General features: G+C 65.1%; 73 protein-coding genes, 1 other RNA gene and 7 pseudogenes. 45 read left to right on the top strand and 36 right to left on the bottom strand.

Translation table 11 applies throughout. From position 1 onward, the window contains the following. The 3 genes from A7D16_RS21305 to A7D16_RS05750 all read right to left on the bottom strand — a co-directional run. Positions 1-142: transposase (locus A7D16_RS21305; protein WP_147308512.1), on the bottom strand; the 142-nt coding region annotated here is incomplete at its 3' end. Positions 143-670: 528 nt separating this feature from the next. Further along, entirely contained in the window at positions 671-895 is a 225-nt protein-coding gene (locus tag A7D16_RS05755) for a YbdD/YjiX family protein (protein WP_016904074.1), read from the bottom strand. Then, a complete protein-coding gene (locus A7D16_RS05750; protein ID WP_064630684.1) occupies positions 895-2,967 on the bottom strand; it encodes a carbon starvation CstA family protein in 2,073 nt (690 codons plus the stop codon). The genes A7D16_RS05755 and A7D16_RS05750 overlap by 1 nt, the downstream gene beginning before the upstream one ends. 236 nt (positions 2,968-3,203) lie before the next feature. On the opposite strand from A7D16_RS05750, the gene A7D16_RS05745 reads away from it, so the two are divergent. After that, entirely contained in the window at positions 3,204-4,061 is an 858-nt protein-coding gene (locus A7D16_RS05745) for a pirin family protein (RefSeq protein WP_064630682.1), read from the top strand. Between the two features lie 33 nt (positions 4,062-4,094). Next, a pseudogene (locus tag A7D16_RS05740) lies at positions 4,095-4,530 on the top strand (OsmC family protein). Positions 4,531-4,829: 299 nt separating this feature from the next. Here the strand turns inward: A7D16_RS05740 and A7D16_RS05735 are convergent. The 3 genes from A7D16_RS05735 to nfi form a co-directional block, all read right to left on the bottom strand. Further along, the gene (locus A7D16_RS05735) at positions 4,830-5,291 is read right to left on the bottom strand and encodes a hypothetical protein (protein ID WP_064630680.1); all 462 of its coding nucleotides are present in this window, start codon (positions 5,289-5,291) and stop codon (positions 4,830-4,832) included. A gap of 247 nt (positions 5,292-5,538) precedes the next feature. After that, complete coding sequence (locus A7D16_RS05730; RefSeq protein WP_064630678.1) at positions 5,539-6,429, bottom strand: pirin family protein; 891 nt, start codon at positions 6,427-6,429, stop codon at positions 5,539-5,541. A 131-nt stretch (positions 6,430-6,560) separates the two neighbouring features. Beyond that, positions 6,561-7,268 (bottom strand): deoxyribonuclease V, encoded by a 708-nt coding sequence (gene nfi / locus A7D16_RS05725; protein WP_064630676.1) that lies wholly within the window; start codon positions 7,266-7,268, stop codon positions 6,561-6,563. A gap of 103 nt (positions 7,269-7,371) precedes the next feature. Between nfi and gpmA the strand changes: the two genes are divergently transcribed. From gpmA to A7D16_RS05705, 4 genes are all read left to right on the top strand, one after another. After that, on the top strand, positions 7,372-8,121 hold the full coding sequence (gene gpmA, locus A7D16_RS05720; protein ID WP_064630674.1) for a 2,3-diphosphoglycerate-dependent phosphoglycerate mutase: 750 nt from the start codon (positions 7,372-7,374) through the stop codon (positions 8,119-8,121). A 148-nt stretch (positions 8,122-8,269) separates the two neighbouring features. Continuing rightward, entirely contained in the window at positions 8,270-8,587 is a 318-nt protein-coding gene (locus tag A7D16_RS05715) for a hypothetical protein (protein ID WP_064630699.1), read from the top strand. A gap of 286 nt (positions 8,588-8,873) precedes the next feature. Next, positions 8,874-10,976 carry a M13 family metallopeptidase gene (locus A7D16_RS05710; protein ID WP_064630672.1) on the top strand — a complete coding sequence of 701 codons (2,103 nt, stop codon included), beginning with the start codon at positions 8,874-8,876 and terminating at the stop codon, positions 10,974-10,976. Positions 10,977-11,206: 230 nt separating this feature from the next. Further along, positions 11,207-12,769 carry a phospholipase D family protein gene (locus tag A7D16_RS05705; protein WP_064630670.1) on the top strand — a complete coding sequence of 521 codons (1,563 nt, stop codon included), beginning with the start codon at positions 11,207-11,209 and terminating at the stop codon, positions 12,767-12,769. A gap of 115 nt (positions 12,770-12,884) precedes the next feature. On the opposite strand, the gene A7D16_RS05700 is transcribed toward A7D16_RS05705, so the two are convergent. The 7 genes from A7D16_RS05700 to A7D16_RS05670 all read right to left on the bottom strand — a co-directional run bounded on the left by A7D16_RS05700 (position 12,885) and on the right by A7D16_RS05670 (position 21,244). Continuing rightward, entirely contained in the window at positions 12,885-14,024 is a 1,140-nt protein-coding gene (locus A7D16_RS05700) for a protein-glutamate methylesterase/protein-glutamine glutaminase (protein WP_064630668.1), read from the bottom strand. Continuing rightward, positions 14,021-14,827, bottom strand: coding sequence for a CheR family methyltransferase (locus A7D16_RS05695; protein WP_064630666.1), 807 nt, complete (start codon positions 14,825-14,827; stop codon positions 14,021-14,023). Before A7D16_RS05695 ends, A7D16_RS05700 begins: the two co-directional genes overlap by 4 nt. Positions 14,828-14,831: 4 nt before the next feature. Continuing rightward, entirely contained in the window at positions 14,832-16,115 is a 1,284-nt protein-coding gene (locus A7D16_RS05690) for an EAL domain-containing response regulator (RefSeq protein WP_064630664.1), read from the bottom strand. 26 nt (positions 16,116-16,141) lie between these two features. Continuing rightward, a complete protein-coding gene (locus tag A7D16_RS05685; protein ID WP_064630662.1) occupies positions 16,142-16,657 on the bottom strand; it encodes a chemotaxis protein CheW in 516 nt (171 codons plus the stop codon). A gap of 10 nt (positions 16,658-16,667) precedes the next feature. After that, a complete protein-coding gene (locus tag A7D16_RS05680; protein WP_064630660.1) occupies positions 16,668-18,824 on the bottom strand; it encodes a methyl-accepting chemotaxis protein in 2,157 nt (718 codons plus the stop codon). A gap of 68 nt (positions 18,825-18,892) precedes the next feature. Beyond that, a complete protein-coding gene (locus A7D16_RS05675; RefSeq protein ID WP_064630658.1) occupies positions 18,893-20,896 on the bottom strand; it encodes a chemotaxis protein CheA in 2,004 nt (667 codons plus the stop codon). 18 nt (positions 20,897-20,914) lie between these two features. Further along, positions 20,915-21,244 carry an STAS domain-containing protein gene (locus tag A7D16_RS05670; RefSeq protein WP_064630654.1) on the bottom strand — a complete coding sequence of 110 codons (330 nt, stop codon included), beginning with the start codon at positions 21,242-21,244 and terminating at the stop codon, positions 20,915-20,917. Positions 21,245-22,226: 982 nt separating this feature from the next. Between A7D16_RS05670 and A7D16_RS05665 the strand changes: the two genes are divergently transcribed. The 9 genes and pseudogenes from A7D16_RS05665 to A7D16_RS05635 all read left to right on the top strand — a co-directional run bounded on the left by A7D16_RS05665 (position 22,227) and on the right by A7D16_RS05635 (position 31,865). Next, positions 22,227-22,787, top strand: coding sequence for a hypothetical protein (locus A7D16_RS05665; protein WP_064630696.1), 561 nt, complete (start codon positions 22,227-22,229; stop codon positions 22,785-22,787). 13 nt (positions 22,788-22,800) lie between these two features. Then, positions 22,801-23,322, top strand: a pseudogene (locus tag A7D16_RS24315) (phospholipase effector Tle1 domain-containing protein); the annotation flags it as partial. A 582-nt stretch (positions 23,323-23,904) separates the two neighbouring features. Then, positions 23,905-25,187: pseudogene (locus A7D16_RS21295) on the top strand (hypothetical protein); the annotation flags it as partial. A gap of 109 nt (positions 25,188-25,296) precedes the next feature. Further along, positions 25,297-25,860, top strand: a complete 564-nt coding sequence (locus tag A7D16_RS05655; RefSeq protein ID WP_064630652.1) for a hypothetical protein — start codon at positions 25,297-25,299, stop codon at positions 25,858-25,860. A gap of 13 nt (positions 25,861-25,873) precedes the next feature. Beyond that, positions 25,874-26,149: a hypothetical protein gene (locus A7D16_RS05650; protein ID WP_064630650.1), complete on the top strand. Its 276-nt coding sequence runs from the start codon at positions 25,874-25,876 to the stop codon at positions 26,147-26,149. Positions 26,150-26,201: 52 nt separating this feature from the next. Then, positions 26,202-26,744: a hypothetical protein gene (locus tag A7D16_RS05645; protein ID WP_064630648.1), complete on the top strand. Its 543-nt coding sequence runs from the start codon at positions 26,202-26,204 to the stop codon at positions 26,742-26,744. A gap of 12 nt (positions 26,745-26,756) precedes the next feature. Further along, positions 26,757-27,308, top strand: a pseudogene (locus tag A7D16_RS24520) (phospholipase effector Tle1 domain-containing protein); the annotation flags it as partial. Positions 27,309-28,127: 819 nt separating this feature from the next. Next, a pseudogene (locus A7D16_RS22365) lies at positions 28,128-31,172 on the top strand (hypothetical protein); the annotation flags it as partial. Then, positions 31,108-31,865 (top strand): annotated as a pseudogene (locus tag A7D16_RS05635) (hypothetical protein). The pseudogenes A7D16_RS22365 and A7D16_RS05635, both read left to right, overlap by 65 nt. 66 nt (positions 31,866-31,931) lie before the next feature. Here A7D16_RS05635 and mfd read toward each other — a convergent pair. From mfd to A7D16_RS05620, 3 genes are all read right to left on the bottom strand, one after another. Next, entirely contained in the window at positions 31,932-35,396 is a 3,465-nt protein-coding gene (mfd, locus tag A7D16_RS05630) for a transcription-repair coupling factor (RefSeq protein ID WP_064630642.1), read from the bottom strand. 562 nt (positions 35,397-35,958) lie between these two features. After that, the gene (locus A7D16_RS05625) at positions 35,959-36,501 is read right to left on the bottom strand and encodes a GNAT family N-acetyltransferase (protein WP_047697449.1); all 543 of its coding nucleotides are present in this window, start codon (positions 36,499-36,501) and stop codon (positions 35,959-35,961) included. Between the two features lie 379 nt (positions 36,502-36,880). Further along, on the bottom strand, positions 36,881-37,789 hold the full coding sequence (locus A7D16_RS05620; protein ID WP_064630640.1) for a 23S rRNA (adenine(2030)-N(6))-methyltransferase RlmJ: 909 nt from the start codon (positions 37,787-37,789) through the stop codon (positions 36,881-36,883). 202 nt (positions 37,790-37,991) lie between these two features. On the opposite strand from A7D16_RS05620, the gene creB reads away from it, so the two are divergent. The 9 genes from creB to A7D16_RS05575 all read left to right on the top strand — a co-directional run bounded on the left by creB (position 37,992) and on the right by A7D16_RS05575 (position 47,204). Beyond that, positions 37,992-38,696, top strand: coding sequence for a two-component system response regulator CreB (gene creB, locus A7D16_RS05615; protein WP_193395445.1), 705 nt, complete (start codon positions 37,992-37,994; stop codon positions 38,694-38,696). 48 nt (positions 38,697-38,744) lie between these two features. Continuing rightward, positions 38,745-40,205 carry a two-component system sensor histidine kinase CreC gene (gene creC / locus A7D16_RS05610; protein ID WP_064630638.1) on the top strand — a complete coding sequence of 487 codons (1,461 nt, stop codon included), beginning with the start codon at positions 38,745-38,747 and terminating at the stop codon, positions 40,203-40,205. Between the two features lie 428 nt (positions 40,206-40,633). Beyond that, positions 40,634-41,953, top strand: a complete 1,320-nt coding sequence (gene creD / locus A7D16_RS05605; RefSeq protein ID WP_064630636.1) for a cell envelope integrity protein CreD — start codon at positions 40,634-40,636, stop codon at positions 41,951-41,953. A gap of 7 nt (positions 41,954-41,960) precedes the next feature. Beyond that, the gene (locus A7D16_RS05600; RefSeq protein WP_064630634.1) at positions 41,961-42,383 is read left to right on the top strand and encodes a hypothetical protein; all 423 of its coding nucleotides are present in this window, start codon (positions 41,961-41,963) and stop codon (positions 42,381-42,383) included. 34 nt (positions 42,384-42,417) lie between these two features. Further along, on the top strand, positions 42,418-43,029 hold the full coding sequence (locus A7D16_RS05595; protein ID WP_064630632.1) for a GNAT family N-acetyltransferase: 612 nt from the start codon (positions 42,418-42,420) through the stop codon (positions 43,027-43,029). A gap of 47 nt (positions 43,030-43,076) precedes the next feature. Then, entirely contained in the window at positions 43,077-43,961 is an 885-nt protein-coding gene (locus tag A7D16_RS05590) for a carbon-nitrogen hydrolase family protein (RefSeq protein WP_064630630.1), read from the top strand. A gap of 169 nt (positions 43,962-44,130) precedes the next feature. Further along, entirely contained in the window at positions 44,131-45,222 is a 1,092-nt protein-coding gene (locus tag A7D16_RS05585; RefSeq protein WP_064630628.1) for a DUF3616 domain-containing protein, read from the top strand. A gap of 68 nt (positions 45,223-45,290) precedes the next feature. Beyond that, positions 45,291-46,694, top strand: coding sequence for a glutamate--tRNA ligase (gene gltX, locus A7D16_RS05580; RefSeq protein WP_064630626.1), 1,404 nt, complete (start codon positions 45,291-45,293; stop codon positions 46,692-46,694). Positions 46,695-46,709: 15 nt separating this feature from the next. Next, positions 46,710-47,204: a transcriptional repressor gene (locus A7D16_RS05575; protein WP_064630624.1), complete on the top strand. Its 495-nt coding sequence runs from the start codon at positions 46,710-46,712 to the stop codon at positions 47,202-47,204. Between the two features lie 111 nt (positions 47,205-47,315). Here the strand turns inward: A7D16_RS05575 and A7D16_RS05570 are convergent, their stop codons facing one another. Next, a complete protein-coding gene (locus A7D16_RS05570) occupies positions 47,316-47,936 on the bottom strand; it encodes a TetR/AcrR family transcriptional regulator (protein ID WP_064630622.1) in 621 nt (206 codons plus the stop codon). A gap of 130 nt (positions 47,937-48,066) precedes the next feature. Between A7D16_RS05570 and A7D16_RS05565 the strand changes: the two genes are divergently transcribed. The 4 genes from A7D16_RS05565 to A7D16_RS05550 are packed head-to-tail and all read left to right on the top strand — an operon-like array spanning position 48,067 to position 54,621. Beyond that, on the top strand, positions 48,067-49,290 hold the full coding sequence (locus A7D16_RS05565) for an efflux RND transporter periplasmic adaptor subunit (protein WP_064630620.1): 1,224 nt from the start codon (positions 48,067-48,069) through the stop codon (positions 49,288-49,290). 16 nt (positions 49,291-49,306) lie between these two features. Next, on the top strand, positions 49,307-52,450 hold the full coding sequence (locus tag A7D16_RS05560) for an efflux RND transporter permease subunit (protein WP_064630618.1): 3,144 nt from the start codon (positions 49,307-49,309) through the stop codon (positions 52,448-52,450). Position 52,451: 1 nt separating this feature from the next. Next, positions 52,452-53,957 carry an efflux transporter outer membrane subunit gene (locus A7D16_RS05555; protein WP_064630616.1) on the top strand — a complete coding sequence of 502 codons (1,506 nt, stop codon included), beginning with the start codon at positions 52,452-52,454 and terminating at the stop codon, positions 53,955-53,957. Continuing rightward, a complete protein-coding gene (locus A7D16_RS05550) occupies positions 53,950-54,621 on the top strand; it encodes a TetR/AcrR family transcriptional regulator (protein WP_064630614.1) in 672 nt (223 codons plus the stop codon). Before A7D16_RS05555 ends, A7D16_RS05550 begins: the two co-directional genes overlap by 8 nt. Positions 54,622-54,624: 3 nt before the next feature. Here the strand turns inward: A7D16_RS05550 and A7D16_RS05545 are convergent. Next, a non-coding RNA gene (locus tag A7D16_RS05545) (sX9 sRNA) lies at positions 54,625-54,701 on the bottom strand. Between the two features lie 413 nt (positions 54,702-55,114). On the opposite strand from A7D16_RS05545, the gene A7D16_RS05540 reads away from it, so the two are divergent. Continuing rightward, positions 55,115-55,588, top strand: coding sequence for a (R)-mandelonitrile lyase (locus A7D16_RS05540; RefSeq protein WP_064630612.1), 474 nt, complete (start codon positions 55,115-55,117; stop codon positions 55,586-55,588). 140 nt (positions 55,589-55,728) lie between these two features. Here the strand turns inward: A7D16_RS05540 and A7D16_RS24420 are convergent. After that, a pseudogene (locus A7D16_RS24420) lies at positions 55,729-56,016 on the bottom strand (helix-turn-helix transcriptional regulator); the annotation flags it as partial. Continuing rightward, on the bottom strand, positions 55,986-56,099 hold the full coding sequence (locus tag A7D16_RS24415) for a hypothetical protein (protein ID WP_373419017.1): 114 nt from the start codon (positions 56,097-56,099) through the stop codon (positions 55,986-55,988). The pseudogene A7D16_RS24420 and the gene A7D16_RS24415, both read right to left, overlap by 31 nt. A 305-nt stretch (positions 56,100-56,404) precedes the next feature. Here A7D16_RS24415 and A7D16_RS23700 point away from each other — a divergent pair, with 305 nt between their 5' ends. After that, the gene (locus A7D16_RS23700; RefSeq protein ID WP_064630606.1) at positions 56,405-56,605 is read left to right on the top strand and encodes a hypothetical protein; all 201 of its coding nucleotides are present in this window, start codon (positions 56,405-56,407) and stop codon (positions 56,603-56,605) included. A gap of 219 nt (positions 56,606-56,824) precedes the next feature. Here A7D16_RS23700 and A7D16_RS05520 read toward each other — a convergent pair whose 3' ends face one another. The 6 genes from A7D16_RS05520 to A7D16_RS05495 all read right to left on the bottom strand — a co-directional run bounded on the left by A7D16_RS05520 (position 56,825) and on the right by A7D16_RS05495 (position 67,572). After that, positions 56,825-57,421 (bottom strand): potassium-transporting ATPase subunit C, encoded by a 597-nt coding sequence (locus A7D16_RS05520; RefSeq protein WP_064630604.1) that lies wholly within the window; start codon positions 57,419-57,421, stop codon positions 56,825-56,827. A gap of 1 nt (position 57,422) precedes the next feature. Next, positions 57,423-59,207 carry a S8 family peptidase gene (locus A7D16_RS05515; RefSeq protein ID WP_064630602.1) on the bottom strand — a complete coding sequence of 595 codons (1,785 nt, stop codon included), beginning with the start codon at positions 59,205-59,207 and terminating at the stop codon, positions 57,423-57,425. A 251-nt stretch (positions 59,208-59,458) separates the two neighbouring features. Beyond that, positions 59,459-60,073: a hypothetical protein gene (locus A7D16_RS05510; protein WP_064630600.1), complete on the bottom strand. Its 615-nt coding sequence runs from the start codon at positions 60,071-60,073 to the stop codon at positions 59,459-59,461. Between the two features lies 1 nt (position 60,074). Further along, positions 60,075-61,856, bottom strand: coding sequence for a S8 family peptidase (locus A7D16_RS05505; RefSeq protein ID WP_193395446.1), 1,782 nt, complete (start codon positions 61,854-61,856; stop codon positions 60,075-60,077). Between the two features lie 877 nt (positions 61,857-62,733). Continuing rightward, a complete protein-coding gene (locus A7D16_RS05500; protein WP_064630596.1) occupies positions 62,734-65,115 on the bottom strand; it encodes a TonB-dependent receptor in 2,382 nt (793 codons plus the stop codon). Between the two features lie 390 nt (positions 65,116-65,505). Continuing rightward, on the bottom strand, positions 65,506-67,572 hold the full coding sequence (locus A7D16_RS05495) for a TonB-dependent receptor (RefSeq protein WP_064630593.1): 2,067 nt from the start codon (positions 67,570-67,572) through the stop codon (positions 65,506-65,508). 163 nt (positions 67,573-67,735) lie between these two features. On the opposite strand from A7D16_RS05495, the gene A7D16_RS05490 reads away from it, so the two are divergent. Together A7D16_RS05490 and A7D16_RS05485 are read left to right on the top strand one after the other, a co-directional pair. Next, positions 67,736-68,146, top strand: coding sequence for a MerC domain-containing protein (locus tag A7D16_RS05490; RefSeq protein WP_064630591.1), 411 nt, complete (start codon positions 67,736-67,738; stop codon positions 68,144-68,146). A gap of 301 nt (positions 68,147-68,447) precedes the next feature. Then, entirely contained in the window at positions 68,448-68,630 is a 183-nt protein-coding gene (locus A7D16_RS05485; protein WP_008571876.1) for a 30S ribosomal protein THX, read from the top strand. 102 nt (positions 68,631-68,732) lie between these two features. Here the strand turns inward: A7D16_RS05485 and A7D16_RS05480 are convergent, their stop codons facing one another. The 4 genes from A7D16_RS05480 to A7D16_RS05465 all read right to left on the bottom strand — a co-directional run bounded on the left by A7D16_RS05480 (position 68,733) and on the right by A7D16_RS05465 (position 73,620). After that, positions 68,733-70,121 carry a chloride channel protein gene (locus tag A7D16_RS05480; RefSeq protein WP_082925738.1) on the bottom strand — a complete coding sequence of 463 codons (1,389 nt, stop codon included), beginning with the start codon at positions 70,119-70,121 and terminating at the stop codon, positions 68,733-68,735. A gap of 140 nt (positions 70,122-70,261) precedes the next feature. After that, entirely contained in the window at positions 70,262-71,578 is a 1,317-nt protein-coding gene (locus A7D16_RS05475) for an alkaline phosphatase family protein (protein ID WP_064630589.1), read from the bottom strand. A gap of 36 nt (positions 71,579-71,614) precedes the next feature. Beyond that, positions 71,615-72,160: a methylated-DNA--[protein]-cysteine S-methyltransferase gene (locus A7D16_RS05470; protein ID WP_064630587.1), complete on the bottom strand. Its 546-nt coding sequence runs from the start codon at positions 72,158-72,160 to the stop codon at positions 71,615-71,617. Further along, entirely contained in the window at positions 72,157-73,620 is a 1,464-nt protein-coding gene (locus tag A7D16_RS05465) for an AlkA N-terminal domain-containing protein (RefSeq protein WP_064630585.1), read from the bottom strand. Before A7D16_RS05465 ends, A7D16_RS05470 begins: the two co-directional genes overlap by 4 nt. A 267-nt stretch (positions 73,621-73,887) precedes the next feature. Here A7D16_RS05465 and A7D16_RS05460 point away from each other — a divergent pair, with 267 nt between their 5' ends. From A7D16_RS05460 to A7D16_RS05445, 4 genes are all read left to right on the top strand, one after another. Beyond that, a complete protein-coding gene (locus tag A7D16_RS05460; RefSeq protein ID WP_064630583.1) occupies positions 73,888-75,147 on the top strand; it encodes a COG3904 family protein in 1,260 nt (419 codons plus the stop codon). 76 nt (positions 75,148-75,223) lie between these two features. After that, the gene (locus A7D16_RS05455; protein ID WP_064630581.1) at positions 75,224-75,478 is read left to right on the top strand and encodes a hypothetical protein; all 255 of its coding nucleotides are present in this window, start codon (positions 75,224-75,226) and stop codon (positions 75,476-75,478) included. Between the two features lie 173 nt (positions 75,479-75,651). Further along, positions 75,652-76,203, top strand: a complete 552-nt coding sequence (locus tag A7D16_RS05450; protein WP_064630579.1) for a DUF4019 domain-containing protein — start codon at positions 75,652-75,654, stop codon at positions 76,201-76,203. Positions 76,204-76,228: 25 nt separating this feature from the next. Next, on the top strand, positions 76,229-76,630 hold the full coding sequence (locus tag A7D16_RS05445) for an MAPEG family protein (protein ID WP_064630576.1): 402 nt from the start codon (positions 76,229-76,231) through the stop codon (positions 76,628-76,630). Positions 76,631-76,656: 26 nt separating this feature from the next. Here the strand turns inward: A7D16_RS05445 and A7D16_RS05440 are convergent, their stop codons facing one another. The 4 genes from A7D16_RS05440 to A7D16_RS05425 are packed head-to-tail and all read right to left on the bottom strand — an operon-like array spanning position 76,657 to position 78,427. After that, entirely contained in the window at positions 76,657-76,977 is a 321-nt protein-coding gene (locus A7D16_RS05440) for a hypothetical protein (protein WP_064630574.1), read from the bottom strand. Further along, positions 76,974-77,216, bottom strand: a complete 243-nt coding sequence (locus A7D16_RS05435) for an RNA-binding S4 domain-containing protein (RefSeq protein ID WP_064630572.1) — start codon at positions 77,214-77,216, stop codon at positions 76,974-76,976. The genes A7D16_RS05440 and A7D16_RS05435 overlap by 4 nt, the downstream gene beginning before the upstream one ends. A 36-nt stretch (positions 77,217-77,252) precedes the next feature. Continuing rightward, complete coding sequence (locus A7D16_RS05430) at positions 77,253-77,900, bottom strand: hypothetical protein (protein ID WP_064630689.1); 648 nt, start codon at positions 77,898-77,900, stop codon at positions 77,253-77,255. A 29-nt stretch (positions 77,901-77,929) separates the two neighbouring features. Continuing rightward, positions 77,930-78,427: an RNA polymerase sigma factor gene (locus A7D16_RS05425; RefSeq protein ID WP_064630570.1), complete on the bottom strand. Its 498-nt coding sequence runs from the start codon at positions 78,425-78,427 to the stop codon at positions 77,930-77,932. Between the two features lie 171 nt (positions 78,428-78,598). Here A7D16_RS05425 and A7D16_RS05420 point away from each other — a divergent pair, with 171 nt between their 5' ends. The 4 genes from A7D16_RS05420 to A7D16_RS05405 all read left to right on the top strand — a co-directional run bounded on the left by A7D16_RS05420 (position 78,599) and on the right by A7D16_RS05405 (position 85,411). Next, positions 78,599-80,527, top strand: a complete 1,929-nt coding sequence (locus tag A7D16_RS05420) for a DEAD/DEAH box helicase (protein ID WP_064630568.1) — start codon at positions 78,599-78,601, stop codon at positions 80,525-80,527. Positions 80,528-80,791: 264 nt separating this feature from the next. Further along, a complete protein-coding gene (locus A7D16_RS05415) occupies positions 80,792-83,200 on the top strand; it encodes a putative bifunctional diguanylate cyclase/phosphodiesterase (protein ID WP_064630687.1) in 2,409 nt (802 codons plus the stop codon). 141 nt (positions 83,201-83,341) lie between these two features. Next, positions 83,342-84,064, top strand: a complete 723-nt coding sequence (locus tag A7D16_RS05410; RefSeq protein WP_064630566.1) for a pseudouridine synthase — start codon at positions 83,342-83,344, stop codon at positions 84,062-84,064. Between the two features lie 276 nt (positions 84,065-84,340). Continuing rightward, on the top strand, positions 84,341-85,411 hold the full coding sequence (locus A7D16_RS05405) for a GGDEF domain-containing protein (RefSeq protein ID WP_064630564.1): 1,071 nt from the start codon (positions 84,341-84,343) through the stop codon (positions 85,409-85,411). 29 nt (positions 85,412-85,440) lie between these two features. Here the strand turns inward: A7D16_RS05405 and A7D16_RS05400 are convergent, their stop codons facing one another. Then, complete coding sequence (locus tag A7D16_RS05400; protein ID WP_064630562.1) at positions 85,441-86,388, bottom strand: DMT family transporter; 948 nt, start codon at positions 86,386-86,388, stop codon at positions 85,441-85,443. A 352-nt stretch (positions 86,389-86,740) separates the two neighbouring features. Further along, positions 86,741-87,574 (bottom strand): DUF72 domain-containing protein, encoded by an 834-nt coding sequence (locus tag A7D16_RS05395; RefSeq protein ID WP_064630560.1) that lies wholly within the window; start codon positions 87,572-87,574, stop codon positions 86,741-86,743. A 412-nt stretch (positions 87,575-87,986) separates the two neighbouring features. Between A7D16_RS05395 and rraA the strand changes: the two genes are divergently transcribed. The 5 genes from rraA to A7D16_RS05370 all read left to right on the top strand — a co-directional run. Beyond that, a complete protein-coding gene (gene rraA / locus A7D16_RS05390; RefSeq protein WP_064630558.1) occupies positions 87,987-88,487 on the top strand; it encodes a ribonuclease E activity regulator RraA in 501 nt (166 codons plus the stop codon). A 23-nt stretch (positions 88,488-88,510) separates the two neighbouring features. Continuing rightward, a complete protein-coding gene (locus A7D16_RS05385; RefSeq protein ID WP_193395444.1) occupies positions 88,511-90,106 on the top strand; it encodes a serine hydrolase in 1,596 nt (531 codons plus the stop codon). 196 nt (positions 90,107-90,302) lie between these two features. Continuing rightward, positions 90,303-91,568 (top strand): cation:proton antiporter, encoded by a 1,266-nt coding sequence (locus A7D16_RS05380; protein WP_064630685.1) that lies wholly within the window; start codon positions 90,303-90,305, stop codon positions 91,566-91,568. Positions 91,569-91,900: 332 nt separating this feature from the next. Next, entirely contained in the window at positions 91,901-92,497 is a 597-nt protein-coding gene (locus A7D16_RS05375; protein ID WP_064630553.1) for a plasmid pRiA4b ORF-3 family protein, read from the top strand. A 203-nt stretch (positions 92,498-92,700) separates the two neighbouring features. Further along, the coding region (locus tag A7D16_RS05370) for an ABC transporter ATP-binding protein (RefSeq protein WP_064630551.1) at positions 92,701-94,021 on the top strand (1,321 nt) is incomplete at its 3' end.

The raw sequence follows: 94,021 nt of genomic DNA, 5'->3' as shown, positions 1-94,021 counted from the left end.
CATGTAGCCGGTAGGTCGCTGCCCAACGCCTGACCGTAGAGAAATCCAGACCATAACTGCGGGCCACCGCCTTGAGCGAGATTGAGGTCTTGCAGGCCTCCTTGGCGACCTGAAGTTTGAAGCGTGCATCATATCGATTCATGAAATCCTCGGAGTTGGACGGGGTGTCCAACTTCCGGGGGTCACTTCACTATGGGGGCTCGGTGGCGGCATCCATGCCGCCAACGGTCCCGCAATCGGTAAGGACACCGCACCAGATAGTTCACCGGTAGCGTTATTGAAGAAAGAAATCACTGCACCAAGCGGTCGGCTGGTGGTTTGTTGAAGAGCGTGACGCCGAGTTGCTAGCTTGCTGGTTGCTTGTTGAAAACGCACCGACCATCGTGACTGGTCCTTGCCCGCTCACCGTCGCGGGACCTTGAGCGGCATGGATGCCGCGCCAGAGCCTCCAGGGACGGATTCACGGCGTGTCCTGCGATAGTGGGCGGGCAAGGGCCCTGCACCCAAGCTCCAGATCAGCCGCTCTGCAATCGACCTGCCGTATTGCCTGATCGCGCCGAAAATAAGCGCTGTCGCATCTACATCAAAACAACAGGGCGCGATTCGCATCGCGCCCTGTTGCGTTTTCAACTTCTCGATCAACCGATCAACCGATCAACCGATCACCAAATCAACAACAACGAAACCCACTCTTGCCGCCATACCGCGCGTCCTGGCGTTCGCGGAAGAAGGTGGGGTAGTCCATCACCGGCTTGTCCGGATGTTTTTCCAGCATGTGGCGCACGTAGTTGTCGTAATCGGGGATGCCGCAGCACAACCGCGCGGTCTGGATCAGGCGTCGCCAGATGCGGCGATGCACCTGATATTGACTGGCCAGGACAAGTTGCGTGCCCATTACAGGTCTGCCATCTGGTGCGGCTGCAACGCCACGTACGGAGTTTCGCGGTCGCTACGCTGCGGGTTACGGCGTGCCACCACGATCGTCTTGATCGAATAGATCAGGATCGAACCCACCACGAACAGAAATAGCACCGTCAGCCCGGTGTTGACGTAAGCGTTGGTGACGATCTGCTGCATCTGCGGCACCGTTTTTGCCGGTGCGGTGATGGTGTTGCTGGCGATGGCGTCCTGGAACTTGTGCGCCTGCGCCAGGAAGCCCTGCGCCGGGTTGCTGTCGAAGATCTTGATCAGCCCCGCGTAGGTCGTGCACAGCAACAGCCACAGCGCCGGCACGATGGTGACCCAGGCGTAGCGGTCGCGCTTCATCTTGAACAGCACCACCGTGCCCAGCATCAGCGCGATGCCTGCCAGCATCTGGTTGGAGATGCCGAACAACGGCCACAAGGTCTGGATGCCGCCGAACGGATCGATCACCCCGGTGTAGAGCAGATAGCCCCACAGTGCCACGCACCCGGCGGTGGCGATGATGTTGGCGGTCCACGATTCGGTCTTCTTCAGCGCCGGGATGAAGTTGCCCAGCAGGTCCTGCAGCATGAAGCGGCCGGCGCGGGTACCGGCATCCACCGCGGTGAGGATGAACAAGGCTTCGAACAGGATGGCGAAGTGGTACCAGAACGCCATGGTGTCTTCGCCGGGCAGCAGCTGATGCAGGATCTGCGCGATACCCACGGCCAGCGTGGGTGCACCGCCGGCGCGCGCCAGGATGCTGTGCTCGCCGATATCGCGCGCGGTGGCTTCCAACACTTCGGGGGTAATGGCAAAGCCCCATTCGGACACCTTGGCCGCGACCGCCACGGTGTCGGTGCCGACCAGCGAGGCAGGGCTGTTCATGGCGAAGTAGATACCCGGCTCGATGATCGAGGCGGCCACCAGCGCCATGATGGCCACGAACGATTCCATCAACATGCCGCCGTAGCCGATGTAGCGCATGTGGCCTTCATTGGCGAGCAGCTTGGGCGTGGTGCCGGAGGCGATCAGGGCATGGAAGCCGGACACTGCGCCGCATGCAATCGTGATGAACAGGAACGGGAAGATGCCGCCCTTCCACACCGGGCCGTCGCCGGTGGAGGCGAACTGGGTCAGCGCCGGCATCTTGAGGTCCGGCATCACCACAAGAATGCCGATGGCCAGCGCCAGGATCGTGCCGATCTTGAGGAAGGTGGACAGGTAATCGCGCGGTGCCAGCAGCAGCCACACCGGCAACACCGAGGCCACGAAGCCGTAGCCGATCAGCATCCAGGTGATCTGCTTGGCAGTGAAGGTGAAGGCCGGGCCCCACGTCGGGTCGGCGGCGACCTTGCCGCCCAGCCAGATCGCGCCCAGCAGCAGGATCAACCCGACCACCGAGATCTCGCCGATCTTGCCGACGCGGATGTAGCGCATGTACACGCCCATCATCAGCGCGATGGGCATCGTGGCGATGACGGTGAACATGCCCCACGGGCTTTCGGCCAGTGCCTTGACCACCACCATCGCCAGCACCGCCAGGATGATGATCATGATCAGGAAGGCGCCAAACAAGGCGATGGTGCCGGGCACCTGGCCCATCTCTTCGCGTACCAGATCGCCCAGCGAGCGGCCGTTGCGGCGGCTGGACAGGAACAGCACCACGAAGTCCTGCACCGCACCGGCAAACACCACGCCCACCACCAGCCACAGCAGCCCGGGCAGGTAGCCCATCTGCGCGGCAAGCACCGGGCCCACCAATGGCCCGGCGCCGGCAATGGCGGCGAAGTGATGCCCGAACAGCACGTGCTTGTTGGTGGGCACGTAATCCAGGCCGTCGTTATTGGCGACCGCCGGGGTGGCGCGGGTGATGTCCAGCTGCATCACCTTGTCGGCGATGAACAGGCTGTAGAACCGGTAGGCGATCAGATAGATCGAGACGGCGGCCACCACGATCCACAACGCGTTGATCTGTTCGCCGCGCCTTAGCGCCACGGTACCCAGACAGAACGCGGCCAGCAGCGCGAGCGCGCCCCAGGCCAGCTTCGAGAACCCTTTCATGCATGCCCCTCAGGAACGATTCACTCAAGGGTCACCCCGTGCCGGGCTGCGGTCAATGGCAGCGCTCCGCAGCGGGGTAAAACTTTGGTCGTAGGGTCGTGGCGCGACAGATGCGCTAGTCGCTAGTCGCCAGCCGAAGGCCGGCGTTTGGAACGATCGGTTGCAATGGTCGCGGTTGGGCAGCGCGGTACCTGCACCCATCATTGGCGCTAGGCCACAGCGCACAGGGACAAGCAATGAGCACCACGACCACCACAGCGGCGCATGTGCTGCGCACCATCCGCGGCCTGCCGACCTCCGACGGCGCAGGCGTCAAGCTCACCCGCGTGATCGGCACCCAGCAGCTGCCGGAGCTGGACCCGTTTCTGATGCTGGACGAGTTCGGTACCGAAAAGGCCGAAGACTATATCGGCGGTTTTCCCAGCCACCCGCATCGCGGCTTCGAGACGGTGACCTACATGCTCGACGGGCGCATGCGGCACAAGGACAACCACGGCAACGAAGGCCTGCTGACCCCGGGCAGCGTGCAGTGGATGACGGCGGGACGCGGCCTGATCCACTCGGAAATGCCCGAGCAGGAATCCGGGCGCATGCGCGGGTTTCAGCTCTGGGTGAACCTGCCGACGCGCGACAAGATGAGCGACCCCAAGTACCAGGAATACGCGCCGGACCACATTCCGGTGGCGCATCCGGCGCCCGGTGTCACGGTCAAGGTGATTGCCGGGGCGGTGGGCGATGTCGTCGGCCCGATCGTGCAGCCCGCGACCAGCCCGGTGTATCTGGATATCGCCTTGGAGCCGAACGTGGAGTGGGATTACCTGCTGCCCGGCGGTCACAACGCGTTTGCGTATGCCTTCGAAGGCGCACTGACAGTGGGCGAGGGCGATGCAGCGCGCGCGTTGCCGGCGCAGGAACTGGCGGTCCTCGGTGGCGGCGAGCGCCTGCATGTGCGCGCCGGTGCCGATGGTGCGCAACTGATCCTGGTCGCAGGCCGCCCGCTCAACGAGCCGGTGATGCGGCATGGCCCGTTCGTGATGAACACCAAGCAGGAATTGATGCAGGCGTTCGTCGATTTCCAGGAAGGCCGGTTTTGAACCGGCGCGGCTGCACGACAGTGGGAGCGCGCAATGAGTGACCGGCCTGTCAGCGTCAGCACCGGCGCGGTGCCGTACACCGTCAGCATCCACGATGGGCAGCACACCTGGAGCGGCGACACGCAGCCGGCCAACGGCGGCGCCGACGCCGGGCCGGACCCCGAAGCGCAGGTGTTGGGTGCGCTGGGTGCGTGCACGGCCATCACGGTGTCGATGGTGGCCGCGCGCAAGCCAGTGGCCGCTGACGGCGGTGCACGTGCATCTGCACTACACCCAGCGCGGTGCCGCCGGCACGGCGATCACCCGCGAAATCGTGCTCGACGGTGCGCTGGATGACGCACAGCGCACACGCTTGATGGAGGTGGCCGACAACTGCCCGATCCATCGCCTGCTGACGGGCGAGGTGCGCATCGAGAGCCAGTTGCAGGCCGCAAGCGGCACCGGCGGCACGGCGATTCCGGGAGGCTGACAAACGCTGCCGTTGTCGCCGAGTGGACGGATGATGCGATCGGAATCGGAACGAGCGATCGCTACGCTGGCTGCTAGAGCCCAGTCGCGATGCCCGGGCTCAACGTTAGAGAAAAAGCATCTTCGCTGGCGCTGACGTCTGCATGACGCTGGCGCAGACATGCGAGCAGGTGACGGTGATCCGCAGCGGCACGGCCGGCCGCAACCGTGCTGCCAGATGCGATCTGCAGCGTACCGGGCCACCCGGCGCGCTGCAGGGGCGCTATATCGACAGCCAGCAGTGCTGCACCATGTGCTGCGTCAGCGCTGCAGCGCCAGGCTGGCGGGCTGCAGATCCATGTTCTGCACCATCGATTGCATCGAGGCGAGCTCTTCGGTGCTGGCGCCGTCGATCCACAGCTGCGCGTAGCGTTTTTTGCCCAGTTCGACCACGGTGACGCGGCGCGATTCCATGCCCGGCATGTCGCGGCCGCCCAGATCGAGCTTGTACCAGTAGAAATCTTCCTGCTGGATCTGGCCCTTTTCGGCACGGCGGTCGCGTGCCAGCGTCATGGCCGGGTCGCGGGTGGTGAGCATCACCCCGACGACTTGCCGTCCATCGGCGGTCACTGCCTTGCAGACCAGGTAATCGGCACCTGCAAGCTCGTTCCACTGCAGGTTGGACGCCGGCGGCAGTGGCGGGCAGACCGGCGAGGTCTGGGCATGGGCGGTGGCAGCGGCCAGCAGCAAGCTCAGGCCGACAAGGCAGAAGGCAGACTTCATACACGATTCCCCGGCATTGGATGACGATGCGGGCGCGCCGATCTGGTGCCGCAGCAGTGCCTCAAGCTCCCCGCTCAAAACCTGCCGTCCACGCAACGCGCTCCGTCTACACGTCCATCACTACCACAGTCTTGCGAATCAGCTCAAGCGATGTCGCAAGCGACAGTGGCATGGCATGTGCGGCGTGGCACTTCCGTTACGAGACCTGGTGACCGGGCTTGCCCGCACGCATGCGGCGCGCACGGTTTCAAGGGTAATCAACCGGCTTCGGCGCCGGGGTTTCAGGCAGCGGAATGAACTCCTTGTCGTCGCCGGGGATGCTGCCGAAGCGGCCGGCCTGCCAGTCGTCCTTGGCCTGCTCGATGCGTTCCTTGGAGCTGGAAACGAAGTTCCACCACAGATGGCGTGGCCCATCCAGCGGCTCGCCGCCGAGCAGCATCGCCTTGAGCGGGGTCTTGGCGCGCAGGCGGCCGCGGGCGCCGGGCGAGGGCACGATCAGGTGGCGTGCCGGCACATCGGCGCCATCCAGCTGCGCTTCGCCTTCCAGGATGTACAGGGCGCGCTCGGCGTGGCCGGTGTCCAGATCCAGCTCGGCATCGGGCGCCAGATCCAGCGCCACATTGAGCGTGCCGCTGAACACCTGCACCGGCGATTCCTCGCCATAGGCGCGGCCGGCGATCACGCGCAGCCAGACGCCGTCGCGGTGCCGCTGCGGCAGGCTCGCCGCAGCGTGGTGGTGAAACGCCGGCGCGGTTTCCTCGGCCGAACGTGGCAAGGCAATCCAGGTCTGCATGCCGTGCAACGCATGTTCGCGCGCTCGCGCCGGGCCGGGCGTGCGCTCGGAATGGGCGATGCCGCGGCCGGCGGTCATCCAGTTGACGTCGCCGGGGCGAATTACCTGATCCGAGCCCAGCGTGTCGCGGTGGCCGATCTCGCCTGCCCACAGAAACGTCACAGTCGCCAGGCCGATGTGCGGGTGCGGGCGCACGTCGATGCCGTGCTCCGGCTCCAGCACGGCCGGGCCCATATGGTCGACGAACACGAACGGGCCCACACTGCGCGCCTGCAGAGTGGGCACCGCGCGACGTACTTGCAGTCCGCCGATGTCATGCACGCGCGGGGCGATCAAGATGGTCATGGCGGCGGCTCGTGACGGACGCGGAGCCAGAGCTTGGCATGCGCCAGGCGCTGCGTGCGCGTGTCTGGCGGCGACGCAATGTTCTGTGCGCGGCGTGCGAACGAACGCGCCGTGGTGGCGCATCTGGCTGGCTACAGCAAATTTGTTTGGGTGGGGACATCGACCGCGCCACGGCGCGAGGCGAGCCGGTCGGCCAGGCGCGTGGGTTCGGGCAGGCGGTACGCGCGCAAGGTGCGCAGGGTCCAGTCGAGTGCGCCCTGCATCGACATGCGATGCCCGGGCGAGACGATCAACGGATTGCAGCGCGGTTTGCTGCGCAATGCCCAGCCGATCTGCATGCCACCCAGCAGGATGGGAGTGTGGTCGCCGCGTTCGGGGCCGGGCTCGGCGAAGCTGCCGGCCAGGCGTTGCTTGGCGATGCCGATGCACGGCAGGCCTGTCACCACGCCGAAGTGCGCCGCGATGCCGAGCTTGCGTGGATGCGCGATGCCCTGGCCGTCGATGAAGACCAGATCCGGTGCGCGCGACAGCAACGCCAATGCCTGCAGCAACGCCGGCAATTCGCGGAAACTGAGCAGGCCCGGTACGTATGGCATCGAGGTGGGCACGCGCGCCACATGCGCTTCCAACGCGAGCAAGGTCGCTGCATCCAGCAGCACGGCGGCGGCACGTGTGGTCTGGCCATCGTCTTCGAAGCCCACATCGAAACCGGCCAGCAGTTGCGGCGCTGCGGCGACTTGGTCTTGCAATACCACGCGGTGTGCCAGTTGCTGCTGCAACTGTCGCGCCTGTGCGGCGCTGCCGTCCCAATCGGCGAATACCGGAGCGATGCTGGACATGGCCGCAGCATCGCGCCCCGCACGTGGGCAGATCGTGCACGCCAGCGATGCGCTGGCTGCCGCTACAATCGCAGGCTGATCGGCCCCCAATCGGAGAACCGTAGTGACCCGCAAACTCGTACTGCTGCGCCATGGCCAGAGCCAATGGAACCTGGACAACCGTTTCACCGGCTGGGTGGATGTGGAACTCACCGAGCAGGGCCGCCAGGAAGCTGCGGCGGCCGGCAAGCTGATGAAGGACGAAGGGCTGCAGTTCGATGTTGCCCACACATCGGTACTCAAGCGCGCCATCCACACGTTGCAGGGCGCGTTGAAGGAACTCGACCAGGATTGGTTGCCGGTGTCCAAGAGCTGGCGTCTGAACGAGCGCCACTACGGCGGCCTGCAAGGCCTGGACAAGGCCGAAACCGCAGCCAGGCATGGCGAGGAGCAGGTCAAGATCTGGCGCCGCTCGTACGACATCCCGCCGCCGGCGATGGACGTCAACGACCCGGGCCATCCGTGTCACGACCGTCGCTACGCCACGCTCGACCGCAATGCGTTGCCGGGAACCGAATCGTTGGCAACCACGCTGGTGCGTGTGCTGCCGTATTGGCACGACGCGATTGCCCCGCAGTTGAAGGCCGGGCAGACCGTGCTGGTGACCGCGCACGGCAACTCGCTGCGTGCGCTGTACAAGTACCTCAACGAGGTCTCCAACGAGCAGATCCTGGAGCTCAACATTCCCACCGGCATCCCGCTGCTGTTCGAACTGGACGACAACCTGCAGGTACGTAACTTCCGTTACCTGGGCGACCCGGAAGCGGCCAAGCGCGCGGCCGAAGCAGTGGCCAACCAGGGCAAGGCGAAGTAAGCGCCGCTGGCGGTTGAAGCGCGGCGTGCGTTGCGCGCAGCGCTCGTCTTGTGTGGCACGCCGCCCCAAGAGGCTGCGCGCCGTGGTGAATGGAAGCGGTGTGTGGGCGTGAATCGCGCACGCGCCGCGTTGGTGCAGGCGAGACATGATGTCCGGCAAACGTAGAACCCAGCAGATGACTGCCACTTACTGTCGCGCGTATCTGGTGACCGTTGGGATGTTGTTGGCCGGTGGAAGCGGTGCAGTTGCGGTGTTGACCGGCGCCAGCATCTCCGGCCCCGGGCTGGCACTGGCCTTGCTGATCTGCATGCTCGGTGTGGTGTTGCTGGCGATGGGTCTGTTCGGACCGGTACGGCAGATGGAAGCGTGGGCCGATGCGGCGTCCGGGCATGAGGTCGCCCTGGTGCTGATGGTGGTGGCGTATCCGGTGTACGTGGTGATGGCGCCGTTCTACGCGCGCCGGTGACTGCATGCGATGGCGCGCGTTGTGCCCGGGATGCAGGTATTGGGTGAGACGGTCGCAGCGTCCGTGGCAGACGCGCCAGCGGCCTGTCGTTGCAATGACGTTTCGATAAAGCGCGGCAACGGACGCTAGAGCGTTGCGGTGCCGCTGCAGTGATCTGGTGTGGCCGGTTGCAGAGCGACTGACGAAGGAGCGAGCGCCGCTTGATGCGCTGCTCTTCGCTGGCGGCTCCCGACGGGCTGCCGACTTTTTTCGACCGCGCATGCGCGGTCATGCCTTGGAGAATTCAATGAAGTTGAGCAAGTTCGCCCCGCTATCGCTTGCGGTGGCCATCGTGGTCGCGTTGTCTGCATGCGGCGCCTCCGACGACACTGCCAAGGGGGCGCCCACCGCCCCGCAGGCTGCGCCGACCAAGGTCGATGTGTCCAAGCTCGATGCGCCGATCGTGGCGTTCGGCAGCGGCGATCTGGATCCTGCCATCAATGCATGCCAGGACCTCAACGGCTTCGTCAACGCCAAGTGGCTCAAGGCCAACCCGGTGCCGTCCGATCGCACCAGCTGGGGCAGTTTCGAAGTGCTGGCCGAGCGTTCGCTGACCATCCAGCACGCCTTGGTGGAGCAACTGGCACGCGGCAATCTGTCGGCCGGCTCGGTGGATGCCAAGATCGCCGACCTGTGGCGCACCGGTTCGGACGAAGCGGCGATCGACACCGCCGGCATCACCCCGCTGCAGCCGCAGTTGAAAGCGATCGATGCGCTGACCGATGCGCCGGCCATCGCCGCGTGGTTGCGCAACAGCTATGCGCAAGGCCAGGGCTTTGTGTTTTCGTTCGGCGCCAATGCCGACTATAAAAATTCCGAGCAGATGATCGCCTACGCAGGGCAGGGCGGTTTGGGTTTGCCCGAAAAGGGCTATTACACCGATCCGGCGCAGGCCAGGATCCGCGAACAGTACGTGGCCTACATTGCGCGTGTGCTGGAACTGTCCGGGATTGCTGCGGCGCAGGCGGCCACCCAGGCCAAGGCGGTGATGGCGTTCGAAACGCGGCTGGCGGCCGCGTCGCTGTCGCGCATCGAATTGCGCGACCCTGCCAAACGCTACAACCCGGTCGATGTGGCCGGTGCCAACGCGGTGACGCCGCACTTCGACTGGCAGGCATTTTTCAGCGCGCTCAAGGTCCCGGCCGGCACGTTCTCGCTGAGCCAGCCGGGTTATTTCGCCGAGCTCGATGCGATGCTGGCCGACACGCCGGTCGATACCTGGAAGGCGTATCTGCGCTTCCATAGCGTGGACGAGGCGGCGCCGTATCTGGCCAAGCCCTTCGAGCAGGCCAACTTCGACTTTTACGCCAAGACGCTGCGTGGCCAGAAAGACATGCTGCCGCGCTGGAAGCGCACCTTGAACGCCGTCAACGAGGCGATGGGCGAGGCGCTGGGCCAGCTGTACGTGCAATCCGCATTTCCCGCCGAATCGAAAGAGCAGATGCAGCAGCTGGTGCAGAACCTGTCGGCGGCGCTCAAGGCGCGGCTGGAAAAGTTGGAATGGATGAGCGCTGAAACCAAGCAGCGCGCCCTGGAAAAGTGGGCCAGCTTCACTCCCAAGATCGGCTACCCGGACCAGTGGCGCGATTGGTCTGGCCTGGAAACGCGTGGCGATGGATTCCTTGCCAACATGCAGGCCGCGCAGGCGTTCAATTATCGCTACATGCTGGACAAGATCGGCAAGCCGGTCGACAAGCGCGAGTGGCACATGACGCCGCAGACGGTGAATGCGTACTACAACGCGACGCGCAACGAGATCGTGTTTCCGGCGGCGATCCTGCAGCCGCCGTTCTTCGACCCCAAGGCCGACCCGGCGCTCAATTACGGCGGTATCGGCGCGGTGATCGGGCACGAAATGATGCATGGCTACGACGATTCCGGCAGCCAGTTCGATGCCAAGGGCAACTTCGATACCTGGTGGACCGATGCGGACCGCAAGCTGTTCACCGAGCGCACCGACCAGCTGGTGGCGCAGTTCGACGGCTATGAAGCGATCGAGGGTGTGCATGTCAAAGGCAAGCTCACCCTGGGCGAAAATATCGGCGACCTGGGCGGCCTGACCGTGGCCTACGACGCCTTGCAGATGGCATTGCAGGAGCAGCCCGCTGCCAACAAGGAGATCGACGGCTATTCGCAGGACCAGCGCTTCTTCATGAACTGGGCCACCGTGTGGCGTCGCAATTTTACCGATGGCGAATTGCGCGTGCGCCTGAATACCGATCCGCATGCCCCGGCGAATTTCCGCGCCAACGGTGCGCCGTCGAACATGCCGGCGTTTGCGCAGGCGTTTCAGTGCAAGCCCGGCGATGCGATGGTGCGCGGCGACAAGGAGCGCGTGACCATCTGGTAAGCCTGGCATGGCGCGCGCGAGCGGTTGCTCTGGCAACGCTTGCGCAGCACAGCTGAAAACGCCGCAAATTACCGTGGTTGCGCGGTGAGGCATGCAGTCGTCTGGTCGGTCGCTTGCAACACAACTGCCTGGTTTTCACCTGTATTGTCGGGCCTGCTTGTAGCAGCGCCTGCACACCAGTGTGCGTGCACGCCCTCTACACTGCCGCGCTGTGAAGTGCGGAGCCGGTAGTGACGAAGCGTAAGGTTTTCAAATGGGGCGGCATTGCGCTGGTGCTGCTGGTGCTGGCCAGCACGCTGTCGCTGTACGGCTACGGGCGCTTTGCCGACCGCCAACGCGGCCCGGTCAGCCATGCACTGCCTGCCACCGGGATGGCGACCCCCATCGACAAGGTGGTTGCGCCACTGCAACAGGCGCACACCGACCAGACCGGCATGGTGATCCTGCCGGACAACATCGATGCGTTTGCGGTGCGTGCACTCACCGCGCGTGCTGCCGGGCGCAGCCTGGATCTGCAGTACTACATCTGGCATGCCGATTTCACCGGCAACCTGCTGCACAACGAGTTGCTGCGCGCGGCCGATCGCGGCGTGCGCGTGCGCTTGCTGTTGGACGACATGAATATCCACGGCAGCGATTCGGTGCTGGCCGCGCTGGACAGCCACCCGCTGATCGACATCCGCCTGTTCAACCCGACCCGCGCCCGCGAAGGGACCTTGATGCGCGGTGTGGAGATGGTGCTGCGCATGTTCAGCATCAACCGCCGCATGCACAACAAGGCCTGGATTGCCGATGGCCGCATCGCGGTGGTGGGTGGGCGCAACGTGGGCGACGAATACTTCGATGCGGCGCGCGACACCAATTTCATGGACATGGACGCAGCGCTGATGGGGCCGGCCGTGGGCCAGGCCGAGCAGGTATTCGACGCCTACTGGAACAGCCCCAACGCCTTGCCGCTGGCCGCCCTGGTCACCGCCAGGCCGCAGGCGTTGGATGCGCTGCGCGGCAGCCTGGATGCTGGCATGGCATCGGCGCGTGCGAATCCGTATGTGGAACGCCTGCGGCGTTCGCCGAGCGTGCGCGAACTGATGCAGGGCGACCGCCCGGTGCATTGGGTATCGCAGGCGCGCATCGTCTCCGACCCGCCGGAAAAAGCAGAAGGCGCACCGCCGCAAGCCGACTGGATGACGCCGGTGCTGATTGGCGAAATGGTGCATGCGCAGCGCGAACTGAAAGTGATTTCGCCGTATTTCGTACCGGGTGCCGACGGCATGCGCTGGATCGGCGACCTGCGCCGTCGCGATGTGCGGGTGAGCATTCTGACCAACTCGCTGGCGGCCAACGACGTGGTGGCCGTACATAGCGGTTACGCCGACTATCGCGTGCCGCTCTTGCAACAGGGCGTGCGGCTGCACGAACTCAAGCCGATGGGCAAACCGGAGGGCAGCCTGTTCGGTTCGAGTGGCGCCAGTCTGCATACCAAGGCATTCGTGGTCGACGACAGCAGCGGTTTTATCGGCTCGTTCAACCTCGACCCGCGCTCGATGAACCTCAATACCGAAATGGGCCTGCTGTTCAACGACCGTGCGGTGACCGCAGAACTCGAGCGGCTGTACAACCGCAAGGTCAGTGCGCCGGTGAGTTATCGCGTCACCCTGGACCAGGGCGCACTGCGGTGGCACGACGATGCGGCGCAACCGCCCGAGGTGTGGTCGCGCGAGCCGGCAGCGAGCGTGTGGCGGCGTGGCACCGCGACGGTGATGGGCTGGTTGCCGCTGGAGTCGCAGCTGTAGCTGGTTGCTCAGCGGTTGCCCTCATCCGCCCTTCGGGCACCTTCTCCCGCAGGCGGGAGAAGGGAGTGCGGTGGCCCGGTCAGATCCGTTCGCGCGTGACGCGGACGTCCGTTGGTTATTGCAGCTGCGTCACGATCTCGCGTGCCATCGCACCCAGCGGCAGGATGCGGTCTGCACCGCCGCGCTTGATCGCTTCCTTGGGCATGCCGAACACGATGCTGGTGTGTTCGTCCTGCGCCACCGTGCGTGCGCCAGCCTGGCGCATTTCCAGCAGGCCGGCGGCGCCGTCATCGCCCATGCCGGTCATGATGATGCCCAGTGCGTTGCTGCCGGCCGCACGCGCGGCGGAGCGGAACAGCACATCCACCGACGGGCGGTGCCGATTCACTGGCGGGCCTTCCATCACTTCGACGAAATACTGCGCGCCGCTACGGCGCAGCAGCAGGTGCTTGCCGCCGGGCGCGATCAATGCGCGTCCCGGCATCACCCGGTCGTTGTTGGCGGCTTCCTTGACGGCGATCTGGCACAAACCATTGAGACGCGCAGCGAAGGCGGCGGTGAACTTCTCCGGCATGTGCTGCACGATCACGATGCCGGGGCATACGCGCGGCAAGGCGGTAAGCACTTCTTCCAGTGCCTGGGTGCCGCCGGTGGAGGTGCCGATGGCCACGATGCGTTCGGTGGTCTGCGCCAGGGCGCGCCCGCTCTGCGCCGGCAGGATCACATCGGCAGTGTGTTTGACCTCGGCCTCCAGCGGCGCCGCAGTGACGCGTGCGGCCAGTCGCTTGACGTTGGCGCGCGCCGCGCTGCGCACCGTATTGACCAGTTCGTCGGCAGAGTCGGTGAGAAATTGCTTGAGCCCCAGCCGTGGCTTGGTCACCACTGCCACTGCGCCGGCGGCCAGTGCATCCATGGTGACGCGTGCGCCTTTTTCGGTGAGCGTGGAGCAGATCACCACCGGGGTGGGGCGCTCGCTCATGATCTTGCGCAGGAAGGTGATGCCGTCCATGCGCGGCATTTCCACGTCCAGAACGATCACGTCAGGCCATTGCTGGCGCATCTTTTCGATGGCCAGCAGCGGGTCGGCGGCAGTGGCGATGACCTCGATGCCGGGCGCGTCGTTGAGTACGCCCAGCAGCACCTGACGCACCACCGCCGAATCGTCGACCACCAGGACCTTGATGGCGTTGCTACGGGCAATAGGGGGGGTGGTGGGGCGATTGAGCGCTGTCGACACGGTGAATCCTTGGGTCATGCCTTGCGGAAAATCGAGGGTGCCACCTGGACCAGATCGATGTCGAGTTCGCTCAGGCTTTCCGAATGGCCGATGCAGAAATGCCCGCCCGATTTGAGATTGGACAGCACGCGCAGGATCACTTCGCGCTTGGTCTGGCCGTTGAAGTAGATCATCACGTTACGCAGAAAAATCGCATCGAAACTGCCCAAGGCCGGCAACGCGGTATTGAGGTTGGCATGCACGAACTGCACGCGCTCGCGCAGGCGCCGCTCCACCAGCAAGGTGCCGTCGTACTCGCCCTGGCCACGCAGGCAGTAGCGTTTGAGATACGCCTGCGGGATGCCGTCGATGCGTTGCAGCGCGTAATGGCCAGTGCGTGCCTTGGCCAGCACACGGGTGCTGATGTCGCTGCCGACCACCTCGAACGGGCGGCCCTGCAAGGTGTCGTCCAGCACCATGGCCATGCTGTAGGCCTCTTCTCCGCTGGAACTGGCGGCGCTCCAGCAGCGGAACGGCAGCCCGCCACGGTGTTCGCCGGCCAGCTTGCGCAACAGCTCGAAATGCTTGGGCTCGCGGAAGAAGTAGGTTTCGTTGGTGGTGAGCAGGTCGATCGCGGTCTGGATCTCGCTGCGGTCCTGGCGGCTTTCCAGCAGCTGCAGGTACTGCGTGTATGTGCTGAACTGATGCTCGCGCAGGCGCTTGCCCAGGCGGCCGCACAGCATGGCCTTCTTGCCGGAAGAAATGCTGATGCCGGCCGCGTCGAAGATGAAACGCTGGAAGCGGCCGAACTCCTGTTCGGTGATGGCGGTGGCGGTACTCATCGGCTCAGGCCACGTCCGCGTCGCTGGGGACGCTGTTATCGCTCAGGCGCGCAATGCGTACGGCATGTTCGCGCCACCACTCCGACAGCATCGGCCCGGGCATCGGCGAGCCCATCAGATAGCCTTGTGCCAGATCGCAGCCGAGTTCGCGCAATAGCCGCCAATCCTCGGGCGTTTCCACCCCTTCGGCCACGGCGGTGAGTTCCAGCCGATGCGCCAGCTCCAGCGTGGATTCGAGCACGGTGCGCTGGCTGCGGCTGCGATGCGCGGCATGCACGAAGCTGCGGTCCAGCTTGAGTTCGGTGAACGGGATGCTGGCCAGACGCTGCAGCGACGAAAAGCCGGTGCCGTAGTCATCGATGGACAGGCCGAACCCATGCAAGCGCAAACGCGCCAGCATGCTCAAGGCATTGGCCGGCTCCACGATGGCGCTTTCGGTGAGTTCCAGCACCAGGTCCGCCGGGCTCAGGCCGTTGTCGCTCAGCTTGCCGCACAGCTGCTCGAGAAAATTCTCTTCGCCCAGCAAGCGGGGCGACAGGTTCAATGCCAGGCTCAGCTCGAAGCCTTCGGCGCGCCAGTCCACCAATTGCGCAATGGCCTTGTCGATCACCTGCTGGGTCAACGCATGGATCAGGCCTTCGCGCTCGGCCAGCGGGATGAAGCGGTCCGGGCCGATCATGTCGCCCTGCGGGCGGCGCCAGCGCGCGAGCGCTTCCACGCCGCGCAGGCGGCCATCCTGCAGATCGAGCTTGGGCTGGTAGGCCACGCGGATCTCGCCGCGGCGCATCGCACGATCCAGTCGCGAGGCGGCCGCGCCGCCGCTGGACATCAGCGGCGAAATCGCCACCGGCGCGAACACGGCAGCGTCGGCGGCCGGCTCCGGTTCGCAATCCAGCACGGTGGCCAGGTCCTGCAGGTTCATCGGTTTTTCGATACCGCCGAGCACGCGCACGCCGGCACTGCGGCTGAGTTGCATCACCGCATCGATCAGGGCGCCGCCGCGTTGCGACACCACCACCACCGGCACGCTGTATTTGCCGCGGGCCAGGGCGTCGAGCAACTGCACGCCGTCCATGCCGGGCATTTCCAGATCCACCAGCAACAGCGATGGCGCGTCGGCGCCCGTCAGCCATTCCAGTGCCGCGTGCCCGTCGACTGCACCGTCGACCACGCTGGCGCCGAGCTGGCGACACAACGCCATGGCGTGTTCGCGCTGGACCACGCTGTCGTCCACGACCAGGACCGGGCCGGCCAACGCACAGTTGCAGGAGAGAAGGGCAGGGCGCATGGGAGTCCTTGGGTGCATGCGTGAGGTCACGCCGCCAGTTCGGCGGCCGGGAGCTGGGCGAGTGCGTCGTTGCCCAGCACGGAATCGGCATCGAGCAGGATCACGAAACGCTCGCCGATCTTGCCCATGGCATGGATGAAGTCGCGCGCGATGCCGGCGCCGAAGCTGGGTGTGTCGAGGATGTCGGCCGGCGCGATGTCCAGCACCTCGCTGACCGCATCCACCAACAGCCCGAGCACCTGATGCACCTCGCCGTGCGCGATTTCCACGATCACGATGCAGCTGCGCTTGGTGATCGCGCTGGGGGTGCGGCCGAAGCGCTGCTGCAGGTCCACCACCGGTACCACCGCGCCGCGCAGGTTGATCACCCCGCGCAGCGCCGGCGGCATCATCGGCACGTCGGTGGGCGCGCGGTATTCGATGATTTCCTTGATGCCCAGAATGCCCAGGCCGAACATCTCGCCGCCCAGCAAAAACGTGAGGTATTGCTGCGGTGCCGGCGACGGCAGCGCGTTGGGGCCGGTTGCAGTGTGCGCGTGCATCGTCGGCTCCTCAGAAGCTGGCGAATTGCGATTCGTCGATCGCATCGGCAGTGGCGGCCACCGCGCTGATCTGGCGCACGTTGGTGCGTCGCGGCGGCGCGCTGCTCACAGCGGCGGGCGCGTGCGTTGCAATCCGGCGCGGCCCCGGCCTGCTGCTGCCCGAGGTGGTGCCGCGCCCGCCATTGCCCAGCCGGAAGAAGCCCATCAACTGCTGCAGCTGTTCGGCCTGTGCGCTCATTTCTTCGGACGTGGCCGCCAGCTCTTCGGCATTGGCCGCGGCCGATTGGGTGGTCTGGTTCAACTGGCCGACCGCAGTATTGATCTGGCTGACGCCGGCGGTCTGTTCTTCGGAGGCAGCGGCGATTTCCTGCACCAGGTCGGAGGTGCGGCGGATCGAAGGCACCATCTCGCCAAGCACGCGGCCGGCGCTTTCGGCCAGTTCCACGCTGGATTCGGCCACTTCGCCGATTTCCTGCGCGGCAATCTGGCTACGCTCGGCCAGCTTGCGCACTTCGGCAGCCACCACCGCAAAGCCCTTGCCATGTTCGCCGGCACGCGCCGCTTCGATGGCGGCGTTGAGCGCAAGCAGATTGGTCTGGTAGGCGATGTCGTCGATGATGCCGATCTTCTTGGCGATGTCCTTCATCGCCACCACCGTGGCGCGCACGGTGTCGCCACCGTCGGCCGCTTCGCTGGCGGCCTTGGCGGCCATGCTGTCGGTGACGCGCGCGTTTTCGGTGTTCTGGGCGATGGAGGCGGTCATCTGCTCCAGCGAGGCGCTGGTTTCTTCCACGCCGGCGGCCTGTTCGCTGGCGGCCTGCGCAAGCGCCTGCGCGGTGGCGCTGACTTCTTCCGACGCACTGGCCAGATTTTCGGCGTTGCGGTTGACCTCATCGACGATCTCGGTCAGCCGGCTCATGGTGGTGTTGACGTAGCGCTGCATGTCGGCGAACGCGCCTTCGTAGCGGCCTTCCACGGTGTGGGTGAGGTCGCCTTCGGCCATCGCGCCCATCACCTGGATCACTTCGGAAATGCTGCGCAGATTGCCGCGCGCACGCTCCACGGTGTCATTGATGAAGGCCTTCTTGCCGGGCAGCTGCGCCAGCGGCGCATCGAAGTTGCCGCGGCCGAATTCGGCCACCACGCCCATCGCCAGTTTCTTCACCGCGATATGCGCGCCCACCATCTGGTTGATGCCCAACGCCATGCTGCGGAAGTCGCCATCGAAGCGCGCGCTGTCGATCACCACGTCGATATCGCCGGCCTCGTGTTCGGCCGACATGTGGTTGATCTCGGCGATCAAGCCGGTGAGGTTGCCGCGCACCTGTTCGATGGTGTCGTTGATGAAGCGCTTCTTGCCCGGCAGCAACGGCAGCTGCGCGGTGAAGTTGCCGCGGCCGAATTCGCCCACGCAGGTGATGGCCTGCTTCTTGACCGCGATATGGCTGGCCACCATTGCGTTGATGCCTTCGGCCATGCGGCGGAAATCGCCGGTGAAACGTTGCGTGTCGATGACCACATCGATATCGCCTGCGTCGTGCTCGGCCGACATGCGGCTGACCTCGGCGACCAGGCCGGTGAGGTTGCCGCGGATCTGGTCGACCACGTCGTTGATGAAGGCTTTCTGGCCCGGCAGGCGCTCCAGCTCGGCGGCGAAGTTGCCGCGGCCGAACTCGGCCACGCACGTCATGGCCTGCTTGTTCACTGCGATATGGCTGGCGACCATGCGGTTGATGCCATCGCCCAGGGTGCGGAAATCGCCGTCGAAGCGCGCCACGTCGATGCGCGCCTCGATCTGCCCGGCATCGTGTTCGCGCGAGACGCGGTTGATCTCTTCGTTGACGTGGCGGATGCCGCTCTGCACCTTGCGCAGGCCGCGCAGCACGTCGCCGGCCCGCTCGTCGCGTGTCTGCGGCAGGGCGATATCGAAGTTGCCGCGCGAGAACGCCTCCAGCGTGGTGCTGGCCAGCACCAGCGAGTCGCTGGCGATCCATATTGCCCAGACCAGCAAGGCGCCGCTGACCAATGCGGCGGCGATGCTGGCGCCCAGCAAGGCCGCGTGCGACAGCGTCAATGTAGAGCCGGCGACGACCACCACAACGGGCAGGGCGACGGCTAGCGCGGCGGTGAACCACAACTGTGTGGCGAACGGGAGACGGTGTGACATGGCGGTGGCTTCCTGGGGTCAGGTAACGACAAACGACGCGGTTCGTGCGATAGCGATGCTGCGAGCGCTCAGGCCGCCAACGCGTCCTGGTTGGGGTGCAACTGCTGAATCAGGCTGGGCACATCCAGAATCAGCGCGACATCGCCGCTGCCCAGAATGCTCGAGCCACTGATGCCTTTGACCTGCGCGAAGACCTTGGACAGTGGCTTGATCACCGTCTGCCATTCGCCCAGCAAGGTATCCACGACCAGGCCGAAACGCTGCGCGCCCTGGCGGATCACCACGATGCTTTCGCGCGCGGGCGTCTTGCCGCCGAGTGCGAACAACTCTCGCAGACGCACATATGGCAGCACGCTGCCGCGCAGGTCGATGTAGTCGCTGGTGTAGTCGGGCGTGAACTCCACGCACTCTTCCACCACGTCCAGCGGCACCACGAACACCGATTTACCGACACCGACCTGGAAGCCGTTGATGATGGCCAGGGTCAACGGTAAGCGCACCGAAATGGTGGTGCCCACGCCGGCCGTGCTGTCGATGTCGACCGTGCCGCGCAATGCGGTGATGTTGCGCTTGACCACGTCCATGCCCACGCCGCGGCCGGAGAGGTTGGTGACCTTTTCTGCGGTGGAAAAGCCCGGTTCGAAGATCATCGCGAACACCTCGCGATCGGTGGGCTGGCGGCCGGGTTCGATCAGCCCGCGTTCGAGTGCCTTGGCCAGGATGCGGTCGCGGTTCAAGCCGCCGCCGTCATCGGTGATCTGGATGACGATACTGCCTGAGTCGTGATACGCATTGAGCCCGACGGTGCCGCGTGCGGGCTTGCCGCGCGCCACGCGCACATCGGCCGGCTCGATGCCGTGGTCCATTGCGTTGCGCACCAGATGGGTGAGCGGGTCGCCGATTTTTTCCACCACCGACTTGTCCAGTTCGGTGTCTTCGCCGGCAACGACCAGCGCGATGTCCTTGCCCAGTTCGCGCGCCACATCGTGCACCACGCGCTGGAAGCGGCTGAAGGTGCCGCCGATCTTGACCATGCGCAGCTGCAATGCGCTTTCGCGCACGTCTTCGACCAGGCCGGCCAGGATCGAGGCCGATTCCAGCAATTGCGCATCGCCGGTGCGTTGCGCATTGGCGTTGGTGCTGGACACGGCAATGATGAGTTCGCCGACCAGATCGATCATGCGATCGAGTTTGTCGGCATCCACGCGAATGGAGCGCGCATCGCTGTTGCGTGCGCCTGCATCCGCTGCGGGGCGTGCGGGTGCGGGAACTGCGGCCAGCACGCTGGCAATCGGTGCCGTTGCAACAGCTGTAGGCGCGCTTTCGGGAATGGCGGCAATGTCGGTCGGTGCGGGCACTGCCACGACCTCCAGATCGCAATCTTCGCGCACGAATTCGAACACTTCTTCGATCGCGGCGCGGTCGGTATCGCTGCGCAACAGGATCTGGAAACCCAAGTAATTGGCTTCCGGATCGAGCTCTTCAAAGCTCGGCAGCTGGCTGTGATCGGTGCTGATCGCTTCGACCGAGCCCAGGCTGCGCAAATTGCGGATCAGCTTGAGCGGCGAGTTGCCGAAACGCAGCGCGTCGGCGAATAGTTTGAGCGTGATGCGCCAGTAACCGCTCTGTTTTTCCGGCGTGCTGTGCTGGATGGCGGTTGCGGTCACGCCGCAGGCGCTGCCTTGCAGATAGGTCTGCAGTTGCGCCAGCAGTGGCTCTGCTTCGGCAGCCAGTGCGGCCGGGTCGGCGTGGCTCGGGTCTGCGGCGGTTTCCACCAGCGCGTGGATATGGTCGCAGCACACCAGCAGCAGCCCGATCAGTTCCGAACTGAGCGTGAGCGCTTCGTCGCGCACCAGGTCCAGCACGCTTTCCACCACATGGGTGAAGCCGACCAACTGCGGCAGGTCGAACAGGCCGCCGGAACCCTTGATGGTGTGCGCGGCGCGGAAGATGGCATTGACCGCATCCGGCGACGACTCGCCACGCTCGGCTTCGAGCAGGTGGCGTTCCATGTCTTCAAGCAGGTCCCGGCTCTCGGCCAGGAACGTCTGCATCAGTTGGTTCATGTCCATGCGCGCGTCACCAGTCCGTTAGTGGATGCGTTCGCCGATGCCGGCAACCGCATGCGGGTACAGGGCTTCGAGCAGGCCGAGCAGTTCGATCACATCGACCACCGCACGGCTGGAATCGGTCAGCGAAAACGGTCGGCCATCGGCCTGGATCGCCTGCTTGGTGGCCAGCAACAATTGCAGGCCGGTGGTATCGATCTCGTTGACCGCGCCCAGATCCAGATGCAAACCACCCGGATGCAGCAAGGCCGGTTGCAGCAACGGCTTGAGCTCGGCCGCGCGACGAATGGTCATCTCGCCCTCCAGGGCGAGTGTCAGCGGTGCGGGTAGATCGGACAGTGGGGTGTTCATTGATGCCTCAAGCGATGCGATGACGCACGGATGCGTGCCATGACGCGGGGAAAGGTCGCTGCGGCGTGGGCTTGCGTGGGCAACTCTGCGCACGCGGACATGCCGGTCTAAGCAGATATCGGCGCCCAATCGAAATATTTAGGCAAAATTCAGCGCGATGACGGATTTGCGAAGCACGTCACCGCTTGGGCATTAACTGCTCAGCTTTGTCGCAAGCAGGCTCAGGAGGCGAATGTCCCGGACAGTCCTGCAGGACAGATAGCCGCATTTCGGCCGAAATCTTTAATGCCTGCGGCAGGGCGATCTGCAGCGTCGCTGCAGATAAGGCGCATGAGGCAAGCAGCTTACGTGGCGCGCCTGGAGTGAATGACGTGATGGGTTTAGCGAAAATTCCGCATCGCATTCGATTCAATTTGCCCAGTGACCGCAATGCGATCGACGCATCCTTGCGAGGTGCATGGTCGAGGTCGTTGCAAAGAGCAAACGCAACCGGTGAGGTGTGGTTGTTATCTCGGTGCCAGCATCGTCAACAACCCGCGTGCCGTATTGAAACGATCCACACCTTCCGGCAGCGGCAGCTTGATGCGCAGCTTGTCCGGCGACCGATCATGTAGATCTTGGGCAGCTTCCGAATCACTGCGAACAGTCTGGTGGTGAGCTTGGCCCGTAAGGACTGAGCGGCTTGCTGTGCAACATCGCCACCCGCGCGATCCTGCAACCGGCCTTGGCCTAGCATGCTCACGCGTTGCCTCCATCCAGCAATCGCCGCCATCGCCACAGGAAGTGCAGTGCGAGCAGACTTTGTATCGCTACCGTCTTTTCGGAACGGAGTTGCAGCCGCAGTGGCGCGAGGCGATCGAGTTGGTGACGTGGTGCATTTCTTGTACGCAGGAAGAGCCTGCTTTGCTATATTTCGACGGGTGTGCTGTAGCTGATACATACCTGCATCGCTCCCGCGCCCTTCGACATGGAGTCCCTCCACATGTTCAACATTCCTAATCTGCATCTGGCGAGAAAAAAGCCTGGCGAGCCGTGGCCGCTGCGGTTCGATAGTTATTCGTTCGATGCTCGCTGTTATCACACCTTGCGATGCAGCATCACCTTTGCTCGGCAGCAGCATTCTCTCCATGTGGCTGAGCCTTCCGGAGAGCCTTACAAGCCGAACTGGAAGGATAACTGGACTGGAGGCTTCGGCAGCACCGAAGAATTCGAGACGCGCGGCTTTCCTTCGACAGTCGATATCCGCTGGACGGCGATGGATGGGGTGGAGCGCTACGTAGAAGTCGATTTGGAAAAGGTGTTTCCCGGCCATCTGATCCTGCACAGCGTCCCCCAGGAAGATGTAGATGAGTTCTGGATGGTCTACGGCTACTTTGGGGACGGCTGGCGCAACGCGCATATTCTTCTGGAGGTCAACGACCGCACGATCAATGTCTATATGCGGACCGACATCCTGACCAAAAATTTGGTCGATCCAGAACATGATCCGCTCAAGAAGATCAGTCGTGACGAATTGATCCTTGCCTGGACCAAGACTTACTGAGAGAGCGCTGGAAATGGACAAGAAGATCGTTCTCCAGCTGGGCGAGGATGGCCTGCCGCTCGATGACGTGTCGCATTATGCCGCGACACCAGAGCAGCTGCGTACGTACGAACAAGCAGCTGAAGACCTCTCTCGGCTTAAAGTGCCGCAGCTGCTGGATCGTACCGACCCGCATTCGTATCTGATCGTTGGCTTGATGGATGGCACCGGCAATGACGCCGACAAAGATCCGATGCACGCCACCAACGTTGCGAAATTCAGAGCTCAGCTCAGGAGTCTGAAAGAGGCCGGTGAAGAACGGCTTTACGTCGAATACATCGAAGGCCCCGGCACCCAAGACAGTCCGATAGCGAAAGCGCTCGATGGTGCTACTGGACGCACCAGCCTGTTCCGGGCTGAAACGATGCATCGAAAACTGATTGATCAGTCCCGGAAAATATTCAAAGCCGACCCAGAAGCAAAAATTGCCTTCCATCTGGAAGGTTTCAGCCGCGGTGCCAGTCAGGTTCCGCTGCTGGCCCGCATGATCGATGCGCGCGGCATTCCCGATCTTGACGGCGGCATCCGCAGCATTGACGAAAACGGCCAGCCACTCTACAACCGCTATCACCAGCCTCCCGGTCTGACGCCGATGACAGTGGGCCTGTACGACCCTGTCGCCACCGGCTACATGGAGCTGTTCGACCGGCGCTTGCCGCCGTCGGTGGTGGGCGGTGTGCAGTTCAGTGCCAGCGAAGAACGGCGTGGCTTGTTCAAGGCCGAGCACAGCATCCCGCTTGGCATCTCCGACGATGGCCGTTTCGGGCATGTTTCGCTTGCCGCCTATCACTCCAATATGGGCGGCGGCTATCTGCGCGATGGGATGAGTATCCGCACGCTCAACCTGATGACCGATTACCACAATGGATTGATCAGCGAGCCGCTGTTCTATCGCCTGCAGGAGCCGACCGATCCGCGCATCAACGTGCTTCACCGCTCGGAAGAGGGCAATCTGCTGTTCCGCGGGTGGCCGAAAGTAGACCGTGCGACACCCGATGGGCAGTTGCGCCAGCTCACCGCCGATTACGGGCATTACGTGCCCCCAGGCGAGGTTGCCACTATCCCCGTACAAGCGCCCGAAGCGCTGCGTAGCGAGTTGGCGCACATGCTTCAGAGCGCACGGCCGTTTCAGCGGACGGCGCTGATCGACACGGCCATCTCCACCAATGGCGATGCCTTCATCGCTCGGCTGTCGCAGTCTGTTGATGCCGCAACGCTGGAAATCCGTCCCTACCCACCACCGATGCTCGCCAGCTCTGGCGTGCGCGCCGCTGGCGCGCTGGGCGTGGCCGCCACGCTGTACGAGGCGCAAGCGTCAGGCGAGAAGATCGCCACGTTGCTCTCGCAAAGCAACCCACTGGCCGCGCAATCGGAGCTTGCGCATTTCGCCGGCCGCAACGTCGGTGGCTGGGCCGGCGGAACGGCTGCTGCGTATGCCCTGGGTGCATCTGGCGCTGGCCCGATGGCGCTGATCGCCGCCGATGCCTACGTGATGAGCAAGGCCGGCGAGAAGGCCGCCGACCTGCTCGACAACCGCGCCATCTACAACCAGACCGACCGCGCCGGCACGCAGTGGTCGTTCAACGGCACTGCATGGACGCGCGAAGGCCAAGCCGACACCAGCAACGATGGCATCGACAACCCACCACCACGCAGATTGTCGCCAGTTACGCCAAAGCCCGCGAACTCAACTACCAGGCCACCAACGCCGCTGCCGCGCTGGCGCTCAAAGATGCGCCCGCACCGCAAAATCCGTATCGCCTGCCGGCAAGCGCCGGCGATCCGCCCAGCCTGAGCGCGGCCGATTGGGCGCGCGATCCCAGCGATGGGCAATGGCGGCGCACGGTGCAAAGCGGTGTGGTCGCAGACGCCGACAGCGCTGTCTACCGTACCGATATCGCACCGCCACCGCGCGCAGCGGAACTGGACGCACAAGCGCAGCAAGTGATCGCCGGCAACATCGCCAACAGCCCCGGCGCGATTGCCGCACGCTATGAGCTGGCGTATCAGCGCAGCGGCTGGGCGGCAGCCGGTTTGCCATTGTCGGACACGCTCCGCCAAGCGCTGCCCAATCCAGACGCCCTCACCGCCTCCGACGGGCAGCAGTATCGCCGCGATGCCGACGGCCGCTGGACCGGCGCGAGTGGCGCTGCGTCAGGCAATGTGGCGCTGGAGCTGGACACCACCCGCGCGCTCCTGCAACCGGCGCTGGCCGAACATGCCCAGGCCGTTGCGGCGCTTGCGCAAACCCCGCCGTCTGCCCAGGACCTGCAGCGCGAGGAAACGCTGTATCGCTACCGCATCACTGGCACCGAACTGAAGCCGGAGTGGCGCGAGGCGATCGATCTGGCGACCCAGCGGTGCGTTTGTTGGATGCAGGACGAGCCTGCTTTGCTATATTTCGCTGCGTGTGTTTTAGCTGATAACCACATGACTCACTACCGCGCCCTTCGACATGGAGTCCCTCCACATGTTCAACATTCCTAATCTGCATCTGGCAAGGAAAAAGCCTGGCGAGCCGTGGCCGCTGCGGTTCGATAGTTATTCGTTCGATGCTCGCTGTTATCACACCCTGCGATGCAGCATCACCTTTGCTCGGCAGCAGCATTCGGCCAGCGACTTGAATAAGCCTTCGGGTGAGCCTTACGCGCCCGATTGGAAAGATCATTGGACTGGAGGCTTCGGCAGCACCGAAGAATTCGAGACGCGCGGCTTTCCTTCGACAGTCGATATCCGCTGGACGGCGATGGATGGGGTGGAGCGCTATGTCGAAGTCGATTTCGAGAAGATTTTTCCCGGCCATCTGATTCTGCACAACGTTGCCAGAGAAGATATCGATGAATTTTTCATGGTCCACGGCTATTCCGGAAACGGGCGGTATCACGTCTACATCTTGCTGGAAGTCAACGACCGCACCATCAATGTCTATATGCGGGCCGATGTCCTGACCAAGCACCTTGCGGACCCCGAACACGATCCGCACATAAAAATCAGCCGTAACGAATTGATCCTGGCCTGGACAAAGACCTACTGACGGAACATGCGCCATGGACAAGAAGGCTGTGCTGCAACTGGGCGAAGATGGCCTGCCGCTGGACGATGTGTCGCATTACGCAGCCACACCGGAGCACCTGCAAACGTACGACCAGGCGGCGCAGGACCTATATCGCTTCAAGTTGCCGCAGTTGTTCGACCGGGCCGACCCGCATTCGTATCTGATCTTCGACCTGGTGGCGCAGGTAAAGATGCTCATAAGTGCCCGCTACCTGCCACCAATGCGGTTAAACATTAAGCGGATTTCTCAGGCTATATTGCAGTTCTGACCTGTATCTCCCGATACAACAAGCACCCCCATCCGAGAGTGGCGATCCTAAGATGTTCAACATCAAGAATCCGTTCGAGAAAAAGATGCCGCACGAGCCGTGGCCGCTGCGGTTCGATAGTTATTCGTTTGGGGCACGCTGTTATCACACTTTACGGTGTAGCATCACATTCGATCGACAGCAGCATTCGGCCAGCGACTTGAATAAGCCTTCGGGTGAGCCTTGCGCGCCCGATTGGAAAGATCATTGGACTGGAGGCTTCGGCAGCACCGAAGAATTCGAGACGCGCGGCTTTCCATCGACAGTCGATATCCGCTGGACGGCCATGGACGGCGTAGAGCGCTATGTCGAAGTCGATTTGGAGAAGATTTTCCCCGGCCATCTGATCTTGCATAACGTTCCGAAAGAAGAAGTTTTTGAGTATTGGGCAGTACACAAAAGGAAAGTTGCGCTAATTCTTTTGGAAGTGAATGACCGCACGATCAATGTGTATCTGAAGTCATGGGTGCTCACCAATCGTTTGAAGTCTCCAGATGATCCCAGTTTGAAGATGAGCCGGAACGACTTGATCCTGGCCTGGACCAAGACCTACTGAGGGAGCGCTCGAATGGACAAGAAGATCGTTCTGCAGCTCGGCGAAGATGGCCTGCCGCTCGATGATGTCTCGCACTATACCGCGACACCAGAACAACTGCGTACCTACGAACAAGCAGCGGAAGATCTCGCTCGGCTCAAGGTGCCGCAACTATTGGATCGTGCCGACCCGCACTCGTATCTGATCGTCGGTCTGATGGATGGCACAGGCAATGATTTTTACAAAGACCCGCTGCATGCCACCAATGTTGCCAAGTTCCGCCAACAACTGGAGGATCTGGAAAAGGCTGGTGAGAAACGACTCTACGTCGAATACATCGAAGGCCCCGGTACTCAGGACAGTCTGCTCGCAAAAACGCTCGATGGCGCTACCGGCCGCACCAGCCTGTTTCGGGCCGAGGAAATGTATGAGCGCCTGAAGGCACAGTCGCAGAATATCTTCCAGGCGGATCCCGAAGCCAAGATTGCCTTTCATCTTGAAGGGTTTAGTCGCGGTGCCAGCCAGGTTCCGCTACTTGCCCGCATGATAGACGCACGCGGCATTCCAGATGAGGAAAGTTTGACCCTGGTTTCAGATACAAACGGCAACTTGATCGAAACCTACAACCGCTATCACCAGCCTCCCGGTCTGACGCCGATGACAGTGGGCCTGTACGACCCGGTCGCCACCGGCTACATGGAGCTGTTCGACCGGCGCTTGCCGCCGTCAGTGGTGGGCGGTGTGCAGTTCAGTGCCAGCGAAGAACGGCGTGGCTTGTTCAAGGCCGAGCACAGCATCCCGCTTGGCATCTCCGACGATGGCCGTTTCGGGCATGTTTCGCTTGCCGCCTATCACTCCAATATGGGCGGCGGCTATCTGCGCGATGGGATGAGTATCCGCACGCTCAACCTGATGACCGATTACCACAATGGATTGATCAGCGAGCCGCTGTTCTATCGCCTGCAGGAGCCGACCGATCCGCGCATCAACGTGCTTCACCGCTCGGAAGAGGGCAATCTGCTGTTCCGCGGGTGGCCGAAAGTAGACCGTGCGACACCCGATGGGCAGTTGCGCCAGCTCACCGCCGATTACGGGTATTACGTGCCCCCAGGCGAGGTTGCCACTATCCCCGTACAAGCGCCCGAAGCGCTGCGTAGCGAGTTGGCGCACATGCTTCAGAGCGCACGGCCGTTTCAGCGGACGGCGCTGATCGACACGGCCATCTCCACCAATGGCGATGCCTTCATCGCTCGGCTGTCGCAGTCTGTTGATGCCGCAACGCTGGAAATCCGTCCCTACCCACCACCGATGCTCGCCAGCTCTGGCGTGCGCGCCGCTGGCGCGCTGGGCGTGGCCGCCACGCTGTACGAGGCGCAAGCGTCAGGCGAGAAGATCGCCACGTTGCTCTCGCAAAGCAACCCACTGGCCGCGCAATCGGAGCTTGCGCATTTCGCCGGCCGCAACGTCGGTGGCTGGGCCGGCGGAACGGCTGCTGCGTATGCCCTGGGTGCATCTGGCGCTGGCCCGATGGCGCTGATCGCCGCCGATGCCTATGTGATGAGCAAGGCCGGCGAGAAGGCCGCCGACCTGCTCGACAACCGCGCCATCTACAACCAGACCGACCGCGCCGGCACGCAGTGGTCGTTCAACGGCACTGCATGGACGCGCGAAGGCCAAGCCGACACCAGCAACGATGGCATCGACAACCCCACCACCACGCAGATTGTCGCCAGTTACGCCAAAGCCCGCGAACTCAACTACCAGGCCACCAACGCCGCTGCCGCGCTGGCGCTCAAAGATGCGCCCGCACCGCAAAATCCGTATCGCCTGCCGGCAAGCGCCGGCGATCCGCCCAGCCTGAGCGCGGCCGATTGGGCGCGCGATCCCAGCGATGGGCAATGGCGGCGCACGGTGCAAAGCGGTGTGGTCGCAGACGCCGACAGCGCTGTCTACCGTACCGATATCGCACCGCCACCGCGCGCAGCGGAACTGGACGCACAAGCGCAGCAAGTGATCGCCGGCAACATCGCCAACAGCCCCGGCGCGATTGCCGCACGCTATGAGCTGGCGTATCAGCGCAGCGGCTGGGCGGCGGCCGGTTTGCCATTGTCGGACACGCTCCGCCAAGCGCTGCCCAATCCAGACGCCCTCACCGCCTCCGACGGGCAGCAGTATCGCCGCGATGCCGACGGCCGCTGGACCGGCGCGAGTGGCGCTGCGTCAGGCAATGTGGCGCTGGAGCTGGACACCACCCGCGCGCTCCTGCAACCGGCGCTGGCCGAACATGCCCAGGCCGTTGCGGCGCTTGCGCAAACCCCGCCGTCTGCCCAGGACCTGCAGCGCGAGGAAACGCTGTATCGCTACCGCATCACTGGCACCGAACTGAAGCCGGAGTGGCGCGAGGCGATCGATCTGGCGACCCAGCGCACGCGCGCGGCACATGGCCTTGCCGGCGATGGCTCGATGAAACTTCAACGCGGCCCCACCGGTGCGTTTGGTGCCGATAGCCCGATCGCGCATTTTCAACGCGATGCCGATGGGGTGGACCGTCTTGCCGCAGTCACCAGCAGTGAGGACATCCGTCAGGCGTTGCAGCAGGTGCGGGCGCAACAGACGCAGCCGGCCTCGCCGGACCAGCCGGCACTTCACTTCACCGCCACGGGGCACGCATCGGATGGCTCGGCCAACGGCGATGCATCGAGCGCCAACGCATCGTCCGGCCCGCAATTGGTGCTGGATCTGCAGGCGCGATCGCAGGCGGCACGCGTGGCGCAGGCGCGGCAGGAACGCGAACAACAAGAGCGTCTTGCGCAAGCGCAACACGCCGCGCAGGTGCGCGAACACATCCAGCAGGCACAGCCCGAGCGTGAAGGCCGCTCGCAGAGCGAACAAGCGCTGCAGGCACACGCGGTGCTGGATCGGCAAAACCAGGCGCAGCAGCGCGAACACCAAGAGCGGGAGGTGCAGGAGCGTCAGGCCCAGGACAACCAGCAGCGGGAACAGGAAATAGCTCAGGCCCAGCAAGTGCAAAAGCACGCCCAGGAGCAGCAGGTTCAGGACGCTCGCAGTCCTGAGCAACAGCCGCTGCATGCCAAGGACGCTGTAACGCCCGAGCAGGAGCCACGCGCACATCAAATTGCTCAGCAGGTACAGCACCAGACCCAAGACGCGCAGCAGCCCGAGCCGGCACTTGAAGTGCAGAACGTGCAAGCGCACGAAACGCACACCCACGCGCAGACGAAGGCGCAGCAGCAGGTATCGCATGGGCAATCGCAGGCAGCCGAGATGGCGCAGCCCCATACACTCGGCCAACAGACGCGAGAACAGCGCACCCGCGACACGGAACAACGCGACGCGCAAACCGCTGCGATCGCGCATGAACCATCGGCATATCCGCAACATGATGCAATTGTGCGCGAGCAACAGCTGCCGACGGCGCCAGCGTCGGTTGCTGGGCACGATGTGCCTGCGCAACAATCCAATGACCCCGCACACGCGCATCTGGCTCAGATGACCAGCGCACCAACGCCGCGATCGCTCGCCACACCGATGGCAGCTGAGCACAACAACGCGCAACACACGCCGACGTCGCAGTGGCAAGCGATGGAAGCTCTTGATAATTCGGCGGCAATGTCATCGCACAACCGCCTCACGCAGACTGTTGGGCAATCACTGAAAGAAGACCGTGCCGATCGCTCTGCCGACTCGCCTGAAAGCGTAGCTCCGGCAATCCAGGTGCCCTCGGTCGCCCAGACTGTGGAGCAGGACGCACCCGCTGCCCCAGCACCTGGAAGCCCGGAATCGTGGCAGGCAACGCTACAAAAATTGCGTGCGTTGCGCGTCCAGCTCGAACAGGATCTTGAGACAGAAAACCGCATCTCACAAGCGCGGCAAGCGCGCATCGCACGCGGTCAACAACCGTATACGGCGCTGGAATTGCGTGACGGATACGACCCGGATGGCCCCTCCGCGCTGAGGAAAATCGCTTCCAGTTCCCAAGGCGCCGTCTCCCGAACAGATGCAGATACCGCTATTGCGCAGACAGGCAGCGAGCAGAGCGATGGACTGCAACCCAGGCGTAGGGCTATCAGCAAGAATTCGGACGTCAACGATCTGATCTATGCCATCGACTCCAAGAACGACCTGGCGATCGATGAAGCCTTGAAGCGGATCGCCAACAGCGCCAGCACCCATGCCTTGATCCAGCGCGGCCGTGAACACCTGGAAGCCAAGGCCATGCAGGAAGCACAGGAACAGGTAACCGCACATCAGGCGCTGGCAATGGACATGCCAGCAGAAGTGCAAACCAGCCGTGGCCCGGTAATGGTGATGACGCTGCCGCAGTTCGCCCACGGACCCATGATGCAGGGCGGACCGCAGGGTGATGGCGGTGGTGGCGATGGCGGAGGAGGTGGTGGTGCAGGTGGTGGAGGCGGTGGCGGTGGGTGACCGGCCGCTCGTACAGCGCATCGATTTTTTGAGAGGAACACCACGATGGAGATGCAGGGCAGAGCTGTAGTGGTCGATGCCGACGCCGCGTTGAAGGCATCCAATCAGACATTGCGGGAAGCGATCGATGTCATGGCAACCTTGATTGCCACGCAACAGCAAGCAGAGCAACGCCTGGAAGATCTGGTCCGGCAACAGCTGCAGCTATTACAGAGCGCAGTCACTAACGCCGATCAGCGCATCAACCGGGTGCTGGAGAACGCGCTCCCGCGGCTGACGCAATTGAGCCATCAGGCGTTGGAGCAGACACTTGAACCGGCAGCCGCGCGGTTCAACAAACAGATGGCCGCTGCGGGACAGACGCTTCAGCAGGCCACCCAACGCTACGCGCAGGCACAGCGCAGCCTGGAAACCACTGCCCAACGCCGCATGTGGATCGGCCTCTTCGCCATGGTCGTTGGGGCCATCATGGCCGTGGGTGGTGCGTCTTACGCGGTCATCGCAGCCAAACCGATCCTGGCCGAAGCCGCGCAGCGCCGGGCAGAAGTCGCCTATCTGGATCGTGTGATCCGCGCCAATCTGGTTCCCTGCGGCAAAGACAGGCTATGCGCGGAGGTCGAGAAGAAGGGCGCGCGCTATGGCGATAGAGGTCAGTATCGGGTGATCGTGCTTCGCACCTCTACTCCGCAATAAAAGCCGGCCAGTAATGCCGGCGTGCGGGGCATGCGCTCCCGATATTGGCAGGCGTGCGTCGTGTTCTTACCCCGGTGCCAACGCCGCCAACAATCCACGCGCCGCGTTGAACCGGTCGGCGCCTTCGGGCATCGGCAGCTTGATGCGCAGTTTGTCCGGGCCATCCATGGTGTAGATCTTCGGCTGTTTCTGGATCATCTGGATGATGGTCATCGGGTCGATCGCCGGCTTGGCCTCGAACACCAGCCGGCCGCCGTTTTCGCCCAGATCCAGCTTGCGCACACCCAAGGCGTTGGCCTGCAGCTTGAGCTCGGCAATGGCGAACAGGTGCTTGACCGGATCCGGCAGCAGGCCGAAGCGGTCGATCATTTCCACCTGCAATTCGCGTAGCGCATCGGGATCGCGTGCACTGGAAATGCGCTTGTACAGCGTCAGGCGCGTATGCACGTCCGGCAGATAATCCTCCGGAATCAGCGCCGCCACATGCAATTCGACATCGGCGCCGCGCACTTCTTCGCCGGCATCCAGATCGGGCAAATTGCCCTGGCGGATGCTGCGCACCGCGCGTTCCAGCAGTTCGGTGTAGAGGCTGAAACCGACCTCGGCCATCTGCCCGCTCTGGTCTTCGCCCAGCAATTCGCCGGCGCCGCGAATTTCCAGATCGTGCGTGGCCAGGGTGAAGCCGGCGCCCAGCTCGTCCATGGACGCAATCGCTTCCAGGCGCTTTTCTGCATCGGAGGTCATCGAACGGCGGTCCGGCACCACCAGGTACGCATAGGCGCGGTGATGCGAGCGGCCGACGCGGCCACGCAGCTGATGCAACTGGGCCAGGCCGAAGCGGTCGGCGCGGTTGATGATGATGGTATTGGCGTTGGGAATGTCGATACCCGATTCGATGATCGTGGTCGACAACAGCACGTTGAAGCGCTGCTTCTGGAAATCCAGCATCACCCGTTCCAGCTCGCGCTCGGGCATCTGCCCATGCGCGATGCCGATGCGCGCTTCCGGGACCAGCTCCGACAGATCGCGCTGCATGCGTACGATGCTTTCCACATCGTTGTGCAGGAAGTACAGCTGCCCACCACGGCTCAACTCGCGCTGGAATGCTTCGCGCAGCAGCGTGTTGTCCCAGGCAGTGATGAAGGTCTGCACCGCCAGCCGGTTCGGCGGCGGGGTGGCGATGATCGACAGGTCGCGCAGCCCGGCCATGGCCATATTGAGCGTGCGCGGGATGGGGGTTGCGGTGAGCGTGAGCAGATGCACATTCGCGCGCATCGCTTTGAGCGCTTCTTTTTGCCGCACGCCGAAGCGCTGTTCTTCGTCGACCACGACCAGGCCGAGATCCTTGAACTTCACGTCCGGCTGCAACAGCCGATGCGTGCCGATGATGACGTCGATATCGCCGCTGGCCACCTTCTCCAGTTCGGCCTTGATTTCCTTGGTGCTCTTGAAGCGCGAGAGCACTTCCACCTTCATCGGGTAATCGGCGAAACGGTCGCGGAAATTGCGGTAATGCTGTTCGGCCAGCAGCGTGGTGGGCACCAGCACGGCCACCTGTTTGCCGGCACTGGCGGCAGCAAACGCAGCGCGCACCGCGACCTCGGTCTTGCCGAAGCCGACATCGCCGCAGACCACGCGGTCCATCGGCTGGCTGCTACCCAGGTCGCGCAACGTGGCATCGATGGCGGCAAGCTGGTCGGCGGTTTCTTCGAAAGGAAAGCCGGCCGCAAACGGTTCGTACATCGCGCGGTCCACCTGCAATGCCAGGCCCGCACGCGCACGGCGTCGCGCCTGGATTTCCAGCAGTTCGGCGGCCACATCGCGTACCTTCTCGGCCGCCTTGCGCTTGGCCTTGGTCCATTGTTCGCCGCCCAGCGAATGCAGCGGCGCGGTCTCGGCCGAAGCGCCGGAGTAGCGGCTGATCAGGTGCAGCTGCGCCACCGGCACATACAGCCGGTCGCCCTTGGCGTATTCGATCTCCAGGAACTCGCCGGGCATGCCACCGGCATCGAGCACGATCAGGCCGCGGTAGCGGCCCACACCGTGGTCTTCGTGCACGATCGGCGCACCTTCGGACAGCTCGCCCAGATCGCGGATGATCGCTTCCGGCTCGCGCCCGACCCGGCGTGTGCGGCGCGGCTGATTGGCCCGCTCCGGGAACAGCTGGCGCTCGGTCAACAGCGCAATCTGCGGTTGATCCAGTGCAAAGCCATCTTCCAACGGCGCCACGGTAATGCCGAAACGCAGCGTGCCGGCCAGGAACGCCGGCACGTCGGCCACTACCTCCGGCTTCAACTGCGCGGCGGCCAGCACTTCCATCAAGGCTTCGCGGCGGCCGGCCGAATCGGCGGCCACCAGCACGCGCCCAGGGTAATGGCTCAGGAACGAGGCCAGTGCCTGGCCCGCCGGGGCGTCCTTCGCGGCCACCGGCAGCGGCGGCAACGGCTGCTCGCCGAGCGGGGTGGCGTCATCGATGCGCGCGTGATCGCTGGCCCACACTTCGATGCGCGCCAGCTTGTTGAGCCGTTCGCGCAGCGTGTCCGGGGATTGATACAACTCGTCCGGCGGCAGCAGCGGGCGTTCCACATCGTGGCGGCGCTGCTCGTAGCGATTCAGCGTCTGGGTCCAGAACGCATCGGCGGCATTGGATACGCCGGTCGCAATCACCGGCAGCACGCGTTTGTCCAGGTAATCGAACAGCGTTGCGGTCTTGGCGAAGAACATCGGCAGGTAATACTCGATGCCCGAGGGCGCAAGCCCGGATTTGAGATCCTGATACAGGGCGCTGCGGCGGGTATCCACATCGAAGCGTTCGCGCAGGCAGGCCAGCACGCGTTCAACGCTGGCGTCGTCCATCGGCACTTCGCGGCCGGGCAGCATCTTGACCGCGTGCACCTTGTCCAGCGAGCGCTGCGATTCCGGGTCGAACACGCGGATCGAGTCGATATCCTCATCCAGCAATTCAACGCGCAACGGCGTGTCTGCGCCCATCGGAAACACGTCGAGCAGGCCGCCGCGCACCGCAAAATCGCCGGGGTCCATCACCTGCGGCACATTGCGGTAACCGGCGCTTTCCAGGCGGCGTTTTTCCGCATCCATGTCCAGCCGTTGGCCGACGGCGAGGTCGAAACTGCCACCGACGATGTAGCTCAGCGGGGCCAGCTGCTGCAGCAAGGTCTGTACCGGCACGATCACCACGCCGCGGGTCAGGCCGGGCAGGCGGTGCAGGGCGGCCAGACGCTGGCTGATGATTTCCGGGTGCGGGCTGAACTGGTCGTAGGGCAGGGTTTCCCAATCGGGAAACGGCACCACCGGCAGCGCGGAGTGCTCGCCGAGCAAGGCATGCAGGTCGGCTTCGATCTGGTGCGCGCTCTGGTTATCGCGGGCGATCACCAGCAGCGGGCCGGCATGCGCCTCGGCTGCCCGCGCAATCGACCACGCCAGCGCAGTCGGAGAGGACGGGGCGCGCCAGTAGGCGCGGAGCTGGCCGGACTTGGGCAGCGGCGGAGAGGGGAAGGTAGGCGACGGCATCAGCCCACAATTTTATCAGAGCCCCCGCCACGGCCGGTCCATCTGGCGCGAAAGGTGGTTTGGACGGTGTGTGTACGAGGGCGCGTCGGGGGTACAGGCCTCGCGAGCGGTTGCGAGGTCATGCATCTGTGTTGTTGGCGGCTCTCTGTGGGGCCTGGAAAGTCCAAAGCCGCGCTGGTCGAGTACGCGGTGCCCTCACCGCTTGCGGGACACGCCGTTAACCCGTCCATGGGGGCTCGGTGGCGGCATCCATGCCGCCAACGGTCCCGCAACCGGCGAGGACACCGCGCCAGACAGTTGGTCGGTGGTTTTACTGAAGAGCGAAGACACCGCGTCGCCGATCTGCTGATCGCTGTTCTGAAAACTCTGAGCACCGACCAACTTGACTGGTCCTTGCCCGCCCACCGTCGCGGGACCTTGAGCGGCATGGACGCCGCGCCAGAGCCTCCAGGGACGGATTCACGGCGTGTCCCGCGATGGTGGGCGGGCAAGGGCCCTGCAGCAAACGAGCAGCCGAGCCGCTTCGACGAATCCCCAATCCCCAATCCCGAATCCCAGCCCCTCAGGCATCCAGCTCCAGCACCATCCGCACCAGCTCCGGCGAATCGGGGTGCGCCTGCGGCTTGAAGCCCAGCGACTCGGCCAGTTGCAGCATCGGCACGTTGCTCTGCAGCACGTCGCCGAACAGGCAGTCGAGATATTTGCGGCGCGCCCACTTCACCAGCTTGCGCATCAATTGCCGGCCCAGGCCCTGGCCGGCGACGAAGCTGCTGACCAGGATGGTGTATTCGGCCTGGCGGGTGCCCGGCACCAACGCGGCGCGGGCGACCGCGCCGACCAGCGCTTCGCCGGGTGGCAGCTGTTCGGCGGCAACCAGCACGATCTCGCTCTTGGGGTTGGGATGGGTCAGGCGTTGCACCATCTCCGGGGTGATTTCGGCGGAGGAGCGCACGAAGCGCGCGCGGATTTCCTCTGGACCCAACAGGCTGAATGCCCCTTGCAGCGGCGGGCCGTCTTCGGGACGGATCGGGCGGAGCAGAAGGGTGCGGCCATTGGGCAGGCTGAAGTTTTCATGCCACGGAGGCATGCGATTGCGAATGGCCATGACCGGTGTTCCTTGAAGATCGGAAGATTCTGGCACCAGCCCGGCGCGCAACCGTGAATGAATCCGGTGCAGCGTCGGGGGCCGACAGGAGGTGGCAGTGCTTCCCACACAACTGTAACGAGCTGAGCCGTGAGCCGGTCGTGAGCTTGGCGGTTGGCTCCGGCTGCCGGCAGCGTGGCTGCGCCGCAGGTGCGCGTCCGGCCAGGTTGACGTTAGCCCTGGAGCAGCGAAGACGCAGGCCACTGGTTGCGCTGCATCGGTGCCACGCGGTGGCAGCACTTGGCACGGTGCGCCGATGAGCGACTGCAGCGCGTCGGCCATCCTGCAGCGCCTTACCGCCTTGCTGTTCCCGGCAGCCAGAGAAGTGCGCGGCGCCGCATCACGCGTCCTGGCGCAGCCATTCCAGCCGGGTCGAGGCGCCGGGCTCGCCGAGATGCTTCTTCAGCACCGGCAGCGCCGGCGCCAGCACCTTGTCGAACTGCCAGGGCGCATTGACGATCAACAGCCCGCTGCCGGTCAGGCGCAGCGGCGAGTCGTCCGGGCGTACCTGCAGCTCGGCAACCAGCACCGACTTGGCCGGCAACGTGGCGGCCTTGCGCATGAACGGCTGCAGGCTGCGGCGCAGCTTGATCGGGTACCACACCATGCAGATCGCCTGCGGCCAGCGCGCCAGGACTTCGCGCACGCTGTGGATGATCTGCTGGTATTCGGCGTCTTGCGATTCGTAGGGCGGGTCGATCAGCACCAGCCCCCGGCCGATCTTGGTTTCGCCGGCACGTGGCGGCAGAAACGCACGGATGGCTGCATAGCCATCGCCGGCATGCACGCGCACGCGGTTGTCCTTGGCGAACAGGCCCTTGAGCGCCTCGGCTTCGTCCGGCTGCAATTCGCAGAACGCCATACGGTCCTGCTCGCGCAGCGCCTGCGCGGCCAGCAACGGCGAGCCGGGGTAGTAATTGAGCTGGATGCCGGCGGTGGGGCGTGTGGGCTTCTGGCCGGGCGTGGCCGGGCGAGCGACGGCCTGGTTGTCGGCCTGCACCGCGCGCAGGTAGCGCTCGACCACGTCGGGCAAGGTCGCCTCGGCCATCAGCCGCATCACCCCGGCATCGGCTTCGTTGGTCTTGCGGCTTTCTTCGCCACCGAGCTGATAGCGCCCACGCCCGGCGTGGGTGTCGAGCACGAAGAACGGGGTGTCCTTGCGCTTGAGGGTGTCGATCAGGGCAAGCAGGGCGATGTGCTTGAGCACGTCGGCATGGTTGCCGGCATGGAAGGCGTGGCGATAGTTCATCGCGGCAGTGTAAGCGGGCGCGCTGGTTTGCGCAGGTCTGCAGGTCTGGATGCGGCCTGGGCAGCCGGCGCGCCGGATGCTGACGCACATGGCGGCGTGGCATGGCGTTGCCGCTGGGTGCCTTGCCTGCAGCGGCCATCGCTTGCCGCGCAGTGCATCTGCAATGCCGCGATGGCGCTACAGGCTGCGCCGGCATGCAGCTATGCTGCGCGGCATGTCCGAATCTCCTGCCCGCGTGCTCGTCGTCGAAGACGAAGCCGCCATTGCCGATACCGTGCTGTATGCGCTGCGCAGCGAGGGTTATGCGCCCGAACATTGCCTGTTAGGCCGCGATGCGCTGGCGCGGCTGCGCGCCGACCCGGCCGATGTGGTGGTGCTCGACGTGGGCCTGCCGGACATCAACGGCTTCGATGTGTGCCGCATGCTGCGCAGTTTCAGCGAGGTGCCGGTGATCTTTCTGACCGCGCGCAACGACGAGATCGACCGCGTGCTCGGTCTGGAGCTGGGCGCCGACGATTACATGGCCAAGCCGTTCTCGCCACGCGAACTGGTGGCGCGCGTGCGCGCACGCCTGCGCCGGCGCACCGTGGCTGCGGCGGCCGAGCCGGGCTGGCAGCCGCACGGGGCCTTTGCGATCGACCGCGAGGGCAGCCGCATCCGCTACGGCGATGCCTTGCTGCCGCTGACCCGTTACGAATACGCGCTGCTGTCGGCACTGCTGCAGCGTCCCGGTGCGATCCTGAGCCGCGCGCAGCTGATGGACCGCGGCTGGGATGCCAGCGCCGACAGCGCCGACCGTACCGTCGACACCCACATCAAGACGCTACGCAGCAAGCTGCGCCTGGCCGGCGTGCCGGCCGACCCGATCCGCACCCACCGTGGCCTTGGCTACGCGTTGGAACTGTAGGTATGGGCGGGTACGCACGTGGCGACCTGAGCGAGGCTGCGCGCTGACATGCGGCTCGGCCTCAAGCTGTTTCTGGGCTTCTTCCTGATCGTGGGCCTGGCCGCGTTCTTCGTGATGCGCGTGTTCGTCAACGAGGTCAAGCCCGGCGTGCGCCAGGCGATGGAGTCCACCTTGGTGGATGCGGCCAACGTGCTGGCGGAAATCGCCAGCAGTGAACTGGCTGCCGGCACGCTTGCCGATGGCAGCTTCGCGCGCAACGTGGCAAGGGCGCAGCAGCGCGACCCCAAGGCGTGGGTGTGGCGCTTCCGCAAGAACAACGTGGATTACCGCGTCACCGTCACCGATGCGCGCGGGGTGGTGGTGTTCGATTCGCTGGGCCGCGACGTGGGCCGCGACAATTCGCGCTGGAACGATGTCTATCGCACCTTGCGCGGCGAATACGGCGCGCGTTCCAGCCCGGAAATCGACGGCGACCCCACCGCAACGGTGATGCATGTGGCCGCCCCGATCTACGCGCCGGACGACCCCAAGCAACTGATCGGCGTGCTGACCCTGGCGCAGCCCAACCGCAGCATCGACCCGTTTATCGAAGCCAGCCAGCGCAACATCCTGCAGCGCGGCGCCTGGTTGATCGGCATTTCTGCGTTGATCGGCATCGCGATGACCTGGTGGCTGATGCGCGGCATCGGCCGGCTCAATCGCTATGCGCAGGCGGTGAGCGCCGGCATTCCGGTGCCGCCGCCCAAGCCGCGCGGCGATGAAATCGGCGATCTGGGCCAGGCGCTGGAATCCATGCGCCGCAAGTTGGAAGGCAAGGCCTACGTGGAGCAGTACGTGCAGTCGCTGACGCACGAGATGAAGAGCCCGCTGGCGGCGATTCGCGGTGCGTCGGAGCTGTTGACCGAGCCACTGCCGGAGGCCGATCGCCAGCACTTCGTTGCCAGCATCCGTGCGCAGGAGCAGCGGCTCACCGAAACCATCGACAAGCTGCTGGCGTTGGCCGAGGTGGAGCAGCACGGCTGGTTGCAAAAACGTGAGCGCATCGCGGTGGCTGGCTTGCTGCAGGCAGCAGTGGATGCCGTGCTGCCACGCGCGACAGCGGCCGGGGTGCGGGTGGAGATCGATGTCGCATCTGATGTCACATCTGATGCAGCGCGCGAGCACTACGTGCTCGGCGACGGGTTTCTGCTGCGCCAGGCGCTGATCAATCTGCTTGAAAACGCCATCGCGTTTTCGCCCGAAGGCAGCACCATGCACCTTTGCACGCAATTGCACGCTGAAAAATTGCAGGTGTCGGTGCAAGACCGCGGCAGCGGAGTGCCGGATTACGCGCTGGAGCGGGTGTTCGAACGTTTCTACTCGCTGGCCCGTCCGCAGACCGGGCAGCGCAGTTCCGGGCTCGGCTTGCCGTTCGTGCGCGAAGTTGCACGCCTGCACGGCGGCGAAGCGACGCTGGACAACCGCGACGGTGGCGGTGCCGTGGCGACGTTGCGGCTGCCGGCTGGCTGATCTGCGGCCTGGCTGCAGGGCCCTTGTCCGCCCACCATCGCGGGACACGCTGCAAGTACGTCCTTGTAGCTCTTACGCGGCATCCATGCCGCGTAAGGTCCCGCGACGGTGGGCGGGCAAGGACCAGTCACGATGGTCGGTGCGCATGGCTTTCGATAAAACAGCCGGCAACTATCTGGTGAGGCATCGCGCGTTCGACCCACTCAGCGTTTGATCTGGACGTGCGACTGCATCCACAAAGATTTGGCCGACAAAACCACTGCACTCACTGACAGGCGAGCGCTCGCCAGGCTTTGTTAGCCCTCCAGTTGCAGCAAGGCACGGGGATTCGCCGGCTGAGCTCCCACTTCACATTGGCTTCAAATTCGCCTCAAACCCCCGACACCGGCGCATCGCACCCTGGCCACCTCCCAATCTGAGGATGGCCGATGAAATCCCTGAAACTGTTATGGCGGTTCGCCACCATCGGCGGGCTGATCCTGCTGCTGCTGATCCCGTTGTTGCTGATCCGTGGCGCCGTGCAGGACCGCGCCCGCTACCGCGATGAGGCGGTGGAGCGGGTGGCGCAGAGCAAGGCGGGCGAACAGCAGTTCATCGCGCCGGTGCGGGTGCTGCCGTACACCGAAGATGTGCAGGTCACCGAGCCGGACGAGCAGGGCAACCAGCGCAAGGTCTGGCGCAAGCGCGAAGGTGCGCTGCTGCAAACACCGCGTAGCCTGAAACTCATCGGCGAAATGGTGCCCTCGGTGCGCGAGGTGGGCCTGTACCGGGTGCAGGTGTATTCCTGGAAAGCCACCCTGCATGCCGAATACGACCCCTTCGACTACGCGGCCGCTCCGACCCGCGTGTATGGCCAGCCGCACTTGGCCATCGGTATTTCCGACGTGCGCGGGTTGGTCGGCACGCCGCGCTTGCAGGTCGATGGGCGCACCCTGGCGCTGGAAAGCGGCGCAGGCGCCTTGGCCGATCGCTCGGCAGGCATCCACGCCCAACTGAGCCCGCTGGCCGACCCGGTCGCCGGCCGGCTGCAGGACGGCAACGTGGTGAACATGCAGTTCGTGCTGGACGGCACGCGCCGGCTGGCCATCGCACCGATCGCCGACAACAACGAGATTGCGTTGCGCTCCAGCTGGCAACACCCCTCCTTCGGCGGCCGCTTCCTGCCGAATGCGCCGAGCATCGGCCCGAAGGGCTTCGATGCCAGCTGGTCGCTGTCGTCGCTGGCTACCGGTGCGCAGACGCAGTTGCAATCTAGTCAAGCATCGCTGGATACGCTGGAAGTGCGCCTGGTCGACCCGGTGGATGTGTATACCCAGGCCGACCGCGCCAGCAAGTACGGCATCCTGTTTGTGGTGCTGACCTTTGTGGCGTTCGTGTTGTTCGAGTTGATCAAGCGCCTGCCGATCCACCCGTTGCAGTACCTGCTGGTGGGCCTGGCGTTGGCGATCTTCTTCCTGCTGCTGCTCAGCCTGTCCGAGCACATCGCATTTTGGCAGGCCTATCTGATCTCGGCGGCAGCGTGTATCGGGCTGCAGTTCTTCTATCTGTCCGGGGTGCTGCGCAGCTGGGTACGTGCGGCTGGCTTTTCGGTGCTGCTCACCGCCTTGTATGCGGTGCTCTACAGCTTGTTGATCTCCGAAGACAACGCGTTGCTGATGGGCTCGTTGCTGTTGTTCGGCATCCTGGCCAGCATCATGTGGGTGACCCGCAAGCTCGATTGGTACGAGCTTGGCAACAGCCTGCGCTGAGGCCGGCATGATGGCGCATGCACAGTTGCACCGGCGCGCCCAGCGCTTGCTGCCGGCCGGCATCGACACGGTGGCGCTGCTTCCGGCAGCGCTGCCGCAGCCCTGGGAACGCTCGGCGCTGTCGGCCTTGCCGTTGCACCGAGATGGACGCCGCGGCGTAGTGGGCCTGCAGATGCACGCAGATACCGCGCAGGCCTTGCGCGTCGGCGGCCACGCCTTTTTGCAGGCCGCACCGCAGCAGCACACCCCGGCCAGCAAGGCGCGTACCCGCAGCTACGGGCCGTGGCAAAGGCTGAGCAACGGCAGTTACTGGGCGCGCAGCACCGATGCGCTGCTCGGGGTGCTGCTGGCCACCGAAGAAGCGGTGGTGTGGTTGTTATGGCAGCAACCCGAGCCCGGCGCTGCGCCCCATGGCCGCTGGCTGCGGTGAGCGGGGCACTGCAGGCACGCCGGGCTGGCTTACCATGCCCGGCATGACTGGCTCATCCCTGATTGTCGAAACGGTGTGCGGCACGCAGGTGCTGCCGCACCTGGATGCGGTGGCGCAGCTGCGCATTGCGGTGTTCCGCGCCTGGCCGTATCTGTACGAAGGCGATGCCGGCTACGAACGCGATTATCTGGCGGCCTATGCGGCCTCGCCAGAGAGCGTGTTCGTGCTGGCACGCGATGGCGACGCGGTGATCGGCGCATCCACCGGCTTGCCGCTGCTCGACGATGGCGCCGCGTTCCACGCACCGTTCCGCGCTGCCGGCATCGACCCGGCCAGCGTGTTTTATTTCGGCGAATCGGTGCTGCTGCCTGCGTATCGTGGTCAGGGGATCGGGCATGCATTTTTCGACCGGCGCGAAGCGCATGCGCGCAGGCTGGGGCGCTTCGCACTGACGGCGTTCTGTTCGGTGGAACGTGCGCCCGACGACCCGCGCAAGCCAGCCGAGTACCGCGCCAACGATGCGTTCTGGCGCAAACGCGGCTACGCGCCGCAACCGGGCATGCGCGTGCAGCTGGAATGGGCGGAGTTGCACCACGGGCAGATCGACCACAGCTTGAGTGTGTGGACACGTGCGTTGTCGCAGTGACTGATCCACCTTCGTTCTCTATCGATCCACAGCAATAAGGCCACCAGATGAAAATCGCCGTCGCCAAATACCCGATCGGCAAACCCGCCGATTTCGCCGCGTTTGCCACGCACCAGTCGGCCCTGGTCGGCGAGGCTGCCGCGGCCGGTGCGCGGGTGGTGGTGCTGCCCGAATACCTGTCGCTGGAGCTGGGCGCGACCTTCGGCACGCATGTTTCCGCCGGCTTGCCCGAATCGTTTGCGGCCATCCAGGCGCTGCGCGCGCCGTGGCTGGAACTGTTTGCCGGCCTGGCGCGCCAGCATCAGGTGCACCTGATCGCCGGCAGCTTTCTGCTGGATCCGGGGCATGGCCGCTACCGCAATCGCAGCGACTGGTTCACCCCCGAGGGCCTGCATGGCTGGCAAGACAAACTGCAGCTCACCGGTTTCGAAAAAGCCACCGGGCTGATCGAGCCGGGCGATGCGCTCAAGGTGTTCGACCTGGACGGCATCCGCGCAGCCATTGCAATCTGCTACGACAGCGAGTTCCCGCTGCCGGTGCGCGCGCAGTACGAGGCCGGTGCGCGGCTGCTGATCGTGCCCAGTTGCACCGATACTGCCGCCGGTGCCATGCGCGTGCGCATCGGCTGCCTGGCGCGTGCGCTGGAAAACCGCGTGTTTGTGGCGCAATCGGTGACCGCCGGCGAAGCGCCCTGGAGCCCTGCGTTGGACATCAACACCGGCGAGGCGGCGGTGTTTGCCCCGATGGATGTCGGCTTTCCCGCCGATGGCGTACTGGCGCAAACGCACGGCGATGCGCTGTGGGCGGTTGCGGAGCTGGACTTCGACGCATTCGAAGCCAGCCGCGCACACGCGCAAGTCGCCAACGACCGCGATTGGCATGGGCAGTTGGGTGCACGCATCGCGCGCGCCACGCTGGCCACGTTCGCCTGATAAGGCGCGGCCCTCAGAGGTTCATGCTCAGCGTCGCGGACGCAGTCGATGCTTGCGATCGCACCTGCTACGCGTACGCTGCAACGTGTCCGCGCCGTCCTTCAACGGGGCACCGCGCTACGCTGTCTTCGCCACTCTCACCCTTTGCAACGCCACCCACCAGGTTCCCATGGCCAAGAAAACCCTCATTCCGCATAGCGTCCGGCTCGAATTTGCGCCCGGTGCGCTGGTGCACAGCAATCTGTCCGGTGCTGCGTTCACCGACGACTGGCTGTGGGTGGCCGGCGACGAAGCCTGCGCGGTGGACCGGCTGCGCAAGCTCGACCCGGTGCAGCGCGAGACGCTGCGCTTCGGCGAAGGGCAGAGCTTTGCGCTGGCCGAGCTGCTGGATCTGCCGGGCGAAAATGGCGAAGAGGCAGACCTGGAAGGCATGGGGCTGTCGGACGGATTTCTGTGGGTGATCGGCTCGCACGGCAGCAAACGCAAGAACGCCAAGCGCGGCCGCGACGACGCCGAAAACGCCAAACGCCTGACCAAGCTGAAGCTCGACGCCAACCGCCGCCTGCTGGCCTGCCTGCCCATCGAATACGCGCAAGACGGCAGCCCGCAGCTGGTGCGCGAAGCCGCCGACGGCCGCCGTGCGCTGCGCCTCAAGGGCGATGCAAAGAACAACCAGCTCACCGAACTGCTGGCCGACGACCCACATTTCGGCCCGTTTCTGAAGATTCCCGGCAAGGACAACGGTTTCGATATCGAAGGCATCGTGGTCGATGGTCAACGCTTGCTGCTGGGCCTGCGCGGGCCGGTGCTGCGTGGCTGGTCGGCGCTGCTGGAAATCCAGGTGGAAGCGCATGGCGACCATCTGCGCCTGGCGCCGCTGGACGAAGACGGCACGCTGCTGCGCAAGCATTTCCTGCAGCTGGGCGGGCTGGGGGTGCGCGACCTGCATTACTCCGGCGACGATCTGTACCTGTTGGCCGGGCCGACCATGGTGCTGAACGGCGAGATCCGGCTGTTCAAGTGGCCGGATGCGCGCAGCGTGCTGGCCGCCAACCGCGCGCCGGTGCGCTTTCAGCACGACTTTCTGGAATCGGCGGTGCTGCCGCACGGCAAGGACAGCGACCGCGCCGAGGCCATCTGCAACCTGCCCAAGCAGCTGGCCGGCCAAATTCCTACCTGGCTGGTGCTGTACGACGCCCCGGGCGCGGCGCGCAGCGGCGGCGATTGCGTGGTGTACGGCGACCTGTTGCGCAACCGCTGAGCAGTGGGCCGGGCAGGGCCACGCTGCGCAAGGTAAAATCGGCGCAGTCCCGTTTCGCCGAGCGCTCCATGACCTGCCGCACCCGTTTTGCCCCCAGCCCCACCGGTTACCTGCACATCGGCGGCGCCCGCACCGCCCTGTATTGCTGGCTGGAGGCACGCCACCGCGGCGGGCAATTCGTGCTGCGCATCGAAGACACCGACCGCGAGCGCAGCACCCAGGCGGCCATCGACGCCATCCTGGAAGCGATGGAGTGGCTGGGCCTGCACTACGACGAAGGCCCGATCTACCAGACCCAACGCGTGGCCCGCTATCAGGAGGTCGCCGAGCAGCTGCTGGCCCAAGGCAAGGCCTATTACGCCTATGAAACCCGCGAAGAGCTCGACGCCATGCGCGAAACGGCGATGGCCAGGCAGGAAAAACCGCGCTACAACGGCGCCGCCCGCGAGCAGAACCTGCCGTACCGCGACGACCCTAACCGGGTCATCCGTTTCAAGAATCCGGTCGGCGGCAGCGTGGTGTTCGAGGACCTGATCAAGGGCCGCATCGAGATCGCCAACAGCGAGCTCGACGACATGGTGATCTTCCGCCCGGACGGCTTTCCCACCTACAACTTCGCGGTGGTGGTGGACGACTGGGACATGGGCATCACCGAGGTGATCCGCGGCGACGACCACATCAACAACACCCCGCGCCAGATCAATATCTATGAAGCGCTGGGTGCCCCGGTGCCCAAGTTCGCGCACATGCCGATGATCCTGGACGAGCAGGGTGCCAAGCTGTCCAAGCGCACCGGCGCGGCCGACGTCATGCAGTACAAGGACGCCGGCTATCTGCCGCATGCGTTGATCAATTACCTGGCGCGCCTGGGCTGGTCGCATGGCGACCAGGAGCTGTTCACGCCGCAGGAATTGCTGGACCTGTTCGACGTCAAGGACGTCAATTCCAAGGCCGCACGCCTGGACATGGCCAAGCTCGGCTGGGTCAACCAGCACTATCTGAAGACCGACGACCCGGCCAGCATCGCCCCGCAGCTGGAATACCAGCTTGCCAAGCTGGGGGTGGACATCGCCGCCGGCCCGGCCGCTGCCGATGTGGTGGTGGCGCTGCGCGAGCGCGTGCAGACCCTGAAAGAAATGGCCGAAAAGGCCGTAGTCTGGTACCAGCCGCTGGAAACCTACGACGAAGCGGCGGTGATCAAGCACCTGAAATTGGGTGCGGAAGCGCCGCTGGGCAAGGCGCGCGAGATGCTCGCTGCGCTGAGCGAGTGGAGCGTGGAGAGCGTGTCGGCGGCGCTGCACGACGCGGCCGCAGCGCTGGAACTGGGCATGGGCAAGGTCGCCCAACCGCTGCGCGTGGCCATCACCGGCACCCAGGTCAGCCCGGACATCTCGCAGACGGTGTACCTGGCCGGTCGCGAGGGTGCCTTGAAACGCATCGATGCGGCACTCATCAAGATCGGAGCGGGCTGACCGCCGGAGCCTGTGATGAAAACCAACGAACACGCCTGCACTGCACCGCACCACCACGTCGACGACGCCAACGGCTTCGTGCGCGCGGTGGAGCGTGCCTGCAGCGAGCGCGGCCTGCGGCTGACGCCCATCCGCGCCAACGTGCTGCGGCTGATCGCCGATGCCGGCAAGCCGGTCAAGGCCTACGAGCTGCTGGACTGGGTGCGCGAAGGCAAGGGCGTCGGCGCCGATGCGCCGCCCACGGTGTACCGCGCACTGGATTTTCTGATGGCCAATGGCTTCGTGCACAAGCTCGAATCGGTCAACGCCTTCGTCGCCTGCCACCACCCCAACAGCGCCCAGCATTCGGTGCCGTTCCTGATCTGCGACCGCTGCCATAGTGCAGTGGAACTGGAAGACCGCGATGTGGTGTCGCAACTGGAAGCCCGCGCCAAGGCGCTTGGGTTCCAACCGCAGGCGCAGACGCTGGAAGTGCACGGCCTGTGCGCCAAGTGCGCGGTGGCGGAGTGACGATCGCCTGGGAAACAGGCGATTTATCGACCCGGCGGCAATAGACACACACGCGCGCACTCCGCTGCCGATGGATGCGCTCTGCAAGTTACCGAACGACGCCACCGCACATCACGCCGCGGCGGCGGTCTTGCACCCATAGCCGGCCAGGAATAGATCCACCGCGCGTCGCGTCGCCTTGCGCAAATACTCGGGCGAGGGGTCCTTGAGCGCGCCGAACAGGCAGGGCATCAGGGTTTCCGCTTCCAGCAGCGCGGCGAACTGCTTTGACGCGATCAGGACGTCGGCGCAGCGGATCACGCCGCGATCCATCTGCGTCTGCAGGAAGTCGGCCATGCGTTGCACGCCTTCTTCGGGGCCTGCATTGAAGAACAGCGCCCCCACGTCCGACCGTCCCGACACGCCGATGATGGTCTGCCAGATCGTGATCGAGCTGGGGGCGCACAGGAAGCTGAGGATGTCCTCGCCAAAGCGCTGCAGGGTTTCCGCAACGGGGCCGCTGCTTTGTGACAACGCGTCCAGCAATGGGTCGATGTAGCGGTCGGACATGTCTTTGGCAAAGGCCACGAACAACTCTTCCTTGGACGAGAAATAGCCGTACAGCGTGCGCTTGGAGCCGCCGACCCGGGCGGCGATCTGCGACATCGACGCGCCTTCGAAGCCCATCTCGAGGAACACCTCGCTGGCGGCCTGAATGATGGCCTCGCGCTTTTCTTCGGTTCTGACCCGCATCAGGTTCTCCTACGTAATCCATAAGTATACCGACTGGGCAGAAATGCTTGACGGCTACGGATGAGCTTATTAGGATACCGAACCGTACCGTTTAGATTTAACCATCATCACTCCCGTTGGAGACCCGCCCGTGCGTGCCCATGCTTCGTTTCGCCTGTCGTTGCTTGCTGTTGCCGTTTCCGCCACCGCCCTGCTCAGCGCCTGCGGCAGCCCGCCGGGCGGCCCGCCGCCGCAGGAGGGCACCCCGGAAATGGGCGTGCTGACCGTCAAGCAGCAGCCGGTGACGCTGACCACCGAATTGCCGGGGCGCACCGTTCCGTACCTGATTGCCGAAATTCGCCCGCAGGTGGGCGGTCTTGTGCAGTCGCGCCAGTTCACCGAAGGCGGCGACGTCAAGGCCGGCCAGACCCTGTACCAGATCGACCCGGCCCAGTACCGCGCCAGCTATGCCAGTGCCCAGGCCACGCTGGCCAAGGCCGAGGCAACCCTGCGCACGGCGCAGCTCAAGGCCGAGCGCTACAAGGAGCTGGCCCGGATCAAGGCGATCAGCCAGCAGGAAGGCGACGACACCGACGCTGCGCTGGGCCAGGCAAAGGCGGATGTGGCGGCAGGCAGGGCCAGCGTGGAGACCGCGCGCATCAACCTGGCGTTCGCCCGGCTGGATGCGCCGATCTCCGGCCGCATCGGCCGCTCCAGCGTGACCCCGGGCGCGCTGGTGACTGCCAACCAGGCCAATGCGCTGACCACCATCCAGCAACTGGACCCGATCTACATCGACGTCACCCAGCCCAGTAGTGCGGTATTGCGCCTGCGCCAGGCGATGGCGCGCGGCGACCTGGAACGGGCCGGCGATGGCGCGGCCAAGGTGTCGCTGCTGCTGGAAGACGGCAGCACCTATCCGCTGCAGGGGCACCTGGCGTTCTCCGACGTCACCGTGGATCAGAACACCGGCTCGATCACCCTGCGCGCAGTGTTCCCCAACCCGAACGCCGAGCTGTTGCCCGGCATGTACGTGCGCGCGGTGCTGCAGGAAGGCGTCAAGGAGCAGGGCGTGCTGGTGCCGCAGCAGGCGGTCTTGCGCAATGGCGCTGGCAAGCCGACCGCGTTTGTGGTCGGTGCCGATCACAAGCTGCAGCTGCGCGTGCTGGAAACCGATCGTGAGGTCGGCGACCAATGGCTGGTGCGCAGCGGCCTGAAGACCGGCGAGCACCTGGTGGTGGAAGGCGTTTCGCGCGCCCGCGATGGCATCGAGGTCAAGACCGTGCCGTGGCAGCCCAAGGGCACGCCCGCGACTGCGGGCGCTCATGCAGCCGGCACCCCTTCCGCCCCGACCGCACCGCGTGCGGCCAACTGAGGCGGGATCACACGTCATGGCACGTTTCTTTATCGATCGTCCGATCTTCGCCTGGGTGCTGGCCATCATCGTGATGCTGGCCGGCATCCTGTCCATCGCCACCCTGCCGATTGCGCAATACCCCAGCATCGCTCCGCCCGCGGTTGCCATTACCGCCAACTACCCGGGCGCCTCGGCGCAGACGCTGGAAGACACCGTCACCCAGGTCATCGAGCAGAAGATGAAGGGGCTGGATCACCTCAGCTACATGGCCTCCACCAGCGAATCCAGTGGTGCGGTGACCATTACCCTGACCTTCGAAAACGGCACCGACCCGGACACCGCGCAGGTGCAGGTGCAGAACAAGTTGTCGCTGGCCACACCGTTGTTGCCGCAGGAAGTGCAGCAGCAAGGCGTCACGGTGACCAAATCGGCCACCAACTTCCTCAACGTGCTGGCCTTCACGTCCGAAGACGGCAGCATGAGCGACTCGGACCTGTCCGATTACGTGGCTGCCAACGTGCAGGAAACCATCAGCCGCGTCGAAGGCGTGGGCGACACCACCTTGTTCGGCTCGCAGTACGCGATGCGGGTGTGGATGGATCCCAATAAGTTAAACAACTTCAGCCTGACCCCGGTGGATGTGCGCACCGCGATCCAGGCGCAGAACGCGCAGGTCTCGGCCGGCCAGCTCGGTGCGCTGCCGGCGGTGCCCAACCAGCAACTCAATGCCACCATCACCGCGCAGACCCGGCTGAAGACCGCCGAGGAGTTCGAAAACATCCTGCTGCGCACGCAGTCCGATGGCTCGCAGGTGCGCTTGCGCGATGTGGCACGCATCGAACTGGGCAGCGAGAGTTACAACACGGTGGGCCGCTACAACGGCAAGCCGGCGGCCGGTCTGGCGATCAAGCTGGCCACCGGTGCGAACGCGCTGGATACGGTGCGTGCGATCGATAAAAGCCTGGAAGAACAGGAGAAATTCTTCCCGCCCGGCATGAAGGTGCAAAAGCCATACGACACCACGCCTTTTGTGCGGATCTCCATCGAGCAGGTGGTGCACACGCTGATCGAAGCGGTGGTATTGGTGTTTCTGGTGATGTATCTGTTTCTGCAGAACTTCCGCGCCACCTTGATCCCCACCCTTGCGGTTCCGGTGGTGTTGCTGGGCACGTTTGGCGTGCTGGCGGTGTTCGGTTTCACCATCAATACCCTGACCATGTTCGCGATGGTGCTGGCGATCGGTCTGCTGGTGGACGATGCGATCGTGGTGGTGGAAAACGTCGAGCGGGTGATGGGCGAAGAACACCTCTCGCCCAAGGAAGCCACGCGCAAATCGATGGATCAGATCTCCGGTGCGCTGGTCGGTGTGGCGTTGGTGCTGGCGGCGGTGTTCGTGCCGATGGCGTTCTTCGGTGGCTCCACCGGTGTGATCTATCGGCAGTTCTCCATCACGATTGTCTCGGCCATGACCTTGTCGGTGCTGGTTGCGATGATCCTGACCCCGGCCTTGTGCGCCACCTTGCTCAAGCCGGTGGAAAAAGGTCATGGCCTGGCCACCACCGGTTTCTTCGGGTGGTTCAATCGCGTATTCGATCGCGGCAACAACGGCTACCAGGGCGTGGTGCGGCACATGCTGGGCAAGGGCTGGCGCTATATGCTCGCCTATGCGGCGCTGCTGGCGCTGGTGGTCTTCGGCTTCATGAAATTGCCGGTGGGTTTTTTGCCGGATGAGGACCAGGGCACCTTGTTCGTGCTGGTGCAGCTGCCGCCCGGTGCTGCCGATGCGCGCACCGCTAAGGTGCTCAAGCAGGTGGAGCATCACTTTCTGGTCGATCAAAAAGACTCGGTCGCCGGCGTGTTTGCGGTGTCTGGATTCAGTTTTGCCGGTACCGGCCAGAATGTGGGCTTTGCCTTCGTCAAGTTACGGCCGTGGGACGAGCGCACCGGCAAGGGCCAGAGCGTCACCGATGTTGCTGCCAAGGCGGGTGCCTTCTTCGCTGGCATACGCGATGCCAGGGTGTTCGCATTCGCACCGCCGGCAGTGTCAGAGTTGGGCAATGCCACCGGTTTCGACCTGATGCTGCAGGACCGCGCCAATCTCGGTCATGAGGCGTTGATGCAGGCACGTAATCAGCTGCTGGCCGAGCTGTCGCAGGACAAACGCTTGGTGGCGGTACGTCCGAACGGGCAGGAAGACACGCCCGAATTCAAGCTGGAGATCGATTCGCACAAGGCGCAGGCCATGGGCGTGTCCATTGCCGACATCAACAACACCTTCTCCAGTGCGTGGGGCAGCGTTTACGTCAACGACTTCATCGACAAGGGGCGCGTCAAGAAGGTGATGCTGCAGGCCGACGCGCCGTACCGCATGAATCCGCAGGACATCGACCGCTGGTTCGTGCGCAACAGCGCCGGCACGATGGTGCCGTTCAATGCCTTCGCTACCGCAAGCTGGCAATCAGGCTCGCCACGTCTGGAGCGCTACAACAGCGTGCCATCGGTGGAAATCCTGGGCATGGCGCTGCCGGGTGCGGCGTCCAGCGGTGAGGCGATGCAGATCGTGGAAGCGGCTGCGGCCAAGTTGCCGCCGGGGATCGGATTCGAGTGGACCGGGTTGTCGCGGCAGGAGAAATCCTCGACCGGCCAGACCGGCCTGCTGTACGGGTTGTCGATCCTGATCGTGTTCCTGTGTCTGGCCGCGTTGTACGAAAGCTGGGCGATTCCGTTCTCGGTGATCCTGGTGGTGCCGCTGGGTGTGTTCGGCACGCTGCTGGGCGCGATGTTGACCTGGAAAATGAACGATGTGTACTTCCAGGTGGGCTTGCTTACCACGATTGGTCTGGCCTCGAAAAACGCGATCCTGATCGTCGAATTCGCCAAGGAGCTGCATGAAAGCGGCAAGAGTCTGATCGAGTCGGCATTGGAGGCGGCAGGCATGCGCTTGCGTCCGATTCTGATGACATCGCTGGCCTTCGTCCTGGGTGTGGTGCCGTTGGTGCTCGGCAGTGGTGCCGGTGCAGGCGCACAGCATGCGTTGGGTACTGCCGTGATCGGCGGCATGTTGTCCGGCACGATCCTGGCGATTTTCTTCGTACCTTTGTTCTTCGTCTTGGTGATGGGCCTGTTCAAGCGCCGCACCCAGCCCACTTCGCCCGCCCCGCAACCGACAGGACACTGAGATGAAACCGATTCGCATGACATTGACCGCGATCGCGGTAGCCAGCGTGCTGTCTGGTTGCACGCTGATGCCGCGCTATGCACGGCCCGACGCGCCGGTGCCGGAACGTTTTGCCGGCACCGATATCACGATTGCCTCGAACGCCAGCGACACCACCGAAGCCGGCACGAGTGAGGCGATGGACATCGCCAACATCGGCTGGCGGCAGGTGTTCACCGACCCCGCGCTACAGCAGGTGATCGCGTTGGCGTTGGAGAACAACCGCGACCTGCGCGTGGCCGCGCTCAACATCGAAGTGGCGCGTGCGCAGTACCGGGTGGAACGCGCTGCGTTGCTGCCATCCGTGCAGGGCACCGGCACTTCCAACAACGCACGCACACCAGCGGAACTGGCGATTCCGGGCCAGCCGCAGGTGTTTCGCACCTACAGCGCCAACATCGGCATCAGTGCGTACGAGCTGGATCTGTTCGGGCGCGTGCGCAGCCTGAAAGAACAGGCACTGCAGCAGTTTCTGGCCACCGCCGAGGCTCGCCGCAGCACGCACATCAGCCTGGTAGCCGAAGTGGCCACCGCCTATCTGACGCTGGCGGCGGATCAGCAGTTGCTGCAACTGGCGCAGTCCACCTTGACCAGCCAGAGCGATAGTTATCGCTTGCAGCAACGCAGCTTCGAGCTGGGCGTTGCTTCGCAGCTCACCTTGCGCCAGGCGCAGACCACGGTGGAAACCGCGCGCGTGGATGTGGAGCGCTACACCGCGCAGGTGGCGCAGGACCGCAATGCCCTGGTGTTGCTGGTGGGCACGCAGGTGCCGGTGGAATTACTGCCGCGCGTTTTGCCCGATGGCGCTAGCGTGGAAGGCAACGTGCTGGCCAGCGTGCCGGCCGGGTTGCCGTCGCAGTTGCTGCAACGACGCCCGGATATTCTGGAGGCCGAGCGCAACTTGCGTGCGGCCAATGCCAATATCGGGGCGGCGCGCGCGGCGTTCTTCCCGAGCATCAGCCTGACCGCATCGCGGGGCTCCTCCACCACCAGTCTGTCCAATCTGTTCGATTCCGGCACCCGCGCCTGGAGCTTCGTGCCCACGCTGACGTTGCCGATCTTCAACGCCGGGCGTAATCGCGCCAATCTGGACATGGCCAAGGCCAACCGCGCTATCGAAGTGGCGCAGTACGAAAAAGCGATCCAGAGCGCGTTCCGCGAAGTGTCCGATGCGCTCGCGCAGCGCGACACGCTGGGCCGGCAATTGCAGGCGCAACAGGCATTGGTCGACGCAACCGCCGATAGCTATCGCTTGTCGCAGGCGCGCTTCGAACGCGGCGTGGACAGCTATCTGCAGGCGCTGGATGCGCAGCGTTCGCTGTACAGCGCCCAGCAGACGCTGATCACCACGCAGCTGTCGCGCTTCACCAACCTGGCGACGTTCTACAAGGCGATGGGTGGCGGCTGGCTGCAATCGGCTGCGCCGACTGCCACTGCGACCCCACCAGCGGAGCCGCCACGTGGATGACGACGCGCCGTCCGCTGCGCCCAGGCGTGCGCCACACGACAAACGTGGCGCCATCCTGGCGGCGGCACGCGCGCTGTTTCAACAGCACGGCTTCGACAGGACCAGCATGGACACCATCGCCGAGCGCGCGAGGGTGTCCAAGGCGACGGTGTATGCGCATTTCGCGTCCAAGGAGGTGCTGTTCCGCACCACCCTGGAAGCGCTGGCGCACGCCGCGCCCAATCGCTGGAATACCTTGCTGGATCTGCACGGGCCGCTGGAGCAACGCCTGGCTGGGGTCGCGGAGGCGGTGCTGCGCGTGTCTGCCAGCAGCCTGCTGGATGACACCGCGTATGGCCTGGTGCGCCCGCCTCTATTGCCCAGCCAGATGCGCGAGGAAATGTGGACGCTGTGCTTCGAGCGTTACGACAGCATGATGCGCACGCTGTTGGCGCGCGAGGTGCAACGCGGCGCATTGGTGATCGACGACCTGCCGGATGCATCGGTGCATTTCTTCGGCTTGATCACCGGATGGCCGGCCAATGCCGCCATGCGCGACGATGCGCACGCGTTGCAACTGGATACGTATGTCAGCGGCGCGGTGGCATTGTTCCTGCGTGCGTATCGCCCAGGTTCGGGACTGGACGGGAACGACCGGAAACGCGAGGTGCCCAGCGGGTTCTAGAGCGGCTAACAAGATGTAGCGAGCAGTCGTCGGGTGGGTGTGGATGGCGCGCTCAGAAGTGCAGTGCAGGAGTGGTCCATGCCGCACCGAGCACCGGCCGCGCCCGTCTGGCGGTGCGCGCAGCAGGTTTGTTAGCGGCGCTTGGGTGCAGGGGCCTGCAGGGAGCATTCCTGCGAACGCTGTGTCGCGCGCCCGCACGGCCGTTGCCCATCCACGGATGGTTTTACTTCACGTCCGTCTCTATCGAGTGCGCGGCAGCAGACCGCCGTGGCGGGCAGCCGCAGATCGCTGCATGTGTGCCGCGCCAGCTCGGCCGCTACGGCAGAAAGAGATGAGTGCACCACTACCTCGGCACTGCCTCTTTCCATCCGCTGCATCGGCTGATTGGGCATCGCGCGATTGATGCGCTGTGCTTCGAAGTGCATGCGTGGCGGCAAGGTAATAGCGGCAGGCAAGCGCGCTACAGTGGCTAGTCGAATCGAGGAGCACCGGAATGAATCTGTTCGCTACTGCAATGTCGCTGTCGATGATGGCCGCTGCCGTGCCCGGCGGCGAAGAACACAAGCCGATCAAGGTGAGCAAGGCGGGCGGGGCGGCATCGGCGGTGGGGCCTGCGGAGTATTTCACCGGCAAGGTGCGCATCGATGCACCATTCCAGGCCGATGCGCCTGCACGGGTAAGCGGTGCCACCGTTACCTTCGAGCCGGGCGCACGCACCGCGTGGCATACCCATCCGCTGGGCCAGACCCTGATCGTCACCACCGGCGCCGGGCGCGTGCAGGAGTGGGGCAAGCCGGCGCAGGAGATCCGCCCGGGCGATATCGTGTGGATTCCGCCGGGCGTCAAGCATTGGCATGGTGCCAATGCCACTGTGGCGATGTCGCATATCGCCATTGCCGAGGCAGTGGACGGCTCGCCGGTGACCTGGTTGGAGCAGGTGAGCGAGGCGCAGTACAAGGGCGACTGAGCGAGCAACAACGTTGGCGTGGCAATCTGCCGTGTCCGGTGCGCAGCGCCACACATCGATATCGCTGCCGGGGGAGGCGGTGACCTGTCGCGACGCATGCGGCCGCGGCAGGTCACCCCTGCTCGGTCAGGCCGGCACGCTCACGCAACTTCCGTCGCATCGGGCGTACTGGCGCGCAAGCGTTGTGCAGCGTGCGCCGGTGACTCGCCAAGAATGCGCGTGTAGTCGCGACTGAACTGCGATGCGTTTTCATATCCCACCCGAAAGCCCGCATCTGCGGCCGTGAGCGCTTCGGCCACCATCAGTCGGCGCGCCTCGTGTACGCGCAGATGCGGGCGGTATTCCAGCGGCGTCATCGAGGTCACCGTCTTGAAATGCGCGTGGAAGGTGGAACGGCTCATCGCCGACAGGTCGGCGATCTGCTCGATGCGGCCTTGCGGCCTTGCGCCACCGGACACAGCATCGGCGTGTAGACGGTGGGGATGCCATCTGCGGCGATCGAACTGCGCATCACGTGCAAGCCGGCGATCGGCGTGGCGTGCATGCCGTCCGTGGGTGCGTGGCGCAGCAGGATGTCGGTCAGGTCGGCAGTGGCAAAAGGCATGCGGGACGCTCGTGCGCTGGCGCTGTGCGGCACAGCCGCGGTATCGCGATCCTTACAAGGAACGCCGTGGTGCGCCCATCAGTGGCAGGCGCGACAATGGCACGGGCGCTCGCATATTCGGCCAATGCGGCAGACAGCATGCAGCTGCCGCTGATCGATCGCTCACGCAGATTCCGTATCCTTGCGGCCTGTTCCCGGTGTTCGGATCGTCTATGGCTGCGAAACCCCGATCCCTTGCTGCTCCCTCCACCCCGGCCGACTGGAAAGCGATCGAGCAGGCGGCAACCGCCGAGCTTGCCAGGCGCGCCCAGCTGGCGCATCAGCAGATTGTCGGTTTGCTGAGCACGCACGGGCATCTGCTCAGCGATGCCCAGCGCCGCGCACTGCGTCAACGCCTGCAGCGTGGGAGTTGATCTGTCGCCGCGCAATGCGCCGAGCGCCCGATCGACGTCCATCTTCGCTGGGATACGATTGAAGGCGCTGCGACCGGTCACGCTGAGTGCGCCTTGCTGACCGATGGCCGGCACTGGCTCAGCGCTGGCTCCACGACAGTCCGCGGTGACGGCGTACCGGACGATCACGCCCGTCACGCCTTTGCAGACAACGCCTGCCTGACCGTGGCGCTTGCCCACTCAGCGCAGGGTCGCTACTCCCTGGATCAGCTGCAGCGATGCATCGTCGACCTCGCGGTCGGCACGTACCCGCGGCAATGCGGCAAGCGCCGCCCGGACCGACGCGTACCCGATGATGCCGCTGCCGTCCTGCGTGGCCGAGAGCACCGTGCCGTTGCTCTGCCGTGCCACTCTGGCGATGGTCTCGGCATTGCCTGCAAAGATGTCCAGTCGTGGCGCTGCCACGGCCGGTTGGCCATTACGCTGATTGATGGCCACCATCAGGTCGGGTTCGTCTTGCGCGCCGGCTGCGCCGCTGCGGCGACCAGTCGCGGCGCCGCCGGGCAGGATGAGATACGGACCAACGCGCACCGCCGCTGCGGAATCGACCGTGGCAGTCGCACCTGCGCGGCGCATTGCAGGCGTCGCGTCAGGTGGCGGTGCCTGCACCTGCCGCTGGATCCTGGCATCGGGCACCAGTCTGAAATCGGTGTCGCCGATCATGAAGCGCGCACCGGTAGCAGAGCGCTGCAGCGCCGTCTGCATGCTGGTCTGGGCCAGGGCGGGCATGCCGGTCAGCATGCACAGAACGATGGTGGTACCAAGCGCTAGTTTCATGTCAGTGCCCCAGAACGCGTAGTTTGAAGCCCGTCAGTTGGGCCGGAGTGGTCGAATCGGACATGTCGGTGACTTCCAGCGTCCAGATGCCAGTCACGCGCTCGTCGAGAAACGCGTTGCTGGTGGAGAGTGGAATATCGAACCCGGTTCCTTCAGTGATCGGCGACAGTGTCTGAAAGGGAGTGAGCACATGGCTGCGGGTCCCGCTGGGCGAGATCAGCACCACTTGCAGATTGCTGGGAGTGGTGTGGGTGGTCTGCATCGACCATTGCACGGTATCGATGGTAAGCGCATCGCCAAGCCGCAGCTGCAAGGTTGCCGGTGCATTCGGCCCGCCGATGGCCGAACTTGCCGGACGCGCCGCTTTCCAGCCCAGATCGCGTTGCGGCGGCAAGGGTGTGAAGCGATAGGCGCGATAGACCGCTTCGGCCGCATCCACCAGGCCGAACCCGTACCAGTTGCTGAAGCTATGTCCGGCGGCGTTGGTGATCCAGCCCGGTTCGATCACGCTGCCGCGATAGCGGATGACCGGTTGCTCCCGATCGATCTGGCGCGCGCTGGTCGCCAGAATGTATTTGACGTCGCGGGCGCTGAGCGCGGGGTTGGCCTGCAGAATGAGTGCGGCCACGCCGGACACCACCGGTGCCGATGCCGACGTGCCATTCATCGTGGCCAGGTAGTTGCACGATGGATCGATCGGCGAGCTGCTGCCGTCCAGTGCATTCTCCGGTGCGGCGTCGGCATTGTCGGCACTCCAGCCGGCAGCGCAGCCGGCCAGGTCGGTGGTGACGATGCCAGGGTCGTAGTAAGCCGAGATGGGGCGGTCGCCGAAGTAGCGTCGTTGCAGCCCATATTCGCCGCCAAATCCGCTCACCCATAGCGCCGCGCCTGCCGAGGAATAAGAAGAGCGCACGCCTCTGGCATTGACCGCGCCGGCCATGATGATCTGCGGTAGGTTGCTCGTTGGGTCGGTGGCCGGCGTGGAGCAGGTCATGCCCAGCGTACGGGCCAGCGCAGGGCACACCTCGACCCAGTTCCCTGCGGCATTCGTGCCGAAAAAACTGTTGAATGTATTACCGGCCGACTGCACATACACGCCGCCCTTGCCGTCGCGCGTGCCGCGCATCAAGCGTTCGAGCGAGCGCTGGGCAGCGGGCGAGAAGGCGGGGTAGAACGTCAGATCCGAACCGAAGCTGTTATTGAATACAGCCACGTCACCTGATTCGGCGCCAGCTCCCCAGGACGCGCGTAAATTGCTGTCGAAGTCGGTCGGGATGCCTTCCGCTGCAAAGAGTTTGAAGCCTTTGAGCCGCGCATTCGGTGCGACGCCGCGGCCGCCGATGCCATTCCAGCCGGCTTCCGCCATGATGCCGCCCACCGCCGTGCCATGCGCTTCACCAGGATTGCGCGGCGTTGGATCGTTGGACCCGTCGGCGAAGTTTTTCGATCCGCCAGGGACGACGTTGGCTGCCAGATCCGGATGACGGATATCCAGCCCATCGTCCAGCACCCCCACGATCACGCCCTGGCCACGGATTCCCAGCGCATGCACTGGTTCGATATTCAAATCCACACCTGCGACAGGACGGGAATCCGCAATCACGTCCTGCCCGTTGTTGAGCAGATGCCATTGGTAGCGAAACAGCGGGTCGTCAGGCTCCGGCGCCCGCGGTTGCGCGCGAATCGAAGCCGGCCCTTGCGCCGATGCCGGCGCGATGGAGGCATCGCCACACAAAACCAGCAGCGTGGCGGAGCACAGAAGTTGCCGTTGCAGAAGAGTCGTCATCAACAGGATCCCAGTGGGTGAACTGAAGGGAGTCGCCAACGCGGCGAGGTGATGCATGCAGGCAGCGTGCGGCCGATGCGTGGGGTCGACCGGCGGGCGCTCCATTGCGTGGGCCGTGCCTGTCAGCCCTTACGGTGAACTCGATGTCTGTGTCATCGCGTCTCGCACCGCGACCGGATGGCGACATCGCAAGTTTCCAAGCGTTGCGATGCGCCGAGCATCGTGGCCGCAGGAAGACCTGGCCACGATGCCTACATCGGTTGCATGACTGCCTGGCTGACCACCAGCGAGAACTGCGTGGCCCCCGTGTTGCCTTGGAGAGACGTCAGTGCGCGTTGCGCCTGTTCGACCGAGGCATACGCAATGACGGCGCTGTGATCGACCGTCGAGGTGTAGACGATGCGTCCGCCCGAGCTGCTCGCCAACGCAGTCGCGTTGGTTGGCGTTGTGCCGGTCAATTTCAGCTGGGGCCGCACCAGCACCACGCGGCCGGTGCGTTCGTTCACGGCCGCGGCAAGCTTCCGCTCCGTGCTGGCCGCGCGCACGCCCCGTGCGGCATTGGCTGGTGTGTCCAGCAGCACCGCGTAGGGACCCACGCGCGCGGCGATCTTGCCGATGGGCCGAGTCATTACAGTGGTGGCTTGTGTCCTTGCAGAGCGCGCTGCGCCGCTCTCCGCATTCCCGGGTGGAAGTGGATCGGAGACCACCGACCCCGGCAGCATGCGGAACCTATCCTGCCCGGAGGTGAAGCGATCGCCGGTCGCAGCCGCGCTGAGCGCAAGGGCATCCATGTACTGTTCTGCGTGTGCCATGCCGCAGGCGGCCAGGGAAGCGAGCAATACCGAAACAGCAAGCGTGATCTTCATGTCAGTGCCCCAGGATGCGAAGTTTGAAGGATTGCAGCGCCGCGGTGGATGTCGGATCGGTCACGTCGGTGACTTCCAGCGTCCACACGCCTTGCGCCCGCTCATCGAGAAATGCGTTGCTGGAGGTGAGGTCGATATAAAACCCGGTGCTCGCATAGACGGCCTGGTCCAGTGCCGAGAACGGGGTGAGGACGTAGCTGCGCGTTCCGCTGGGCGACTCCAGCACCACGCGCAGATTGGTCGGGTTGCGATGCGATGTGGCAAGCGACAGTTGCACGCCTTCCACCTTCATTGCCTGGGTGATGCGGATGCGTTGTTTGGCAGGTCGCGCGGGGCCGCCGATCTGGCTCGGGGCGACGGTGGATGCAACCCATTGGGTATCGCGCACCGCAGGCAGCGGCGTGAAGTAACGTGCCTCGTAAACGGCTGCGGCGCCATCGGCCAGGCCGAATCCGTACCAGTTGCTGAAGCGATGGCCGGCCGCATTGGTGATCCAGCCCGGGTCGATCACGCTGCCCTGATACACCGCAGCAGGCTGCCACGGATCGATCTGCCGCGCGGTCTTGGCCAGGATGTATTTGACGTCGCGCGCGCTCAGGTTCGGGTTGGTGCTCAAGATCAAGGCTGCGACGCCGGAGACAGTGGGCGCAGCGGCCGATGTGCCGTTCATGACGCCGTTGTAGTTGCACGACGCATCGATCTTCGACCTGCTGCCGTCCAATGCATTGTTGACTGATGAGTCGTCAACGTTGTCGCCTGCCGCGCAGCCGCTGAGGTCGGTGGTGACGATGGCTGGGTCGTAGGCGTAAGGTGCCGTGTCCGGCGCAAACACGGATGCCGCATCGGGATAGAACTTGCGTTGCCGGCCGAATTCGCCGCCAAGACCGGAGACCCACAACGCAGAGCCTGAAGACGAATACGAGGCGTGTTGACCTGTGGCATCCACACTGGCGACGACAATCGTGCCAGGAAGATTACTGCGTGGGTCGACGTTGGTCAGCGCGCAGCCGACTTTCAATACACGTGATTCTTCGCTGCAGAGGTTGACGATGTTGCCGTTTTCATCGCGCGCACGCAGCCGCGCGAAACTGTTGCCAGCGGACTTGACATAGATGGCGCCGCGCCCACCGCGGCTAGACCGCATCAATGCTTCCCAGGACTGTTGTTCTTCTACCGGGAAATCGAAATACAACGGCCCGACCGAGCCCCAGCTGTTATTGAAGATATCGATACTGCGCGCCTCCGGGCCGTCACCCCAGGCATACCGGACGCTGGCTTCGGAGTTGGACGATGCACGCGCAAGAAAATCGAATCCTGCCATCAGGACGTCGGGCGCCACGCCACGTCCGCCACGGCCGTTCCAGCCAACGGCGCCGATGATGCCGGCCACCGCAGTGCCGTGGCCGTTGTACGGGTCGACTGGCGTCGTATCGTGGGAGCCATCGCCAAAGTTGTACGAGCCGTTGGGCAGGATGTTGTCGGCCAGATCTTCATGGCGTAGCTCCAGCCCGTCGTCCACCACGCCGACCCGCACGCCGCGGCCGCGGATGTTCAAGCCATGCAGGATATCCACGTCCAGGTCCACGCCGGGCACCGGGCGGCTGTCGCCGATCACGGCCTGGCCCTGGTTGGAGAGATGCCACTGATAGCGATACAAGGGGTCGTTGCCGCCGGATTTGGCGGTGGCGGTAGTGGCATTGCTGGGATTGCCGGTGACAGCCGTGAGCGGTGTTGCCGCCAGCGCCGAAAGTGGGCTGCTACCGATCACGAGGGCACCGATCAACAGCGCGAGGGGTTGCCTGCGAAAAGAGTTCATTCCGTTTGATTCCAGTCAAAGGGTAGGCGCGGTCGAAGCGACACGGTCCTCCGTTTGGCCAATCGCACGATCGGCCGTTGCAGCCGCGCCGTTGGCTCGGGACGCGCCTATGAAGCCCGAGCCGTTGGAGCCGGAAGAGGTGTTTGCAGTCGAAGACCCGGCGCGATCGCCCGGGTCAGGAAGCACCCGTCAGGCAACCTCGCCTGCAGGCGGGTAGCGCCCCAGGCCTGCCGCCGCAAGGTGGCGATGGCAGGGGGGCGAGAAAAGACAATGCGACAGCGGCAGCGACAGGAGTCATGTCCGTTTATCCCAAGAGAGCTACACAGCGCATCGGTCCGGCGATGGAGTGGATGCGGCCAGGTGGTTCGTCGGCTCCCCTGTGCGTCTGAACGCAGCCGATGTTGGCGATGCATCTGCAGCGTCAACTCCTCGATTAAAGATGGGGCAATCCTTGCCTGCAAGGCACGCGATGTAGGGCATCTGCGTGACACATCGCGCAATTTATGGATGGTATGCAGATTTATGCGTTGCATGCGAAGTTTTGCGTACAAATACGGGCGAAAAATTTGCTAGAGCGCTCGCATCGATTGAAATAACCCATCGCGATGCGTCGTTCTGCTTCGCATCGGCGACCACTGCGACATGGTTGTCATCACATAACCGGGCTGCACATCTCGCATACAAGCGGGCACGCCCAAGCGCAGCGGCGTTGCGCAAGGATTGCAACGCCTGTCGCCGGCGCTTGGCATAAGACAGGCTGCATCGCGATAGGTGCAGCGCGAGGCCTGTTGCAAGGCGCCGCGCAGCAGCGTTGCGCCGCTGCGCGGGCCAGTCGCGTACAGACCTACCAGCGGTATGCCACCGACATCTGGTATTGCCGCCCGGCGATCGGCCGGCCCATGAACACCCCGCCGGTCGCAGCGCCGGGTACGCGCACATTGCCTTCGGTGAGGCCTAGCGTGTCGGTGACATTGCTGCCGCTGGCGGTCACCTCCCAATGCTCTCCCACATGCAGGTTGGCGCCGATATCCAGCATGTCGTAGGAAGGCAGGCGCTGGCTATTGGCCAGATCCGCGAAGCGCTCGCCGATGTAGGAATAGGTGGCAAACAGCTTGAGATCGCCGAACGGCAGCATCCAGTAATAACTGGGCGTGATGCGGAACTGCCGCTTGGGTTGGCGCATCACCTGGTTGTCGGTGAACTCGCGATAGTTGCGGTAGGTCGCATCCAGCCACACCCCGGTGCCGGCCAGCTCGAAACCGCCGAACGGTCGCACCGCAGCTTCCACTTCCAGGCCGCGCGCGCGCGAATCGCCGACTGCGGTGAAATTCTGGCCATTGGCCAGAAACGCCTGGAACGGCGAGTTCTTGAAGGTGTTGTAGAACGCGGTGAGATACAGGTCGTACGCGCTGGTGCCGGACTTCAACCCCAACTCGTATTGATCCACCTCCTGCACGCGGTTCTGTCCATCGCGCAGGTTGTCGAAGCCGGGAAACTTCACCCCGGAGTTGACCCGCGCAAACAGGCTGTTGTTCTGATCGAGGGTGAAGTTCAAGCCCGCCGTCCACGAAAACGCTTCATCGTCCTGATCGATGCGCCGTGTGGTTGCCAGCGCCAGCGAGGTGGCATTGTCGTACAACGTGGCCGGATTGCCGTCCAGATCCACGCTGGCGGTGTCGTGCACATCGCCGGTGACGCTCTGACGCTCGTAGCGCGCCCCCAGATCCAGGCGCAGGCGTTCGCTCAGCTCCCACTCGTCGGCAACGAAGGCAGCGATGTTTTCGCCGTCGTAGTTGGCGCGCAGGTTCAAGAACGCGGTGCTGGTAAAGCCCTGGCGCGTGGCCTGGCGGCCGTCGTCCAACGTCACATCGATGCGGCGTGCGTTGTTTTGCGCGGTGAGCAGCATGGTATTGCCCAGGTACCAGGTGTCGGCAGACGAATACTTGGCGTAATACGCGCCCACGGTGAGCGTGTTGCCGGCAAACAATTCGCGGCTCAAACGCAGGTCGTTGGTAAAGGAATTCAAACGTTTGTCCACCGACCACCAACCGGCTTCAAGCACCTGCTGATTGGCATCCACCGCACCGCCGCCATTGGTGTAGCTGGCGCTACCGCCGCTGCCGTAACCTGCAATGAAATCGCTCAAGCGTTGCGGTGCGTCGCCGGTGAACAGCGCATAGGTCGGCGCACTGCCGCTCATCACGTTGAAGCGGTCGGCAACGGTCCAGCCGCCGCTTTCCCAGTTCCATTCGCCGCCGAACACATCGATGTTGACGCCACGCCCGTCGGCCAGATCGCGCCGCAGCGTCTGGCCATTGGGCCCGACCAGCAGATCGACGTTACGGAAGTCGCGGCCGAGCAGGGTGCCGGTCTGCGCATTCAAGCCGGGAAAGCTGGACAGATCGTTGCCGTTATTGCGCGAGAGCAACGGAATGGCGGTGTAGAACGCGTTGTTGTCGTCGGTATGCCGCGCATAGAACGACAGCTCGCCGCTGTCCCAGCGCTTGCTCAAGGTGGCACTGAACTGGCCACCCTTGTCGGCGGAGAACTGTGGGTCGCGCACGCCGTCGGTTTCGCGGAAGAAGCCGCCCACGCTGTAGTACCAGCCATTGCCCATTGGCCCGCTGTTGAACACATCGATGCGGCGCAGCGCGTTGTTGCCGCCGGTCAGGCGCACGCTGCCTTCCGGCGCGTCCTGGCCTTTTTTCTGGATGAAATTGACGGTGAGGCCAGGCTGGCCATTGGAGAAGATCGGGCTGGAGCCGCCGCGCAGCACTTCCATGCGCTCGACCGTATCGTCGACGCGGAACAGTGTGGAATTTTCCAGGAACGACAAGGTTGGCGGCGGAAACAATGGCGAGCCATCCAGCTGCATGGTCACGAACGGCGCATCGCCCTCGGACGGCATGCCGCGCACGAAGATGTTGGCACCCGTACCGCCGCCGCTGGGTTCGGCCCACACGCCGGGCACGATCTTGAGCAGGTCGGCGGTGCTTTGCGGTACCGCCTGCTGGATCTGCTCCGGGCTGGCCGTGGTGATCGAAAAACTGGCGTCGCGCTTGGCAAGGCCCTTGAAGCGCGCGGTGCCGCTGACGATCACCGCATCCAGCGTGGTGGCGTCCTGGGAGCCCGCGGCGGGCGCGGCGGTCTGCGTGTGGCCATCCGGTGCCAGCAGCACGGCGGCGATGGCCAGCGAGAGGGTGTAGCGGGGTGAGGAAAAACGCATGCGCAAGGTTCCTTGGTCTGGATGCAAGAACGCTGCCGTCCACGCAGTGGCGCGCACACAACGGCAGGCAGTGCATGCGCGCGCCCGCGCTGTTGCGTCGCTTGGCGCCCCCTGTCAGCGCAGTGCAATGAAGTTTTAACCCCAGATGCGCCACAGCCTGTTGTGCGACGCAGCAGCTACGGCTTGGGTCTGTCGTTGCAGGCAACGCAGTGCGTGCCTGCGCTGTGGCGACGATCACATCCTGCGTCGCGCTTATCGCGGGTAGCGACGGACGCGACTGCCTGCGTGGTGCAGCGCCAATGCGGCGCGCACGGGTACGTCGACACCGCGCATAAAAAAGGCCGCCCGAAGGCGGCCTCGCTTCCATTCAGCGGGGGAGAGAGTCCGCTGTCAGAAGAACAAGCGCATGCCGAACGACGCGCTGCGGCCAGGTAGCATCACGTCGTCCTTGAGGAAGGAGGTGTGCACGCGCGCGTCCTGGTTGGTCAGGTTGTTGCCGTCCAGGAACACTTCCCACGCGTTGCTGCCGCGGTCCACGTGGTACGCCAGGTGCGCATCGACGAAGGTGTAGCCATCGGTCGGCGTTTCGTTCGCTGCCACCTTGTCCTGCTTCATGGTGCGGGTCGCACCGAGCGACGCACGCCACTGCTCGGCATTCCAGCGCAACTGCGCACCGAAACGGCCCGGCGCAATACGCGGCAGGTTGCCGCCGTCGCTCAGGCGGGCGCGCACGGTGTCGCCGAACACGCGCAGGTCCCACGCACCGTTGTCGTTGTTGGCCAGGTGGAAGGTGGCCTCGCCTTCGAAGCCGTGGAAGATCGCATCGGCCTGGGTCCACTGGCGGATCGGCAGGAAGTCGTTGTCTTCTTCGTTGAACCACTGGCCGCCGGTATCGACGATGTAGACGAAGTCGTTGTAGCGGTTGTAATACGCCGCCACCTTGGCATCCACCCAATCGTTCTGGAAGTTCAGGCCCAGCTCGGCCTGGTTGGCCTTTTCGGTCTTCAGGTCCGCATCGCCGATCTCGAAGGCGAGGGTGGCGATATGCGGGCCATTGGCGAACAGTTCCTCTTCGGCCGGCGCGCGTTCGGCGTGGTCGAGGTTGGCAGTCAGACGCCATTGCTCGTTGAAGCGGAATGCGCCACTGGCCGAGAAGCTGGTCGGGGTGAAATCGCGGTCCACGCCGATGTCGGTCTGGTACTTGACCTTGTCCACGCGCGCGCCGACTTCGGCGCTGACGCGCTCCCAGCTGTTACGCGCAACAGCGAACACGCCGAGCGAGCGCGTATCGGTCTTGGGCACGAAGGATTCCTCGCCCACCGCCTGGAAGGTGGTATCGCTGCCCTGCAGGCCGAATGCGGTCTGCCAGCCGCCGCCAAACGTCAACGAGGCTTCCACACGGCCTTCGTTGGCCCGCTTGGTGAACACGGTGCCGACTTCCTCGCCTTCAAATTCGGTATGCGCGTAGTCGGTGTGACCGAAGCTGTAGCGCAACGCGCTGCCTTCGCCCCACGGGTCGGTCAACCCGCCCTTGAGGTCGTAGCGGTCCTGCTGCAGCTTCAACGACACGCCGCGCTCGCCGATCGATAGATCGCCCGGCTCGCCCGGGTTGCCGTAGTTGTCGCGGAACCGCGATGCCGACAGGCCGACAAAGCCCCAATCGCCGGACAGCGAGGCACCGATCGAGCCCACCTTGGAGTCGATCCAGGAGTTGGCCTGGCGGCCCTGCGGGGTGTCGTAGTCGTTCTGGTTGCGGTACACGCCATCGGCATGGATCGACAGCCCGCTGCCATTGCCGGCATCGACGCGGAACATGTCGGTGTTGCCGTCCTTGTCGCCGCCGTCGAAGCGCACTTCGGCACGCCCGCCGAAGCCGTCCACCGGCGTTTCGGCGATGCGCCCGTCGACCACGTTGACCACGCCGCCGATGGCGCCGGAGCCGTACAGCAATGTCGACGGACCCTTCAGCACTTCGATCTGGTTGGCCAGGAACGGCTCGATCGCCGGCGAATGGTCCTGGCTGACGGTGGAGACGTCCTGGGTGGACAGACCATCGCGCAGCACCGCCACGCGCGGGCCGTCCAGGCCGCGGATGATCGGCCGGCCCACGCCGGGGCCGAAATTGGAACTCTGCACGCCGGGCAGGCTGGCCACGGTTTCGCCCAGGCTCGAGCTGCGCACCTCGTCCAGACGCTCGCCGGCCAGCACTTCCACCGGGCGGCTCAATTCGCCGGCCGCATCGCGCAGCGGGCTGGCGGTGACCACCACCTTGTCAAGGTCCTTGATGTGCCGGCCGCTGGATGGGCTGGCGGCGTGGCGGGTGTCGGAGCTGGGCGGGGTCTGCGCATCGGCAGCGGCCGGTACGTCGTCGGCCATGGCCAGGGCAGGGGTCAGCAGGCTGGTCAGGGCCAGCGAGAGCGTGGAACGGCGGAACGAGGAAGCGAGGCTGGGGGGCATGATGGGCCGGACTCTGTAAGTGTTACTTTGTATCAATGATAGGGCGCAGCTTGCCTGCTGCGCCGGCGGCGAGACCCGCACGGCTGCGCGATGCAGTGGTGCGGGGCTGGAACAAGGAAGATGTTATATTATTCCACGTCGCCGCGAGCACCTGCTGGAAGTCATGCCTCTACCGACCCTTCGCCATCTTCTCGACCGCTTCGGCGCAACCGGTTCGCTGCTGTGCGCCGTGCACTGCGCGGTGCTGCCGCTGGTGCTTGCGCTGGCGCCGTCGCTGGGCCTGTCGTTCTGGCTGGGCGACAGGGTGGAACTGGCCATCGTGGTGTTCGTGACGTTGCTGGGCCTGCTCAGCCTGGTACTGGGCTATCGCCGGCACAAGGCGCTGCATGCGCTTGCCCTGCTGTTGCCAGGCCTGGCACTGCTATGGCTGGGCCTGTTGTACGACCCGTTGCACCACTCGGTGGTGCCGCATGCGGTGGTGATGACGCTGGGCGGCGCCCTGGTCGGCATCGCGCACCTGGTCAACCTGCGCCTGAATCACGGGCATGTGCACGATGCCAGCTGTGCGCACTGAGGACAGCTGATAACACTGGCGCGTAGCCGCCAGACGGGCCGCGGACGCCGGCGGGAATCGGCATGTGGCCACGTGTCGCCGCCGGTTCCTCGGCGTCATCCACGCCCACCTGACGACAGCTCGCCAGCGCATGCGTTGATCTGTCGTCGATCGGCTCCGCAAGGCGGGCGGCGCAGCCCGGCTACGCTGGCCGGGGCCGTCGTGGTAGGCTTGTCGGCCTTGCGCGAGGGCACCGCCGGTGCAAATCTCGCCAGACCCGTGCCAGCACGGGAATTTGTATTCACATTCAGGAGTCGACGAAATGGGTAAGGGTGACCGTAAGACCGCCAAGGGCAAGCGCTATAACGCCAGCTACGGCAATTCGCGTTCGCACGCGGTGAGCAAGGTTGTCGTGGGTGCAGCTGCCCCGGTTGCCAAGAAGGGCGTGGTCAAGGCCCCGGCCAAGAAGGCTGTCGCCAAGAAGACCGTCGCCAAGGCCGGCTGATCCTCAGCCCGCTTCGCGACACCAGAACGCGGCGCTTGCGCCGCGTTTTTTTATGTCCGGCATCAGCGCAAACGCAGGCGCGTTGGTTCTGGCGGAGTGCTGCTAGCGCGCTGTTTCCGCAGCCACGGGCTGGCTGGCCGCCGCGGGTGCCAGCAACTGCTCGGCCAGGCCGCGGTAGATCGGCGTCTTGCACACCAGCCCGGACACTGCGCGCGCAATCAGCACGGTGGCCAGGATCGGCAGCAGCATCTGGCTGGTGTCGGTGAGTTCCAGCGAGATCACCGCCGAAGTCAGCGGCGCCTGGGTCACGCCGGTGAGATAGGCGCACATGCCCAGCAGCACGAAGGTGCGCGGGTCCACGCTGGGCATCAGGACCGACAGGTTGTGGCCGATCCCGGCACCCACTGCCAGCGCCGGTGAGAACAAGCCGCCCGGAATGCCGGCCAGATACGAGACCAGATTGGCGATGAGCTTCATCAGGCCGAATTCGTGGCCGACCACCGCATGCCCTTGCACCAGGCTGCGCGCCTGCTCGTAGCCGGTGCCGAACGCGCCTTGCCCGAACGCCAGCGCCAGCCCGACCAGCGCGACGCCGCACGACGCGGCCAGCAGCACCGGATGCCGTTGGCGCAGCGCACCCAACCAGCGCGGCTTACCGCTAACGCTGGCCAGCACCAGCCGCGCGAACACGCCGCCGAGCAGCCCGGCCACGCTGCCGCACAAGGCGATTGCCAGCCACGCCTGGCCCAGCGGCAAGGCCACTGCCACCTTGCCGAAATAGGTGTAGTTGCCCAGCAGGCCCAGCGACACCACGCCGCCAACGATCACCGCGGTGAGCAGGGTGCCGGAGAAGCGGTGCTCGAAGCGCCCGCTCAATTCCTCGATCGCAAACACCACGCCTGCCAGCGGCGTGTTGAACGCTGCGGCGATGCCGGCAGCGCCGCCGGCGAGCAGAAAGTGCGAGAGCTCGCGGGGATCGTGAAAACCGAACCAACGCCCGAACACATGCATCAGGCTGGCGCCGACATGCACGGTAGGGCCTTCGCGCCCGACCGATGCGCCGCCCAGCAGCGACAAGGTGGTCAGCGCGAGTTTGCCGACCGACACGCCCAGCGAAAGGTTGTTGTCACGAAACGCCGGGTCCGGGTGTTCCAGCGCGGCGATCACCTGCGGGATGCCGCTGCCGCGCGTGGGCCGCAGCGCACCGGAGGTGAGCCAGGCGAGCAGCGCGAAAATGCCCGGCGTCAGCAGCAACGCCCACCAGATCGAGTGCGCGGTAATGCGTTGGAACAGGTGGAACGCCGCGTCGCTGGCCTTGGCGAACACGATCGCCACCAGGGCTACCGCAATCGCGCCGCCCCACAGTGCAGCGCGACGACGCCAGCCTTCGCTTGACAACAGCGGCCGCAGGCGACGCGGCGTGGAATTGGAACCGGACATTGCGCCATTGTCGCATTGCCTGGCGGCAAGCGGGTCTGCAGCGCGCCACATTCCCGCCTCGTTATCAGCATCAGATGCATGGCGGCGACGCGCGACAGCGTCCTTGTACGGGCAGGATCGGTACCGACACTGACACTGACACTGACAAGCGCATGCATGCGCGGCAGCCTCGTTGACGCTGCCTGCCGCAGCTACTCGGTGCCGGCGGCCGGCGGCACGCGCAAGGCAGGCAGCAAGGTGGCCGGGTTGCCATCATTGGGCGCGGCCGGGATACCCAGCAGCCGGGTCATCAGTGCGTAGACATCCACATTGTCGAAGCCAGGCAGTGTCTTGCCCTGCGCCAGGTCCGGGCCTTGCGCCAGGAACACCGCCCGCATCGACGGCAGCGCTGGATCGAAGCCATGCGAACCGCGCATGCCCTGCTGCGCGCGTTTGGCGAGCTTGTCGGGAAACAGCGCATCCCAGCCTTCGTGCATCTGACAGACGATGGCGGGAATGCGCGGATGGCTGCCGTAATGCCAGCGCGCCGGCAGCTGCGCTTTGCGCCAGCACTCGTAGTGCGCGTGCTTGCCGAGCAAGCTGGCCTCGGCAGCGGCCTGTTGCCCGGGCATCGGCGCGAAGCCGATCACCTGGCCGTCGGTGACGGCGCCGGCGATCTGCGGCGGTGCCATCGCTTCCACGCTGATCGCGTGCCCCGGGGCAACCTCGGCCATGCCGTGGTCGGAGACCACGATGATGTTGGTACGCCCACGCGTGCCATCGCGCTGCATGCCGTCCAGCAGCCGGCCGATGGCCGCATCCACCGCGCGCACGCTGTCGGCGTACTCGCGCGATTGCGGGCCGTGATCGTGGCCGGCTTCGTCCACGTGTTCGAAGTACAGCGTGACCAGGCGATTGCGCGCGGCACCGGATGCAGCGAGCCAGCCGCGCACCTCGTCCACGCGCGCGTCCATCCCGGTGTGTTCTTCGTAATGGCGCCAGCGTGTGGGGCGCACGCCTGCAATCGCTGCCTCGCTGCCCGGCCACGACCAGGTCGCGGCATGCTGCCCGGCCTTTTCCACGCCCACCCACACCGGCTCGCCGCCCCACCAGCGCGCATCGCCCACCGCCTCGGGTTTGCTCAGCCAGAAGCTGCCCAGCGCCGGGTCGCGCATGCTGTTGTGCACGATGCCGTGGTGGTCCGGGCGCAAACCGGTGACCAGGGTGTAGTGATTGGGAAACGTCAGCGACGGGTACGACGGCGTCATCCAGCGCGCACGCACGCCTTCACGCGCAAGTTGCGACAGGTTGGGTGTGATGCCGCGATCGAGCATGTCGGCGCGCAGGCCGTCGATGGAGATCAGCAGCAGGGTGTGCGGCGTGCCGGCGGATACGGTCTTCGCCGATGCCGATGCCGATGCAGATGCAGTCGGCACCGCCGTGGGTGCGCTACGCGAAGAGGGCTGGCTGCTACAGGCCGCAAGCAGGGCAAGCGCCGCTGCGGCAACTGCAAAACGTCGCTCGATCATGCCCCCAGTTTACGGTGCAGCGATGACGTCGCGAAGTCAGCCGCTGCGTAGTACCGACGCGGCGGCGAACAGGTCCTCGCCGCGCGCGGCGTTACGCGGCGCCCAGCCTTCCAGCTGCAACAACGCCTGCTTGGTCGGCAGGCCGCCGCCGAAGCCGGTCAGCGCACCATTGGCACCGATCACGCGATGGCAGGGCAGCACGATCGGCAGCGGATTGCGCCCGTTGGCAGCACCCACCGCGCGGCTGGCGGCCGGCTTCCCCACCGCCTGCGCAAGTTGCACGTAGCTCCAGGTCTGCCCGAACGGAATCTGCGCCAACGTGCGCCAGACGCTGAGCTGGAACGGCGTGCCGGTTGGCGCCAGCGGCAGATCGAAACTGCGTCGCCCGCCATGCAGGTAATCGAGCAGCTGTTCGCGTGCCTCGCGCACCAGCGGTGCATCGGGGTCATGCAACCAGCGCGCACGGCCGATGGCGTCGTAGCGGTTCTGCGCGAACAGGATGTGGTGCACGCCGCTGTCGTCGGCGGCCACGCTGAGCGCGCCGATCGGCGAGGGGAAGGTGTCGTAGTGCAATGTGCTCATGCGCGGGTGTCCTTGCGGTCGTTGGCCAGATGCCACAGGTGCAGCACGGCGCAGGCGCGCCACGGGCGCCACGCCTGCGAGCGCGCTTCGGTGGCGCGTTCGCTCAAACGCTCCGGGGCGCCAAGCACCTGCTGCAGGATCAAATCGCCGGCCGGAAACGCATCCGGATGCGACAACGCGCGCATGGCCACGTACTGCGCAGTCCACGGACCGATTCCGGGTAGCGCGGTGCAGGCAGCGATGAAGTCCGGCAGGCGCTGCCCGGCACCGAAGTGCAGCCGACCCTGCGCGCAGGCCGATGCCAGCGCACGCAGCGTGGCGGCGCGCGCACGCGGCAGCCCAAGCTGTTCCAGCGGCGCATCTGCCAACTGTTCGGGTGTGGGGAAACTGCGGTCAAGGCCGGGTGGCATGTCGGCATGCTGGCCGCCGTGGCGGTCGACCAGCCGCGCCGCCAGCGTCGCTGCCCCAGCCACGCTGATCTGCTGGCCCAGCACCGCACGCACCGCCACTTCAAAGCCGTCCCAGCCACCGGGCACGCGCAGGCCCGGTCGGCGCGCGATCGCCTCGGCCAGCAGCGGTTCCGGCGCAAGCGTGGCGTGCACGCCCTGCAGGTCCGCATCCAGATCAAACAGCCGGCGCACGCGCCGCACGATCTGCGGAATCTGCCGCGGGTCGGTGGCGCCGATGCGCAGCAGCAGTTCCGCACGCTGCGGCGCCGCACTGACCTCGATCACGCTGGCATTGCCCGGCGCGCCGATCACGCGTCGGTAGCTGCCGGTATCGACCTGCTCGATGCCCGGAATCGCACGCCGCTGCAGAAATGCCAGCATCGCCTGCAGATCCAGCGGCGGGCGATAGCCCAGGCGCAGCGTCAGCTCGCCGCCCGGCATGTCGGCACGTTGCTTGCGCAGTGCCGACGGCGGCATGCCGCAGCCCTGCAAGAATGCGGCATTGAAGCGGCGCAGGCTGTTGAAGCCGGCCGCGAGCGCGACCTCGGTGACCGGCAAGGCGGTTTCGGTGAGCAGCTGCTTGGCCAGCAGCAGCCTGTGCGTGCCGTGCACCTGGATCGGCGTGGCACCCAGCTGCTGCACGAACTGACGCTGCAATTGTCGCGCGCTCAAACCCACCGCATCGGCCAGCATCTGCACCGGCTGCTCCTGCAGCGCGCCGTCGGCAATCATCGCCAGCGCACGCTGCACGCTCTCTTCGCCCAGATGCCGCTGCGCCTGCGGCGACAGCTCCGGCCGGCAGCGCAGGCATGGCCGGTAGCCGGCCGCGCTGGCCGCCGCCGCGGTGGGGTAGTAACTGACGTTGGCCGGCTTGGGCGGTGGCGCCGGACACACCGGGCGGCAATAAATGCCGGTGCTGCGCACAGCGGTGAAAAACAGCCCGTCGAAGCGTGCATCGCGCGCCAGGCGGGCACGGTCGCATTGGGTTCGGTCGGGCGTGGCGGTTTGCATGGCGCCAGTCTATGCGCTTGCCATGGCACCGGCTGGCCGTTTTCGGACAGGGTTGCGGCCACGTTATCCGCCTGCCCGGCTGAAGCGCAAAGCGCGAGTTGGCAATCTAGCCTTGCCCGTGCTGGAGCATGATGCGCCGCGGATGCTGCGCAGCGCCGGTGCACTGGGGGCTGGCCTGAGAGCTGCCAGGTTAAGGTCAGGTTCGGGGCACGATGCGCGTCCACCCTAGACTGGGAACCCGCTCACGCTCTCGATGGTCCGCGCCCGATGTTGAAACCGCTTTGCCTGTCCCTTGCGTGTCTGCTTCTGCTGGCGGCGTGCGATCGCACCAGCACCTCCGCCGATGCCGTAACGGTGCAGCAGAACGGCGGCGCGCAGGCCGGCGATGGCGACCATATGGTGTCGGTGGATACGCCCGAGCCGGTGGCGCCGCCGCCGCGCCCGCGCGCGCAGGCCGGCGAGGCGGGATGGCCACAGGCGGCGCTGGAATCGGGCCAGGCCTGGATCAGTTGCGCGACCGATTACAGCCACGAAGCCGGCGACGGCACGCTGCTGCCGGCGTTGGACCGGGCCAGTGTGGAAGCGGCGCTGGCGCCGTGCCGCGAGACCGGGCTGATGCGGGTGCGCTATGCCGGCAAGATCAACGCCGGCTTCGCCGCGCTGGTGTGGCGGCTGGCTTCGGTGGCCGAGCAATGGAAGTTGCCGCACCGCATCCTGGACCTGGATTCCAGCGGCGGGCAGGTGGAGGCGGCGATCCGCGCCGGCGACGCCATCGGCGAATCCAACTGGACCATCTGGGTGCGCGAAGGCTCGGTGTGTCACAGCGCCTGCGTGTTCGTGCTGGCGGCCGGCGACAACCGCCTGGTCGCCGGCAAGGTCGGCATCCACCGCATGATGCGGATCAGCTCCAAGGCCACCTCGCGCGCCGAGCTCAATCGCGAGCTGCGCGAGGTCTACGGCAACGTCAAGGATTATCTGGAGCGCAACGGTGTGGCGGTGGCGGTGGCCGATCTGATGATGACCGTGCCCAACCGCAGCCTGCGCCTGCTCACCATGGACGAGCTGCGCGAATACGGGCTGGATGGCACCAACGCCGTGCAGGACGATCTGGAGCGGATCCGCCAGATGCGCAAGTGCGGCGATGCGTTCGTGCGGCGCAAGGATGCGTTTCTGGTCGCCTTCGATCAAACGTGCAAGGGCGAGGGTGCCGATCTGGACGCAGTCAATGCCTGCGGCCTTTCCTTGAAGCAGCGCTTTGGGTTTCCGGATGCGGCCTGCCCGGAAGAAAGCCCGCTGGCCGAAACCGATGCCGCTGCGCTGCCGGCCAGCCCGGCGGGCGAGGCGCAAGCCGGTGCGGCGGAAAACGGCCAGGCACAAACCGGCCAGGTGCAGGGCGACCAAGGGCAGACCCGCGAGGCGCAGAGCGGTGCCGCAGGCACTGTCGCGCCCACGCCCGAGCCGGACTCTGCGCCAGCGCAGGATGCCGCCCAGGCCGACCCGCGAGCGGCGACGCACCCCGAAGGTTGAGCGCAGCGACGGGCTTCACGCGTATCGCACTGCGCGCTGCCTATCGTCGCTGCATCACAACCGAGCCGGGGGGCGTATGCGAGGGAAGACCAAAGGTATTGTGTTGGCATACCTGCCGTCCGCCGTGCTGGTGCTGGTGGGGTTTGGTGTGGCCGAGTTGCTGCGTCTGGCCGCTGCCGCCATGCACGAACAATGGCCGGCGACGCTGGCGATGTGGCTGAGCCTGGTGGCGCTGATTGCCGCGATTGCGCGCGCGTTCTGGGTCAGCTGGCGTCTGTGGCGGCCACGCGGCGTGGCGGCTGTACCACCGGCTCCTGGCGGCGAGGTCTAGGAGCGGCTTGAAACGATTGTGTCTCCCCCAGGTTGGCGCTGCCTTGGTTCGAGATCAGCCGGTGGTACGTCCGCCGGTGCTTGTGTTGCACAGCGCGCGCCCTAGACTGCGCTGCGCACCGCAGTGTGTGCAGTCCACCTCCTTCCGTCCGATCCGTACAAGGTCCTTGTCCCATGCTTCGCTCCCGTCTGGTTATCGCGTTGGCACTGGCTCCAGCGCTGGCGTTCGCCCAACAACCGCAGCCCGGCAACCGCGCGGGCAGCCCGGCTGCGGCGCAGCCGGCAGCGGCAGCGGCAGCGCCAGGAACCCCGTCAGCGCAACCGGCACTCAGCGCCGCGCAGCAGGCGCAGCTGACCAAGCAGAACACCGAAATGACCCAGGCCGCGTTGCGGGTGGCACAGATGGTGGATGGCAACCAGATCGCCTCGTTATGGGATGGCGCATCCAGCGTGGCCAAGACGGCCGTCAAGCGCGACGCCTTCGTCAGCCAGATCGGCGCCGAACGCAGCCGGCTGGGTTCGGTGGTCGGGCGCGGGCAGGGCTCGGTGACGCGGGTGAAATATGGCCCCGGCGCACAGGTGCCCGAAGGCCTGTACGTCAACGTCAGCTTCCCGACCCGCTTCGCCAAGGCGCAGCAGCCGGTGCGCGAGCTGGTGTCGTTCCGTCTGGACGAAGACAAGACCTGGCGGTTGGCCGGGTACAGCCTGCGCGCGGCGCTGAAGTGATGTTTTCATCGACCGGGAGAGACGCATGCAACTGAGCATCGAACTGCAAATGCTGGGCTGGGCGATTGTGCTCGGGCTGGTGCAATTACTGGCCGCCTCGGCCGGCATGACCGCTCAACGCGGCACCAAGTGGAACGCCAGCGCGCGCGATGGCGATACCAAGCCGCTCACCGGCGTCGCGGCACGGCTGGACCGCGCATTCCGCAATTATCTGGAAACCTTTCCGATCTTCGCGGCCGCGGTACTGGCGGTAAGCGTGGCGGGGCGCACCAGTGCCGACACAGCGCTCGCCGTGCAGTTGTATCTGTGGGCGCGGGTGGCCTATGTGCCGGTGTATGCGGCGGGAATCCCGTACCTGCGCAGCGCCATCTGGGTGGTGTCGTTCTGGGGCATCGTCAAACTGGTGCGCGCACTGCTGGGCGTGTGATGCAGTATCGCTGCCAGCGATGAGGCTCAACCTGGTGCTTGCACCCGCGCCAGGATCGCATCGATTGCCGCCTGCGCATCGTCGCTGCGCATGGCCTGTTCCAGAATCGGAATCACCCACGCGCAACCGGCCTTGGTGACATCCGCGCGCCAGCCGCCAGGCCAGCCTTCCAGCTCGTGCAAGGCCAGCATGGTGCAGCCGCCACGCTCGGCATGGCCGCCGTGGATGGATTGCTCCAGCCAGAAGGGTTTTTCAGAATCGATCGCGATCGAAAAAACATAGACGTCGTGCTTGGGGTCGTCTGCCGAAGGCGCGTTGTTGCGCTGGCTGATTTCCACCACCTTCATTCGCCGGGCTCGGCATCGGGATCAAGCGCCAGTACGCGAATTTCCACATCGTCCAGCTGCACCAACTGACCGGGGCGGATCTTGGCGGTCTTGCGCAATTCCTGCATGCCATCGACGCTGACCGCGCCGCTGGCCACGATCGCCTTGCCCTGGCCACCGCTGTCGGCAATGCCGGCCAGCTTGAGCAACTGGTTGAGTTCGATGTAGTCGCCGTCCAGGTCGAATTCCAGGTATTGCATGCTGTGCTCGGTCGCAGGGAAGCCGCAATTATCCGCTTACTCGCGCTGGAAACGCGCGATCTGTTCCAGCAGGGTTTCGGCGCGGGCGACGCTGCGGCCGGCATGTGCGGTGTCGATACGTTCCAGCCAGGGATGGCCGCTGCGCTGCAGCCGCCGATAGCCCAGCCAGGTCGCGAGGCCCCCGAGCACGCCGACCAGCCCATTGCACAGCAACCAGGCATGCGGCAGCGACAGGCCGGTGAGCGCGCGCCACGCAGCGTCCGCCACTGCCACCCACAACACCCAGAACGCCACGCCCAGCCATGGCGCAACACGCGTACGCCAGCGCCGCAGCTGTGCAAGCGCGCGCTGTGTCTGCAGCAGCGGTCCGGTGAAATCCAGTTGCGACAACAGCCACAGTTGACGGGCCGCAGAGATCGCCAGCGCAACACACCACACGTGCAACAGCACTCCTCCGACGATGGCTGCCGCCTGATCCGCGGACGCCAGCCAGCTGTGGGCAATGACGCCGCTCAGCGCAATGGCACATACCAGTTGCGCCGACTGGCTCAGCCACAACGGGCGCAGATGCCTACGCGCTGCGTGGCCGCGGATGTCGCCCAGCAATTGGCCGGTGAGCGCGGCCTGTTGCTCCAGCCGTTGTTCCAGTGATCGCCAGGCGAGGGCGATGTCATCCAGTTCCATGTCGTACTCCGGTTGCAGATCGGTGTGGGTCAAAGTTCGGCGCGAATACGGGCTTTCAGGCGGCTGAGTTTGGTGGCGACGTTGGTTTCGCTGATGCCGAGCACCTCGCCGATATCGCGGTAGCTGTGCTGGTCCAGATAGAGCAGCAACAGCGCGCGTTCCAGCGGCGGTAGCTGCGCGATGAAGGCATGCAGCGCGTCCACCTGCTGCGCGCGCTCGGGGTCGTGCGCCAATGGGTCGGCGATGCGCTCGACAACAGCGTCCAATGCGATCGGCTCGCCAAAGGTGCGGCGGCCGCGCAGATCGCTGATCGCCACGTTCAACGCAATGCGGTACATCCAGGTGGAAAACCGCCGGCTCCGGTCGTAGCTGGGAAATGCGCGCCACAGTTGCGTGGCGATTTCCTGCGCCAGTTCGTCGCGGTCGTCGCGGTCGTGGCAATAGCTGGCCGCCACCTTCAGGACGATGCCGCGGTGTTGCTGCAGCAAGCTGCTGAAGTGCGTATGCAGGTCTGTGTCCAGGGGCATGGCTCCGGCCGGGCGGGTGAGTGGATCGGCACGACAGGATGATTCGCGCGGGCGGGCAATTCCTCACAACCTGAATGGACTGTCACGAAAATTTCGACAGCAGGGGGCCTGAGGAGGCACACTATGCTGCTTTGCGCCTGCCGGCTCCGTGCGGCGCCTCCGGAGTTACCAATGACCCAAGAATCTCCCGCGCCGCTGCTGTTTGCAGACCTCGGCCTCTCGGACGCTGTGATGAAGGCCGTCGCCAACGTCGGCTACGAGTCCCCGTCGCCGATCCAGGCTGCCACCATTCCCGCGCTGCTGTCCGGCCGCGACGTGCTCGGCCAGGCGCAGACCGGTACCGGCAAGACCGCCGCGTTCGCACTGCCGGTGTTGTCCAACGCCGACCTGAATCAGCTCAAGCCGCAGGCGCTGGTGCTGGCGCCGACCCGCGAGCTGGCCATCCAGGTTGCCGAGGCATTCCAGAAATATGCCGAAGCCATTCCCGGCTTCCGCGTGCTGCCGGTGTACGGCGGCCAGCCGTACGCACAGCAGCTGAGCGCGCTCAAGCGCGGCGTGCATGTGGTGGTCGGCACCCCCGGCCGCGTGATCGATCACCTGGACCGCGGCACCCTGGACCTGTCCCAGCTCAAGACGCTGGTGCTGGACGAAGCCGACGAAATGCTGCGCATGGGCTTCATCGACGACGTCGAAGCGGTGCTGAAGAAGCTGCCGGAAAAGCGCCAGGTGGCGTTGTTCTCGGCCACCATGCCGCCGGCCATCCGCCGCATCGCGCAGACCTATCTGAAGGACCCGGCCGAAGTCACCATCGCGGCCAAGACCACCACCTCGGCCAACATCCGCCAGCGCTACTGGTGGGTGAGCGGGCTGCACAAGCTGGACGCGTTGACCCGCATTCTCGAGGTCGAGCCGTTCGACGGCATGATCATCTTCGCGCGCACCAAGGCCGGTACCGAAGAACTGGCGCAAAAGCTGCAGGCACGCGGTCTGGCCGCGGCCGCCATCAACGGCGACATGCAGCAGGCGGCACGTGAGAAGACCATCGCCCAGCTCAAGGACGGCAAGCTGGACATCCTGGTCGCCACCGACGTGGCCGCACGCGGCCTGGACGTGGAGCGCGTCAGCCACGTGCTGAACTACGACATCCCGTACGACACCGAAAGCTATGTGCACCGCATCGGCCGCACCGGCCGTGCCGGCCGCAATGGCGACGCCATCCTGTTCGTGACCCCGCGCGAAAAGGGCATGCTGCGCTCGATCGAACGCGCCACCCGCCAGCCGATCGAAGAGATGCAGCTGCCCAGCGTGGATGCGGTCAACGACACCCGCGTGGCGCGTTTCATGACCCGCATCACCGAGACCCTTGCCGGCGGCCAGACCGAGATGTACCGCGATCTGCTGCAGCGCTACGAGACCGAAAACAACGTGCCGGCGATCGAGATCGCCGCTGCCCTGGCCAAGCTGCTGCAGGGCGATTCGCCGTTTCTGCTGACCCCGCCGGTACGTGGCGCGCGCGAGGAATTCACCCCGCAGCGCAACGAGCGTGCCGACCGCGGCGACCGTCATGACCGCGGTGAGCGTGGCGAGCGCCCGCGTTTCGAGCCCAAGTTCGAGCGCGGCCCGCGTGCCGACGGCGAGCGCGCTGCGCGTCCGCCGCGTGGCGACGATGCCGGCGGCGAGCGTCCGCGTCGCGACCCGGTTGCCCCGCGTGGCGAGCCGGAGTTCGGCATGGAGAGCTACCGCATCGAAGTGGGCCACACCCACGGTGTGAAGCCGGCCAACATCGTCGGCGCGATTGCCAACGAAGCCGGGCTGGAAAGCCGCTATATCGGGCGTATCGACATCCAGGACGATTATTCGATTCTGGATCTGCCGGCCGACATGCCGCGCGAACTGCTGACCCACCTGAAGAAGGTCTGGGTGTCCGGGCAGCAGCTCAACATGCGCAAGCTGGAAGAGGGCGAAGCGGCCGCGTCGCCGTCCAAGCCGCGCTTCCCGCGTGGCGGCAAGCCGTCCGGTCGCCCGAACGGCCCCGGCCGTCCGATGGACCGTGCCGGCGCACCGCACCGCAAGGGTCCGCCCAAGCCGCGCGGCGAGTAAGCACGGCTGGCGTCGCCTGCGGCAGCAGCCAGCAGGCGGCGTCGATGCCTAGTATCGCTATGCACTTAGATGCATAGCTGGGCCGTTAAAGCGCTCGGGCACCTCGCCCAGCGGGCGATCAGGCTGTTTCAGCCAGCGTCGCTAACCTGACCCGCAGCCCGCCAAGCGTGCACTGCCATACAGACCGGGCCGTTGCGGCCGCTACTGCCTTCAGGCACCCAGTGGGCGCCTGAATCGCACTGGGGCGGCGAAGGACGGATGGCGATGGCGCAGGCAGCACGCGGCAAGGGCAGTGGGAAGACCATGCACATGGTGCGTGGCTGGCTCACGCTTCCTCTGGCGCTCTTGATCGGTATCGCCGTGTGCATGGCGGTGGTGTCGGCGCTGGTGATCGAAATCCAGTCCGGTGCGACCGCCTGGATCGTCGGGCAAAGCCATTGGTCCAACGCCCAGCAGGAATCGGTGTACTGGATGGAGCGCTATCTCGGTAGCGGCGATCCGGCCGACCTGCAGGCGGCTTGCCGCGCGCTGGAAGTGCCGCTGGGCGACCGCGCGGCGCGCGTGGCCATCGAACAACCGGTGATCGACTGGGACGCGGTCTACGCCGGTCTGGCCGCTGGCCGCAATGCCCATCAGGACGTGCCGCAAATGGTGCGGCTGTATCGCTATGGCCAGCAGTTTCCGTATCTCGGCGACGCCATCGCGCTGTGGAAGCACACCGACGCCGGCATCCTGCAGCTGAGCGCCCTGGCCGACCGTGCCGCCTCGGTGCAGGCCACCAGCCGGCCCGACCCGCGCGCGCTGCAGGCACTGCGCGACGAACTGCATCTGCTGGACGGCCGCATGCGCCGCAACGCGTCCGAATTCCTGGTGCAGCTGACCCGCTGCGCGCGGCTGCTGCACGATGTGATGGTGGTCTGCAGCCTGGCGACCTTGCTGCTGGTGTTGACCACCTGCGTGCTGGCGATGCGGCGCATCCGCGATTACCTGCTGTCGCACGAGGGCCGCTTCCGCACCGCGTTTCAGCAGGCGGCGCTGGGCATGGTCAAGTTCGATCTGCGCGGCCACGTGCTCGATGCGAACGCTTCGATGGCCAACATCCTGCATTACCGGCCGGAAGAGCTGCAGGCCTGCACGCTGGCCGAGGTGATGCATCCGGACGACATCGCGCTGGACAGCCGCGGCATGATCGATTGGCCCAAGTTGCTGCAGTCCGGCGAGCTGCGCTTCCTGCGTGCCGACGGCGGGGTGATGTGGGGGCGCTGGAGCGCCTCGCTGGTGGAGCCGGGGCCGGAAGAACCGACCCTGGTGCTGGCGGTGATCGAAGATGTCTCGCACGCGCACGAGCTGGCCGGCGAAGTGGCCTTCCACGCGCGTCACGATGCGCTGACCGGGTTGATCAACCGCCACGAAATCGAACGCCGGCTGCTGCGTCTGATCGAGCTGCCGCTATCGCCGCAGGTGTGCCACGCGCTGTGCTTTGTCGATCTGGATCATTTCAAGCTGGTCAACGACACCTTCGGGCATGCGGTCGGCGATAAATTCCTGTGCCATTTCGCCGATGTGATCACCATGCAGTTGCGGCCCGGCGATTGGTTGGGGCGCCTGGGCGGCGACGAGTTCGCCATCCTGTTGGCCAATACCGATCTGGTGCAGGCGCAAGCCTTGTTGGAGCGCATGCACGGCGTGCTTGGGCAACCGTGGAGCCATCAGGGTGGGCGGCCGTTGACGCCGAGTTGCAGTTTTGGCGTGGTGGAAGTGCGCGCGGGCGCCAGCGACGTCAACGCGTTGATGACTGCCGCCGATCTGGCCTGCCATGCAGCCAAGGAAGAGGGGCGCAACCGTATTCGCTGCTTCAACGAAAACGATCTGGCGCTGGCGCAGCGCCGCCACGACGGTGGCTGGATCAGCGCGGTGCAGCAGGCCATCGCCGAACAACGCTTGCTGCTGTACGCACAGAAGATTCAGGTGCTGAGCGACCCTGGGCGGCTGCAATACGAGGTGTTGGTCCGCATGCGCGCACGCGACGGGCGGGTGCTGAGCCCGGGCGAATTCCTGCCGGCGGTGGAGCGTTACGGCTTGGGGCGCATGGTCGATGCATATGTGCTGGAATCGTTATGCGCGCAGTTGTCGGCCAACCCGATCCATGTCGCGACGCTGGATCTGTGCCACGTCAATCTGTCTGCGCAATCGATCGCGCAAGCGGATTTTCTCGATTTCGTCTGCACGTTGTTCGAGCGCTACCCGGCGCTGGTGCCGAAGCTGTGCATGGAGATCACCGAGACTGCGGTCATCAGCGATCTGGAACACGCGCAGCGCTTCGTGCAGAGCGTGCGCGCGCGCGGCTGCCATGTGGCGCTGGACGATTTCGGCAGTGGCCTGGCCTCGTTCGGCTATCTCAAGCAGTTCACCGTGGACGTGTTGAAGATCGACTGCGGCTTCGTGCGCAATTACGCGCACGATGCGGTGGATCGCGCGGCAGTGCATTCGATCGCCCAGGTGGGGCTGGCGCTGGGCATCGAAGTGGTGGCCGAAGGTGTGGAATCGGAAGCCGATATCCCCGGGCTGCGCGACGCCGGCGTGGGCCAGGTGCAGGGCTTCAGCCTGCACCGTCCGTGCCCGCTGGAAGACCTCATCCACATGCCGCAAGCGCTGGTGGCGGTGTCTGGGTAAGGGCGCATCGGCAAACGGGCACGCGCAGCGCCAGGCGGATGCCGCGTGTACGCGCAGATGGCAGGCCGTGCGCCATGCCACTTGCCGGCCTCGGCAACTGGCATGGCGCACGGCCTGCGCTAAATCGCCGATAATTGGCAGATGACGACTCGACTCAACAAATACATCGCCGAAACCGGCTTCTGCTCACGCCGCGAGGCCGACCGCCTGATCGGCGAACGGCGGGTGACCGTCAATGGCGTGCCCGCCGGCACTGGCGCAGTGGTGGGCGAAGAAGACACCGTGCTGGTGGACGGCCAGCCGCTGCGCACCCGCGAGGCCAAGAAGCTCGGTGGCCGCAAGCATGTCTACATTGCGCTCAACAAGCCGGTGGGCATCACCTGCACCACCGAAAGTTCGGTCAAGGGCAACATCGTCGAATTCGTCGGTCACGAGCAACGCATCTTTCCGGTCGGCCGGCTCGACAAGGAGTCCGAAGGGCTGATCCTGATGACCAGCAACGGCAACATCGTCAACGAGATCCTGCGCGCGGAAAACCGCCATCAAAAAGAATATCTGGTGGCGGTCAACAAGCCGGTCACCGACGAATTCCTGCGCGGCATGGCGCGCGGCGTGCGCATCCACAACGAGACCACGCTGCCGTGCCGCACTGCCCGCATCGCAAAATTCGGCTTCCGCATCGTGCTGGAGCAGGGCTTGAACCGGCAGATCCGCCTGATGGCCGCCGAGTTCGGCTACCGGGTGACGCAACTGCGCCGGGTGCGCATCGACAACATCAAACTGGCCGCGCTCAAGCCGGGGCAGTGGCGCAACCTCAGCGATGCGGAACTGCGCGGCCTGCTGCCGCAACGCACCGACTGGTAAACAGCTTTGACGGGCCGCCCGCGCTGTCGCGCGGTGGGCGTAGCCGGTGTTCGGAATCGGCAGGTGGCATTGCGGTATCGCCGTGTTTCTGCGTTGCCCGCACCTGTGTGGCGACTGCTCGCCGGGCGGTGGATCGCGGAGTGACAGGCCACTTCAACAGAGCCGACGCCGGCCTGAACGGTGCGCACGCAGGCATGCGGCGTGGGGCGCCTCCCGGTAGTGGCGCTTTGTGGGCTCCGGCATACTTTCACCGATAACAGCCAGCGGGGGCGGGCAGTGATCAAACCGGAATTGCCGAGCAACGAGGCCGAACGGCTCGCCGCGTTGCGTCAGTACGAGGTGCTGGATTCGCCAGCCGAACGCGCATTCGACGACCTGACCATGATCGCGTCCACGCTGTGCGAGACGCAGATGGCGGCAGTGGTATTGGTGGACGAAGACCGGCAGTGGTTCAAGTCTGCGCACGGGGCGCCGCGCAGCGAGGCGCCACGCGATATCTCGTTCTGTGCGCACGCGATCCTGCGCCCCGACGAAGTGCTGATGGTGGACGACACCCTGCTGGACCCGCGCTTTTACGACAACCCGATGGTGGTCGGCAGTGCCGGGGTGCGCTTCTACGCCGGCGCGCCGCTGGTGAGCAGCCAGGGCATGGCGCTGGGTTCGCTGTGTGTGTTCGACCAGACCCCGGCGCATCTGCGCGAGGACCAGCGCGAAGCCCTGCAGGCATTGTCGCGGCAGGCCTCGCACTTGCTGGAGCTGCGGCTGGCCGGCAAACAGCTGCGCCAGCAATTGCACGAGCGCGATTGGTACGAGCAACAGATGGCCGGCTATTACGCGGCGATGGACGCGTTGAACGCCGATCTGGTCGAACAGACCCGCACCGACCCGCTGACCGGCCTGCCCAACCGGCGCGCGTTTGCAGTGGCACTGGCGGCGGCCACCGAGCAGACGCGCGCGGCGGGGCAGCCGTTATCGGTCGCGTTGCTGGACGTGGACCATTTCAAGACCGTCAACGATGTGCACGGGCACGACCAGGGCGATGTGGTGCTGCGCGAACTGTCCACGTTGTTGCGTGCGCATGTGGCCGGTGCCGGCACCATCGCCCGCTATGGCGGCGAAGAATTCGTGCTGCTGCTTCCCGATGCGGATCTGCTGCATGCGCGCGTGCAGTGCGAGTACCTGCGCCAGAGCGTTGCGGTGATGACCATCGCGCTGCCGGTGACGGTGAGCATCGGCGTGGCAACGCTGCATCCGCAGGAGAGCGTGGAAGCGGTGATCAAGCGCGCCGACCAGGCCTTGTATGCGGCCAAGCGTGGCGGGCGCGATCAGGTGGTGGCGCTGGAGTAGATCGGCGTGTGTTGGGTGCGCCGTGCAGGTCAGTCGACGATCGTCTTCGCTTCGGCCGTCCCCAGCAATTCCGGGTGTACCACCTTGCGCCGACGTTCCAGTACCGGATGCAGGAACACCGCGCCGAGAATGATCGCAACGCCGAGATAGAACTGCAGGGTGAGTTCGCGTTGTTCGCCCAGCAGCGCGATCGCCAGCACGATGGCGTAGACCGGTTCGAGATTGGTCACCAACTGCACCGAGTAGGCGCTGAGATGGCGCAGCGCCACCAGCGCCAGCGCAAACGGAAGCAAGGTGCAGGCCAGCGACAGCGCCAGCAGCAACACGCCATCGTGCAGGCTGGGCACAACCAGTAGATCGCCATGCAACGCCGGCAGCAGCAGCGGCATCGCCGGTGCGAGCAGGGTCAAGGTCAGTGTGCCGGCACCCAGTTCCAGCGCGGTGACGGTGAGCGGGTCGGCATGCGCCACCATGCGCTTGTTGAGCGAGCCGAACAGCCCGACGAACACCGCCGAGATCGCGCCCACCACCACGCCGGCACGCATGCCGTCCGGCACCCCACCCACCACCAGTGCCACGCCGGGCAGCACGGCCAGCCCGAACAACAGCTCGCGCGGGCGGAACGGGCGCTGCGTCACCCACGGCTCGATCACGGCCGTGAATACCGGTGCCAGCGCGATACAGGTCGCCGCCACCGACGCATTTGCCAGCTTGATCGCGCCGTAGAAGGTGAGCCAGTGCAAGGCGACCAGCGCGCCGATGCCGCAATAGCCCAGCACCACGCGCCCGGAGAGGCCGCGCAGCCCGCGCCACACGCGCGGCCACAAGGCCAGCGCCGCCACCACGATCAACATGCGCCACCACACCAACGGCAACGCCTGCAGCGTGATCAATTTGCCCAGGATCGCGGTGATGCCCCAAAGCAGCACGCAGAAATGGATTTGCAGTTGCGCCTTGCGCAGGTCGGTCGTGGGCATGCGCCATTGTCGCCGAAAAGTGGCGCAACGCCGCCAAGCGGCGAGCGGATCGTTGCCGACAATGGCAAGCTCGGTTCCCGCTGCGCACTAAGCCCCTCTCCCCCCGGGAGAGGGGTTGGGGTGAGGGTGAGGCTTACCCATAACCCTGCACCATCCGCTGAGTCGCTAAAGCTCAAATCACAGTAAACATCTCCAGCTTTCCGCACGACATCGGTGACTAAACGGCCACAGCGATCAACGGCACGCCGGAGACTTACGCAGTCGTCGCACACGACAACGCCTTATCCACACGCAGCATCGTCGTCTAGATGCATCTGCCACACGCACAGCCGCCTGCAACGCCAGCGACGCACTAACCCGGCGGCAGCGCTTTCAACAACGCTATCGCCGCCGCCGGGTTGCGCTCTTTCGCCGCACTGATGAAAAACACGAAGACCTCGCGTGGCTGACGTGCCGGCGGGGCTGTCGCGTCCACATGCGGCAGATCGGCCGGGTCGTCGCCGCGTCGCCAGGCCTGGATACGCTCTGCCCAGCGTGCCAACGCCGGCGCCGGATACCCTGCGTGCAGCCGCGCCTGGCTGCGCATCAACCGTGCGTAGACGAAGTCGGTAGACAGATCGGCAAACGACGGATGCTCCTCCGAATCGGTGAACACGGTGGCCACACCATGGTCACGCACCAAGGCCAGCAGCGATGTATCCACCGCGTCGTGGTCGCGAATCTCCAGCACATGGCGCAGCGCACGCGTGCCTGCCCGCTTGGGCAATAACGACAGAAACGCGTCCAGATCGTCGGCCTGCAACCGATGGCCTTGCTCGAATTGCCACACCAGCGGCCCAAGGGTGTCGCCGAGCTCGACAATGCCGGCGATGAAATCCTCCACCTGTGCCTTGGTGCCGGCCAGCTTGCGCGATTGGGTGATGCGGCGCGGCGCCTTGGCCGAAAACACGAATCCGGGCGGTACTTCATCGCGCCACTTTGCGTAGGTGGCCGGCTTCTGCGTGCCGTAATAGGTGCCGTTGATCTCGATGGCGGTGACGTGGCGGCTTGCGTATTCCAGCTCGCGGCGCTGCACCAGTCCCGCCGGGTAGAACATGCCCGCGCGCCATGGTGCATACACCCAGCCACCGATGCCGATGTGGATGCCGTCGAGGGCGGGCGGGGCGGAAGCGAACAGATCGGTCATTGCGTGGATACTCGCTGACAGGGGCGCGCGCCATTGCCGGTGCTGCAGCGGAGGCAACGCGCGCGGGCCGATCATAGCGGCGGCGCACGCGGTGCGCTGAGATGGTGGCGTCGCGTGCATTGCCGGTTGCGCGATGCAATGGCAGAGCCTGCATGTGGCGCACCGGCGTCTCTTTGTTCTGTTGTCGGCTGGCGTGTGGACACCGCCAGCGCGGGTGCGCATCAGAACGGCCAGCACGCCGCAAGCAACGCAGGTGATGCCGCGCGCCGGCAACCTCCATGCAAGGGCGCAACGAAGTGCTGCCCGCGTGTGCACACTACCGCCGCCTGCGTGCCTGTGCGGCACGTCACTCGCCGCCCGCGCGCGGGCGGACCCGGCTACCATGCCAGCTCTGCCGCGCGAGATCGCCCCAATGACCTGGACTACGCCCGATCTATGTGACCGCTACCCGGAAGTGACCGTCGCCGAGCCGCTATTCCGTCATTTCGGCGGGCGCACGGCGTTCTCCGGGCCGATCGCCACGGTGCGCTGTTTCGAAGACAACTCGCGGGTGCGCGAGCTGGCCGCAACGCCGGGCGATGGTCGCGTGCTGGTGGTGGACGGGCAGGGCTCGCTGAAGCATGCGCTGCTGGGCGACCAGATCGCCGCCAACGCGGTCGCTAACGGCTGGGCCGGCGTGCTGATTCACGGCTGCGTGCGCGATGTGGACATTCTGGCCACCCTGCCGCTGGGGGTGCTGGCGCTGGCGGCCTGCCCGCGGCGCACCGAACGGCGCGATCTGGGCGATGTGGAGGTGCCGGTGAATTTTGCCGGCGTGGCCTTCGTGCCGGGCCATTGGCTGTATGCCGATGCCACTGGTGTGCTGGTGGCGCCGCAACCGTTGTCGCTGGATGGCGGCAGCGAATCGATCTGACCGAAAACCCTGAGGGTGACGCAGTGACCTTGAACCGATGGCTGAGTGGGGGCGTGCTGATGATGGCAAGCTTGGTGACGACAACGCACGCGGCCGACCTTCCCGCCGGCATGCAGCAGTTCGATGCGCAGATGGAACGCGTGCGCAAACAGTTCGATGTGCCCGGAATTGCGGTGGCCATCGTCAAGGACGGCCAGGTGGTGCTGGAGCGCGGCTATGGCGTGCGCGAGACCGGCAAGCCCGCGCCGGTGCAGGCCGACACGCTGTTTGCGATTGCCTCCAACACCAAGGCATTCACTGCCGCGTCGCTGTCGATTCTGGCCGACGAAGGCAAGCTTTCGCTCGACGACAAGGTCATCGACCACCTGCCGTGGTTTCGCATGTCCGACCCGTATGTGAGTGGGCAAATGCGCGTCCGCGATCTGCTGGCGCACCGCAGCGGCCTGAGTCTGGGCGCAGGCGATCTATTGTTCTGGCCCACCACCAGCTACACCACCGAAGAGGTCGTGCAGCGCCTGGCCAGGGTGCCGCTGAAGGGCGGCTTTCGCGACCGCTACGCGTACGACAACATCCTTTACGCGGTCGCCCAGAAGGTGATCGAGCAGGTGTCCGGGCAACCCTACGCGGCGTTCTTGCAGCAACGCATCTTCGGCCCGGTGGGCATGCGCGGCACACGCTTCAATGCCGACCATCTGCAGCCCGGCGATAACGCCGCAGTAGGGCACGCCAAGTACGACTTCACCGACCTGCGCACGGTGGCGCCGCTGACCTGGTCCAACAACTCCGGGGCCGGCGGCATCTATTCCAGTGCGCACGACATGGCGCTATGGATGAATGTGCAACTGGCTGGCGGGATGTTGCCCGATGGCAAACCGTTGTTCAGCGCCAAGCGCCAGCAGGAGATGTGGTCGATGATCACACCGATCCCGATCGCCGAGGCGCCGGTGCCCGAGCTTGCCGCGGCGCGGCCGAACTTCGCCGGTTACGGCGAGGGTTGGAGCCTGAGCGATTACCGCGGCCATCGCCTGGTCTGGCATACCGGCGGCTGGCCCGGCATGGTGTCGCGTCTGACGCTGGTGCCGGATCAGAAACTGGGCGTGGTGGTGTTGACCAACCAGGAAGTGGGCGCGGCGTTCAATGCGGTGACGCTGCAGGTGCTGGACGCGTTCCTGCAGGTTCCAAGCACCGATTGGACCGACGCGTACGCCAAGGCCGTGGCCAAGGCAGACAGCGAGGCCGACAGCAGCTGGAAGAAGCATCAGGACGCACGCGTTGCACGCTCGACGCCGTCGTTGCCGCTACGCGGTTATGCGGTGACTTATCGCGACCCCTGGTATGGCGATGTGGTGATTCGCCAGGAAGGCAAGCGCCTGCGTCTGCAGTTTTCCAAGACAGCGCAATTGGTCGGCACCCTGGAGCATTGGCAGCACGACAGCTTTATCGTGCGCTGGGACGACCGTTCGTTGAACGCCGATGCCTTCGTCAACTTCGCACTGACGCCCGATGGCGCGGTGCGCGAGATGCGCATGGAGCCCATTTCGCCGCTGACCGATTTCAGTTTCGATTTTCAGGACCTGGTGTTGACGCCGGTGCGGGAAGCCTCGGCCGCGTCGAAGTGACATGCGCTTGAGACGGTGTGACAGGGGGCGTTATCGCGCCCGCTGTTTCGTGGACCCGCCTGCCACCGATGACGTCGGTGGGTCTTTGTAGAGCGACATAACGTTTGGGCTGCCGCCATTGCAACAGCCGCGCTGCTACCACCCACCGGCGCTGCTCGTTATGATCCGCGCACTTCTCAAGGATGTCCCAGCACGCATGACCACTCCGCAGATGTCGGTGTACTTCTTTTTGCAGGCCGCAGCGATCCTGCTGGTGTGCCGGTTGGTCGGCATGCTGGCCAAGCGCCTGGGGCAACCGCAGGTGGTGGGCGAAATGATTGCCGGCGTGATGTTGGGGCCGTCCTTGTTCGGCTTGCTGGCGCCAGGCGCGCAGGCAGCCTTGTTCCCCAAGCAGACCATGGACGTGCTGTACGTATTCGCGCAATTCGGCGTGGGCCTGTACATGTTCCTGGTCGGGACCGATTTCCGCAGCGACCACTTTCGCGCGCGCTATCGCAGTGCGATGAGCGTGTCGTTGGCCGGCATCGCGGTGCCGTTTGCGCTGGCGTTCGCCATGTGCCCGTGGCTGCTCGACGTGGACGGCCTGTTCTCGGAAAAGGCCAAGCTGATGGAAGCCTCGCTGTTCCTGGGCGCGGCCATTGCGATCACCGCATTTCCGATGCTGGCGCGCATCATCCACGAGCGCGGTCTGACCAATAGCCCCCTGGGCACGCTGGCACTGACTGCCGGCGCCTTCGACGACGCCGCCGCCTGGTGCATCCTGGCCGTGGTGCTGGCCAGCTTCGGCGGCAGTTGGGGCAGTGCCTACCTGGCCATCGGCGGCGGCGTTGGCTATGCGTTGTTCATGATTTTCGTCGGCCGGCATCTGCTCACGCGGCTGGCCGATCACGTAGTGCCGGGCCAGCCGCTCAGCAACAGTGTGCTGGCGGTGGTGCTGATGCTGTTCTGCCTCAGCGCCTGGGCGATGGATGCGATCGGTATCCATGCGGTGTTCGGCGGTTTCCTGCTCGGTGTCTGCCTGCCGAGGGGCGCATTGACCGAGAAGCTGCGCGAGATGATGCAGCCGTTCGTGGTGGTGTTGCTGCTGCCGTTGTTCTTCACCTATTCGGGTTTGAAGACCCAGCTCAGCGTGTTGCTGCAGCCGCAGATCATGCTGGCCGGCGTGGCGATCCTGGCCGCATCGTTCATCGGCAAGGGCGTGGCGTGCTGGGCCGCAGCGCGTGCCACCGGCGAGAACAATCGCGATGCGATGGCGATCGGCTCGCTGATGAATGCACGCGGGCTGATGGAGCTGATCATCATCAATATCGGCCTGCAGGCCGGGGTGATCGAACAAGGCCTGTTCTCGGTGCTGGTGCTGATGGCGATCCTGTCCACGTTGATGGCTACGCCGCTGTTCAACTGGATCATGCGCCGCCACGCCAACGTGAGCGATGCGGTGCCGAGTTTGCAGCAGCGCTGAGGGGTCTTCATCGATGCCGCTGTCAGCGGTTGCGGCATGACTGCTTCGATGGGGTACAGCGAGACCTTGATGCTCGCTGGGATGCGAGGCACAGAAGGCGCGTTGGCGTATGCGGTGTCGCGCTGCTTGCGGGCATCTGCGCAGTATCGTGTCGCTGTGCTGTGGCGCTGACGTGTCAGCCTCCAGGCTAGGTGACCGAGCTGTTCCACTTGCGTACGTTCGCACGCAGGAGCGCTATCGGCAGCGCGCGCATTTGCGGTGTCCAGTGCGTGGCAATGCGCCCGGTCGCGCGTCGCTGCATACTTGCGGTGCAAACAGGTAGCCAAGACACGATGACCAAAGCAAAAAAGAAAGCTGCACAGCCGGTGCTGCCAGCACCTTCGCCGGTCTATCAGCTGCAGGTGTCGCTGGTGGACAGCACGCCGCTGATCTGGCGGCGCGTGCAGGTGACGGGGGCGGTGCGCCTGGCCACGCTGCATCGCGTGTTGCAGGCGGCGATGGGCTGGAATGCGGTGCATCCGTACGAATTCGACCTGGGCGGCGGCCGCTATGGCGAAGCCGGGCTGGATGTGCCGGAGCGCTCCCGGCTCAAGCACGCCGCCCGCGTCAGCGTCGAAAGTGCGGTGGGCGAGCTGGAATGGTTCGACTATTTCTACGGTGCCGGGCCCGGCTGGCAGCACCGCATGCAGGTCGAGGCGATCCTGCCGCCGGATGCCGGCCTGCGTGTGGCGCGCTGCCTGGACGGTGCCAATGCCTGCCCGCCGGAAAACAGCCAAGGCCTCCAGGCCTACCAGGCACTGCTGCAGATCATCGCCGACCCGGATCATGCCCAGCACGTGCAGGAGTTGGCCACCTTGGGTGGGCGCTTCGATCCGGGCCATTTCGATCTGGCCGAGGTCAATCGCCTGCTTGCGCGTGTCCGCGAGTGAGCGGTTGAACCCTCACCACATGCGGTGAGGGCTGGGCCATGCATGGCGCCGGCAGGCGGAATCGATGCGGCAGACGCGTTGTCTGTCGCGTGCATCGCGGCCTGCCACGCGTGTGCTGATGCGACCGTCCGACACCGGCGCCACTGCAGCTTGACGCCCGATCGGCTAGCCTGACTGCCCGGTTTTTCCCGAAAGTGTCTGCGATGTTCCGCTGGTTCGAATCCCTGATCGATATCTTCCCGCCCATCGAGCGGGAGATGCCGCCACGCAGCGTGTGGCGCTTTTATCTGCATTATCTGCGGCCGTTATGGCCGATATTGCTGGCCACCTTGATTGCCGGGCTGCTGCTGGCGCTGGTGGAAGTGGCGATGTTCGACTTCCTCGGCCGCATCGTCGACATGCTGTCCGACAAGCCGGGGCCCGACTTTTTCCGTCGCCACGCGGGCGAGCTGATCTGGATGGCGGTGATCACGCTGGTGGCGCGGCCGTTGTTCACCGGCCTGCACAACCTGCTGGTCAATCAGGCGATCGTGCCCGGCTTGAGCAACCGTTCGCGCTGGCTGATGCACAACTATGTGGTGCGCCAGAGCCTGGGCTTTTTCAACAACGATTTCGCCGGGCGCATCGCCAACCGGGTGATGCAGACCGGCACCTCGTTGCGCGAATCGGCCGTGCAGATGGTGGATGCGCTTTGGTACATCGTGGTCTACACCGGCAGTGCGCTGTGGTTGTTCGCGCAGGCCGACCCCTGGCTGATGGCACCATTGCTGATCTGGCTGGTGGTGTATGTGGCGCTGATGGCATTCTTCGTGCCGCGCATGAAGGCGCGTGCGTGGGTCGCATCGGATGCGCGTTCCAAGGCGACCGGTCGCATCGTCGACGGTTACACCAATATCTCCACGCTCAAGTTGTTCGCCCATGCCGGCCGCGAAGAGGCCTATGTGCGCGATGCCATCGACGAGCTGGCAGTGAAGCATCGCGGGCAGACCCGGGTGACCACCGCGATGGATACCGCCATCGCAGTGGCGAACGGCTTCCTGATCGTGGGCACCTGCGCGCTTGCGCTGTGGTTGTGGAGCCGCGGCCAGATCAGTGTGGGCGCAATCACCTTGGCCACCGGTCTGGTGATCCGCATCCACAACATGTCCGGCTGGATCATGTGGACGGTGAACGGCATCTTCGAAGACATCGGCACCGTGCAGGACGGCATGCAGGCCATCTCGCAACCGGTGCAGGTGCAGGACGCACCGCATGCGGTGCCGCTGCGGGTGACCCAGGGGCAGGTGCAGTTCGAGCACATCCACTTTCATTACGGCAAGCGCGGCGGCGTGATTGCCGGGCTGGATCTGCAGGTGCGCGCCGGCGAGAAGATCGGCCTGGTCGGGCCATCCGGTGCTGGCAAATCCACCTTGGTCAACGTGTTGCTGCGGTTATACGACCTGGAGCAGGGCCGCATCCTGATCGATGGGCAGGACATCGCAACAGTCACGCAGGAAAGCCTGCGCGGGCAGATCGGCCTGGTCA

The sequence above is a fragment of the Xanthomonas nasturtii genome (assembly GCF_001660815.1).
Lineage (GTDB): Bacteria > Pseudomonadota > Gammaproteobacteria > Xanthomonadales > Xanthomonadaceae > Xanthomonas > Xanthomonas nasturtii.
The sequence above is the reverse complement of the archived record's forward strand: the minus strand, read 5'-3'. Positions and strand labels throughout refer to the sequence as shown.

Coding starts and splice junctions, on each gene's coding strand:
- A7D16_RS05475 (WP_064630589.1), bottom strand. CDS start 71,578: ATGATCGAGCGACGTTTTGCAGTTGCCGCAGCGGCGCTTGCCCTGCTT.
- A7D16_RS05520 (WP_064630604.1), bottom strand. CDS start 57,421: ATGAAACTAGCGCTTGGTACCACCATCGTTCTGTGCATGCTGACCGGC.
- A7D16_RS05645 (WP_064630648.1), top strand. CDS start 26,202: ATGTTCAACATCAAGAATCCGTTCGAGAAAAAGATGCCGCACGAGCCG.
- rraA (WP_064630558.1), top strand. CDS start 87,987: ATGACCTGGACTACGCCCGATCTATGTGACCGCTACCCGGAAGTGACC.
- A7D16_RS05410 (WP_064630566.1), top strand. CDS start 83,342: ATGACGACTCGACTCAACAAATACATCGCCGAAACCGGCTTCTGCTCA.
- A7D16_RS05710 (WP_064630672.1), top strand. CDS start 8,874: ATGAAGTTGAGCAAGTTCGCCCCGCTATCGCTTGCGGTGGCCATCGTG.
- A7D16_RS05690 (WP_064630664.1), bottom strand. CDS start 16,115: ATGCGCCCTGCCCTTCTCTCCTGCAACTGTGCGTTGGCCGGCCCGGTC.
- mfd (WP_064630642.1), bottom strand. CDS start 35,396: ATGCCGTCGCCTACCTTCCCCTCTCCGCCGCTGCCCAAGTCCGGCCAG.
- A7D16_RS05665 (WP_064630696.1), top strand. CDS start 22,227: ATGTTCAACATTCCTAATCTGCATCTGGCGAGAAAAAAGCCTGGCGAG.
- A7D16_RS05395 (WP_064630560.1), bottom strand. CDS start 87,574: ATGACCGATCTGTTCGCTTCCGCCCCGCCCGCCCTCGACGGCATCCAC.
- A7D16_RS05380 (WP_064630685.1), top strand. CDS start 90,303: ATGACCACTCCGCAGATGTCGGTGTACTTCTTTTTGCAGGCCGCAGCG.
- A7D16_RS05435 (WP_064630572.1), bottom strand. CDS start 77,216: ATGCAATACCTGGAATTCGACCTGGACGGCGACTACATCGAACTCAAC.
- A7D16_RS05375 (WP_064630553.1), top strand. CDS start 91,901: ATGACCAAAGCAAAAAAGAAAGCTGCACAGCCGGTGCTGCCAGCACCT.
- A7D16_RS05655 (WP_064630652.1), top strand. CDS start 25,297: ATGTTCAACATTCCTAATCTGCATCTGGCAAGGAAAAAGCCTGGCGAG.
- A7D16_RS05620 (WP_064630640.1), bottom strand. CDS start 37,789: ATGAACTATCGCCACGCCTTCCATGCCGGCAACCATGCCGACGTGCTC.
- A7D16_RS05570 (WP_064630622.1), bottom strand. CDS start 47,936: ATGCGGGTCAGAACCGAAGAAAAGCGCGAGGCCATCATTCAGGCCGCC.
- A7D16_RS05400 (WP_064630562.1), bottom strand. CDS start 86,388: ATGCCCACGACCGACCTGCGCAAGGCGCAACTGCAAATCCATTTCTGC.
- A7D16_RS05700 (WP_064630668.1), bottom strand. CDS start 14,024: ATGACCCAAGGATTCACCGTGTCGACAGCGCTCAATCGCCCCACCACC.
- A7D16_RS05650 (WP_064630650.1), top strand. CDS start 25,874: ATGGACAAGAAGGCTGTGCTGCAACTGGGCGAAGATGGCCTGCCGCTG.
- A7D16_RS05590 (WP_064630630.1), top strand. CDS start 43,077: ATGAAAATCGCCGTCGCCAAATACCCGATCGGCAAACCCGCCGATTTC.
- A7D16_RS05455 (WP_064630581.1), top strand. CDS start 75,224: ATGCGAGGGAAGACCAAAGGTATTGTGTTGGCATACCTGCCGTCCGCC.
- A7D16_RS05600 (WP_064630634.1), top strand. CDS start 41,961: ATGATGGCGCATGCACAGTTGCACCGGCGCGCCCAGCGCTTGCTGCCG.
- creD (WP_064630636.1), top strand. CDS start 40,634: ATGAAATCCCTGAAACTGTTATGGCGGTTCGCCACCATCGGCGGGCTG.
- A7D16_RS05425 (WP_064630570.1), bottom strand. CDS start 78,427: ATGCCCCTGGACACAGACCTGCATACGCACTTCAGCAGCTTGCTGCAG.
- A7D16_RS23700 (WP_064630606.1), top strand. CDS start 56,405: ATGGCTGCGAAACCCCGATCCCTTGCTGCTCCCTCCACCCCGGCCGAC.
- A7D16_RS05470 (WP_064630587.1), bottom strand. CDS start 72,160: ATGAGCACATTGCACTACGACACCTTCCCCTCGCCGATCGGCGCGCTC.
- A7D16_RS05510 (WP_064630600.1), bottom strand. CDS start 60,073: ATGAAGATCACGCTTGCTGTTTCGGTATTGCTCGCTTCCCTGGCCGCC.
- A7D16_RS05515 (WP_064630602.1), bottom strand. CDS start 59,207: ATGACGACTCTTCTGCAACGGCAACTTCTGTGCTCCGCCACGCTGCTG.
- A7D16_RS05695 (WP_064630666.1), bottom strand. CDS start 14,827: ATGAGTACCGCCACCGCCATCACCGAACAGGAGTTCGGCCGCTTCCAG.
- A7D16_RS05715 (WP_064630699.1), top strand. CDS start 8,270: ATGTCCGGCAAACGTAGAACCCAGCAGATGACTGCCACTTACTGTCGC.
- A7D16_RS05755 (WP_016904074.1), bottom strand. CDS start 895: ATGGGCACGCAACTTGTCCTGGCCAGTCAATATCAGGTGCATCGCCGC.
- A7D16_RS05680 (WP_064630660.1), bottom strand. CDS start 18,824: ATGTCACACCGTCTCCCGTTCGCCACACAGTTGTGGTTCACCGCCGCG.
- A7D16_RS05685 (WP_064630662.1), bottom strand. CDS start 16,657: ATGCACGCGCACACTGCAACCGGCCCCAACGCGCTGCCGTCGCCGGCA.
- A7D16_RS05430 (WP_064630689.1), bottom strand. CDS start 77,900: ATGGAACTGGATGACATCGCCCTCGCCTGGCGATCACTGGAACAACGG.
- A7D16_RS05445 (WP_064630576.1), top strand. CDS start 76,229: ATGCAACTGAGCATCGAACTGCAAATGCTGGGCTGGGCGATTGTGCTC.
- nfi (WP_064630676.1), bottom strand. CDS start 7,268: ATGTCCAGCATCGCTCCGGTATTCGCCGATTGGGACGGCAGCGCCGCA.
- gltX (WP_064630626.1), top strand. CDS start 45,291: ATGACCTGCCGCACCCGTTTTGCCCCCAGCCCCACCGGTTACCTGCAC.
- A7D16_RS05575 (WP_064630624.1), top strand. CDS start 46,710: ATGAAAACCAACGAACACGCCTGCACTGCACCGCACCACCACGTCGAC.
- A7D16_RS05745 (WP_064630682.1), top strand. CDS start 3,204: ATGAGCACCACGACCACCACAGCGGCGCATGTGCTGCGCACCATCCGC.
- A7D16_RS24415 (WP_373419017.1), bottom strand. CDS start 56,099: ATGCGCAGTTCGATCGCCGCAGATGGCATCCCCACCGTCTACACGCCG.
- A7D16_RS05670 (WP_064630654.1), bottom strand. CDS start 21,244: ATGAACACCCCACTGTCCGATCTACCCGCACCGCTGACACTCGCCCTG.
- A7D16_RS05540 (WP_064630612.1), top strand. CDS start 55,115: ATGAATCTGTTCGCTACTGCAATGTCGCTGTCGATGATGGCCGCTGCC.
- A7D16_RS05750 (WP_064630684.1), bottom strand. CDS start 2,967: ATGAAAGGGTTCTCGAAGCTGGCCTGGGGCGCGCTCGCGCTGCTGGCC.
- creB (WP_193395445.1), top strand. CDS start 37,992: ATGCTGCGCGGCATGTCCGAATCTCCTGCCCGCGTGCTCGTCGTCGAA.
- A7D16_RS05495 (WP_064630593.1), bottom strand. CDS start 67,572: ATGCCCCCCAGCCTCGCTTCCTCGTTCCGCCGTTCCACGCTCTCGCTG.
- A7D16_RS05415 (WP_064630687.1), top strand. CDS start 80,792: ATGGCGCAGGCAGCACGCGGCAAGGGCAGTGGGAAGACCATGCACATG.
- A7D16_RS05675 (WP_064630658.1), bottom strand. CDS start 20,896: ATGGACATGAACCAACTGATGCAGACGTTCCTGGCCGAGAGCCGGGAC.
- A7D16_RS05465 (WP_064630585.1), bottom strand. CDS start 73,620: ATGCAAACCGCCACGCCCGACCGAACCCAATGCGACCGTGCCCGCCTG.
- creC (WP_064630638.1), top strand. CDS start 38,745: ATGCGGCTCGGCCTCAAGCTGTTTCTGGGCTTCTTCCTGATCGTGGGC.
- A7D16_RS05730 (WP_064630678.1), bottom strand. CDS start 6,429: ATGACCATCTTGATCGCCCCGCGCGTGCATGACATCGGCGGACTGCAA.
- A7D16_RS05450 (WP_064630579.1), top strand. CDS start 75,652: ATGCTTCGCTCCCGTCTGGTTATCGCGTTGGCACTGGCTCCAGCGCTG.
- A7D16_RS05440 (WP_064630574.1), bottom strand. CDS start 76,977: ATGAAGGTGGTGGAAATCAGCCAGCGCAACAACGCGCCTTCGGCAGAC.
- A7D16_RS05485 (WP_008571876.1), top strand. CDS start 68,448: ATGGGTAAGGGTGACCGTAAGACCGCCAAGGGCAAGCGCTATAACGCC.
- A7D16_RS05595 (WP_064630632.1), top strand. CDS start 42,418: ATGCCCGGCATGACTGGCTCATCCCTGATTGTCGAAACGGTGTGCGGC.
- A7D16_RS05560 (WP_064630618.1), top strand. CDS start 49,307: ATGGCACGTTTCTTTATCGATCGTCCGATCTTCGCCTGGGTGCTGGCC.
- A7D16_RS05625 (WP_047697449.1), bottom strand. CDS start 36,501: ATGGCCATTCGCAATCGCATGCCTCCGTGGCATGAAAACTTCAGCCTG.
- A7D16_RS05460 (WP_064630583.1), top strand. CDS start 73,888: ATGTTGAAACCGCTTTGCCTGTCCCTTGCGTGTCTGCTTCTGCTGGCG.
- A7D16_RS05500 (WP_064630596.1), bottom strand. CDS start 65,115: ATGCGTTTTTCCTCACCCCGCTACACCCTCTCGCTGGCCATCGCCGCC.
- A7D16_RS05490 (WP_064630591.1), top strand. CDS start 67,736: ATGCCTCTACCGACCCTTCGCCATCTTCTCGACCGCTTCGGCGCAACC.
- A7D16_RS05555 (WP_064630616.1), top strand. CDS start 52,452: ATGAAACCGATTCGCATGACATTGACCGCGATCGCGGTAGCCAGCGTG.
- A7D16_RS05585 (WP_064630628.1), top strand. CDS start 44,131: ATGGCCAAGAAAACCCTCATTCCGCATAGCGTCCGGCTCGAATTTGCG.
- A7D16_RS05480 (WP_082925738.1), bottom strand. CDS start 70,121: ATGTGGCGCGCTGCAGACCCGCTTGCCGCCAGGCAATGCGACAATGGC.
- A7D16_RS05420 (WP_064630568.1), top strand. CDS start 78,599: ATGACCCAAGAATCTCCCGCGCCGCTGCTGTTTGCAGACCTCGGCCTC.
- A7D16_RS05735 (WP_064630680.1), bottom strand. CDS start 5,291: ATGAAGTCTGCCTTCTGCCTTGTCGGCCTGAGCTTGCTGCTGGCCGCT.